93 protein-coding genes (1 of these 93 cut by a window edge) are annotated in these 104,595 nt (G+C 33.9%); 31 read left to right on the top strand and 62 right to left on the bottom strand.

Annotation, left to right across the window (positions count from 1 at the left end; translation table 11 throughout):
• The first annotated feature begins 322 nt into the window (after window positions 1–322).
• A complete protein-coding gene (locus HQN85_RS15110; RefSeq protein WP_173273812.1) occupies window positions 323–1,303 on the top strand; it encodes an acyl-ACP desaturase in 981 nt (326 codons plus the stop codon).
• A gap of 70 nt (window positions 1,304–1,373) precedes the next feature.
• On the opposite strand, the gene HQN85_RS15105 is transcribed toward HQN85_RS15110, so the two are convergent.
• The 11 genes from HQN85_RS15105 to pyrR form a co-directional block, all read right to left on the bottom strand.
• Window positions 1,374–4,739, bottom strand: coding sequence for a methylmalonyl-CoA mutase family protein (locus HQN85_RS15105; RefSeq protein ID WP_173273810.1), 3,366 nt, complete (start codon window positions 4,737–4,739; stop codon window positions 1,374–1,376).
• Between the two features lie 234 nt (window positions 4,740–4,973).
• The gene (gene pafA / locus HQN85_RS15100; protein WP_173273808.1) at window positions 4,974–6,641 is read right to left on the bottom strand and encodes an alkaline phosphatase PafA; all 1,668 of its coding nucleotides are present in this window, start codon (window positions 6,639–6,641) and stop codon (window positions 4,974–4,976) included.
• 71 nt (window positions 6,642–6,712) lie between these two features.
• Window positions 6,713–7,954, bottom strand: a complete 1,242-nt coding sequence (locus HQN85_RS15095; RefSeq protein WP_246249842.1) for a bifunctional folylpolyglutamate synthase/dihydrofolate synthase — start codon at window positions 7,952–7,954, stop codon at window positions 6,713–6,715.
• A gap of 137 nt (window positions 7,955–8,091) precedes the next feature.
• Window positions 8,092–8,907 carry an energy transducer TonB gene (locus HQN85_RS15090; protein ID WP_173273804.1) on the bottom strand — a complete coding sequence of 272 codons (816 nt, stop codon included), beginning with the start codon at window positions 8,905–8,907 and terminating at the stop codon, window positions 8,092–8,094.
• A complete protein-coding gene (locus HQN85_RS15085; RefSeq protein ID WP_173273802.1) occupies window positions 8,907–9,308 on the bottom strand; it encodes an ExbD/TolR family protein in 402 nt (133 codons plus the stop codon). The genes HQN85_RS15090 and HQN85_RS15085 overlap by 1 nt, the downstream gene beginning before the upstream one ends.
• The gene (locus HQN85_RS15080; RefSeq protein ID WP_173273800.1) at window positions 9,308–10,018 is read right to left on the bottom strand and encodes a MotA/TolQ/ExbB proton channel family protein; all 711 of its coding nucleotides are present in this window, start codon (window positions 10,016–10,018) and stop codon (window positions 9,308–9,310) included. Before HQN85_RS15080 ends, HQN85_RS15085 begins: the two co-directional genes overlap by 1 nt.
• Before the next feature lie 2 nt (window positions 10,019–10,020).
• Window positions 10,021–11,223, bottom strand: a complete 1,203-nt coding sequence (locus HQN85_RS15075; protein ID WP_173273798.1) for an HU domain-containing protein — start codon at window positions 11,221–11,223, stop codon at window positions 10,021–10,023.
• A 55-nt stretch (window positions 11,224–11,278) separates the two neighbouring features.
• Window positions 11,279–12,979, bottom strand: coding sequence for a TonB-dependent receptor (locus HQN85_RS15070; RefSeq protein ID WP_173273796.1), 1,701 nt, complete (start codon window positions 12,977–12,979; stop codon window positions 11,279–11,281).
• A gap of 9 nt (window positions 12,980–12,988) precedes the next feature.
• On the bottom strand, window positions 12,989–16,006 hold the full coding sequence (locus HQN85_RS15065) for a tetratricopeptide repeat protein (protein WP_173273794.1): 3,018 nt from the start codon (window positions 16,004–16,006) through the stop codon (window positions 12,989–12,991).
• Window positions 16,007–16,192: 186 nt separating this feature from the next.
• Window positions 16,193–17,125 carry an aspartate carbamoyltransferase catalytic subunit gene (locus HQN85_RS15060; RefSeq protein WP_173273792.1) on the bottom strand — a complete coding sequence of 311 codons (933 nt, stop codon included), beginning with the start codon at window positions 17,123–17,125 and terminating at the stop codon, window positions 16,193–16,195.
• 6 nt (window positions 17,126–17,131) lie between these two features.
• On the bottom strand, window positions 17,132–17,677 hold the full coding sequence (gene pyrR / locus HQN85_RS15055; protein WP_173273790.1) for a bifunctional pyr operon transcriptional regulator/uracil phosphoribosyltransferase PyrR: 546 nt from the start codon (window positions 17,675–17,677) through the stop codon (window positions 17,132–17,134).
• Between the two features lie 499 nt (window positions 17,678–18,176).
• Between pyrR and HQN85_RS15050 the strand changes: the two genes are divergently transcribed.
• On the top strand, window positions 18,177–18,572 hold the full coding sequence (locus HQN85_RS15050) for a thiol-disulfide oxidoreductase DCC family protein (protein ID WP_173273788.1): 396 nt from the start codon (window positions 18,177–18,179) through the stop codon (window positions 18,570–18,572).
• Between the two features lie 198 nt (window positions 18,573–18,770).
• Here HQN85_RS15050 and HQN85_RS15045 read toward each other — a convergent pair whose 3' ends face one another.
• From HQN85_RS15045 to cmk, 7 genes are all read right to left on the bottom strand, one after another.
• Window positions 18,771–20,459, bottom strand: coding sequence for a beta-N-acetylhexosaminidase (locus HQN85_RS15045; RefSeq protein ID WP_173273786.1), 1,689 nt, complete (start codon window positions 20,457–20,459; stop codon window positions 18,771–18,773).
• A gap of 151 nt (window positions 20,460–20,610) precedes the next feature.
• Window positions 20,611–22,545: a 30S ribosomal protein S1 gene (gene rpsA / locus HQN85_RS15040; RefSeq protein ID WP_173273784.1), complete on the bottom strand. Its 1,935-nt coding sequence runs from the start codon at window positions 22,543–22,545 to the stop codon at window positions 20,611–20,613.
• A 295-nt stretch (window positions 22,546–22,840) separates the two neighbouring features.
• Window positions 22,841–23,557, bottom strand: coding sequence for an SH3 domain-containing protein (locus HQN85_RS15035; RefSeq protein WP_173273782.1), 717 nt, complete (start codon window positions 23,555–23,557; stop codon window positions 22,841–22,843).
• Window positions 23,558–23,678: 121 nt separating this feature from the next.
• Window positions 23,679–25,145 (bottom strand): TPM domain-containing protein, encoded by a 1,467-nt coding sequence (locus HQN85_RS15030; protein ID WP_173273780.1) that lies wholly within the window; start codon window positions 25,143–25,145, stop codon window positions 23,679–23,681.
• A gap of 66 nt (window positions 25,146–25,211) precedes the next feature.
• On the bottom strand, window positions 25,212–25,610 hold the full coding sequence (locus HQN85_RS15025) for a GNAT family N-acetyltransferase (protein ID WP_173273778.1): 399 nt from the start codon (window positions 25,608–25,610) through the stop codon (window positions 25,212–25,214).
• Window positions 25,611–25,631: 21 nt separating this feature from the next.
• Window positions 25,632–26,465, bottom strand: a complete 834-nt coding sequence (locus HQN85_RS15020) for a 3-keto-disaccharide hydrolase (RefSeq protein WP_173273776.1) — start codon at window positions 26,463–26,465, stop codon at window positions 25,632–25,634.
• Between the two features lie 65 nt (window positions 26,466–26,530).
• Entirely contained in the window at window positions 26,531–27,214 is a 684-nt protein-coding gene (cmk, locus tag HQN85_RS15015; RefSeq protein ID WP_173273774.1) for a (d)CMP kinase, read from the bottom strand.
• 128 nt (window positions 27,215–27,342) lie between these two features.
• On the opposite strand from cmk, the gene HQN85_RS15010 reads away from it, so the two are divergent.
• On the top strand, window positions 27,343–27,867 hold the full coding sequence (locus tag HQN85_RS15010) for a ferritin (protein WP_173273771.1): 525 nt from the start codon (window positions 27,343–27,345) through the stop codon (window positions 27,865–27,867).
• Between the two features lie 55 nt (window positions 27,868–27,922).
• Window positions 27,923–28,333 carry an alternative ribosome rescue aminoacyl-tRNA hydrolase ArfB gene (gene arfB, locus HQN85_RS15005; protein ID WP_173273769.1) on the top strand — a complete coding sequence of 137 codons (411 nt, stop codon included), beginning with the start codon at window positions 27,923–27,925 and terminating at the stop codon, window positions 28,331–28,333.
• A 30-nt stretch (window positions 28,334–28,363) separates the two neighbouring features.
• Here the strand turns inward: arfB and HQN85_RS15000 are convergent, their stop codons facing one another.
• A complete protein-coding gene (locus tag HQN85_RS15000) occupies window positions 28,364–29,317 on the bottom strand; it encodes a lipid A deacylase LpxR family protein (RefSeq protein WP_173273767.1) in 954 nt (317 codons plus the stop codon).
• 4 nt (window positions 29,318–29,321) lie between these two features.
• Entirely contained in the window at window positions 29,322–31,793 is a 2,472-nt protein-coding gene (lon, locus tag HQN85_RS14995; RefSeq protein WP_173273765.1) for an endopeptidase La, read from the bottom strand.
• Between the two features lie 300 nt (window positions 31,794–32,093).
• On the opposite strand from lon, the gene HQN85_RS14990 reads away from it, so the two are divergent.
• Window positions 32,094–32,720, top strand: coding sequence for a tetratricopeptide repeat protein (locus HQN85_RS14990; protein WP_173273763.1), 627 nt, complete (start codon window positions 32,094–32,096; stop codon window positions 32,718–32,720).
• A gap of 71 nt (window positions 32,721–32,791) precedes the next feature.
• On the opposite strand, the gene HQN85_RS14985 is transcribed toward HQN85_RS14990, so the two are convergent.
• The 7 genes from HQN85_RS14985 to gpmI all read right to left on the bottom strand — a co-directional run bounded on the left by HQN85_RS14985 (window position 32,792) and on the right by gpmI (window position 37,370).
• Entirely contained in the window at window positions 32,792–33,355 is a 564-nt protein-coding gene (locus HQN85_RS14985; RefSeq protein ID WP_173273761.1) for a DUF4256 domain-containing protein, read from the bottom strand.
• Between the two features lie 33 nt (window positions 33,356–33,388).
• Window positions 33,389–33,967 carry a YdeI/OmpD-associated family protein gene (locus tag HQN85_RS14980; protein ID WP_173273760.1) on the bottom strand — a complete coding sequence of 193 codons (579 nt, stop codon included), beginning with the start codon at window positions 33,965–33,967 and terminating at the stop codon, window positions 33,389–33,391.
• A gap of 4 nt (window positions 33,968–33,971) precedes the next feature.
• Window positions 33,972–34,358: a DoxX family protein gene (locus HQN85_RS14975; protein WP_173273758.1), complete on the bottom strand. Its 387-nt coding sequence runs from the start codon at window positions 34,356–34,358 to the stop codon at window positions 33,972–33,974.
• Between the two features lie 7 nt (window positions 34,359–34,365).
• Window positions 34,366–34,830, bottom strand: coding sequence for an SRPBCC domain-containing protein (locus HQN85_RS14970; protein WP_173273756.1), 465 nt, complete (start codon window positions 34,828–34,830; stop codon window positions 34,366–34,368).
• 5 nt (window positions 34,831–34,835) lie between these two features.
• A complete protein-coding gene (locus HQN85_RS14965; RefSeq protein WP_173273754.1) occupies window positions 34,836–35,159 on the bottom strand; it encodes an ArsR/SmtB family transcription factor in 324 nt (107 codons plus the stop codon).
• Between the two features lie 166 nt (window positions 35,160–35,325).
• Window positions 35,326–35,850: a hypothetical protein gene (locus HQN85_RS14960; protein ID WP_173273752.1), complete on the bottom strand. Its 525-nt coding sequence runs from the start codon at window positions 35,848–35,850 to the stop codon at window positions 35,326–35,328.
• Complete coding sequence (gene gpmI / locus HQN85_RS14955) at window positions 35,850–37,370, bottom strand: 2,3-bisphosphoglycerate-independent phosphoglycerate mutase (RefSeq protein WP_173273750.1); 1,521 nt, start codon at window positions 37,368–37,370, stop codon at window positions 35,850–35,852. Before gpmI ends, HQN85_RS14960 begins: the two co-directional genes overlap by 1 nt.
• Before the next feature lie 162 nt (window positions 37,371–37,532).
• On the opposite strand from gpmI, the gene HQN85_RS14950 reads away from it, so the two are divergent.
• The 4 genes from HQN85_RS14950 to HQN85_RS14935 all read left to right on the top strand — a co-directional run bounded on the left by HQN85_RS14950 (window position 37,533) and on the right by HQN85_RS14935 (window position 40,431).
• On the top strand, window positions 37,533–37,931 hold the full coding sequence (locus tag HQN85_RS14950; RefSeq protein WP_173273817.1) for a DUF4783 domain-containing protein: 399 nt from the start codon (window positions 37,533–37,535) through the stop codon (window positions 37,929–37,931).
• A 45-nt stretch (window positions 37,932–37,976) separates the two neighbouring features.
• On the top strand, window positions 37,977–38,819 hold the full coding sequence (nadC, locus tag HQN85_RS14945; RefSeq protein ID WP_173273748.1) for a carboxylating nicotinate-nucleotide diphosphorylase: 843 nt from the start codon (window positions 37,977–37,979) through the stop codon (window positions 38,817–38,819).
• A 50-nt stretch (window positions 38,820–38,869) separates the two neighbouring features.
• On the top strand, window positions 38,870–39,517 hold the full coding sequence (gene plsY, locus HQN85_RS14940; protein ID WP_173273746.1) for a glycerol-3-phosphate 1-O-acyltransferase PlsY: 648 nt from the start codon (window positions 38,870–38,872) through the stop codon (window positions 39,515–39,517).
• Between the two features lie 92 nt (window positions 39,518–39,609).
• On the top strand, window positions 39,610–40,431 hold the full coding sequence (locus tag HQN85_RS14935) for a M48 family metallopeptidase (protein ID WP_173273743.1): 822 nt from the start codon (window positions 39,610–39,612) through the stop codon (window positions 40,429–40,431).
• A gap of 65 nt (window positions 40,432–40,496) precedes the next feature.
• Here the strand turns inward: HQN85_RS14935 and HQN85_RS14930 are convergent, their stop codons facing one another.
• The 5 genes from HQN85_RS14930 to HQN85_RS14910 all read right to left on the bottom strand — a co-directional run bounded on the left by HQN85_RS14930 (window position 40,497) and on the right by HQN85_RS14910 (window position 48,270).
• On the bottom strand, window positions 40,497–41,762 hold the full coding sequence (locus HQN85_RS14930) for an anthranilate synthase component I family protein (RefSeq protein ID WP_173273741.1): 1,266 nt from the start codon (window positions 41,760–41,762) through the stop codon (window positions 40,497–40,499).
• A 62-nt stretch (window positions 41,763–41,824) separates the two neighbouring features.
• A complete protein-coding gene (locus tag HQN85_RS14925; protein WP_173273739.1) occupies window positions 41,825–43,948 on the bottom strand; it encodes a response regulator in 2,124 nt (707 codons plus the stop codon).
• A gap of 139 nt (window positions 43,949–44,087) precedes the next feature.
• Window positions 44,088–45,365: an adenylosuccinate synthase gene (locus HQN85_RS14920; protein ID WP_173273737.1), complete on the bottom strand. Its 1,278-nt coding sequence runs from the start codon at window positions 45,363–45,365 to the stop codon at window positions 44,088–44,090.
• Window positions 45,366–45,405: 40 nt separating this feature from the next.
• On the bottom strand, window positions 45,406–45,894 hold the full coding sequence (locus HQN85_RS14915) for a Fur family transcriptional regulator (protein WP_173273735.1): 489 nt from the start codon (window positions 45,892–45,894) through the stop codon (window positions 45,406–45,408).
• A gap of 162 nt (window positions 45,895–46,056) precedes the next feature.
• Entirely contained in the window at window positions 46,057–48,270 is a 2,214-nt protein-coding gene (locus HQN85_RS14910) for a RelA/SpoT family protein (RefSeq protein ID WP_173273733.1), read from the bottom strand.
• Between the two features lie 145 nt (window positions 48,271–48,415).
• Here HQN85_RS14910 and HQN85_RS14905 point away from each other — a divergent pair, with 145 nt between their 5' ends.
• Genes HQN85_RS14905 through bshB1 form a run of 3 tightly spaced genes read left to right on the top strand, consistent with a single transcriptional unit; the run spans window position 48,416 to window position 50,228 of the window.
• On the top strand, window positions 48,416–48,997 hold the full coding sequence (locus HQN85_RS14905) for a DUF4294 domain-containing protein (RefSeq protein WP_246249839.1): 582 nt from the start codon (window positions 48,416–48,418) through the stop codon (window positions 48,995–48,997).
• Window positions 48,998–49,003: 6 nt separating this feature from the next.
• Window positions 49,004–49,507, top strand: a complete 504-nt coding sequence (locus HQN85_RS14900) for a glutathione peroxidase (RefSeq protein ID WP_173273729.1) — start codon at window positions 49,004–49,006, stop codon at window positions 49,505–49,507.
• Between the two features lie 4 nt (window positions 49,508–49,511).
• Window positions 49,512–50,228, top strand: coding sequence for a bacillithiol biosynthesis deacetylase BshB1 (gene bshB1 / locus HQN85_RS14895; protein WP_173273727.1), 717 nt, complete (start codon window positions 49,512–49,514; stop codon window positions 50,226–50,228).
• A gap of 13 nt (window positions 50,229–50,241) precedes the next feature.
• Here the strand turns inward: bshB1 and HQN85_RS14890 are convergent, their stop codons facing one another.
• The 5 genes from HQN85_RS14890 to HQN85_RS14870 form a co-directional block, all read right to left on the bottom strand.
• A complete protein-coding gene (locus HQN85_RS14890; protein ID WP_173273725.1) occupies window positions 50,242–50,640 on the bottom strand; it encodes a hypothetical protein in 399 nt (132 codons plus the stop codon).
• Between the two features lie 127 nt (window positions 50,641–50,767).
• Window positions 50,768–52,099 (bottom strand): L-lysine 6-transaminase, encoded by a 1,332-nt coding sequence (lat, locus tag HQN85_RS14885; protein WP_173273723.1) that lies wholly within the window; start codon window positions 52,097–52,099, stop codon window positions 50,768–50,770.
• Window positions 52,100–52,346: 247 nt separating this feature from the next.
• Entirely contained in the window at window positions 52,347–53,495 is a 1,149-nt protein-coding gene (locus tag HQN85_RS14880) for a serine hydrolase domain-containing protein (RefSeq protein WP_173273721.1), read from the bottom strand.
• A gap of 65 nt (window positions 53,496–53,560) precedes the next feature.
• Window positions 53,561–54,433: a 1-aminocyclopropane-1-carboxylate deaminase/D-cysteine desulfhydrase gene (locus HQN85_RS14875; RefSeq protein ID WP_173273719.1), complete on the bottom strand. Its 873-nt coding sequence runs from the start codon at window positions 54,431–54,433 to the stop codon at window positions 53,561–53,563.
• Between the two features lie 53 nt (window positions 54,434–54,486).
• Window positions 54,487–55,518 carry a DUF6588 family protein gene (locus HQN85_RS14870; protein WP_173273717.1) on the bottom strand — a complete coding sequence of 344 codons (1,032 nt, stop codon included), beginning with the start codon at window positions 55,516–55,518 and terminating at the stop codon, window positions 54,487–54,489.
• A 192-nt stretch (window positions 55,519–55,710) separates the two neighbouring features.
• Between HQN85_RS14870 and HQN85_RS14865 the strand changes: the two genes are divergently transcribed.
• Both HQN85_RS14865 and HQN85_RS14860 read left to right on the top strand, forming a co-directional pair.
• Window positions 55,711–56,739, top strand: coding sequence for an RluA family pseudouridine synthase (locus HQN85_RS14865; RefSeq protein ID WP_173273715.1), 1,029 nt, complete (start codon window positions 55,711–55,713; stop codon window positions 56,737–56,739).
• 4 nt (window positions 56,740–56,743) lie between these two features.
• Window positions 56,744–57,583, top strand: coding sequence for an aminotransferase class IV (locus HQN85_RS14860; protein ID WP_173273713.1), 840 nt, complete (start codon window positions 56,744–56,746; stop codon window positions 57,581–57,583).
• A gap of 206 nt (window positions 57,584–57,789) precedes the next feature.
• Here the strand turns inward: HQN85_RS14860 and fmt are convergent, their stop codons facing one another.
• Window positions 57,790–58,698 (bottom strand): methionyl-tRNA formyltransferase, encoded by a 909-nt coding sequence (gene fmt / locus HQN85_RS14855; RefSeq protein WP_173273711.1) that lies wholly within the window; start codon window positions 58,696–58,698, stop codon window positions 57,790–57,792.
• A 71-nt stretch (window positions 58,699–58,769) separates the two neighbouring features.
• Between fmt and HQN85_RS14850 the strand changes: the two genes are divergently transcribed.
• Window positions 58,770–59,822 (top strand): DNA topoisomerase IB, encoded by a 1,053-nt coding sequence (locus tag HQN85_RS14850; RefSeq protein ID WP_173273709.1) that lies wholly within the window; start codon window positions 58,770–58,772, stop codon window positions 59,820–59,822.
• Here HQN85_RS14850 and HQN85_RS14845 read toward each other — a convergent pair whose 3' ends face one another.
• The 3 genes from HQN85_RS14845 to HQN85_RS14835 form a co-directional block, all read right to left on the bottom strand.
• Window positions 59,823–60,749, bottom strand: coding sequence for a ketopantoate reductase family protein (locus HQN85_RS14845; RefSeq protein ID WP_173273707.1), 927 nt, complete (start codon window positions 60,747–60,749; stop codon window positions 59,823–59,825).
• 145 nt (window positions 60,750–60,894) lie between these two features.
• Complete coding sequence (locus HQN85_RS14840) at window positions 60,895–61,101, bottom strand: hypothetical protein (RefSeq protein WP_173273705.1); 207 nt, start codon at window positions 61,099–61,101, stop codon at window positions 60,895–60,897.
• A gap of 1,540 nt (window positions 61,102–62,641) precedes the next feature.
• The gene (locus tag HQN85_RS14835) at window positions 62,642–63,916 is read right to left on the bottom strand and encodes an exo-beta-N-acetylmuramidase NamZ family protein (protein ID WP_173273703.1); all 1,275 of its coding nucleotides are present in this window, start codon (window positions 63,914–63,916) and stop codon (window positions 62,642–62,644) included.
• 77 nt (window positions 63,917–63,993) lie between these two features.
• On the opposite strand from HQN85_RS14835, the gene HQN85_RS14830 reads away from it, so the two are divergent.
• Window positions 63,994–65,208 carry an ABC transporter permease gene (locus HQN85_RS14830; protein ID WP_173273701.1) on the top strand — a complete coding sequence of 405 codons (1,215 nt, stop codon included), beginning with the start codon at window positions 63,994–63,996 and terminating at the stop codon, window positions 65,206–65,208.
• Window positions 65,209–65,617: 409 nt separating this feature from the next.
• Here HQN85_RS14830 and HQN85_RS14825 read toward each other — a convergent pair whose 3' ends face one another.
• From HQN85_RS14825 to HQN85_RS14800, 6 genes are all read right to left on the bottom strand, one after another.
• The gene (locus HQN85_RS14825; protein WP_173273699.1) at window positions 65,618–66,169 is read right to left on the bottom strand and encodes a dihydrofolate reductase family protein; all 552 of its coding nucleotides are present in this window, start codon (window positions 66,167–66,169) and stop codon (window positions 65,618–65,620) included.
• 116 nt (window positions 66,170–66,285) lie between these two features.
• The gene (locus tag HQN85_RS14820) at window positions 66,286–67,293 is read right to left on the bottom strand and encodes a phosphotransferase (protein ID WP_173273697.1); all 1,008 of its coding nucleotides are present in this window, start codon (window positions 67,291–67,293) and stop codon (window positions 66,286–66,288) included.
• 179 nt (window positions 67,294–67,472) lie between these two features.
• A complete protein-coding gene (locus HQN85_RS14815; protein WP_173273695.1) occupies window positions 67,473–67,622 on the bottom strand; it encodes a hypothetical protein in 150 nt (49 codons plus the stop codon).
• 92 nt (window positions 67,623–67,714) lie between these two features.
• Complete coding sequence (locus tag HQN85_RS14810) at window positions 67,715–69,862, bottom strand: KAP family P-loop NTPase fold protein (RefSeq protein ID WP_173273693.1); 2,148 nt, start codon at window positions 69,860–69,862, stop codon at window positions 67,715–67,717.
• A 143-nt stretch (window positions 69,863–70,005) separates the two neighbouring features.
• Window positions 70,006–71,388, bottom strand: a complete 1,383-nt coding sequence (locus tag HQN85_RS14805; protein ID WP_173273691.1) for a Shedu anti-phage system protein SduA domain-containing protein — start codon at window positions 71,386–71,388, stop codon at window positions 70,006–70,008.
• Window positions 71,389–71,688: 300 nt separating this feature from the next.
• Window positions 71,689–71,904, bottom strand: coding sequence for a hypothetical protein (locus HQN85_RS14800; protein ID WP_216847307.1), 216 nt, complete (start codon window positions 71,902–71,904; stop codon window positions 71,689–71,691).
• A gap of 599 nt (window positions 71,905–72,503) precedes the next feature.
• On the opposite strand from HQN85_RS14800, the gene HQN85_RS14795 reads away from it, so the two are divergent.
• Window positions 72,504–73,121, top strand: coding sequence for a hypothetical protein (locus HQN85_RS14795; protein ID WP_216847306.1), 618 nt, complete (start codon window positions 72,504–72,506; stop codon window positions 73,119–73,121).
• 496 nt (window positions 73,122–73,617) lie between these two features.
• Window positions 73,618–73,911 (top strand): GIY-YIG nuclease family protein, encoded by a 294-nt coding sequence (locus tag HQN85_RS14790; RefSeq protein ID WP_173273685.1) that lies wholly within the window; start codon window positions 73,618–73,620, stop codon window positions 73,909–73,911.
• A 322-nt stretch (window positions 73,912–74,233) separates the two neighbouring features.
• Here HQN85_RS14790 and truA read toward each other — a convergent pair whose 3' ends face one another.
• The 7 genes from truA to HQN85_RS14755 form a co-directional block, all read right to left on the bottom strand.
• On the bottom strand, window positions 74,234–75,031 hold the full coding sequence (gene truA, locus HQN85_RS14785; protein ID WP_173273683.1) for a tRNA pseudouridine(38-40) synthase TruA: 798 nt from the start codon (window positions 75,029–75,031) through the stop codon (window positions 74,234–74,236).
• 311 nt (window positions 75,032–75,342) lie between these two features.
• A complete protein-coding gene (locus HQN85_RS14780) occupies window positions 75,343–75,813 on the bottom strand; it encodes a DinB family protein (protein WP_173273682.1) in 471 nt (156 codons plus the stop codon).
• 43 nt (window positions 75,814–75,856) lie between these two features.
• On the bottom strand, window positions 75,857–76,702 hold the full coding sequence (locus HQN85_RS14775; protein ID WP_173273680.1) for a ThuA domain-containing protein: 846 nt from the start codon (window positions 76,700–76,702) through the stop codon (window positions 75,857–75,859).
• A 104-nt stretch (window positions 76,703–76,806) separates the two neighbouring features.
• Entirely contained in the window at window positions 76,807–79,230 is a 2,424-nt protein-coding gene (locus HQN85_RS14770; RefSeq protein ID WP_173273678.1) for an alpha/beta hydrolase family protein, read from the bottom strand.
• Between the two features lie 462 nt (window positions 79,231–79,692).
• Window positions 79,693–80,985, bottom strand: a complete 1,293-nt coding sequence (locus tag HQN85_RS14765; protein WP_173273676.1) for a hypothetical protein — start codon at window positions 80,983–80,985, stop codon at window positions 79,693–79,695.
• The gene (locus HQN85_RS14760; RefSeq protein ID WP_173273674.1) at window positions 80,982–81,536 is read right to left on the bottom strand and encodes an RNA polymerase sigma factor; all 555 of its coding nucleotides are present in this window, start codon (window positions 81,534–81,536) and stop codon (window positions 80,982–80,984) included. Before HQN85_RS14760 ends, HQN85_RS14765 begins: the two co-directional genes overlap by 4 nt.
• Window positions 81,537–81,539: 3 nt before the next feature.
• Window positions 81,540–81,941 carry a hypothetical protein gene (locus tag HQN85_RS14755; RefSeq protein ID WP_173273672.1) on the bottom strand — a complete coding sequence of 134 codons (402 nt, stop codon included), beginning with the start codon at window positions 81,939–81,941 and terminating at the stop codon, window positions 81,540–81,542.
• 194 nt (window positions 81,942–82,135) lie between these two features.
• Between HQN85_RS14755 and HQN85_RS14750 the strand changes: the two genes are divergently transcribed.
• Window positions 82,136–83,389: a DEAD/DEAH box helicase gene (locus HQN85_RS14750; RefSeq protein ID WP_216847305.1), complete on the top strand. Its 1,254-nt coding sequence runs from the start codon at window positions 82,136–82,138 to the stop codon at window positions 83,387–83,389.
• A gap of 93 nt (window positions 83,390–83,482) precedes the next feature.
• On the opposite strand, the gene HQN85_RS14745 is transcribed toward HQN85_RS14750, so the two are convergent.
• The 6 genes from HQN85_RS14745 to mnmD all read right to left on the bottom strand — a co-directional run bounded on the left by HQN85_RS14745 (window position 83,483) and on the right by mnmD (window position 87,993).
• Window positions 83,483–84,193 carry a M949_RS01915 family surface polysaccharide biosynthesis protein gene (locus tag HQN85_RS14745; RefSeq protein ID WP_173273668.1) on the bottom strand — a complete coding sequence of 237 codons (711 nt, stop codon included), beginning with the start codon at window positions 84,191–84,193 and terminating at the stop codon, window positions 83,483–83,485.
• Between the two features lie 74 nt (window positions 84,194–84,267).
• On the bottom strand, window positions 84,268–84,897 hold the full coding sequence (locus HQN85_RS14740) for a hypothetical protein (protein ID WP_173273666.1): 630 nt from the start codon (window positions 84,895–84,897) through the stop codon (window positions 84,268–84,270).
• Between the two features lie 126 nt (window positions 84,898–85,023).
• Window positions 85,024–85,830: a nucleoside triphosphate pyrophosphohydrolase gene (mazG, locus tag HQN85_RS14735; protein WP_173273664.1), complete on the bottom strand. Its 807-nt coding sequence runs from the start codon at window positions 85,828–85,830 to the stop codon at window positions 85,024–85,026.
• Between the two features lies 1 nt (window position 85,831).
• Entirely contained in the window at window positions 85,832–86,137 is a 306-nt protein-coding gene (locus tag HQN85_RS14730) for a hypothetical protein (RefSeq protein WP_173273662.1), read from the bottom strand.
• Entirely contained in the window at window positions 86,137–87,252 is a 1,116-nt protein-coding gene (locus tag HQN85_RS14725) for an AI-2E family transporter (protein WP_173273660.1), read from the bottom strand. Before HQN85_RS14725 ends, HQN85_RS14730 begins: the two co-directional genes overlap by 1 nt.
• A 72-nt stretch (window positions 87,253–87,324) precedes the next feature.
• Window positions 87,325–87,993 (bottom strand): tRNA (5-methylaminomethyl-2-thiouridine)(34)-methyltransferase MnmD, encoded by a 669-nt coding sequence (gene mnmD / locus HQN85_RS14720; RefSeq protein ID WP_173273658.1) that lies wholly within the window; start codon window positions 87,991–87,993, stop codon window positions 87,325–87,327.
• Between the two features lie 70 nt (window positions 87,994–88,063).
• Between mnmD and HQN85_RS14715 the strand changes: the two genes are divergently transcribed.
• A complete protein-coding gene (locus tag HQN85_RS14715; RefSeq protein WP_173273656.1) occupies window positions 88,064–88,402 on the top strand; it encodes an MmcQ/YjbR family DNA-binding protein in 339 nt (112 codons plus the stop codon).
• Between the two features lie 59 nt (window positions 88,403–88,461).
• Here the strand turns inward: HQN85_RS14715 and HQN85_RS14710 are convergent, their stop codons facing one another.
• Window positions 88,462–90,501 (bottom strand): M13 family metallopeptidase, encoded by a 2,040-nt coding sequence (locus HQN85_RS14710; protein ID WP_173273654.1) that lies wholly within the window; start codon window positions 90,499–90,501, stop codon window positions 88,462–88,464.
• A gap of 277 nt (window positions 90,502–90,778) precedes the next feature.
• Here HQN85_RS14710 and HQN85_RS14705 point away from each other — a divergent pair, with 277 nt between their 5' ends.
• The 8 genes from HQN85_RS14705 to HQN85_RS14670 all read left to right on the top strand — a co-directional run bounded on the left by HQN85_RS14705 (window position 90,779) and on the right by HQN85_RS14670 (window position 101,657).
• A complete protein-coding gene (locus tag HQN85_RS14705) occupies window positions 90,779–92,743 on the top strand; it encodes a heavy metal translocating P-type ATPase (protein WP_173273652.1) in 1,965 nt (654 codons plus the stop codon).
• A gap of 71 nt (window positions 92,744–92,814) precedes the next feature.
• The gene (locus HQN85_RS14700; RefSeq protein ID WP_173273650.1) at window positions 92,815–93,444 is read left to right on the top strand and encodes a Uma2 family endonuclease; all 630 of its coding nucleotides are present in this window, start codon (window positions 92,815–92,817) and stop codon (window positions 93,442–93,444) included.
• Between the two features lie 140 nt (window positions 93,445–93,584).
• Complete coding sequence (locus HQN85_RS14695; protein WP_173273648.1) at window positions 93,585–96,266, top strand: valine--tRNA ligase; 2,682 nt, start codon at window positions 93,585–93,587, stop codon at window positions 96,264–96,266.
• Window positions 96,267–96,270: 4 nt separating this feature from the next.
• Entirely contained in the window at window positions 96,271–96,864 is a 594-nt protein-coding gene (locus HQN85_RS14690) for a hypothetical protein (RefSeq protein ID WP_173273646.1), read from the top strand.
• Window positions 96,865–96,876: 12 nt separating this feature from the next.
• The gene (locus HQN85_RS14685) at window positions 96,877–97,407 is read left to right on the top strand and encodes a hypothetical protein (RefSeq protein WP_173273644.1); all 531 of its coding nucleotides are present in this window, start codon (window positions 96,877–96,879) and stop codon (window positions 97,405–97,407) included.
• 223 nt (window positions 97,408–97,630) lie between these two features.
• Window positions 97,631–98,986, top strand: a complete 1,356-nt coding sequence (locus HQN85_RS14680; RefSeq protein WP_173273642.1) for a Gfo/Idh/MocA family protein — start codon at window positions 97,631–97,633, stop codon at window positions 98,984–98,986.
• Between the two features lie 113 nt (window positions 98,987–99,099).
• The gene (locus HQN85_RS14675; RefSeq protein WP_173273640.1) at window positions 99,100–100,470 is read left to right on the top strand and encodes a 3-keto-disaccharide hydrolase; all 1,371 of its coding nucleotides are present in this window, start codon (window positions 99,100–99,102) and stop codon (window positions 100,468–100,470) included.
• Complete coding sequence (locus HQN85_RS14670; protein ID WP_173273638.1) at window positions 100,470–101,657, top strand: Gfo/Idh/MocA family protein; 1,188 nt, start codon at window positions 100,470–100,472, stop codon at window positions 101,655–101,657. Before HQN85_RS14675 ends, HQN85_RS14670 begins: the two co-directional genes overlap by 1 nt.
• A 228-nt stretch (window positions 101,658–101,885) precedes the next feature.
• Here the strand turns inward: HQN85_RS14670 and HQN85_RS14665 are convergent, their stop codons facing one another.
• Window positions 101,886–102,350 carry a type I restriction enzyme HsdR N-terminal domain-containing protein gene (locus HQN85_RS14665; protein ID WP_173273636.1) on the bottom strand — a complete coding sequence of 155 codons (465 nt, stop codon included), beginning with the start codon at window positions 102,348–102,350 and terminating at the stop codon, window positions 101,886–101,888.
• Between the two features lie 79 nt (window positions 102,351–102,429).
• On the opposite strand from HQN85_RS14665, the gene holA reads away from it, so the two are divergent.
• From holA to HQN85_RS14650, 3 genes are all read left to right on the top strand, one after another.
• The gene (holA, locus tag HQN85_RS14660; protein WP_173273634.1) at window positions 102,430–103,455 is read left to right on the top strand and encodes a DNA polymerase III subunit delta; all 1,026 of its coding nucleotides are present in this window, start codon (window positions 102,430–102,432) and stop codon (window positions 103,453–103,455) included.
• Between the two features lie 48 nt (window positions 103,456–103,503).
• A complete protein-coding gene (locus HQN85_RS14655; RefSeq protein ID WP_173273632.1) occupies window positions 103,504–103,863 on the top strand; it encodes a VOC family protein in 360 nt (119 codons plus the stop codon).
• 114 nt (window positions 103,864–103,977) lie between these two features.
• Window positions 103,978–104,595: the beginning of a zinc-dependent metalloprotease gene (locus HQN85_RS14650; protein ID WP_173273630.1), read on the top strand. Its footprint extends 1,944 nt past the window's final position; 618 of the gene's 2,562 nt are visible here — the first part of the coding sequence; its start codon is at window positions 103,978–103,980; its stop codon lies off the right edge, out of view.

The following is a 104,595-nucleotide window of genomic DNA, read 5'->3' as shown; positions in this document are numbered from 1 at the left end:
TTAAGCCCGCCAGAGCCGATGGTACTGCAGTAACATGTGGGAGAGTAGGTCGGTGCCAGATCCTAAAGAAGCCCTGTAGCTAACGCTGCAGGGCTTTCTTGTTTTATTAAAATCCAATAATCAAATTAGATTATTGTTATTTAGTCATTAAAGACAAAAGTGGTATTTGTTTACTCCTTTTATCACTTCCTGTTTATTATCAGAATAAAAATCTTCATTTTTACTAGTTAGTAATGTTTTAGGCCAGCTAAACGCATTTATTACAAATAAACTAAGGCTAAGCAAGGGTTAATGCGTATATTTGTGGCTTAAATAAAAAACGATGAAAATCAATTTTGGATCAAGAAAGGAAGTATTAGCGCATGTTGAGAAATATATGCTTAAAATGATGCCTACCTATTTGAAACCTATAGATACCAATTGGCAACCTTCCGATTTTTTGCCAGATTCTACTAGTGAATCTTTTTATCAAGATATTAAAATATTAAAAGAGAATGCCAAAGATCTTTCTTATGATTTAGTTGCAGTGTTAATTGGTGATACCATCACTGAAGAAGCTTTACCTACCTATGAATCATGGTTAATGACAATGGATGATATTTCTCGTGATGAAGAAGGTGGATGGGTTAGATGGAATCGAAACTGGACAGCAGAAGAAAATCGTCATGGAGATCTATTGAATAAATATTTATATCTTTCTGGTAGAGTTGACATGCGTCAAATGGAAATTTCTACTCAATATTTAATTGCTGATGGATTTGATATTGGTACTGGACATGATCCTTATCGTAATTTTATTTACACTAGTTTTCAGGAATTAGCAACCAATATATCACATAGGAGAGTTGCATCTTTAGCTAAGAAAGATGGTGATACTTTGTTATCTAAAATGTGTGGAGTTATTGCTTCTGATGAGGCTCGTCATGCAAAAGCTTATAAAGATTTCATGTCTAAGATATTTGAAGTAGATCCTAGTGAAGCGATGATTGCGTTTGAAGATATGATGCGTAAGAAAATTGTGATGCCAGCTCATTTTTTACGTGAAATGGGAATGAAGATTGGTCAAACTTTTGGTCATTTTACTGATGCAGCACAACGTTTAGGTGTATATACAGCTGTTGACTACGTTGAAATTATGCAACAATTAATTGAAGAGTGGAAAATTGATAGTATTCAAGACTTGAATGAGGCTGGAGAGAAAGCTAGAGATTATGTAATGAATTTACCTTCACGTTTATTGCGTGTTGCTGAACGAATGAAAAATCCAACAATGGAATACAAGTTTAGCTGGATTAATGCTTAACTTTCTAAAGATTATAATAAAAAAGGCTAGATGAATTCATCTAGCCTTTTTTATTATAAGTTATATCTGATTACATATTTCTGCGATATTGACCGCCAACTTCATAAAGTGCTTTACTAATTTGCCCTAATGAACAAATTTTACAGACTTCCATTAGTTGCTCAAAAATATTATCGCCAGCAATAGCTGATTTTTGTAGTTCTTTTAATGCTTGTGTAGTTTTAGTAGCATTTCTTTCTTGAAAAGCTTTAAGTGTAGTTATCTGGTATTGTTTCTCTTCTTCGGTAGCTCTAATTACTTCACCTGGCACAATTGTAGGTGAACCATTTTTATTTAGAAAGGTGTTTACACCAACGATTGGAAATTCTCCTGTATGTTTTAAAGTTTCATAATACAGGCTTTCTTCTTGAATTTTTCCTCTTTGATACATGGTTTCCATAGCTCCTAAAACACCTCCACGGTCATTAATTCGTTTAAATTCTGCTAGGACAGCATCTTCAACTAAGTCAGTTAAGTCTTCAATGATAAAAGCGCCTTGCAAAGGATTTTCATTTTTTGCTAATCCCAATTCACGATTAATAATCAATTGAATTGCCATCGCTCTGCGTACCGATTCTTCTGTTGGTGTTGTAATTGCTTCATCATATGCATTGGTATGTAATGAATTACAGTTATCGTAAATAGCATATAAAGCTTGTAAGGTTGTTCTTATATCATTGAAATCAATTTCTTGGGCATGTAAAGAGCGACCAGAAGTTTGAATATGATATTTTAATTTTTGTGAGCGATCATTTCCTTTATATTTGTTTTTAATCGCTTTAGCCCATATTCTACGAGCAACACGACCAATTACTGAATACTCCGGGTCGATACCATTACTGAAAAAGAAAGATAAATTTGGTGCAAAGTCATCAATATTCATCCCACGGCTTAAATAGTATTCTACAAAAGTAAAACCATTGCTTAATGTGAAAGCTAATTGAGAAATGGGGTTGGCGCCTGCTTCTGCAATGTGATAACCTGAAATAGAAACTGAATAGAAATTGCGTACCTTTTCATCTATAAAGTATTTTTGAATATCACCCATCATTCTTAAGGCAAATTCTGTAGAGAAAATGCAGGTGTTTTGGGCTTGATCTTCTTTTAAAATATCAGCTTGAACAGTTCCACGAACAGAACTTATTGCATACGCTTTAATTTTAGCATATACATCTGCTGGTAAAACTTCATCTCCTGTAACTCCCAGTAACATTAAGCCTAAGCCATTATTGCCTTGTGGTAATTCTCCTTGGTAGGTAGGGCGTTCAATTCCTTTTGTTTTATATATTTGGTTGATTTTAGCTTGGGTCTCTTGTTCTAATCCATTGTCAATAATATATTTTTCACATTGCTGATCAATAGCTGCATTCATGAAAAAGCCCAACAACATAGGAGCTGGTCCATTAATAGTCATGGAAACAGAGGTTGATGGAGCACAAAGATCAAAACCAGAATATAGTTTTTTGGCATCATCTAAAGTGGCAATACTTACACCTGAATTACCGATTTTGCCATAAATATCTGGGCGAATATGCGGATCTTCTCCGTATAAAGTAACAGAATCAAATGCAGTTGATAAACGATGTGCAGGTTGGCCTAGTGACACATAATGAAAACGTTTATTAGTTCGTTCTGGTCCACCTTCTCCAGCAAACATGCGTGTTGGATCTTCTCCTTCACGTTTTAATGGAAAAACACCAGCTGCATAAGGAAATTCTCCTGGAACATTTTCTGTCAACAACCATCGTAAAATGTCTCCCCAATCTTCATACCTAGGTAGCGATACCTTAGGAATTTGTAATTTTGATAATGACTTGTAATAAAGTGGTTGTTTAATCTCTTTATCACGCACTTTATAGACAAAAAACTGTTCTTTATACTTTTGTTTTGTAGCAGGCCATTGTCGAAGTAGACGTTTGCATTCTCCATCTAATTGTTCTTCTAAAAAAGTATAAGCGTCTTTTAATCCTTCACTAATATTTTTAAAATCGTTAGAAAAATCAATTACACCTTGAAGTTGGTACAGTTTTCTAGCAATTTTACATTGTTTGTCTACCCATTCATTATAGGTTTCGCTGGCCTCTGCAATTTCTGACAGATAACGAATACGATCTGGTGGAATGATGTAAATCTTTTCAGATTGACTAGCCGTCATTTCCATTTCAGATATAAAATCTACTTTGGTTTTCTCTTTAATTCCTTTTAGTAAGGCTACAAAAAGATTATTCATTCCAGGATCGTTAAACTGAGAGGCCATCGTTCCATAAACAGGAATTTCTTCATCCTTCGCATCAAAGAGATTATGATTCCGTTTATATTGTTTACGTACATCTCGAAGTGCATCTAAAGCACCACGTTTATCGAACTTATTGATCGCCACTAGATCAGCAAAATCTAGCATGTCAATTTTTTCTAATTGCGTTGCAGCTCCAAATTCTGGAGTCATCACATATAAAGAAATATCGCAATGTTCTGTGATCTCTGTATCTGATTGTCCAATACCTGATGTTTCGACGATAATTAAGTCGTAGCCTGCGGCTTTGCAAATATCTATACTCTCTTGAACGTTTTTAGAGAGAGCCAAATTAGCTTGACGAGTAGCTAATGAACGCATATAAACTCTTGAATTGTTTATGGCATTCATTCGAATTCTATCCCCTAATAAAGATCCGCCAGTTTTTCTTTTAGAAGGATCTACTGAAATAATAGCAAGTGTTTTATCTTTTACTTCAATTAAAAATCTTCTTACTAATTCATCTACAAGCGACGATTTTCCCGAGCCGCCTGTACCTGTTATGCCTAGAACTGGCGCTTGATTTTTTAGTGTTAACTGTTTTAATTCATTTACGAATTTTTGTGCACCCTCTGGATCATTTTCTGCAACTGTAATTGCGGATGCAATACTTTTAACTTCTTTATTAGGAATGTTTTGTAGTTCTGTTGTGATTTCTTTAGTTGTAATAAAATCAGTCTGTTCTAGCATGTTATTTATCATGCCTTGTAAACCCATTTTTCGACCATCATCTGGTGAATAAATTTTTGTAATGCCGTATGCTTGCAATTCTTTTATTTCTGATGGTAGAATTACTCCACCCCCACCTGCAAATATTTTGACATGTTTTGCGCCTTTTTCTTGCAGTAAGTCATACATGTATTTAAAATATTCGATATGACCTCCTTGGTAAGAAGTCATGGCAATACCTTGTACATCTTCTTGAATGGCACAATTTACTACTTCTTCTACAGAACGATTATGACCCAAGTGAATTACTTCTGCTCCAGATGATTGGAGAATGCGACGCATGATATTTATGGTTGCATCATGACCATCAAAAAGGGCGGCAGCGGTAACGAAACGAATTTTATTTTTTGGTTTATATACTTGAATTTGTTCCATGAAGGTTTTGTATTTGGTATGCAAAGTTAGCAAAAACTAGTGATTGATAGCATTGATCGCTTAATAGATACAATTAATTGCGATCTGCAAATTATGTTAATTGTATTGGTTTCGTATATAAACCTGATTGAGTGGATAGCCCGGAATGTAACGAAGTGGAATGAGGACTAAAAACGAAAGCAGGACTAACGTTGTTTGTTGCCCTGCTTTTGCTTTTCGAAAAATAAATATTTTTTATTGATGTGTAAGTTCTGTTATTGGTGAGCCAATGCTACCGTTTGGCATTTGAATATGTAACATAGCAGCCAAAGTTGCAGCAATATCTGTCATGTAGTGCGTTTCATTTGTTTTGCCTGGTTTTACTTTCCAGCCCATAAATACTAGTGGAATATGTGAGTCGTAATTATACCAGCCACCATGGCCAATGCCTGATGAGGAGCTGGAATTATACCAACCTGCGTTCCCTATAATTTGAATGTCGCCACTTAGTTTTGGATTGTATCCATTTTCTAATCTAGTTTTTAATATGTCAGGTAACGTTGTGTTTTGCAAATTATTTAAATCTACTGCATTGCTTACACCCCTTTGTTTTTTTAAGTAGTTGATAACTGTTGATTTTACTGCAGTAAAATCAACAGTGCTATTATCTATAACTTTATGATTGAAAATTACTTGATCATTCGCGATATTGATAATAGCTTTATTAAGCTGAAATTTTTGTTGTAATAGGGAATCTATACCCTTTACTATTGCTCTTGTAGTATATCTTTCTGCTGGAATATTATTTTTGTTTAAAAATTCTGGTGCATGAGCAACTCCATGATCTGCCGAAAGGAAGAACAAATAATTTCCTTTACCAACTGTTTTATCTAAGTAATTAAATAGTTCTTCTATATCTTTATCTAATCTTAAATAGGTATCTTCTAATTCTATAGAATTTGGTCCGAATTGGTGGCCTACGTAATCTGTTGCAGAGCAGCTAATTGCTAAAAAATCTGTAATTGCATCTTTACCTAAATTTTCATTTTGAACAGCTAGTTTTGCGAAATCTACAGTCATTGTATTTCCATACGGCAAGCTTTTAATCATTTCGTAATTTTTACCAACGTATTGTTTGGTTAAATGTGGGAATGAGGAAGTAGTTTCGCCATTGAATTTACCTTCGTAGGTAACGTTATCTGAGTCGCTATTGATATATGTGTTTATTGGATATAATGTATTCCAGTTTTGATTGAAGAATTTATCGGAAATTTTTTGTGCATTGTAATCAGTCACCCAATTTGGTAAGTTGCTCATGTAGTGGGTACTTGTAATCCAATTCCCAGTAAGACCATCGTGCCAATATGCTGCATTAGCAGAATGACCTCCTGGTAAGATTGAGCCACGATCTTTTAAAGAAATACTAATGACTTTCCCTTGAAAATTTGTTGCTAGGCGAAGCTCGTCGGTAATTGTATTAACTTTTAGGTTTTTCGGAGACATTTGTCCTGCATTTGAAGTGCTGCCAACTGTTTTTTCGTCTTTATCTTCTGTGCAATACATATCTCTACCTAATGTTTGATCGTACCATGAATTGGCAATTATCCCATTTAAAGCTGGAACAGAGCCAGTATAAATTGATGAATGACCGCATGCTGTTTGCGTTGGTAAATAGGGTATAAATGTGTTTTCGACTGAGAAACCCTCGTTAATTAGGCGTTTAAAACCACCTTTTGAATAGCGGTTATAAAAACGATATAGATAATCCCAACGCATTTGGTCTATTACCATACCTACTACTAATTTTGGTCTGGCGACAGTTTCTGAGTAATTAGTGTTAGTTGCGGATTTGGTCCACTTTTGCGCAAAACTTGAACTAAACGAAGTTAGAAGGAACAGAAAAAAAAGGTATTTGAATCTCATTATGAATAGGTTTAACTGTCGGTAAAAATAACAATCTCATTGTGAAGTAAATGTGAAATTATTAGATTTTATTATAATATTTCTGCTACAACAAAGGTGGAGCCTCCTACAAATATTAAGTCTTTTTCTTCTGCTTTGCTTTTTGCATTTTGAAAAGCTGCTTGTACTGTATTGAAAGTGTTTCCTTTAAGACCGAATGTAGCGGCTTGGCTGGCTAGCTCGCTAACAGGTAGTGCTCTTTCTAAATTTGGTTGACAAAAGTAGTAGGAAGCATTTGTTGGGAATAAAGCTAGTACACCTGAAATATCTTTGTCTTTTACCATACCGATTACTATATGTAAATTTTTGTGTGGTGTATTTTTGATATTTTGCATTACCTCTATAATGCCTGCTTTGTTATGACCGGTATCACAAATTACTAGTGGGTTTTGACTTAGGGTTTGCCATCTACCTTGTAAACCAGTTATTTTTTTTACATTTTTTAATGCTGTAAAAATGGATTCATCTGGTATGCTATATTCAATTTCTTTTAATTTAAGGATAGCTTCTATTACTGTGAGTATGTTTTTTAATTGATAACTTCCGGTTAAATCTAAAGCTAGATTAGTATAAATTAATTTTTCTTCTTTGTAAACATCAACAATAAGATGCGCTTTTTTTTGATGTGCATTTTCGATATGCAGAGAAGAGCCAGCAAAGTTGATGGATGCATTTTCTAGTTTAGCTTTGGTGATAAAAACAGCTTCAGTTTCTGCTTGTTTTTCACCTATGACAACTGGAATGTTTTTTTTGATGATGCCTGCTTTTTCAGTAGCAATTTCTAATAATGTATCACCTAAAATATTGGTGTGATCTAAACTAATATTGGTAATAACAGAAAGTTCTGGTGTAATGATGTTTGTAGAATCTAATCGACCACCTAAACCAACTTCGATTATAGCAATATCAACTTTTTCTTTAGCGAAATAATCGAATGCCATTGCTACGGTAACTTCAAAAAAAGAAGGTTCAATTTCTTGAATGGTTTCTTGCTGATTTTTTACAAAATCTTTAACATATTGCTTGGAAACCATTTTTCCGTTGATACGGATACGTTCTCTAAAATCTTTTAGGTGAGGAGAGGTGTATAAACCTGTTTTGTAGCCTGCTTTTTGTAAAATGGCTGCCAACATGTGAGACGTAGAGCCTTTTCCATTGGTGCCGCCGACATGAATGCTTTTAAATTTGTGTTGAGGATTATCTAATTTATCACACAAAGCTAGAGTATTATGTAAATCTTTTTTTAAAGCAACTGCTCCTACACGCGTAAACATAGGGAGTTTGCTGTACAGATAATCAAGTGTTTGTTGGTAGGTCATTTTGCTAATTACAGACCGCAAAAATAGTAAAGGTTAAGTTATTTGAGGGTAAGAAAATGGAATTTAAATATTGTAATGAAAGTTAACGGAAATTAATTTACTTTAAAGTAAAAGGTAACAATACCACTTCTATCAGTTCCGCCAATTTCATTTTTTGATAATGATGAGTTGAGCACAGCTTGCAAGCATTTTTTTTGCAATTCTGGATCTGTTAATGTAGATGTTCTTAAATATACTTGTGCATTCGTTATTCTTCCTTCTTTATTGTAAAATGCTTTAATGGAGATTTTTCCGGTTTGCTGACCATCGTCTTTTGGTGTAACTAGGTTATTAAATTTACTAAGTGGAATTGGTGTATTTCCATTTCCTGAACCGCCATCACCATAGTTTGGAGCTAAAGGATCTCCATTTATACTACCTTGGTTACCTGGTGTAGTTCCTGTACCATCTCCTTGTCCCTTGCCATTATTTTTATTGCCTTTGTAAAGTGCATTTGGGTTAATAGTAGGTTGCGCAGTTTTGTTTTCAGTAGCACTTGTTGGTGCATTGTTATTTTTAGTTGCTTTTGTATTGACAGCAACAGCGTCTTCTGAATTTTGTGTAAGTACGTCTTTGGCATCAACTGTTGATGAAGTTGTTGGGGTTACTTTTTGTTCTGGCGTAACTTTATCAGGGAGTTTATTATTAGCATTAGGATCCATTGATGGTTCCTCTATACTTGTATAATCGTTCCCCATTCCTGTTTCAGATGTGCCGTAATTAACTACCATACCGCCCATGCCAGGTGGTTCTTCTGGTTTAAATGCCCCAATAACCCAAATAAAACTCAAGGCAATAAGAAGAGCCATTAGCCCTGCAGATATTGCAATTGCTTTAGGATAATTATTTTCTTCGCTCGTGGTCATCATTATTTTTTGGGCTCTACAGCTACAACAAGCTTTAATTTCATTTTGTTTGCAATATCAGATACCTGAAATCCATCCTGATAAGTGACGTTGCGTGCAACATATAGAATTACAGTTAAATCTGGTTCAATTTTTTGATATCTCTCTAATTCTGTTTGCAATTCTGTTAAGGTAACGGGTTTTTTATTGATCGTATATTTTAAATTATCATCAATAGTTACGGTAACTGCTTTTTTGGCGGTAGATTGCTGACCACTTGAAGATTGTGGTACCAACAACTTAACAACTGTTGGATTTACTACTGCAGAAGCCAATAGAAAAAACAGCAGCAAGAAGAACATGATATCATTCAGTGCAGAGGTGTGAACCTCTACTGTACCTTTTTTTCTTTTGCGTAAATTCATTATTTGCCTGGCTCTTCTAATAAGTCTATAAATTCAATTGCATCGGTTTCCATTTTAAGAATGATTTTTTCGACCATCATATTTAAAATGTGGTATAAAATATAAGCTATAATTCCGATAATTAATCCTGTTGCAGATGTAATCATTTTGGTATATAACCCTCCAGAAATGGTTCCAATTTCAATTGCGCCTTTGATTGATACATCATGAAAAATGGTAATTACACCGATAATTGTACCTACGAAACCTAGCATTGGCGCAATACCTGCAATAATACCCAATATCCCTATGTTCTTTTCCAATTTAGATACTTCTAATTTTCCAGTATTTTCAATTGCACCTTCAATATCTTTAATTGGTCTGCCAATTCTTTTTAATCCTTTTTCTAACATTCTAGCCAAAGGCGATTTTGTGTTTTTACATAAAGCAATTGCGCTATCCAATCTTCCTTCGTGAATATTTTGTCTGATTTGGAACATTAAATTTGATTCGTCCTTTGATGATTTGCGAATGGTTAAATAACGTTCTGTAAAAATAACTAAACCTAAAAACGCTAATAAAGCTAGTGGGAGCATTACCCATCCACCTTTAAATAATAAATCTATAAAATGTAATTCTGGTTGGGCTGGTGTAGTTGCAGCAACAACATTATTTGCAGAATCTACAACGCTTTTTGCTGTGTCTACAGCAGACAATAACAATGTAATCATATTTATTTTTTGTGTGTTTTAGGAGTAATAGGTTGGATGTAAATGCCCGGATTTCTCAATTTAGTTCGTAAACTATCTCTGTATTTTAATGCCTCTTCGTTTGTTAAAAAAGAACCAGCACTAATGTTAATCATAGTTTTAGATAGTTTAACTTTTTTAGCATTCACACCCTGTGTTGCTAAATTTGAAATAATTTTATTTGCTTTCTTTTCTGTTGCAACAGCACTTACCAATACTTCATAAATAGTTACTTTACTACTATCAATAGCTTTTGCCGCAGAATCTGTAGTTAGCTTAACCAAAGCATTGTTTTTTGCAACACTATCTAATTGAGATGAATCTAACTTATTCTTTAACGAATCATTTAAGGCAGTTGGTACATTTTTATCTTGTTTACCTTCAAAATTATTTTTGATGTAATTATCAAAAAATGGAGGATTTATAAAGTAAGCTATTGCACCAGCTGCGATAATAATTAGTAATACAATTAGAAATTTCATAAAAAAGGGCAGACCTTTTTTAGGCTCTGTTTCTTCTTCAAAAAGTTCTTCAGTCTCTACTTCATTCAACTCATCTTCTTTTTCTTCCTCTTCAGTAGTTTCAATTATAGGAGGATTAGTATTCTTATGAACTTCAATAGGAGATTCGAATTCACCTATCTCATCATAAACTGGTTGATCATCTAAATTATCGGTAGTTTCTTGACCAGGATTTTCTTCTTCTAACTTATTTTCTTCCTCAATTTCTTCAATGGTATTTTCTTCAACAGGAGCAGAGTTGTCTTTTAACTCACTTTCTGAATTAAGTTCAGTTAGGGTAGGTAATCCGAAAAAATCAAAACCAAAGTTGCTTTCTTGTTCTCGTATAAAAGTTATTTCATCGTTAACTAATTTTAATTTGCCAATTGGTTCTAAATCAGCTTCATATTTATCTGCTAACTCAGCATGTATTTTGTCTGAAAATTCTCCAATATAGTAATTGGCAGAATCTAGAGTGATATTTCTTTTGGCACTAATAAAATTGGCTAATTCCTCTTGTTCTTTTAGCTCAGTAGTGAATGCTATCGTATAGCTAGGCGGAACAAATGCATGTTTATCTGCATCGTATTTACCAGGCGATTTTTTTTTATATAGCGTACCCAAGCCAGCAATACCCACTGTTTTGCGGGTTTGTAAAAGCTCTGTTAGGTATAATAATATATCCATTCTGGTAAAAATAAATTTTAATTCGGTATCAACCAATAATTAATTTCTTAACCTGTTAAAATGAATAGGTTAATCCACCAAAAATATTTAAGCCATTCATTCGATAATACAAATACTTACTATATTTTGTATTGAGTAAATTATTAGCCTTTGCAAACACAGAAAATTTATTGTTGATTTTATAATCTGCGCCAATGCCTAAATCTACAAAGCCTTTTACATTTACAATGCTTTCTTTTGTGAAATCTGGAATAGGAGGATAGGTGCCAGCAGCTGTAGTTGGATCTGCAGTATATAACTTGGCCTCGCTATCACCTTGTATAGCTACGCTAGCATTAAAATTTAACTTCTTGTTGTAAGTATATGAAAGATTAGAACCAATACGAAGTTGTGGTTTAAAATAGCTTTCTTTTTCAGCGGCTGCTTTATAATCTTCGATATTCAATTTTCCAGTCCATTTTAATTCATCACTTACTTGCACCGAGATTTCTCCTTCTAAACCTAACAATTTCATTGTTCCGAAATCATAAATCACATCAAACTTATTAAAATCGGTAAAATTATTAACGAATAATGGCATATCTGTTATTTTTTTACTGTAGAATTTTGCTTTATAGCCAAAACCAGGGCCACCAGTTCCTTTTATACCTCCACTAATACTTATTTTTTCTACACTGTTTTGTATGGCGATATTACTGTTCAAGAATGGATTTTCATCAGTAAAGTTTTTCAATGTATTACGGTTTACATCGCCTTTTACTTCTCCGAATATTTGTAAGAAATCAGGAATTAAAGTAAAATCTGCTGTAATGGCAGGAAAAATTCTAGTAGCTGAGAAGTCGCCAAACTCTTGTACAAAGTTTATTCCAGCAGTAATTTTAACGCCTTTAGCTTGTAGTTTTAAATAAGGATTTAAACGTAATAAGTTGTTCGAAACACTTGTACTGAAATCTTTCGTATTTCCAATTTCAGCGGCTGCTGCTAAACCTACATTAAAGCTTCTTATTCTTTTGTTCATATATCCCGTTAGGGTTAATGCTTGTTCTTTAGCATCAAATTTATCGTTAAACATATAGGCATTTACTTTTGCTGCATAACTTAATGCATTTTCATCGCCAGTATATTTATTTACAGCTTCTCCTTCCAGTTCGAAAAAGTTTAATACTTGCCTTTCGGGATTTGGGTTTAGCGTTGGTTTTAAATCATCTATACCATAAAAATATAATCCATGTCTTTCGTAATTTAAACGCCCATTTAAGGTAGCTTTATTTCCAATGCTTCTGCCAAAAACACTTAATTGTTGAGTATTTTCATTTTGTTTATTAAGTTTTCCTTCTTGACTAAAATGTCTGAAAAATGCGCCGGCTTGTAAAGCTTCATCACGGCCAATGTTTACATAAGCTTCTCCTAATATGGTAGCTAAGGACCCAATTCCACCCTTTACATAATTATTTACCAATTCATAAGCACGTTCGTCTGCTAATTGTTGTGCTTGCAATTTTTGAATATCCGAGTTAAGTTCTAGTTTACGATCGGTAAGTGTATAGTTAAATTTAGCTTTATATGTTTTAATGTTATCTAAATCTGGACTTCTTCTCAATTTAACAGCATCTGCTAAAACAGGTTTATATGGTCTAATAATTTCAACTTCTTCGGTAACAGCCTTTTCAGGAGGCTTAACATCCTGTGCTTTTGCTATAAAAGTACCTGTAGCTAAAAAGAATAAAGTGGTATATATCGTTTTATTTAATCTCATCTTCATCGTCTAGTTTAATTTTGCTAATTTCTCTTTGGCGATTGGAATAATATCATCCTTGCCTTCGTAATTGTCTATGATACTTAATAAAGTGCTTTTTGCCTGTAATTTATCTTTCAGCGCTAAATAATTATCAGATAGTAAAATGAATGATTTTGCCACCCAATAATCGTAAGAAGGCATATTGTTAATCAAATCGAAACAGGTTTTTTGCGAAGTTTTGTAATCGCCTTTGGCATATTGTAACGCTGCCAAATTGTATTTTGCCTCTGCAGAAGCTAAAGTTTTTGTTTTAGATACTACATTATTAAATGATTTTACGGCCTGAACGGTATCAGCTTTTAATAAATATGCCTTACCAAAATATAGGTCGGAACTATTTTTTTCTTCTTCAGACGCTTTATCCGAATTTTTAATGAGATCAGCATATTTCAGCATATCATCAGGCATGTTTAATGCATTGTACGCTTTTAATAAATTATTAATTGCGTAGGTATAATGCACTTTATAATCGGCGGTAGTCTCTAATCTTTTTAAATAAACAATTGCTTCGTTGTATTTTTTTTCATCCATTAATACTTTAGAAACACTGATTAATGAACGTTCTGTATAATCACTTGTCCAATCGTTAAGAATATAATCGTAATCTGCAATCGCTTCTGCAGAACGACCTAACTTCACTAAAGATTCTGCTCTGATAAATTTCGCTTCCTTATCGTGAATTGCTTTAGGGAACTTGTCGAAATAAGCATTAACAGCCTCGTATGTTCCTTGTGCATCACCTTTCAAATATCTGTTGTTAGCTGCTTGGAAAACGATATTATCTTGTTCGCTCATCGAATAATTTCCTAATGGGGTTGTTGCGGCATAACCGATAAACCCATTTGCATCTCCTTTATCTACATAAATATTTTTTATCGATTCTAAAGCTTGTTTAGCTTCTGGTGCACTTGCATAATCTCTAATTACTTTTTTAAATGATTCCAATGCTGCATCATCCTGATCCTGATTGTACTGTACTAAACCTATGGTTACTAAAGCACGAGGAATATAACTACTACGTGGATATTTGGCTACTAAATCAATTAAATCAGATTTCGATTTATCAAATTCTCCTTTATTAAAGTAGGTGTAAGCAGTTTCAAAACCAGCGTCATCCGCATAGTTTGAAGTAGGGAATTTACTTAATAAACTTTGCATGGTTGCAATTTTTGCATCATCTTGTTTTTGCAATCCTTGTATCATACCACGTTGAAACAATGCATAATCCTCACCGGTTAGTTTACCGTTGATAATTTTATTGTAGTTTACCATCGCTTCGTTATAATTTTTATTTACGAAGTAAGAATCTGCCAAACGGATGGTTGCATCATTTACTGTTTTTTGATCTTTATCATCACCTTTTAAAAACCGTTCGAAATAGGTTGCTGCTTTAGTATATTTTTCGTCTTCAAAGGCGGCATAGCCTAATGCATAATTTGCGAAATTATATACTTCTGTTTTTTCTGCTGCTGGTAAGGCTAAGAATTTTTCGAAAGTTTTAACTGTTTCACCAAATTTGCGCAATTCGTACATCGATTCTGCCATCCAATATACACTTAATGCATAAATCTCTTTATCCTCTGGGAAATTGCCAGAACGTAAAAACATAGATAATGCGTTAGGGAAAGCTCTTTCGTTGTAGAATTCTAATCCACGGAAATAAGTTACTTTTTGATAAGCTTCTTTTGCTTCAGGAGTTTTATTCTGGATAGACTCTAAAATATCAATAGCTGCTTGATAATTTTTACTAGTTAATAAAATCTCTCCCAATAAAGTTTTAGCTTCGTTTATTCTTTTTGAGCTAGGGAATTGTTTTAAAAAGCTCTGTGTAGATTCTAGTGCTTGAGAATTAAATTCTAATTCATAGCTCAGTTTCGCATAATTAATCCATGCTTCTTCTTGTATATTTTTGTCGAAATCTAGTCTAGATGCTCTGAAAAATGCACTTCTTGCTTTTTCTTTATTGTTTAACTTAAGCGATGATTTACCTAATGTAAACATTCCATTTTGTAGGTAAATATCATCAGTATTTAATTTTTCTAATACAGGAATAGATTCTTTAAATTTTCCATTTTGATATAAAGAATAACCATATTGATAAATAAAAAGGTTGTTTTTGCTCTGACTTTTATCTTTTGAATAAAAATCTGCGAAGTATTTTTCTGCATTTTTAAACTCAGATTTAGCGAAATAAGACGCCGCAACTAAACTTAACATTTCAGGCTCAAACTGTTGTTTAGTTTTAGCCATTGCAGGTATCGCATAGTCAATTACATCGTCATAACGCTCATCTAAATAATACATTGATGTAATGTAATACGGATAGCTAGCTTCGTAAGTAGGAGATCCTTTAAGTTTTTCGAAATTCGATAAGGCAGTTTTATATTCTTTGTTAAGGTAATTAATATAGGCAAAGTAATAAGTTGCACTTTCTTTGAACTGAGAATCTTCTTTTTTAACAATTTCAAATAAAGGCTCAGCTTTTTCGTAGTTCTTTGTTTCAAAATACGAATAACCTTGTTTAAATTGATATTCAACTCGTTGTTTTTGCGAAAGTGAACTTGGTTCGGTTTTTTCAAACCATTCTAATGCTTTTGCATAATTTTTCTGTGCGAAGTAAGACTTTCCAACATGAAAATAGGCCAATTTAGTATTTGGATTTAAAGGATATTCTCTTATAAATTCCTGAAATAAGGTTTCTGCATCTTCATTTCCTAATTCTAAAGCACAAACAGCCGCATAAAATTTAGCATTTTCCTTCAATAAAGATAATTCGGCATTGCTTTCTTGCTGAGTACTTGCTTTGCTTCTTGTTGCTTCTACCAATTTAAATTGTTGAGCAGCGGCTACGTACTTTTCATTTTGAAGGAGCTCTAAACCAGTTTGATAATTTTTATTAAGATTTACTAATGGACTTACTTGAGCAATACTGACGCCAATACCGCCAACTAAAAAAAAGGGAACTAAGAGATATTTCTTGTGCATAGGTTTCAAATATGGTTGGTACTAAATTATAAATAGTAACAGAGCTTATCAACATAAGTAATTAACATGTGTTGATAACAGCATAACGAAAAGAAAGTCTAAATGTTATTTCTAGGTAGATAATGAATGTCTAATCCACAATAAACTAGCGGGATAAAATAAAAGTGATAAGCTTTTTTTGGTTATCTAATCGTTTTGACTAGCCAATAAATAAAGTACAGCCATACGCACAGCAACACCATTTTCTACTTGTTCTAAAATGATAGATTGTTTGCTGTCAGCAACATCACTGGTAATCTCTACACCACGATTAATTGGACCAGGATGCATCACTACAATTTCCTTATCAAGATTGTCTAATATTTGTTTATTGAGGCCATACATCATGGCATATTCACGTTGTGATGGGAAATATTTAATGTCTTGTCTTTCTAATTGGATACGCAACATATTAGCTACATCACACCAATTTAAGGCTTTTTTTAAATCATGCTCTACTTTAACTCCAAGGGATGCAATGTGTTTTGGAATTAAGGTTGTGGGTCCGCAAACCATTACTTCTGCACCTAACATTTGCAAACAAAGTATGTTTGAAATAGCTACTCTTGAATGCAAAATGTCACCTACAATTACTACCTTTTTACCTCTTACATCACCTAATTTTTGTCGGATAGAATAAGCATCTAGTAACGCTTGTGTTGGATGTTCATGTGCACCATCACCAGCATTAACAATTTGTGCTTTAATGTGTTTACTTAGAAAAACTCCAGCTCCTGCATAAGGATGGCGCATTACCACCATATCAACTTTCATCGCTAAGATGTTATTTACCGTATCAATTAAAGTTTCACCTTTACTTACTGATGAAGATGATGCAGCAAAATTTACCACGTCTGCAGAAAGCCTTTTTTCGGCTAATTCAAAAGAAAGTTTGGTACGGGTAGAGTTTTCGAAAAATATATTGGCAATGGTAATATCCCTAAGTGATGGTACTTTTTTAATAGGACGATTGATGACATCTTTAAAATTATCAGCGGTTTCGAAAATCAATTCAATATCATTCAGGTTAATATCTTTAATGCCTAAAAGATGTCGGGTTGATAATTTTTCTGCTGCCATTTTACGTTATTGCTTTTCCGATAATAAAATCACTTTGTCTTCGCCCTCATTCTCTTTCCAGCTCACCTTAACTTTTTGTGAGTCAACACAATCTACCTGTTTTCCGATGTAATTTGGTTCAATTGGCAAGTGTCTAGAAAATCTTCTATCGATCAGAACCATTAACTCTACTTTCTCTGGTCTGCCATAAGCTAATAATGCATCCATAGCGGCACGAATTGTTCTGCCAGTCCATAATACATCATCAATTAAAATGACTTGCTTTCCTTCAATAATAAAATCAATAGTATTACTGCTTGCAGTTACTAAGCCATCTTTTCTTCTAAAGTCATCTCTAAAAAAAGTTATATCTAAATTTCCTTTTTTAATAGATTTTGTTTTTAAAATTTCAGAAAGTTCTTGGTGTACACGATCTGCAAAATAAGTTCCTCTGGGCTGAATGCCAATTAATACGGTATTGGTAAAATCGTTATGGTTCTCAATTAACTGATGACAAAGTCGCTTAATTGTGATTTGAAATTTCTGACCGTCTAGCAGGGTTCTCTTTTGCATTGAACAAGGATTGGGCAAATATAGGGAAAAAGTAGAAAGTAAAAAGAGGAAAGTAAAAAGTCCTCTACCTATTGTTTAAATATTCCTAAAAGGATATCTTTTTATATTTGATTGTTAAAGTAATGATTCTGAAATTTGATTAACCTTTTTATAATGAATGGATAACCCACTATTCTAAACTTGCTATAAAAAATGTATATTTAACTTACAATTCAACCGAAAACGATTTCCGTTTCAAGCTCTAATTTTTTATATATGCTTATCGCGACAATAAGGCGACCTTATAGCGACCTTACCGCGACTTTTGCTCTAGAATAGTTCTAGTTAAGCCCTGTCTTAGTTAAGCATAGCTGGTGCTTTTGCTGCATATAATTTTTAAAAATTATAGGTTTTAGAGAACAAGACTCGAACTAAATACGACGAAGATCATATGTAGTACTATGGAAACAACTTTAAGCACATATAATATAAAGCCATCCGAAAGCATTATCTTTGTTTTATGCATCCTGTTATATTTTTCGATGGTGTTTGTAATCTCTGTAATGGGGCAGTGCAGTTTACCATCAAAAGAGATAGTAACAATATTTTCCGTTTTGCATCTTTACAAAGTGAATACGCTGCTGAAAAAATTGCTCCTTTCAATATTACTCCTGAAAATTTAGATAGTTTTATTTTATTAGAAGATGACAAAGTTTATCAACGTTCTACCGCTGCATTAAGGGTAGTTAAAAAATTAGGTGGCTTATGGCCTCTGTTGTATGGCTTTATAATTATTCCTCGTTTTATTAGAGATGCAGTTTATAATTATATCGCTAAAAATCGCTATAAATGGTTTGGCAAACAGGAAAGCTGCTGGGTGCCAACACCAGATTTGAAAGAGAAATTTTTAGGTTAGTTTTCTGGTCTATTCTTTCGTGGTGACCATAACCATAACGATAATAAAATAAGAGGTATAATAATACTCAAAGTAATAACTATAAGTATTGTTCGTTGATTTACAATTTCTTTATCCGTTGTATTTAAAATGTAAAAGCCTTCTTTAATAGCGAATAAAGTAAGGAAAGTAACAAAAACTGCTAAAATTTTGCGCATACTATAGCTTATCGGTTAAATATCTTTTACTATAATTTATGTTCATCAAATCATAGCGCTTCAACTGTATTTTTAAACGATTCAAGAAATCTGGATAATTCTTGCTTTCTTTCGGGCTCCACAAAATTTCACTTAGCGCATCCAATCGTGGAAACAACTGATATTCTGCTTTTGCTGGATTTGCAATATATTCCGACCATAAATTTCCTTGCCCACCCCAAACATATTTTGCCTCTTCAGTAGTAAGCTCTGCTGGTACAGGATCGTATTTGTAAACATTTTCTAATGGGGAATATTTTGCAGCTGCTAAACTATCATCTTGTAAGAATTGTTTGTGGTTAAAATACATCATGTTCTCAGGTGTCATAATCACTTTGTGCTTTTCTTTCGCTGCAGCAACTCCACCTTTTTCGCCTCTCCAACTCATTACAATTGCATTCGGAGCAAGACCACCGTCCAAAATTTCATCCCATCCAATAATAGTCTTTCCTTTGGTATTTACAAATTTCTCTATGCGATGAATGAAATAACTTTGTAGAGCACTTTCATCTTTTAAATTATGGTCCTTCATAAATTGCTGTGCAACAGAGGAACTTTTCCACCAGATTTTGGAAGCTTCATCGCCTCCAATATGAATATATTTAGAAGGAAACAGGTCGATGACCTCAGCTAGCACATTTTCTAAGAATTGAAAGGTTTTTTCACTAGGTTGTAATACATTATTGTATTTATTCATCATACCCCAAGTTTGTGGTACTTCGTACTTTTTATTCGGTTCGGTTCCTAATTCTGGATAAGCTGCCAATAGTGCCATACTATGCGCTGGCATTTCAATTTCAGGTATAATAGTAATGTATCTCTTTGCTGCATAAGCAATCACATCTTTAATTTCTTCTTGGGTATAAAATCCGCCATGACGAATACCATCTGTTTTAATAATAGCATTTTCGGGGGTAATTTTAACGGCATCTGGAAGTACTTGATATTTAATATTTTCATTCCCCTTCCCTGGCCATAAGCCTATTATACTTCCATTTCGCCATGCACCAATTTCAGTTAGCTTAGGATATTTTTTAATTTCAATTCTCCAACCATGATCATCAGTTAAATGCCAATGGAAATAGTTCATTTTATGCAGAGCGAGAAAATCTATATATTTTTTAACGAAAGCGACATCAAAAAAATGGCGACTTACATCTAAATGCATACCACGGTAATCAAATCTAGGAAAGTCAATAATATCTACTGATGGAATTACTAAACTATTCGAAGTATTTAAACTTGGCAAAAGTTGAATAATAGATTGTGTAGCGTAAAAAAGTCCTTGTTCTGTTGATGAAGCTGCATTGATAGTTGAACTTAAAACCGAAACAAAATATTTGTTTGGATTAGTATACAATTGGTCATTAACAACAAGAGTAATCATTTTTGATTTAGAAACTTCATTGGGCTTATCGGTAATCTTTAACTTTAAATTATAATACTTTTGAATATAGTCAGCTAAATATTGAGCAGAATTTAGTGTATTTTTCGTTGTCGCATAAATAACTGTATTCTTATCTATAGTGAAAGTGTCACTAGGAAATGTTCCTGGTCTAACTTCTACAGGTTTTGGAATAATATTTATTTGTTGAGCTGAAAGCTTAAATGCGAAACCTATTAATAAAATTAAAATTGCTGTTTTTTTCATGATGATAATTGATTTTCAAAAATAGAAAATCTGAAGAGCTTTTTGCCAATAGAATGGAAATGTTGCTAAGAATTAATGAATTTTAAATTTGCTTAAAACAAAAAAGCTCCCGATTTTCATCGAGAGCTTTGATAATATTAGCTAGTTAAAACTATTTAGATTTTTTCTTGCTTTCTTCACCTTCCATTTGCTCTTTTAATTGAGCAAGAACGCTAAGATCACCTAAAGTAGATTTCTCTACAGAATCTTTTACTTTTTTAACTGCAGTGCTAGAAGCTTTAGCTTCTTTCTTTTTAGTAGCTCTTTCTTCAGCAGCAACTTCAGCTTTAGCTTCTTCCCAAATACGGGCATGAGATACAACGATACGTTTAGCATCTTTGTTAAACTCAATGATTTTGAAATCATTAGTTTCTTCAGCTTTGATTACAGAACCATCTTCTTTAGCCATATGTTTAGTAGGTACGAAACCTTCTACACCATAAGGTAAAGCAATAACAGCACCTTTATCAGTTACTTTAACTACTGTACCTGTATGAACTGAATCAAGGGTAAAGATAGTTTCGAAAGTATCCCAAGGATTTTCTTCTAATTGTTTGTGACCTAAAGATAATTTGCGGTTTTCAACATCAAGTTCTAAAACAACAACATCTAATGTATCACCAACTTTAGTGAATTCGTTAGGGTGGTTAACTTTTTTGCTCCAAGATAAGTCAGAAATGTGGATTAATCCGTCAATTCCTTCTTCAATTTCAACAAATACACCGAAGTTAGTCATGTTTTTAACTACTGCTTTGTGTTTGCTTCCGATTGGATATCTTTCAGCAACATTTTGCCAAGGATCTTGAGTTAATTGTTTAATACCTAAGCTCATTTTGCGCTCATCTCTGTCTAAAGTTAAAACTTCAGCTTCGATTTCATCGCCAACTTTCAAGAATTCTTGAGGTGAACGTAAGTTTTGTGACCAGCTCATTTCTGAAACGTGGATTAAACCTTCAACACCTGGAATGATTTCTAAGAAAGCACCGTAATCAGCTACAGTAACAATTTTACCTTTAACTTTAGAACCAACAGCTAAGTTAGCATCTAAGTTTTCCCAAGGGTGTGGAGTTAATTGTTTTAAACCTAAAGCGATACGTTTTTTCTCATCATCAAAGTCTAAAACAACAACGTTGATTTTTTCGTCTAATGATAATACTTCTTTTGGATGCTCTATGCGGCCCCAAGAAATATCAGTAATGTGAAGTAAACCATCAACACCACCTAAATCGATGAACACACCGAAATCAGTAATGTTTTTAACAGTACCTTCTAATACTTGACCTTTTTCTAATTTAGAAACGATTTCAACTTTTTGGCTTTCTAAATCGTCTTCAATTAAGATTTTGTGAGATACTACAACGTTTTTAAATTCGTGGTTGATTTTCACAACTTTGAATTCCATTGTTTTACCAACGTAAACATCATAATCACGGATAGGTTTAATGTCGATTTGAGATCCAGGTAAGAATGCTTCTACACCCATGATGTCAACAATTAAACCACCTTTAGTACGGCTTTTCACGAAACCATTGATAATGGTATCATTGTCAAGCGCAGCGTTGATGGTTTCCCAAGAACGTTGTGTTTTTGCTCTCTTGCGAGATAAAATCAACTGACCATTCGCATCTTCTGGAGCTTCTACGAAAACATCCACTGAATCGCCAATTTTCAAATCAGGTGTATCACGGAACTCTGAAGTAGAAACTAAACCGTCAGATTTGAAACCTACGTTTAATACTACATCTTTGTTGTTGATTGATACAACGATACCACTAATGATTTCGCCTTGAGTGATTTGGTTGAAAGTATCTGTGTACATATCTTCAAACTTTTTACGGTCTGCGTCACTGTAGTTACCAAATACTTTATCATCTGCATCCCAATCAAAATCTTGATCTGGTGTTGCTAATGATGATTTGATTTGTTCGATAGAAACCGAATCAGCTTCTGACTCAATTGTTTCTTTCTCGGTTAGACGAGCGTCTGCACCTTGTAGTTCGGCTGTTTTAGCCTCTAGTTCTTTTTCTGCTACTTGTTTTTTAGCCATTAATTAATAATCTCCTTTGTTCCCTATTTAGGGACTGCAAAGGTAGAAATTTCTTTTTAAATAGGAAAGAAATTTTTAATTAATGTTGCTGATAGTTAAGTATATAGTAAATAACTCTTGCTTATTATAGTCTTTAAACTTGTAAAAGATACGTAAGTAACAATTTTTTAAAAAGCAATACCCGTATTTCAAATTATCATTGACCCCGCTTTTTGCTTTACTCGCTACGCTTTGTGTTCACTTCAATCGGGTTTAGAAATCCACAACTTCAGATGGAACTTGTTAACTAAAAACTTTACTTTTTATGATAAACAGCTTTTGTAAAACCTTCACCAACTAATGTTTTTTCATCCAAAATCATCAATAAAATGGTATTCTCTTGTTGTTTTGTTCTAATTATATTGTCTTCGATAACATAAGGAGTTGTGAATAAAGTATCTAAATAAGTATCTTCAATAGTAACCGAATCTTTCGATTTGAAATCAAAAGATAAGTACTGAGAATCGCTTTCGCTTGTAAATTTACCAGTAATGTTTTTTTTAACTATAAATCCTACATAACAGAAATAACCGATAGTTATTACAATTATTGAAGAAATTACCATTAAAGGTTTGTTATTCGTTAAAAACCTAAATATTAAGAATAGCATGATCAGAAGTACAGCAGCAACTAAAGCTAAAAAAATAATGTTTGAATTGCTTTTAGTACCTTTTTGTTCAACCATCGGTTTTGAAATAGCTGCTTGCTTAGAAGGTGTTGAGGAAATTTTTGTGAGATATCCACTGCTTACAAAACCTTCTCCGTTATTTACTTTAACTTTAAAATATTCTGTATTAGAAGAATCTAAAACCATTACGTTTTCATTTTGAGGAATGAACCCAATAATTTTACTTTTAGGATCACTTGTTTCTCTAACATTTAATTTATCTGCCTTAACCTTGTATAAATCTTGGCCACTTGCGTTTAACGAAATAAAAAGAAGAATGGTAAGGATAAAAAAGTTTTTAGTCATGTTGTAGATAGTTGGAAATTCATTAAAATTCTGCAAATATCGGATTGATGCCACAGAATTCATGATTTTTATTCATCTAAATTTAACAACAGAATTTAGGAAAGGTTTTAAAGTTTAAAATTTACCAACTCCCACCAGCGCCACCGCCGCTACTACTGCCTCCACCAAAACTACCACTACTTGATGAAGATGAACTACTAGAAGAACTACCAAATGAAGAACTTGATGAGCTTGATTTGATGAGTTTGGATAAAATTATCTTCTTTATAAACTCTTCATAATCACAATATTCGCATCTTTTAATTTGCTCGGCTTCTCCAGAAGAACTATAAGTTGCAGGTGTAATGGTATGTACTCTTGGTTTGCTGAATGTTCTAAATTTACATTTAGGACATTCCTCAAAATCTTGATGTTTTTCTGCAGGCCAAGCTTTAATAATATGTTCCGTATGTGCTGCATTTTCCCAAATATCGTAATCGTAAACTTTAATTATTTCTTCTCTACGCTGACCTTTATTTAAAAAAGGACTGCCATCTATATTTATATCACGATCCAAACGTATCATATTGTTTTTTTTACTGTCTTGAAGCGGTTTAAATCGATCTGTAGTTTTAGCTTTTTTAATAACTTGGAAAATAAAAGCAAATAGAATTAGAGGCGAGAAAAGTAATAACCAAAAATTTTTTTGGTTAAAAGAACTCAATGCATTTAAGAAATTCTCATCGTCAAAATGTTCAAATCTTAAGGATTTGACATAAGATGTGTATTTGAAGAATAAGATAACTGCCAAAATAATGTATATAATGACTGGAAAATCTGCAAAACTCAACTTTGAAAATAAATAGAAGCTATCTGTAAAAAATAAAACAAATATTGAAATAACGATAACAACAAACAAAATTGCACAACCATTACTCAAAAAAATGTCTTTAACAACTTTTGGAGATTTTGGTATCTTCTTATTTATTATTTTAAAAACTATAAAGAATAACAAAAGTAATATAATGCAATAGCCAAATGTAAACTGCCATTGTTGATTTGAATTGACAATTTTTGACATTAGTCCATTCACTTCAGCTTGATTGGTGGTATTAGTTAGTTTAGCTTCAATCTCATCTATAACTGCTAAAACACCTTCATCGTATTGACCTTTTTTAAACGCTGGAACTAATAAATTTTCTCCAGTTTGCTTAAGCACAACATCTGGTAACAAGCCTTCTAAACCAGAACCTGTAATAAATCGATATTTTCTTCTATCAATTGCAATAACCAATAATAAACCATTATTGGCTTGAGCTTTTCCAATTTTCCAAGTTTCAAATAGTTCTTTCGCAAATTCGAAATCTTCTTGATTTTTGTCAAAATCATAAATGGCAACAACTGCAATCTCAACTTTAGTTTTCTTCTCAATTTCTGCTATTCGCTGATTTAAAATGCCAACATTGGTTAATATTCCATCTGGATTACTTACAAAATAATCTTGTCCAACAGTTTTTGGATTAGGAATATCATTAACAGTGTATACTTTTTGAGCAAATGAATGTATGTTAAAGCTTATAAGTAGCAATAAAAGTAATATGTTCTTCATAGGAAAATAAAAATTTTTAATTGATTTGCCTATGCTAACGGCATTGAGGTGGAATTGTTGTTACCTTCAATCAGCCCTATCGATGATGAAACTACTTTCTTGTTTTTTGAATCCAACTTTCGGATAATATTCCATTGCTGTTGGAACTGATAAAAGTAACACCATCGATTGCTCCCCAACTTTCTCTTTGGTGAGATTAATTAGCTTTTTGCCAATTCCCTCTTTTTGATATTCTTTTCTAATCGCAAGATCAGCTAAATAGCAACTCCAAACCCAATCGGTAATACAGCGTGAAACTCCAATTAATACCTCACCATCCCAAGCGGTTATAATCAAATTAGAATTATCGATCATTTTTTGAATCCTTTCTTTATCATTTGTTGGTCTTGGTAAGCCAGCATTATTATATAAGTCGATAATCAGATTAGCATTTGGCCTTTTTTCGGTACTAAATTCGATATTCATGCAGAAATTATTAAAATGAATTTATTTAAGCAATTCGACTATTATTTTATCCAATTTCACTTTGTCCTTCTCAAAAGAAGCCAAATCAAAAAGAGCAACTTTTCTAAACTCAATAGGGTGACTTTCACTTTGCAGAGAAATAAAACCTTCAGTTAGTCTTTTACCATCTTCCTTAACTTTCGGATCATAATTAGATACATTTCCTCCGCCAACTTGAGGTTTTGTATATGTTAATACCAGTTCCTTATTCACATAATGTTTAATTACCGAATCACCTAAAACTAAAAATTCTGCTGTAACCCATTGTTCGCCATGAAAAGTTTTTGAGTTTGATTCTAAACAATGAGCGGTTGTTAATTTATCTTCCATGTAAATTGTAGTTCCTGGTGTACAAACATTGCTGGTATGACGTTCATGTGTTCCATCACCACCTAATAATTGGCCTTCAATGGAAATGGGGAAATCTTGATTTTTGAGCATTGTTTTCGGATCCTGGCAATGCAGCATTGCTCCACTATTTCTAAGAGCCCAACCTTCGCCGCCTTTAACTTGATCACCAATAAAGCGGTATTCTACTTTTAATAAGTAATAAGAAAAAGGTTTTTTATAAAAGATATGACCATATTGTTGATTGAAATCTGTGTATCCGTCATAACTCACTTTCATCAAACCATTTTTTACACGAAAAGTATTTGCAAAATTATCACCAACTTCATGTTTGGCAATTTTTATGGTCCAATCCTTAAGATCTTTTCCATTAAATAAATTAATCCAGCCTTTTTGTGCTTTTAAGGTGCTATTGCAAAGTAATAAAGTAATAAATGCAATTAATTTTAGAGAATGATTGATTTTCATACGGGAATTAATTTTTCCGTAAAATACCAATTTATTTAATAACCTAAATAAGGAAAGTAATGGGATTAAATTTTTTCTAAAAAGGGCTTAACTTTTTCTAAGGCAAAATCTAGCTGTTCTTCTTGAGTAATATCTGTATTATCCAAAATAATTGCGTCTTCAGCTCTTACTAATGGGCTCTCTGCTCTTGTTGTATCTGCATAATCTCTATGTGCAAGATTTTCAAAAACTTCTTCTAACGTTATTGTGGTATCGCCTTTGGCCATTAATTCTTTATACCTACGTTCTGCTCTAATTTTTGGATCGGCAGTCATAAAAAATTTAACCTGAGCGTCTTCAAATACAGCAGTACCAATATCACGACCATCCATTACAATGTTTTTAGATTTGCCCATACGCTGCTGTTGTTTTACCATATCGTGGCGCACTAATTTATTGGCAGAAACTTCACTCACGTTTTCAGATACTGGCATTTGTCTAATCTCTTCAGAGACTTCTTCACCATTTAACGTAATGTGAGATTCGTAATCTCGAGCATGAAAATTTAATTCAATGTGTTGTAAGGCATCTTTTACAGCTTCTTCGTTATTAACATCAACTTTGTTGCGGATAAAAAATAAGGTTACGGCTCTGTACATAGCGCCACTATCGATATAAATAAAATCTAATTTTTTAGCTAGGGCTTTTGCCAATGTACTTTTTCCGCAAGAAGAATAGCCATCAATTGCTACAACTAGATTTTTTCTCATGTATTGCAAAAGTAGTATTTTGAATTAATTTATGGAATTTATTTATTAAGACCAAAGCTTTTTAAGACATTATCCAGAACTTTTATAGCGTTCGGTTTGTTATATTAACTCATTTTAAACTAAACGCAATGTTATTATCTGAAAGAATGTTAAATGCTTTAAATGAGCAAGTTAAAATAGAAGCAGAATCTTCTCAAATTTATTTGGCAGTTGCTTCATGGCTAGAAACTCAACCCGGATTAGAAGGTTATACAGAGTTTTTTTATAAGCAAAGCGATGAAGAACGTCAACACATGTTAAAGTTTATGCATTATATAAATGATAGAGATGGACATGCTATAATTCCTGCTCTTGATATGCCGCAAAATAATTATGCATTGGTAATTGATGTATTTAGGGACTTTTTAAAAAATGAATTAGCAGTTTCTCAATCTATTAATGATTTAGTAGAATTAGCTTTAAATGAAAAGGATTATTTAACATTTAAATTTTTACAGTGGTATTTGGATGAGCAATTGGAAGAAGAAAAAATGGCGAAAACGATGCTGGAGAAATTAGAATTGGTGGGTAATGATAGAGGAGGAGTTTACCAATTGGATAAAGATATTGTTGGTTTAAGGGATAAAGTTAGCGGAACAAAGGAAGGCGAATAACTTAGTCATCTGATTTGAATGTTTTTGAATTCCTAACAATGACTATCTTTACAGGATGATACCTCCAAAAGAAGATATAATTAAAGAAGTAACTTTTAAAACTTCGCGAAGCGGAGGAAAAGGAGGACAAAACGTTAATAAAGTTTCGAGTAAGGTAGAACTGATTTTTACTATTGCAAATGCTTCTTTTTTATCAGATGATGAAAAAAGTTTATTGGAGGAAAAATTATCAAACAGATTAGATTCAGAAGGTAATTTGCATATTGTTTCTCAAGAGGATAGGAGTCAGCTTTTAAATAAACAGCGAACTGTACTTAAGTTGATGAACTTATTAACTAAATCACTTCAAGTACAGAAAAAACGTAAACCCACTAAAATTCCTAAAGGTGTAATTGAGAAAAGATTAATGACTAAATCAATTACCTCTTCAAAAAAAGAAAATAGAAAAAAGCCCGGACTAGATTAGTCTGGGCTTTTTTAAATAGCTGGAAATTTTTTAATTAAATCGATAGAACATAGAAATTGTTCCATACTGATGTGCTTTTGCGGTGCTTTTTATTTCCTTAGATTTAAACAACACACCATAATCAAAAGTAAAACGAGGTGTACTATAATTAAAGCCTAACTGCTGTGCAAATACCAAACGTTTCGGTTCAAAAGTTACAGGACTATCGTTATTAAACATACTTCCTTGTATTGTTGCATCATAAGCCACAACATTAAGCTGCGGTTTAGCATAGAAAAATAACTCATTTTTTACCAATTTGGTTGTTTTAGCGTTATTGCTGATTGCACTGTTCGTGTACGAAGAATTGAATAGTTGATTGATATCACCTGCTCTAAATAAAATTCCAACTCCAGCACCACTAAACGTTGTACCTGCATTTGTGTATCCTTCTAAAGAGAAATCTACATTGTTTTTTGCAGAGCGATGTAATAATTGCGTGTATTGAGCAGAAAGATTAACTGCTAATTCATTTTTGATCTGATACTGCCAGCCATCAATGGTATAAAAACCAACTAGATCATGCAATAACTTTTGAGCATCTTCTCCTAAAGCATCCGGGCCAACAGTTCCAACTTCTAATCCAGCTTTTAAAATTCGCTCATTTTTATAAAATAAATTTACATTTCCACCAGCATATAAGTAACCCGCAAACGGACGATCTTGCTTATTCGGATCAGGTGCATATCCAGAAATAGGATTGAACATTTTTTGTCCAGCAGAAATCTCATAGGTTACTTTTTCTAATTTTTCCCCTAATTTTTGTTGATCAGTTGCGTGACGAAAATAAATAAACAAACCGTTAGTGTAGTAACGATCTTGTCCATAAAAAAGATAAGCATCATTATCGCTTTTAAAGCCAAACTCATTTTTAAATGTTTGAGCGAAACTGCTTGAGCCAACTAAAAATAATATAGCAATAAGGAAAGAGAGTTTTAATCGCATTAGCTTAATTTGTTACAATTGGTTTTTTTATACTTAAATCTTGTGCATCTTTCACTTTATCTTTCGTTAAAGCCAACTCGATTACCTCTTTCATTTCACTAACATAATGAAATTTCAGGTCTTTTATATAATCTTCTTTAATCTCTAAAATATCTTTTCGATTAGATTTACATAAAATGATTTCCTTAATATTTGCTCGTTTAGCAGCTAAGATTTTTTCTTTAATCCCCCCAACTGGCAATACTTTCCCACGAAGTGTGATTTCGCCTGTCATAGCTAAATTTGATTTCACTTTACGTTGAGTGAATGCTGATGTTAAAGCGGTAAGCATAGTTATACCTGCCGATGGACCATCTTTTGGTGTAGCTCCAGCTGGAACATGCACATGGATATCGAACTGATCAAATAGTGCATTATCAATACCAAATAATCCTGCATGTGCTCTAATGTAAGCTAAAGCAATCACGGCAGATTCTTTCATTACATCGCCCAAATTACCTGTCAATGTTAATTTCCCTTTTCCAGGACTTAAACTCGCTTCAATAAACAATATATCACCACCAACTGAAGTCCATGCTAAACCAGTTACAACACCAGCAACTTCGTTACCCTCATAAGCATCTTTATCATAAATAGGAGCGCCTAAAATGCGTTCTACATCTTCTAAATTCAATACGGGTTCATACGTTTCTTCCATTGCAATTTTGGTTGCAATACCACGTACTAACGAACCAATTTTCTTTTCCAAACCACGTACACCACTTTCACGTGTATAATCTTCAATCACTTTTTCAATTAATGAAGATTTAAGAGAAATGTCTTTAGATTTTAAGCCGTGAACTTCTTTTTGTTTAGGTAATAAATATTTTTTAGCAATTTCTATTTTTTCTTCAATCGTATATCCATTTACTTCAATAATTTCCATACGATCTAAAAGTGCAGGTTGTATAGTGCTTAATGAATTTGCGGTGGCGATAAATAATACATTAGATAAATCATAATCTGCCTCAACATAATGATCATTGAAAGCGTTATTTTGTTCTGGATCTAAAACTTCTAGCAAAGCTGATGAAGGATCACCGCGAAAATCTGACCCAACTTTATCAATTTCATCCAATACAAAAACCGGATTTGCTGCACCAGCTTTTTTAATGGATTGGATAATTCTACCTGGCATTGCACCTATATATGTTTTTCTATGACCACGAATTTCCGCTTCATCTCTAATTCCGCCTAAAGCCATACGTACATATTTGCGGTTAATTGCTTTTGCAATAGATTTACCCAAGGAGGTTTTTCCAACTCCTGGAGGCCCAACTAAACATAAAATAGGGGCTTTCATATCTTTTTTTAATTTCAGAACGGCCAAATATTCTATAATGCGTTGTTTTACTTTTTCTAAACCAAAGTGATCTTTATCTAAAATACGTTGAGCTCGTTTTAAATCGAAATTATCTTTAGTGAAATCATTCCAAGGTAAATCGAGCAATAGTTCCAAATAATTCATTTGTATAGAATAATCTGGTGCCTGTGGATTCATTCTACCTAATTTTTCTAACTCTTTGCCAAAATGATCGGCAATTTGTTTTGCCCATTTTTTCTTTTTAGCTCTAACTTGCAAGGCATCATATTCTAAATCAGATGAATTTCCACCTAATTCTTCCTGTATGGTTTTTAACTGTGCATTTAAAAAATAATCACGTTGTTGTTTATCTAAATCTGTACGAACTTTAGATTGGATTTGGTTTTTAAGTTCTAACATCTGTAATTCAGTTGTTAAAAGTTCCATTACCATTTCAGCACGTTTACGCAAATTGCCCATTTCGAGCATTTTTTGTTTATCAGCTACATCTGCATTCATATTTGAAGAGATGAAATTGATTAAGAAGGAAGTACTTTCTATGTTTTTTAATGCAATTCCAGCCTCGCTCGGAATGTTAGGTGAAAGTTGAATGATTTGAGAAGACATTTCCTTTATAGAAGCAACCAACGTTTTAAATTCTTTATCAGCTTTATGCTTTGATTCAGAAAATTTTGCAATAATTGCTTTAATATAAGGTTCAGATTGAACTTCTTCTACCAGTTGGAAACGTTGTTTACCTTGAATGATAACTGTGGTATTACCATCTGGCATTTGTAGCATCTTAATAATTTGTGCTACGGTACCAACGCTATTTAATTGCTCAAAAGTTGGGTCTTCAATAGATACATCACGTTGTGAAACCACACCGATAATCTTGTCACCTTTGTAGGCTTCTTTGATGAGTTTAATAGATTTATCTCGGCCAACAGTAATTGGGATAACTACGCCTGGAAATAAAACTGTATTTCTTAGCGGTAGTATTGCAAGTATTTCTGGTGTTTCTTCATTATTCATCTCATCTTCGTCTTGTTGAGACATTAATGGGAAGAACTCAGTATCTTCATTTATTATGGGTAGTGCGTGACTAAAATCAAATTGATCTTGTTTGCTCATTATTGGCCTTTTAAAAATAGTATAAAACGACAAACTGACAGCGTTGCCGTAAAAAAGTATTAATTCTGTATTATTGGGTATATTTTCAACTCTTGTGCCAAAAACGAAAACATGAAGTACGCCTGTTAAAAAGTCAGCCTAAAAAATATTGTTTGTGTATATCATATTTAACTAATTTAGCGTTTACCTTAATATTTACAAATGGTATGATAGTTGCAATAAGCAGGTTATACTAAACTAAACTAGCATTTATTGTTCTTTTGTTAGGGATTTTGTAATTTTAACTAAATAAAACGCTTAATGGATTATCTTAAAAAAACATTTTTATTGTTATTTATAGTTTCTGCTGCTGGTTCTGTTTATGCTCAGGGTAATTATGAGAAAATGGGCACACAAGCGTGGATGAAAGGCGATTATAAAACCGCAGTCGCCCAGCTATCGAAAGCAGATAATGCTGACCCAAACAATGTGAATGTATTAAGAATGTTAGCTTATTCAAATTTTCAATGTGGAGATTTTGAAAACGCGATTACTGCTTATAGCCGTTTAATTGTTTTAAAACCAAATGATTACTCTGCGTATTATTACAGGGGTAAAGCTAGATTAAACATTGCGAACTTACCTAAAGAAGCGCTCAATCAAATGAGAGAAAATTTTTATACGTCTGCAATAAAAGATTTTTCTAAAGCAATTGAAATAAATGGCGAAGAGGACACCCAGATTTTACAAAACAGAGGTATTGCTTATAAGGATTATGCTATTTTTAAATCGTATAAGATTAAAAAAGCAACAGAAAAAGCTGCTGTTGTAGCCATTTTTAATAATTCAATTGCTGATTTTCAAAAAGTATTAACTATACAACCTTTACGAAAAGATATTATTTCTTTAATCGATTATGTAAAGGCACAAATTACTAGTCTGAAATAATAAGTAAAAGTATATAACAAAAAAGTCCTTGAAACTATCAAGGACTTTTTTGTTAGGGATAATTTGAAGGATTAAACTCTTAAATATCCGCGAAATCCTCTAGCTGCATAATAGGATTCTGCGCCATTATGATATAAAAAAACTGTGTTATAACGACGATCGCAAAATAATGCACCGCCTAATTTTCTTATTGATTCTGGTGTAATAATCCAACTTGATGTTTTTGTATCGAAATTTCCTAGCTGTTGCAGTTCTCGATATTGGTCTTCTGTTAAAATCTCAATACCCATATCAGCGGCCATTTCCATAGCACTGTTCTCTGGTTTATGTTCCTTCCTTGCTTCCAATGCTTGATGATCGTAACACAAACTTCTGCGGCTTTTAGGACTTTCTGCTGAACAATCGTAAAAAATATATTCATCTGTCTCTTTATCGTATCCAACAACATCTGGTTCGCCACCTGTGATTTCCATTTCATTAAGTGACCATAATTTGGTACTATTTGATTTTAGTTTTGCTAGCACATTGGTCCATTCCAAGTCCTCATGGCGGCTTTTATTTTTCTCAAAGCGTGTTTTTAAGATATCAAGAATCTCTGCTTCTTGTTGTGGCGATAGTTGTCTTTTTACACTCATGTTTATATGCTTTTAGCTTAATTATTCATCAAATTAATCATTTAAACCTTTGCCTTCAAAAATTTGAGGGATACATTTTTCTACTCTTGTTTCACGAGTTTTAGCTTGTTTAGGTGCAGAAAAGTATAACAAATATGCTCTTTGTCTACCTGGCGTTAAAGCATTAAATGCTGTTTTTAAAGTTGGGATTTCATCCAATTTATGTTGAAACTCTTCAGAAATAGGAAACGCTGTAGTTTTTTTAAACTCGGCTTTTAATCCAGCTTTTTCTACTTCGATAGCTTCAAAAATGTATGCTTTCAAAACAGCTTTAGCATCGATTATTTCTCGAATGTTTGTAAACCGAATTTGACGAGCTACTTGTACATTTTTGGTTTGTTGGATGAGGATTTTTTTAGGATCTTTTAACAACACGCCTTTAAAAAATAAATACGCACAATATTCTTTAAAGTCATGAATTAAAACAATGTTGGTATTTTGAAATGTATAGCACGGAACACCCCACTTCAATTCTTCAGTTAAGCCACAATCAAGCGCAACTGCCCTCAGTTGTAGCAATTCTTCTTGCCATTTTGTAGCTTTTTGAAAATAAAAATCAACTTTTGGATTCATAATTCTAGTTATTAATTGGCAATTTTTTTAGTTGATGTCTAAAATACCAAGATAATAATGTTAGAGTAAGTAATAAGGTGGGGCCAAAAAAATCTTTAGAATTATCACTAGTAGCCAAATGAGAAAAAATGGCTCCCGACATGGTAAAAAAGAAACCTGCATACGCCCATTCTTTTAATATTGGAAATCTCGGGATAAGTATAACTATTACACCTAAAATTTTCCAAATTCCAAGTATAGTGAGCAAATAGGAAGGGTAACCTAGGTGTGTAAACATAGCTACCTCATCTTTTATTTTTAATACCTGTACTATTCCGGTAGATAGCATACCTAAGGAAAGCCAAATTGTAGTAATCCAATAGATAATTTTAGTTGATTTTATTGTGGCCATGGTTAAATTATTTTAGTTTGCTTACAATATCTTGTATTCTGTTATGTGCCATATTTATACCTTGAGCAAAAGGTAAAGCCAATATTTGATTTCTTACTTCAGTTGATTTATATAAAACATGCATGGTGAGCTTGCTGGTATCTTCTGTCAATTTCTCAAAGGTTAAAAATTCAAGTTGAACATCAAACGGGGTATTTTCCATTTCGAATGTTCTCGTAATTTTCTCGTTTGATACAAATTCATGGATTACGCCATTAAAGCGATGTTTATTTCCCTTTGGATCAGTTGTTTCAAATTGATATCCTCCATGATTTTTATTTTCTAACTTTAATACTTTTGTTCCCATCCATTGTTCTACAATTTCTGGCTCTGCATATGCTTTAAAAAGTAGTTCTAACGGTAAATCAAACTCTCTGACGATTTGCAATTCCTGTGTATTATCCTCTGCATTAACTTTTGTTTTTCTTTCCATTTTTCCTATTTTTTATCCTGATAGATTTTCATAATATTTTCTAATTTATTAAATCTATCATCCCACATCGTTCTGAAAGGTTCAATAAAATCAGCTACTTCTTTCATTTTTTTAGCATTGATGTGATAAGAAATTTCTCTTCCGTTTTGTTCTTGTTCCAACAATTCGCATTCGGTAAGTATCTGCAAGTGTTTGGAAACAGTTGGTCTTGCTGTATCAAAATTTGATGCGATTGCACCTGCTGTCATAGATTGCGAAGCAACCAATATGAGAATAGCCCTTCTTGTTGGATCTGCTATTGCTTGAAATACATCTCTTCTTAAATTCATTATGTAGTTATTTGACTACAAATATATGCGTAGTTATTTAACTACGCAAATTTTTTTTATTTTTTAGCTGTGCTTGTTAATGCCGCATCTTAGTACATATGGGATATGTACTATAAGAAGCTCCTTAGAAATTGATACTATCGGTGTATGAGTATGGTAAGATGTTCTATTTAAACTTTCCAGTAATTTGGTATCTTTTTTCATCCATCAGCTTAATATGCTGTGTCTTTTTTATTTGATACAAACTATCTGGGTAATAACTCAAGCTATCTTGAGATGTATATAAATCATTAGTATTAGTCACCAAGATTTTAATAGCCATTACCTTGTTGTCTTTATAGTTTATTTCTAGTTTTTTAACAGGAATTTTTTTGCTGTTTGATGTATAAGTTGTTAAACTTTCTGTTTTTTTGACCTCAAATGAACTTCTCCAAGATGCTTTGTTAATATCAGCCTCTATAAATGAACTTAATTCATTTTCCCAGTTATTAATTAATAGGCTTTTTGCTTCGGCATTGCCATTTACCAAAACAGTTTTACTAATTGGTTGATTTGCTTTTGTTAAACGTGTTGCCTCTTGTTTAAAATAACTTTCCAGATCAAAATAAGACTTAGTAGCTATTTTCTCTTGTTCTTTTAAAGTACAAGCACTAAAAATACACATAGCACAAATGAAAATAAGTTTCTTCATTATACTAAAACATTTCCTGTCATGATTTCAGGGATATCAATACCCATAATTTTCAAAATAGTAGGAGCAATATCACCTAATTTTCCATCAGCTATGGTCTTATAATCTTCATCAATTAAAATACATGGAACTAAATTCGTTGTATGTGCAGTATTAACCGAACCATCGTTATTAATCATAAATTCCGAATTACCATGATCTGCTAGGATAATAAATGAATATCCATTTGCAACACCCGTAGTTACGACATGTTCTGCGCAAGCGTCTGCAGTTTCAACCGCTTTAACAACAGCATCAAAAACGCCAGTGTGTCCAACCATATCTGGGTTAGCAAAGTTTAGGCATACAAAATCTGGCCAGCCGCTTTCCAATTCTTTATTTATAGCTGAAGTGATTCCTGCTGCACTCATTTCTGGTTGTAAATCATATGTAGCTACTTTCGGTGAAGGAACTAAAATTCGTTTTTCATTTTCAAATTCCTTTTCTCTTCCCCCAGAAAAGAAAAATGTAACATGAGGATATTTCTCGGTTTCTGCAATACGGATTTGATTTTTATGATGAGCTTCTAAAACTTCACCTAATGTATTAGAAAGATCGTCTTTTTTAAATACAACTTTAACATTCTCAAAACTTTCGTCGTAAGTGGTCATAGTTACATAATACAAAGGCAATTTTTTCATCCCAAAATCTGGATAATCTTTTTGGCTTAACACCGAAGTAATTTCGCGACCCCTGTCTGTTCTATAGTTAAAGCAAATTACAACATCATCAGCTTTAATAGTAGCTGTTGGTGTTCCATCTACATTGGTAATTACAATAGGTTTCGTAAATTCATCAGTAATGCCTTCAGAATAAGATTTTTGGATAGCATCTTCAGCATTGATAGCTTTTTCACCAATTCCATTTACTAATACGTCGTAAGCTAATTTTACTCGTTCCCAACGGTTATCCCTATCCATTGCATAATAACGACCAGTTAAACTCGCAATTTTACCTGCAGAAGTTTTTAAATGGTTATCTAAATCTTTAATAAAACCTAAGCCAGAGTTGGGATCAGTGTCTCTTCCATCTAAAAAAGCATGAATGAAAACATCCTTTAATCCTTTTTCATTGGCTGCATCGCACAATGCTTTTAAATGATTGATGTGTGCATGTACACCACCATCTGATACTAAACCTATAAAATGAACAGCTTTATTATTTTCTTTTGCGTAGTTAAAGGCATTCACTAAAGTCTCATTACTGTGCAAAGTTCGATCTGTTATAGCTTTATTAATTCTACCTAATTCTTGATAAACTACTCTACCCGCACCCAAATTCATGTGCCCAACCTCCGAATTTCCCATTTGCCCTGCAGGTAAACCCACAGCTTCACCCGATGCTTCTAATTTTGAGTTTGGATATTTTTTTAAAATAGAATCGAAAAAAGGAGTATTCGCTATATAAGCAGCATCAGATTTATCTTTTTTTCCGTAGCCCCAGCCATCCAGAATTAACAGTACGAGTTTTTTAGCTTTCATATTTAAAATTTGTATCGGATAAACAAGTAATAACTTCAATTTGATTAATTATTTATCATTACAAATATAAACCTATTAGTGCTTTAATGAAAGTTTTTAAATATTATGATCGAATAAATGGCATAATTTTGGCTAATGAATTGTAGTTTTATACCACACATGATGAAACCGTTACTTGCGTTGATGCTCTTACTTCTGCATTTTCCCTCAAATAATACACTACAAGCAGATATTATTGACGATTTGTCTGTGCAATTTAAATTAGGGAATTCTAAAGAAATTGCAAAAAGCTTCGCTGCATCTGTAGAATTAATCATCATCGATCAAGAAGATGTATACAGTAAAGCACAGGCCGAACAGATTTTAAAAGATTTTTTTGTAAAAAATCCACCAAATAAAAGTTCTATCATACATCGCTTAAGTACAAATCCAAATTATCGTTTAGGTATATTTTCTGTAAATACTAAAACAGGGAAATTTAGGGTAACAATTACCTTAAAGAAAAATACTGCTAACATTTTCTTAATCACCGAATTAAGGATAGAACCTGACAAAGAATAGTATTTTAGACAGTTAATTGCTAATTTTGAATTAAAATTTACTGTTTTGGATAAAAAATTAGTTGACCAATTTATTAAGAATGCTATTGCAGAAGATGTAGGGGATGGCGACCATACTTCACTTTCTACTATTCCTGCAAACGTACAAGGCAAAGCAAAGTTAATTGTAAAAGAAAATGGAATTTTGGCTGGTGTTGAACTAGCACTCGAAATTTTTAATCAGATAGATTCTTCCTTAAAAGTTGATGTAAAGCTACAAGATGGCGCTGCAGTAAATTACGGAGATATTGCTTTTACAGTAGAAGGAAGTACACATGCAATTTTATTAGCAGAAAGATTAGTGCTGAATTGCATGCAACGTATGAGTGGAATTGCAACAAAAACTAATCGCATTGTTCAACTGCTAAAACCTTACAAAACGCAAGTTTTGGATACACGCAAAACCACACCAGGTTTGCGTTATCTAGAAAAATGGGCTGTTAAAATTGGTGGAGGTGTAAATCATCGCATTGGTTTATACGATATGATTTTAATTAAAGATAATCATGTTGATTATGCTGGCGGAATTGCAAATGCCATTATTGCTGCAAATAATTATTTAAGACACACAAATAAAAAACTAGCCATAGAAATTGAGGTTAGAAATTTGGATGAATTAAACCAAGTTTTAGCTGAGGGAAATGTTGATCGCATTATGCTTGATAATTTTGAATTACCCTTGTTAAAACAGGCTGTTAGTTTAATTGATGGGCGATTTATAACAGAAGCTTCTGGTGGCATTGTAGAAGAAAACGTTGCTCAATACGCAGCATGTGGTGTCGATTATATTTCGATGGGAGCATTAACTCATTCCGTAAAAAGTTTAGATTTAAGTTTGAAAGCTGTATAACCATAATTTCTACCCTATTGAATCTTATTTTTTTAGTATAATTGTAGGTCATGATTTCGATCTATTCCATTTCAGCCCTAATTGCCGCTTATTTACTCGGGTCTATACCAACAGCAGTGTGGTTAGGTCAGGCTTTTTATGGTGTTGATGTAAGAGAATATGGTAGTGGTAATGCTGGTGCCACAAATACATTCCGTGTTTTGGGTAAAAAAGCAGGTATCGCGGTAATGTTTATCGATATTTTTAAAGGATATACGGCATGTAAATTGGCCTATTTTATCGGCCTCTCTGTAACTGGACCACATAACTCTACTCAATTTGTAAACTATCAATTGGCTTTGGGGGTAATAGCTGTAATGGGCCATCTGTTTCCGATTTTCGCTGGTTTTAGAGGAGGAAAAGGCGTGGCTACTCTTTTTGGGATGATCTTGGCAGTTAACTATCAAGCAGCTATGATTTGTGTTCTTGTTTTTGTGCTGGTTTTATTAGCTACCAAATATGTATCGTTAAGCTCTATATGTGCTGGATTTGCATTTCCAATTAGTGTGGTATTTATATTGCAATCCTCAATTAAATCAGAAGTATTATACGGCATTTGTGTTTGCTTACTTATTTTGGTCACCCATCAAAAGAACTTAGAGCGATTGCTCAAGGGCAAAGAATCAAAAGTTTATCTTTTTAAAAAGAAACAGAGTTAAAAAAATTTTTCAAACTATCTATCAAGATAATTGTTAGAAAGAAAATAGAAAAAAAATTAACCTTACTACGCTCTAAAATTTAACCATTTACTATGAAAAAAATAATGATTTTTGGTATTGCTATAAGTTTAGCAATATCTTCGTGTACAACCTCTGTGGTGCCTTTAACAGGCCGTAAAGTCTCTACTTTTGGTGTAAGTGCTGCTGAGTTAGAGCAACAAGCTGCCATAGGATATTCTCAATTATTGAGTGACCCAAGTACTAAAGTAGTATCAAGTAATTCTACCCAAACTCAAATGGTAAAAAGAGTAGGTCAGAAGATTGCCGCTGCAGTTACTCAGTATATGAATGCAAATGGATACGGAGAACAAATTAAAAACTATAAATGGGAATTTAATGTAATAGAAAGTAAAGAAATAAATGCATGGTGTATGCCAGGCGGTAAAGTAGCTGTTTATACTGGTATTTTACCAATTACAAGAGATGAAGCAGGATTAGCTACGGTAATGGGCCATGAAATTGCACATGCTATAGCTCAACATTCATTAGAAAGAGCTTCTACCATGTTAAAAGCACAGTTGGGTAGTGCAGTAGTAGGTGCTGCTGTTAGTGGAAAATCTGAGAGTTCTCAAGCTGTAGTTAATCAGTTATTTGGCATTGGTGCACAAACTGCATATGTTTTGCCAAATTCACGTAATCAAGAGTTAGAAGCAGATAAAATGGGTTTGTCATTTATGGCTATGGCTGGTTATAATCCTCAAAATGCTATAAATTTTTGGCAAAGAATGGCTGCCGCAAGTGATAGTAGCGCAAAACCACCAGTATTTTTAAGCACTCACCCTACAGATCAGTCTCGTATTGCTCAAATACAAAAAGATTTGCCAGAAGCGATGAAATATTATAAAGGAAGATAGATTAAAAGAAATAAAGTTTTAAGGTGGAAGGTTTTGCAATTGCATAAACGTTCCACCTTTTTGTTTTATATATTATCGGAATTTGTTAAAACCTTTAGAATCGCTGAAGCTTTTAACAAACACTCTTCATATTCCGCTTCGGAATTAGCCGCATATGTTATGGCTCCACCTACTTGGAACGATAAATATTGATTTATTTCATTATATAATATACTGCGGATGATTACATTAAAATCAAAATCTCCGGTAGGACTAATACAACCAAAAGAACCTGAAAAAGCACCTCTTTTACTTTTTTCATATACATCTATGAGTTCCATTGCTTTTATTTTTGGTGCGCCAGTCATTGATCCCATTGGGAAAGTATTTTTTACGGCATCAATAAAATGGATGTTTGGATTAAGCTCGCAACTAATGGTAGATATCATTTGATGAACCTGCGGAAAGGTGTAAATGCCGAATAGTTCGTCAACTTTAACACTTCCGGCAACAGCGCTTTTGGTTAAATCATTACGAACCAAATCTACAATCATTACATTTTCAGCCTGTTCCTTAATGCTTGATTTTAAAGTAATTTTAATCTGCTCATCTTCTACAGCACTTTTACTTCTTTTCGCAGTTCCTTTTATAGGTTGAGAGATTAAACGATTATTACGTTTACATAAAAAACGTTCTGGCGTAGCGGATAAAATATAATGGTGGTTAATTTTAAAAAATCCTGCAAATGGGGTAGGAGATACCATATTTAGTTCATTGTATACTGCCAATGGATTTATTGTTGCGTGTGCTGCAAAAAACTCCTGACAAAAATTGACTTCGTAAATATCGCCTCGTTTAATATGAGTTTTTAATTTTTCTACAGTTTCGATATAAGATTCTCTATCGAACTTACTTTCAATTTTTAAATTTGGTTTTGTTGCTGTAGGATTTAGATGGGTTTGATTTATCGTTTCAATAATTGAAGGATCGCCTTTAATTATCTTAATTTCATCACCATGTAAAGCGATTAAATATGTTGGTATAAAGAAAAATAAATCTGGGAAATCTAATTGATCCGTATGTTTAGAGTTTAAATCTTCAACTTCGTTTTTAAGTTCATAACTCAATAAACCAAACATCCAATCTGTATGTTTGTCATAAAAAGAGTGCAATTGATCAAAAGCACTTCCAGTTTTGGCTGCTAAACTTTTATCACTTCCAACCGCGATTAAGCAATCGTATTGTGTATAAGGATCTGTATATTTATTAGAATCTAAGCAACAACATACTTCAAAAGAAGTTGCCCATTGCAAGGCTTTTTGCTTAAATAAATCCGTTTTAGCGTTGCTCATTTGTCTGCGTAAAAGTAACTAAATATGAATAGCTAAAGGCTAAAAAGAATTTAATTTAAACTTTAGAATGAATTTAAGGAATTATTTAATTGCAGGATAGAATTTAATAAATTAAATATTTCGTTCTTATCTAAGGGTTTCGAAATGTAATTTGTAAACCCTGCTTTTAGAATTTTCTCTTTATCTTCAAAAGAAGAATAAGCAGTATTTGCGATTATAGGCAGATTTTTATTAAACTGTCTTATTAAGTCAAATGCTTCAAATCCATTCATAATCGGCATTTTAATATCCATAAAGACTAAATCAATATTAGAATTATTTTCGCAAATTTCGACAGCTTCTTTTCCATTTACTGCTCGTAAAATCTTATAATTCTTTAATTGCAGTATTTTTTCAAGCAACAAGAAATTAATGTCATCATCTTCTGCAATAAGAATTGTTTCTCTATCAGTTTGGCTTGATTTGAAACTACTTTTCTCAGAATCCATATCTAATTCTGCTTCAGCATAAATTAATGGAATGGTAATTAAAAATGTTGAGCCAATGCCGGGAGTAGATTTCACATTAATACATCCACCTAATAATTCTACATAGGCTTTTGTAATAGATAAGCCTAAACCTAATCCAGATATTTCTACTGAAAACTCATTTTCAACTCGCCTAAATCTATCAAAAATGATTTTTAAGTTATTTTCATCAATACCGAAGCCAGTATCTTCAACCCATACTTCTAAAAGGTTATCTTCTTCATTTATCTTATAACCAATAGATACATATCCTTTTTTAGTAAACTTAATTGCATTTGTAATCAAGTTTGTAGCAATCTGAGTTAGTTTAATTTCATCAGTAAGGATTTTTCTTTTTAAAGGTTTTGAATTTTCATGAATTAAAAATTCAATATTTTTTTCCTCTGGAATTGTTATTTTAATGGCACGATGTAATTCTGAAATGCATTTATTTAAATCTAGTGGTTGATAGTTTGGGGCAATTTGTTTTGAATCAATCTTAGACATTTCGATTAAGTCTTCTATAATTGAAATTAAATTCTTTCCACTATTTCTAATTATTTTTAAATAATCTGTTTTGTCTTTCTGACTTAAACTAGTATCGTGCAGTAAATCACTAAATCCCATAATAGCATTCATTGGCGTTCTAATTTCATGGGATAAATTTGCTAAGAATGCAGACTTTAGCATATCGCTTTCTTCTGCCTTTTGTTTAGCTATCTCTAGTTGTTTTTTTTGTCTAGTATTTTCTTCAAAGAGATTTCCAATATTTTTAAACTCACCATGTGCCTTCTTTAAACCCTCAATAGAATTTTCATTCTCTTTTTCTAAAGTGCTAGTAATCAATTTTAACGGCTTATAAATCCATCTTCTGTAGTAATAAAAATAGATTAGGAAGTTTAAAATTGTAGCAATAATGATAATGAAGAGAATTTTTTTAGTATTATAAAAATTTAAATTGAATGGTCTTTCAAAACTCAAATTAGCAATGGTATCATTTTTCCAGTCTTTTAAACTTAAAAGGACTTCAATGGAATTTACGTCTGTTGGAACCTCGTAATTTGTGCCAGTTATTTTAATTTTTGAACTAGATATTTTATCTAGATTTTGAATGAAATTTTGATTTAAAAGTCGAGCCATAAAAAAATAACCCGATGGTTTTGATTTATTCTTTTTAGGATCATTTGATGGGTGTATTGTTGCTCCAAAAACTTCAACAACACCTTCAGGCACCTTCATGTAAAATCGGACTAATTTCGATTTATAAAGAGTGGGCATAATCTGCTTTGGAATAAAATCAGCTGATTTTAATTTAGAAGATATAGTTTTATTTAGTAATTCTTGCTTTAAGTTAAAAACACCTATGTAGTCTACTTCGTATGTAGGAAACTCCTTTTCAATATAATCCTTATACCATTTTTCGTTCTTGGTTTTTGTAAATTCTACCAATTCATCCCAAAATGTAACATCTATAATAGCTGCAATATGCGGCTTTGAATTTAACTCAAAAATTGAATTAGCTTCATTATGATATTCTTTGTAAGCAGATTTATAGACCTCTTTTTCTTGTTTTTTAGTATAGAAATACAGAAATAAAAAGAGTAAGAAAAATAATGCTGTAGTACTTATTATCAACAAGAGTAGCCGATAATAGGTATTCAGGTTTGAGAAAAATCGCATTAATTCGGTTTAGGTTAGACTTCAAAAAATAAATATAATAGATAATATCTTAAATATATATAAATGGAGTTTTTTTTTAGATTATAAACCAAAAAGCCCCTTGAATTTAATTCAAGGGGCTTTGTAAAGGAACTTTATATTATCTCAATGTTAGTGTTTGTGTTCTATCTGGTCCAACAGAAAGATATTTAATTGGCACTTCTAATTCTTTTTCTAAAAATGCAATATAATCGGCCAGTTGGCTAGGAACTTGATCAATTGAGGTAATCTTTGTTAAATCCGTTTTCCAACCTTCAATAGCTTTTAAAACTGGTTTTGGTTGAATAGAGATAATATCATATGGCATGTAGTCTATTGTTTCACCATTGTATTCGTAATGAGTGCAAGCATAAATAGTATCGAAACCATCTAAAACATCTGCTTTCATCATAATCAACTCTGTTACTCCATTTAGCATGATGGCATATTTTAATGCTGGTAAGTCAATCCATCCGCAACGACGAGCTCGACCTGTTGTTGCACCAAATTCATGACCAATTTGACGTAAATTTTCACCAACTTCATTGTCTAATTCTGTAGGGAATGGACCACCACCTACGCGTGTACAATACGCTTTAAAAATCCCAAAAACATCACCAACTTTATTAGGCGCAATACCTAAACCTGTACAAGCACCTGCGGTTGTAGTATTTGATGAAGTTACAAAAGGATAAGACCCAAAATCAACATCTAATAATGTTCCTTGTGCGCCTTCTGCTAAAACTTTTTTTCCTGCTTTTAGATAGTCATTAACAAAGTGTTCGCTGTCCACATGAGGAATGTTTTTAATAAATTCAATTGCTTCAAAAAACGCAGCTTCTTTCTCAGTTAAATCATATTCAAATTCGTAATGCGAAAGAATTTCTTTATGCTTTTCTACTAATTTAGTGTAGCGAGCTTTAAAATCTGGCAAGGTTGTATCGCCAACACGTAAACCATTACGTCCAGTTTTATCCATATATGTTGGGCCAATACCTTTTAAAGTTGATCCAATTTTACCCGCACCCATTTTTTGCTCATTTGCTGCATCTAATAATTGATGTGTTGGCAAAATTAAATGTGCTTTACGAGCAATTACTAATTTGCCACTAGCTACTGGATCATGTCCAGCTTTTTTCAGGTTATCTAATTCTCTTTTTAAAATAATTGGGTCAATTACTACACCATTACCAATAAGGTTCATGATGCCTTCATTAAAAATTCCAGAAGGAATCGTATTTAGTACAAATTTTTTACCGTCGAACTCTAATGTGTGACCAGCATTTGGGCCGCCTTGAAAACGGGCTATCATATCATATTGTGGACTTAAAACGTCAACAATTTTTCCTTTACCCTCGTCGCCCCATTGCAGGCCTAGTAGTACGTCTACTTGCGTCATTATTTTAAATTAAAAAATAGAAATGTTATGAATTGAATAATTAGTTTGCATTTTTTTGAGCAGCTGTTGCTTTAATGGTTGCTGCAGCACTACAATCGAAGCAAATACCATATAAATTTAAAGAATGATGTTTGATGTCGAATTTTAATAAATCGCCAACCATACTTTGAATTTGGTGAATGCGTGGATCACAGAACTCTACCACTTTACCACAATCAATACAAATAACATGATCGTGTTGATGATAACCATAAGATTTTTCGAATTGGGCCATGTTTTTCCCAAACTGATGTTTAGTAACCAAATCGCATGATACCAATAATTCGAGTGTATTGTAAACCGTAGCTCTACTTACACGATACTTTTGGTTTTTCATGTGGATATAAAGTGTTTCTACATCGAAATGATCATTTCTAGAATAAATTTCTTCTAAAATGGCGAAACGCTCAGGGGTTTTTCTTAAGTTTTTATTTTCGAGATAGGCTTCAAATATTTTTCTAACCAACTCACTAGTATTCTGTTCAGACATAGTTTTAAACTCCTCGTCAAAGGTATATAAATGATTACACAGATTAAAGTTATATCACAGATTAATAATTAACACAATGTAAAGATTGTTAATTAATTCATTGGGAATTAGTTCATTTCTATGTACTAAATGTAATCTCCCAAACTTTTGGTTTACGGCAGCTTATTGAGCATCAAATCTTGTCACTCCAGTTACGCCTTTTACTTCTAATAAGTTCTTAATCAAATTATCCAAATGTTCCTTGTCGTTTACAAAAATCATAATAGACCCATCAAAAATTCCATCATTGGTATCTACTGTAATCGATCTCATATTTACCTTAAAATCATTAGAAATTACTTTTGTAATGTTGTTAATTAATCCTACATCATCAATTCCAATAATATGTAAGCCAGTTAAAAAAGTTAGTTCTTGCTGCCCATTCCATTTCGCTTTCACAATTCTGTACCCATAATTTGCCATTAGTTGTGCTGCATTAGGACAATTGGTGCGATGAATTTTAATGCCCTCATTTACGGTTACAAACCCAAAAACATCATCTCCAGGAATTGGATTACAACAGGCGGCAAGTGTATAATCTATCTTTTGTAAATCTTCGCCAATTAGCAAAATGTCAGATTCTGGTCCTTTAACTTTATTTAATAACGCTTCAACCTGTTTGCCATCATTTTTGTAATCATTACCACGATTCTCAATCTCTTTCTCACTAGATAGATAATCTTTCAAGTCTTTCAACTCAATTTTTCCATTAGCTACTGCGATAAAAAGATCTTGCGTAGATTGAAGTTTAAAGAAATAAGTGAGTTTATTTAAATTATCGGTATTGTAGGTGATTTTTAAAGATTTCAGTTTACGTTCTAACGTTTCTTTTCCATTCTCGGCAATTTTCCTTTTTTCTTCTTTTAAAGATGACTTGATTTTTGATTTAGCTTTCGCCGTAACTACTATGTTTAGCCAATCTTCTTTTGGAACTTGCTTGTTTGAGGTAATAATTTCAACCTGATCACCATTTTGCAATTTATGAGAAAGGGGAACTAATTTATGATTTACCTTTGCCCCAATACATCTTGCACCAACATCTGTATGAATTTCAAAAGCAAAATCTAGAGCTGTTGCGCCTAATGGTAATTGTAATAAAGCACCCTTAGGCGTAAAAATGAAAATCTCATCAGAAAAGAGGTTCATTTTAAAATCATCTAAAAAGTCAAGCGCATTAGCTTCAGGATTACTTAGCATCTCTCTAACTTTTTGAATCCATTGGTCTAATCCATTATCATTACTTGATTCTTTATATTTCCAATGTGCAGCAAAACCCTTTTCGGCAATTTCATTCATTCGTTGTGTACGAATTTGCACCTCAACCCATTGTCCTTTTGGCCCCATTACGGTAGTGTGTAATGATTCATAACCATTTCCTTTTGGAGATGAAACCCAATCGCGTAAACGATCTGGATTTGGACGATATAAATCAGTTACAATAGAATATGCTTTCCAACAATCTGCTTTTTCATGTTCGGGTGCGCTATCTAAAATAATTCGGATGGCAAAAAGATCATACACTTCTTCAAAAGGAATATTTTTCTTTTTCATTTTATTCCATATCGAATGGATAGATTTTGGTCTACCGTAAATATTCGCCACTAACCCTTGCTCAGCTAAAATTTCACTAACAGGTTCTACAAATGTTTTAATGAATAAATTTCGCTCTGCCTTTTTTTCGTTCAGCTGGGTTGCTATATATTTATAGGTATCAGGTTCAAGATACTTCATCGATAAATCTTCCAACTCAGATTTAATTGCATATAAACCTAATCTGTGAGCAAGAGGAGCGTATAAATAGATGGTTTCCGAAGCGATTTTAAGCTGTTTTTGCCTTGGCATGAAATCCATTGTACGCATATTATGCAGGCGGTCGGCAAGTTTAATTAAAATTACACGAACATCATCCGCTAAGGTTAAGAGCATTTTTCTAAAATTCTCCGCCTGTAATGAGCTATTGTAATCGAAAACTCCAGAAATTTTAGTTAATCCATCAATAATCTTCGCGGTTTTTTTTCCAAACTCACGTTCAATATCATCTAATGTAATATCTGTATCCTCAACAACATCATGCAATAAAGCACATACGATAGATGTCGTTCCTAATCCAATTTCTTCTGCAGCAATTTGGGCAACGGCTATAGGGTGATAAATATAAGGTTCCCCCGATTTTCGACGCATATCTTTATGGCTTTCAAGCGCCATTTCGAATGCTTTTCTGATTTCTTTCTTATCTCCTTTTTGTAATGTAGATTTAGAAGCACGTAAAAGTGCTCGGTATCTTTTTAAGATTTCCTGCTTTTCCGCCTCAATATCAATCACTAAAGTGCTCTTCATTTGTGTTTTCTAGGTAAAATTATAGTAATTTAAGCTATAAAAGATTATATTCGATTGTATGTAAAACGAATATATAAAATTAGCTTTAACTTTGTATAGGCATAAATTTATGAAATATTATCGTCTCTTTATTCTATTTATTGTCATGATTGCTTCTAATGCTGTAAAAGCACAAGAAAACAATGCGGGTGCTATTTGGCCTGTACTTGGTAAAAACGATACAATTAGAGTGGCTGCTACAAATGACAATGGTTACATGATACCATGGATTGGCTTAAATGAAGTCGTAATAAATGGTCAAAGAATATGGCATTCTGCAGCAGAACAAGCAGCCTTTAATAGATTAAGATATAATGTATTAAAAGTAATGCCTTATGCACTGTATGCTAAAAGAAGGTATGAAAAACTAGAAAGCGATTTAGCAACGGTTTCAGATAAAAAAGATCAAAAAAGATTGGTAAAGGAATGTGATAATGAAATTAAAAACATGTTTAATACCGAAATAAAAGAACTGACCATCACTCAAGGGCAGATTTTAACCAAATTGATAGATCGTGAGCTGGGTCGTACAACTTATGACATTGTTAAGCAAACAAAAGGAGGTTTCGCAGCGTTTTCCTACCAATTAATAGCTAGGGTAGTTGGGCATAATTTAAAAAACACCTACAATCCTACTGAAGACAGAGATATCGAATCTATCATTGTCAATTCTGGTTATTATCAATAATTAAAAATGAATTCAACCCAAACCATATATCCATTTAAAGCTAAATTATTAAGTGGAAAGGAAAAAACCTTGTCTGATTATAAGGGAAAAGTACTTCTAGTCGTAAATACAGCTTCTGGTTGTAGTTTTACTCCTCAATTAAAAGAATTACAAGAGCTAAGAGATAAATATGTAGACCAAGGCTTTGAAGTTTTAGGTTTTCCATCAAATGATTTTGGCAGACAAGAACCTTTAGACGGTGCAGCTATTAATGAGTTTTGCGAAGTAAATTATGGGGTTAAATTTCCTGTTTTTGAAAAGGTGATGGTAAGAGGAAATGAAGCGCATCCTTTATTTAAGTTTTTAAGTGAAAAGAAACTGAATGGGCATATTAATTCCTCTCCAAAATGGAATTTCCATAAATACTTAATTAATAAAAATGGCGAAGTAGTAGATTATTTTTATTCGTTTACAAAGCCAAATTCCTCGAAAGTTAAAAAAAGGATTCAGCACTTGCTGGATGAAAAATAAACAGATGAAATTAGATATACTTGTTTTTGCAGTACATCCTGATGATGCAGAATTAGGCTGTTCTGGAACTATTTTAAAACATATTGCCTTAGGAAAAAAAGTTGGGATTGTTGATTTTACACGTGGTGAATTAGGTACAAGAGGTAACGCGGAAACACGTGATGAAGAAGCTGCAAATTCTGCAAAGATTTTAGGATTGCATGCCCGTGAAAACCTAAGGTTTAGAGACGGTTTTTTCAAGAACGATGAAGCGCATCAGCTTGAAATCATCAAAATGGTACGCAAATATCAACCAGAAATCATTTTAACAAATGCTTTACATGATCGTCACCCAGACCACGGTAGAGCAGGAGATTTAACAAATGACGCTATCTTTTTATCAGGATTAATCAAAATTGAAACTGAACTTGATGGAGTTGCTCAAGAGGCGTGGAGACCTAGGTTAGTTTTGCAATACATACAAGATAGATACATAAAACCAGATATTATTGTTGACATTACTGAGTTTATGGATCAAAAGGAAAAAGCAATTAGAGCTTTTAAAACGCAATTTGATAGCTCAGACAAGCATGCCCCACAAACGTATATCTCATCGCCAGAATTTTTAGAAGCAGTATTTGGTAGAGCAATGGAATTCGGTAAAAACATTGGCGCTAAATATGGCGAAGGCTTTACTTGTAGAAAACTTTTAGGGGTAGAAAATCTATTTGATCTTAAATAGAAACAAATTAGGTTTATTTAAAGGGATTTCTAATTAATCCAAAGTTTCCCATTGCACTTTTCTCATATAGCGCAAAGCATGAAGAATTATATTTAGAATCAAAATTCACATCTCCTGGCGTTAAGGTTGAAGGAACGTTACTCCCTTCTAAAAAGAAATAAACCTTTGTGTTGCCATATTTGGTATGTGGCTTAAGGTTTCCATAATCAATAAGTTGAGCTTTAACTGTATCTTTTACAGTAACTGCATATATACGTTGAACTGGACCAGTGTTATTTTCATTTCTATAAGAGGCCACTTCTGTAAAACCACCTTTTAAATCTTCAATGCTTAATTGCGAGAAAGTGTCTTTCAGAATCCATCCTAAAACAATTAAAACAATAACTATCAAAAATATACTTTGCTTTTTCATTGTATAAAGTAAAGGCTGCAAGTTAAATTTATCAATCAATTTAAAGTCTATCTTAAGTTATAAAACCGCTTTAAAAAATAAAACCTGCTTAATGTTGGTTAAGCAGGTCTATTGTATGTTTTTTTATTTAAAGATTTGGTAAAATCTTTTCCATTGCTTCAATTCCTTCATCAATATGTTTTTTCTCAATACACAAAGCAGGACGGAAACGAATAGTTTGGTTTCCACACCCTAAAAACATCACATTATGTTCAATTCCTTTTTGAATAAATGAATTACGCATATCTTTTGTTGGGAAATCGAAGGCACATAGTAAACCACGACCACGAATATTGCTCATTTTGCTATATTTTGTTGCGAGTTGAGTAATCTGTTGTTTTAGATATTCTCCCACTTCTGCAGCATTCTGACAAAGTTGATCTTCACGTACAATATTTAGAATTTGAGTAGAACGAACCATATCTACTAAGTTACCACCCCAGGTAGAGTTAATACGAGATGGAACATTAAATACATTTCCTTCTACTTCTTCTACTTTTTTGCCTACTAAAATTCCGCAAACCTGCATTTTTTTACCAAATGCAACAATATCTGGACGAGCTTGCTCGCTGAAATGTTGGTGGCACCAAAACTTGCCAGTTAAACCTACGCCAGTTTGTACTTCATCATAAATCAAAAATGCCTCATTTTCATCTGCCAGTTGGCGAAGTTGAATTAGAAACTCTTCGCGTAAATGATTATCGCCCCCCTCAGATTGAATAGGTTCAACTATTATGGCACAAATTTCATCTTTATTCGTAGCAAAAGCTTGTTTAATTTGAGCAATTGAAGCTTCTTCTGTTTCTATTGCAGTTTTTAAATTTTCATCAACCAAAGGAAATTTTACCTGAGGAACCGAAACTCTAGGCCAATCGAACTTAGCAAACCATTTAGTTTTATCTGGTAATGTGTTTGTTAAACTTAAGGTATAACCCGTACGACCATGAAAAGCCTTTTCGAAGTGTAATACTTTAAACCCTTTTTCTTCTTTGTAACCTTTAGCAAAGTTTTTTTGAACCTTCCAGTCCATGGCAACTTTAATCGCATTTTCTACAGCTAAAGCTCCACCTGCAATAAAAAAAGCATGCGGTAAATAATCTGGAATGCCAACCTCTCCAAATGTTTTTACAAACTCTGCATATTGTTGAGTATATACATCTGAATTAGAAGGGTTTGCCATTGCTGCCAAAAGCAAATTGTGTTTAAAGCTTTCGTCATTAATCATTTTTGGGTGGTTGTAGCCCAATGGAACTGAAGCAAAACAGGTAAAGAAATCTAATAATCTACGGTTGTATTTTGAGTCGTAAATATAAGCGCCATTACTTTTCTCCATATCATAAGTTAGGTCAAAACCATCAGCTAAAATATGTTGCTGTAAAGTTTGATTTACTTGATCTGGTGCTACACTAAGTTGATACATAAAATTTATAGTTTTGGTATCTTCAAAAGTAGCAAAAAGCCCCTAATTATCAAAATTAAGCACTATTTTAAGGAAATTAACAAAATATAGGTTTAAACGATTTAAAGTATGTTTTTGAGAAAAATTTAACCGACTTTAACAAAAAACTTTGGCAAAATTTAATTTCACCAAAGTTTCAAAGTATCAAAAAGCACTTTTTTATGATGCGTTTGTCCTATACGAATCACTATAGAATTGATAAGCCAATCTATTTAATTAAGGCATTATATAACAGCGTTGAACTCAACTTACGTATGTCGTTTTTTCCGCCAGTATATTTTGGATCACATCCATTGGTGATCACCACAATGCCAAATTTCTCTTTAGGATCGAAAAACATAGAACTGAACAATCCATACGCAGACCCAGTATGCCCTTTCAGCATTTTTCCTGGTACAAAAGTACTATCAGCTCTCAAAGCCAATCCATAACTCTCTTCTTCTGAAACCTTTGTCTGCATTAATTTTGAATGTTTTTTAGAAATGATCCGTTGTCCATTATATTTTCCATAATTCATATGCATGGTCATATACTTAGCAAGATCTGTTGCAGAAATCTTCATTCCGCCAGTTGGCGAAAACAAAGGTGTACTATAACCCATTATATAATTTTTAATCTCTTCTGTTCGTGCAACATAAGCAGAAGGACTAGGGGTGAGTTTTTTTAGTTCATTATTATATTCATATAACGTGACAAAGCGGTTAGAGTCTAAGGCATCAACCCAATAGCCCCCATATAAACCTAATGGATTTAAAATATGGTTCTTAATGTAACTATCAAATCGCTCTCCTGATGTCTTTTCTATTACAGTGCCTACCATATTAAAATTCAAATTGCAATACATATAGCCTTTTCCAGGCTCGTAGTCGTTATAACACTTTTGCCAGTTTTTCCCTTTATCAGGATTGATTACATCTAGATTGAAATAACCCTGACTATCATTAATACTTGAGGTATGAGAAAGTACCATCTTCAAGGTAATAATGGTTTCTGGATATTTGGGGTTTCTAACCTTAAATCCTACTAATTTACTGAAGTCATCTGTTAACGACATTTTCTTTGCTTCAATCAACTGCATAATTGCTGTAGCCGAAAATGATTTGGAAATTGAGGCTATTCTGAATATATCATCATTTTTTAAAGGAATATTTTTCTCCTGGTCTTTTAATCCGTAAGAATGAGCATAAATGAGTTGACCATCTTTAACAACAGCTACTGCTACTCCTACAGCATTTGCTTTTTTGACTAAGTCCTGCATTTCAGAATCTACTTTAGCATTCTGACTAAAAGAATGGATTGCAAATAATAAGAAGAATGAAATGGAAAAAGCTTTTTTAAGCGAGATAAATGAAGTCATGATGCTAGTATTTTATTTTTAAACTTAACGATATAATTTTTTCAATGCAAGTAGGCTTAACTTTCTCATATCTTAAAAAATCGTTCTTTCATTCCTAAAATGCCAAGCAAACCTCCAGTATGTATCGCCAGAATTTTAGCATCTTTATTGAAGTAATTTTTAAGTGCTAAATCATAAATAGCAAAAAAGAGTTTGCCAGTATACACAGGATCAATCAGCATACCTGTTTCGGCAATAAAGGTTTTCATGAAATGTAGTAGTTCTGGAGTTGTTTTAGCGTATCCGCCGAAATGATAATCAGTGTGTAAATGTAAATTGCTTAAATCATTTTCATACTGACTTACTTCTTCCTTAATAAAACCCCCGCCTTTTAAAACAGGTATTACATGAAGTTGAGTAGACAGTTTTTGTTGGTTAATACCTTTTAATAATCCGGCAGCTGTTGTTCCTGTACCAGCGGCAATAAAAATGTAATCAAAGTTTTCAGTTAACTCAGTTATAATCTCAGCACAACCTTTTACAGCTGCTGCGCTTGCGCCTCCTTCATCAATAAAATAAGCTTGTTCATCATTGCCAAAGTAGGAGGTAAAGAGTTGTTGTTTATCCTTGTAACTTTCCCGATCGGTGAAAATAAGCTGCATTCCAAATAATTTGCACAATAGCAACATTTCATTTTCAACCTGTTCACCACGTACAAATGCAGTAGCCTTTAATCCGGCTCTTGCTGCGGCCGCTGCGGTAGCTACTAAATGGTTAGAATATGCCCCACCAAAAGTAACAAGGTGCTTTTTCTCTTTTAATGATACATCTTGTAATATGTATTTGAGCTTACGCCATTTATTGCCCGAAATGTAAGGGTCAATCAAATCATCTCGCTTAACATAAACTGAGTTTAACGAGTTAAAATTAAGTTGTTGTACTGGGCTATAGATTTGCATTAAATAAAAAAAGCTTCCCCAAAGAGAAGCTTTTATGTTGATGATTAAAAATTTTATTTGCCAAATCCGAAGCCAATACCACCATTTACATAGCTGTATTGTGCTTGAGTATAAGAAGCATATATTTTAAAGAATGATAGTTTTAACTGAAAGCCTACTGATGCTTTTAAGCCACTAATATCATTATTTTTAATAACTACTGGATCTGTATAGGTTTGCGTTCCATTTGGATTTGCAATTGTTGGCGCATCGAAATCATATGTGCCTAGCGCACTCAAATTAGATTTAGAAGTATTGAAACCAACACTAGCAAAAGGTGTAAAAAACAATAGGTTCTTAGATATAATCGCGTCCGCACTAAAGCCATTTATTTTAATGTCAACTTTCTGATTGGCATATTTGCCATTATTAATATCCAATGGTAAGTTATAATTTAATCTAGTTAATCCTAAAGCAACAGCTAAATCAAAAGGTAATAGTTTGTCCTTTTTGCCCATAATTAATGGTAATACTTCAACCTTAGCACCCACACCAAACATATTAATCGATCCTGCATCTTCACCTAATTTAACATTAGGAACTAAACGTAAAGAAACATCGATGTTTTTTGGTAAGCCTACAGTTAATTGTACTTGAGGAGAAGGAACGAAATGAATACCTGTTCCTTGTGGTAATCTAAACGTTTTAGTAGGATCAGCATTAAATTTCATTAAAGCACCATCATTGTCATCACCAAAAGCAGTTGGACCTATTCCATTTGAGCCTGTGGCAGGACTAACGTTTTGTAAGCCTAAGTTATTTGTGTTGTAAGTTTGATCTGATTTTGGTACAAAGGCTAACGTACCGGTAATCCGTAAATCGAATCTTAAAAAGCCTTTTGTTTTAGCGGATGTATTCCATCCTGAGTTTAAGCCTACACCTAATCCTTTAAAAAGAGGATTAATATACGCATCTACAAGTTTTGTAGCATCTGCAGGACTCGCTTTAAATAGGTCTCCTACATCTTCTTGTGCCAATAAATTTAATGGCAATAAAAAAGCGCTTACAATCAATAAAGATTTAAGCGCAGTTAATTTGTTTTTCATTTTTTGTTATCTGTTTGATTTTCAATCACGAAAGTAAATCTTTCTCATCAGATAAGGAAAAAAATTAAGTACTATTTTGACATTTTCAGTAAAAGCTTTCATAGGCATAAGGTTTATTACGTTCTCCTTAACAAAAAACAAGCCAAGATGTTTTTTTTAAAATTATCAAATTGTTAATCCTATTTTTGCAGCATGGAAAACAATATTATAGAGCAAGAGGAAGAACAAGATTTATTTGAGCATTTTAATATTGTTGTCGATAAAGGACAGTCTTTACTACGTATTGACAAGTTTTTGATGCACCGTTTAGAAAATGCATCACGTAATAGAATTCAAAATGCAATTGATGCAGGAAATGTACTGGTTAATAAGAAAACTGTAAAATCGAGTTATAAAGTAAAACCTTTTGATGAAATTTCGATTGTGTTTGCACATCCGCCACGCGATACAGAAGTTTATCCGGAAAACATTCCAATTGATATCGTTTATGAAGATGCCGATCTATTGGTAGTAAACAAACCTGCGGGAATGGTTGTACATCCAGGATTTAATAATTATACAGGGACCTTGGTTAATGCCTTAGCTTATCATTTTGAGCAGTTGCCAACATTGCCAGGAAACGATGGTAGACCAGGTTTAGTACACCGTATAGATAAAGATACATCTGGACTACTACTGATTAGTAAAAACGAAATTACTATGACTAAATTGGCTAAGCAGTTTTTTGATCATAGTATTACCAGGAAATACATTGCCTTAGCTTGGGGCGATATAGAAAAAGAAGGTAGGATAGAGGGATACATTGGTCGAAGTTTAAAAAATCGCATTGTAATGGATGTATATGATGATGAAGAAAAAGGCAAATGGTCGGTTACTAATTATTCGGTTTTAGAACGATTAGGTTATGTAACTTTAGTAAGTTGTCAATTAGAAACAGGTCGTACGCATCAAATTAGAGCACATATGAAACATATAGGGCATCCATTGTTTAGCGATGCAAATTATGGTGGCGATAAGATTTTAAAGGGTACAACGTTTACTAAATACAAACAATTTGTGAGCAATTGTTTCGAAATAATGCCTCGCCAGGCTTTACATGCACAAACTTTAGGGTTTATTCATCCAACTACAAAAAAGTACATGGAGTTTGAAGCACCATTGCCGGCAGATTTTAAAGCTGTTTTACTAAAATGGCGAAATTATTCACTACAACCACAATAAATGTATGTCGCATTATATTTTATTTAACGATGAATTTTTTGCCGCAGATCATGCGATTATAAAATCCAGTAATCGCGGATTTAAATTTGGTGATGGGCTATTCGAATCGATGCGCATGTGTAATGGTAAACTACAATTTGCAGAGCAACACGCAGATCGTTTAAGAGCAGGGATGAAAGCGTTGAAGATGGATGGTTACGCATTGTTAGATGAATATTTCCTTCGACAAAAAACCGCAGAGCTCCTTAAAAAGAACAAGTTTAATGGTAATGTTCGTTTTCGTCTTACAATTTATAGAGATGGAGAAGGTTTATACACACCCTCAATTAATAAAGCAGGATATTTACTAGAAGCAATTCCGTTAGAACAAACACATTACGAACTCAACAAAAAAGGTTTAATTATAGATGTGTACGATGAAATAACTAAATCCATTAATAAATTATCCAATTACAAAACGAGCAATGCCCTCTTGTATGTAATGGCAGGATTATTTCAAAAGCAACATCGATTAGATGAGGCATTGATTTTAAACCAACATGGTTTTTTGTGTGAAAGTACAAGTTCAAATGTATTTGTAGTTTATCAAAAACAAATTTATACACCTGCGCTTTCAGAAGGCTGTGTAGCTGGAGTAATGCGAAGTGTTGTTTTACAGCTCGCTAAAACCAATAATTTACCACTCATTGAAGCACAGATAAGTCCTGAAATTTTAAACGAAGCAGAAGAAGTTTTTGTGACTAATGCAAGTGGGGGAATTAGGTGGGTAATGGGTTATGGCAAAAAGCGTTACTTTAATGAGGTAGCTAAAGATTTGAGTGCTAAGTTAAATGCGTTGGTGTAAGGAAAGCTAGGAAGTAAACTAAATAGCTAAGCTCTCATGTAGTAACTACGTCATTGCGAGGAACGAAGCAATCTTACAACACCTGTAGACAATTTTATCGCTTTAAGATTGCTTCGTGCCTCGCAATGACACCCACTTTCTTATTGTTTTTAAAGTCTAACTACAATAACTTACAATCAATTTTTAGTATCTAAAACTCGAGTTACTTACAATCTCATCCCTCTTAAAAACTCATCAATCAACATTCGTTTTTTACCCTCGTATTGGACATCGGTTAGAGATATAAAGCCGTCTTTCGTAGCAAACTTTAAATATGTTTTTCCATCTGTTAAAAAGGCCCCGGTAGAAATAGCAGGTTCTTTATCTTCTAAGACTGCGCTAAAAATTTTTAAAGTTTTATCATTGAAAGTAGTAAATGCAGTAGGGTATGGACTTAATCCACGAATATGATTATATACCGTTTGACTTGGTTGGTTCCAATCTACCTTGCAAAAATCTTTAAATATTTTCGGTGCAGATTTTAATTCATCGCTTTGCGGTTGTGGCACCTCATTATAATCATCAGCCTCGATGGCTTTAACTGTTTTAACTAATAAATTTGCACCAACCACCATTAACTTATCATGCAAACTACCAGCAGTCTCATCGTCTGTAATGTCTACAGCATCCGAAAAAATGATATCGCCTGTGTCAATTTCTTGTTTTAAAAAGAAAGTTGTTACGCCACTTTCTTTTTCGCCGTTAATGATGACATGATTAATAGGTGCAGCTCCACGGTATTGAGGTAATAAAGAGCCGTGTAGATTGATGGTGCCCTTTGGAGGCATGTTCCAAACAATTTCCGGCAACATTCTAAAGGCAACCACCACAAATAAATCGGCATTTAAAGATATTAACTCTTCGATAAACAAAGGATCCTTTAATTTTAAGGGCTGCAAAACTCTTAAATTGTTTTCAAGGGCATACTTTTTTACCGCACTCTCGTTTAATTTTTGTCCACGACCTGCAGGTTTGTCTGCTGCGGTAACTACACCAACAATATCAAAACCAGCTTGTTGTAAAGCATTTAGAGAGGCAACGGCAAAATCGGGCGTACCCATAAAAACTATCTTCATCACTATTTGTTTAATGGTTGTTTTACAATTACAAAATAACTAAAAATTTCACTCATTATTTTTTCTACTTTATGGTTCCAACTTCCGAAGTGATTGATTCTAGTAGCCTTGTTTATGTGCATCCGGCACAACCAGGTATTTATAGAAAAGGGAAACCTGGGCATTTTTATTATGTAAATAAAAAGGGTGAGCGGATAAAAAATGAAGCCGATTTAGAAAGAATAAAGAAGTTGGTACTCCCTCCGGCATGGACAGATGTTTGGATTTCGCCTAAAAAGAACGGTTATTTACAAGCGATAGGGATTGATGCTGCGGGCAGAAAACAATATCGTTACCATACCGATTGGACATCTAGAAGGTCTGACCATAAATATTTTAGACTTTTAGAATTTGGTAAGGCTTTAACTAATGCCCGTAAGCACATTGCAAAGGACTTAAGAAGAAAAAATTTCGACGAGCGAAAGGTGCTAGCCATATGCTTGCAAGTAATGCAGAAAACCTTAATTAGAATTGGCAACGAAAGTTATAAAAAGGCATACGGCAGTTACGGATTGAGCACCTTAAAGGATAATCATTTTAAAGAAAACGGAAGTAAATCTACTTTAAGCTTTGTAGGCAAAAAAGGGGTAAAGCAAGAAGTGCAATTGAATGATAAAAGCTTGGCTCAGTTGGTAAAGAAATGTAAAGACATTCCAGGACAAGAGTTATTTCAATTTTATACTACAGGCAAAGCCCATAAATCGGTAGATTCTGGCATGATTAACAATTATATAAGAGAAATTACAGGAAGCGATTTTACTGCCAAAGATTTTAGAACCTGGGGAGGCACTTTAGAAGCTTTGAGACAATTAGCAAGTTGTACAGTTAAAACTCCTGATCTGCCTAAAAAGAAAGCAATTGTAGAAGTTTTAGATTGCGTAGCCAGTAAACTAGGCAATACCAGAGCTGTTTGTAAAAGCTCTTACGTTTATCCATTACTGTTAGAAACTTTTGAAAACGAAGGCTTACAGAAGTATTTAAAGAAAATAAATACGGTTAAACCAGATAGCCCGACTGCAATGGCCAATGATGAGAAAGTGTTAATGCAGTTCTTGAAACAGGCGAAAGCCTCCGCCAAAAAATAATTATCTTATTAATAGCTCTTGGTACGCTGCTTCAAAATGGGGTGTAGGTATACCCAAGTCTTTTCCCTGTCTTACCACATATCCAGTAATGGATTCTAACTCGGTGTTTTTACGCTTAAATTGAAAATCTCTTTGCATAGAAGAGGTAGTGGCAAAAGGAAGTGACTCGTAATGAGCCATTGCTTTATCTGCCGTACTTGGATCAACCTCTATGTTTTTCGCTTTAGCTAAGGCAGATGTTTCATCAATGAAGGTTCGAAGTTCAGCACTATTTTCTTTTAATAACTGACCAACAGGTTTTTCATAAAAAGATGTTGCTGTAGCTATACAAGATAAGAAAATGAATTTTTGCCAAATGAGTTGAGATATCTCCTCAGATAAAGTAGCTTCAACACCTGCGGCTTTAAACAAATCTTCCAGTTTCGATAACCTTTCATCGCTTTCTGCATCAAGCCCGAAGTAAATTTCTTGCCTATTGCCCATGTTTTCTACTACACCAGGCTCTTTTATTGCAGAAACAATGTAGGCACAGCCTGCTGGAACAAGATGATTTGGAAATTGTGCTCTTATCTTTTCTACGGCTTCAACTCCGTTTAATAAAGGAAGTAGTACTGTTTCTGTACCGATGCATGGTTTCAATTGATCTAACATTGCTGTTAAATCATAACTTTTTGTACAGATAATAATATAATCGGCAATGCCAATTTCCCTTGCATCATCTGTCGCTAAAAAAGGTGTTGCAATAAAATCAATGTCCCCTTTAATAACGTTTAAGCCATTTGCTTTAATTGCTTTTAAATGTTCTCCTCTTGCAATAAAATGTACCTCAATATCATCGTTCCCTGCGTAGGCTCTTGCTAACAAACCGCCAAAATAACCTCCAACTCCACCAATACCAGCAATTACGATCTTTGTTTTATGAATCATTTTTAATAGGAGTTTGTTAAGTTTTCAGTTGGTTTCTTACGAATATCGTCATTCCCGTGAAAACGGAATTCTAAGGCTTATATTACATTAATATTAGCTGGCCGAGCAATCGTGGTTCCCAATCGAGTTGGGAATGACATGTGTTTTATTTTTTTACCGAATGAACAGGTTGTTCGCTGTTCTCTTTTTGTTTAGCAGGATTTTTTGTCTTTGCTAAGGCAGGCTCTTTCGTATATACTTTATCTTCTGTTTTTTTGACCACTTTATTGCCTTTATCTACTTTACCTTTTGGCTGTGGCTCTAAAAAGTTGCTCGATACTTTTTCGCTTTTCTTTGTTTTTTCGTTGTTCATAGCTTTTGGAGAGTGAATGTTAATGGAAGAATGAATCTTATCATTTCATAACAAATAACAAACAACGCTTGTTTTTGGTAAATGCACTTAAGGTGTTAATCGTCATTGCGAGGTACATAGAAAGCCGAACATAGCGAGTTCACGACCACAATTAAAACAATAACTAATGAAGTAATCTTAGCTATGTATAATTATAAAACTATGTCGTCATTGCGAGGTACGAAGCAATCTTACAACTATGGGTAGGTAGGCTTTATATCGCATTAAGATTGCTTCGTACCTCGCAATGACGTGATAGATCCTTCACCTGACGACCGATAGGAGATTAATCGCATTACGATGCCCAGTCAAACTGAGCATGACGCGTGAAGGTGGAGGACGGCCTCAGTGGTGAGACGTTAAGAAAATCCAAAGAGTGGAGCGTTAAGAACAAAAAGCTGTTTGAGTGAAGCGAGTTCTTTTTGTTTAGCGGAACTATTGGATTTTTAGTCGAGGCAGTGCAGCCTTGATTGTTTGTTTCTTTATCATCAAGGATAAAGAAATAGGGGTTTCGGCGCCTATGAGCCGAGGCAAGGCAGTGCGGAGGATTATGTTATGTTAAAAGGAGCGTAGTCAAGACCTTTTTAAGATTCTTCAACTACGCTCAGCATGAAGGGATGGGTGCAGGTAAGTGTTGGTTTGGAGTATCGCATTACGATGCCCAGTCAAGCTGAGCATGACGCGTGAAGGTAAAGGACGGCCTCAGTGGAGAGACGTTAAAAATCCAAAGAGTGGAGCGTTAAGAACAAAAAGCTGTTTGAGCGAAGCGAGTTCTTTTTGTTTAGCGAAACGATTGGATTTTTAGTCGAGCCAGTGCAGCCTTGATTTTTGCGGTACTTTTTATCAAGAAAAAGTAGCTAGGGGTTTCGGCGCCTATGAGCCGAGGCAAGGCAGTGTGAAGGGTTGTGTTATGTTAAAAGATCCTTCGGCTGCGCTCAGGATGACGAACAGGCGGCTCAGGTGACGACCGGGATAGGAGACTAATCGCATTACGATGCCCAGTCAAGCTGAGCATGACGACTCATGATAGACACGGCCTCATTGGAGAGACATTAAGAAACCGTTTATCAAAAGAGATTTTTTTTGATAATAAGCTCCATCTCTCCGCTAAAAACAATAAAAAGGATGAGATGAAATCCAAGGTGGAGCGTTAAAAACAAAAAGCTGTTTGAGCGAAGCGAGTTCTTTTTGTTTAGTGTAACGAATGGATTTTTAGTCGAGCCAGTGCAGCCTTGATTTTTGCGGTACTTTTTATCAAGAAAAAGTAGCTAGGGATTTCGGCGCCTATGAGCCGAGGCAAGGCAGTGCGGAGGGTTGTGTTATGTTAAAAGATCCTTCGGCTACGCTCAGGATGACGGAATTAGTTCAGGATGACGGGAGCAATTCAGGATGAATGTACTCAGTATGAGCGTAGTCAAAGACCTTTTTAAAGATCCTTCGGCTACGCTAAGGATGACGACAAACTTAGGATGACATGATTAACCAGAATGCTAAAAACAAATTAAGGATATAACAAATACTTTTTACGCATTTCCTTGTACTGACTTAACCCAGGTTCCCAGCTTGCTCTAATTTCTTTTTCAGAAACACCATCAATAATTTGTTGTCTGAAATTACCCACGCCAATTCTTGCTTCAATGGTACCCACTTCAGCACTTAGTTTATTGTTAAAGAAATCTGCTTTACGTGGCGATGCCTTATACAACTCCATAATCCAACTTAAATTGATCTGTTTGGTTTTTCTAAAAGTATTGGTGTCGAAGTTTCTTAAATCTAATCCATAGCACACTTCATTCATAAACAATGGTGTTTCACTCATCCCTTTAATGCTTTTTGGTGTAAATGAAAACTCATATTTTCCTTTTAGGTAAGGAGCACCCACAATTGTAAAAGGATACATTGTACCGCGACCATGATTTAAATAAGTTCCTTCAAATAAACATGTAGTAGGATATAATAGAATAGATTGGTTAGTATTTAAGTTTGGTGATGGTTTTACCGGCAAGATATACGGCATATCGTGAGTGTAGTTTGCATTTTTAATCACGGTGATTTTGCACTTCATTTTGTCCTTTAACCAACCTTCGCCGTTTAACATTTGTGCATATTCGCCTAAGGTTAAACCATGCACAATTGGAATAGGTTGTAAACCAATACCCGATTTAAATTTAGGATCTAATACAGGACCGTCAATGTAAAAACCATTAGGGTTCGGACGATCTAAAATCATCACCTCTTTACCATCACGAGCGCAAGCTTCCATTACATGTTGCAAGGTGTTCATATAGGTATAAAAGCGAACGCCTACATCCTGAATATCAAAAATCATAATGTCTACATCTGCTAAATCTTCTTTTGTAGGCGTACTGTGTTTACCATATAAAGAGATGGCTTTAATCCCTGTTTTCGCATCAACCGCATCATCTACACTTACCCCAGCACTTGCATCCCCTCTAAAACCATGTTCAGGGCCAAAAATTTTAACAATGTTTACACCTCGTTTAAGTAAGCTATCTACCACAGTCACGTTGCCAATAATAGAAGTTGGATTAACCACCATCCCAATTCGTTTACCTTTTAATAAAGGCAAATACTTTTGAGTTTGCTCGACACCTGTCAACAGTTTTTTCCCAGACTTAGGCTTATCAATATTTTCGGCCTTTACTTTGTAGGGATTGGGTACATTAGGGTTCAATTTAACTTTTACTCCTTGACCGCAAGCAGTAAGGGCAAAAACAGTAAGTAACGATGTAAAAATGAAAGTGATTTTTTTCATGCTTAGGTTTTTTTAAGAATTATACGCTAAATCGAAATCGAATTAGCACTTTTGCTAAGTTACAATTTATTACAAATTTGAATATAGAATATTTCATAGCGAGGCGAATTGCCATAAAATCTGAACGTACATTTAGTAAGTTAATTGTACGCATCGCGATAGCTGGCGTAATGTTAAGCTTGGCTGTGATGATACTTTCTGTTGCTATTATTAAAGGTTTTAAAACCGAAATACAAGATAAAGTAAGAGGATTTATTGGCGATGTGCAGATTTACCGTTTCGATTTAAATGGTTCTTTCGAGAAAACGCCTTTTGTCCCTAATGATACTACGCTTCACTATCTTAAAAACAATACCAATCTAGAATCTTATTATCCCTTTGCTACCAAACCTGGTATTATTTCGGCCAATGGCGAAGTAGAAGGCATTAACTTTAAAGGAATTGACAAGACCTACGATTGGCGATTTATCCGCAAGCATTTAATTAGTGGAAGTGTGATAAACTTTGCAGATAGTACTGTGAATCAAATCTTAATCTCTGAGCATACAGCAAACCGATTAAAGCTTAAAACAGGAGATAGCTTTTTAATGCACTTTGTACAAAACCCTCCTAAAATAAGAAAGTTTAAGGTTGTGGGTGTGTATAGCGTTGGCATAGAAAACATTGATAAAAACTTTGCCGTAGGCGATATCAACATCATTAGAAGTGTAAACAGGTGGCAGCCTAACCAAATGGGTGGGATAGAAGTACGCATCAAAGACTTTAAGAAATTGAAGCTTGTAGCTGATGATGTGTATGCGAACTTAGAACTTAAACTACGATCGAGGTCTGTAATGGAAAGTACGCCAGAAATTTTTACCTGGCTCTCTTTGTTAGATGTAAATACGAGAGTATTGCTCTTTTTAATGATGATAGTTGGTGTGATTAATATGGTAACCGCTTTGCTCATTATGATTTTGGAACGTACTACCATGATTGGCTTGCTGAAAGCTATGGGTATTTCGAATTATAGCGTTATGAAAATCTTTTTGTACAATGCCATTTACTTAGTCGGCATTGGTTTAGTGTTGGGGAATATATTAGGTTTAGGTTTAGCGTATTTTCAGCAGTATTCGCATGTGTTTAAACTAGAACAAACCAATTATTACTTGTCGTACGTGCCAATAGAGATACATTTTGTAGATGTGTTGCTATTAAACGTAGCCACCATTGTCATTTGTTCTTTGGTACTATTAATTCCTTCACTATTAGTGAGTAGAATTAGTCCGTTAAGGGCGATTAGGTTTAAGTAGGAGTTTAAGTCACGTCATTCCCTTGCGAATGGTTATTCCCAAGCTCGTCATTCTCGTGTAGACGGTATTCCCAAGCTCGTCATTCCCGTGCAGACGGGAATCTTAAAGCAAAATATTTTCTATCGCATTACGATACCCAATCGAGTTGGGTATGACGGACGACACTGCGTCATTCCCGTGCAGACGGGAACCCTAAAGCGAAAAGAATGTATTTGTTATTTTCTACAGCGTTACGATACCCAATCGAGTTGGGTATGACGGAACAAACTGCGTCATTCCGTGCAGACGGTTACTCACCCGCTCGTCATTCCCGTGTAGACGGGAACCTTAAAGCGCAAAAAAGGTATTTGTTATTTTCTGCAGCATTACGATACCTAATCGAGTTGGGTATGACGACAAAACCAACTAACTACCGTCTCTTGGGCTGATAATAAAGTATAATTGCTCCGCCTGTAAAGGTTTTAGTCTTCACTAGCTTTAGCAGCGTTCTATCTTTAATATCTTCGAATAATAGCGAGCCACTACCTGCAATTACTGGATATACACACAATTGCAATTCCTCAATTAAGTTCAGTTTCAAGAGCTGTAGTATTAAACTGCGACTACCCACGAAAATGTCTTTACCAGATTGTTGTTTCCATGCAAAAACTTCTTCTTCTAGATTTCGGGTTGCCAAGCTGGCACTTTCCCAGTCTATAGCTGTAAGGCTGTGAGAAAAAACGATTTTAGGAACTTTGTCTATCGCCACCGCAAATTCGTTCATGGTTTTTTCTTCCGAGGGATTGGCTAGTATGGTTCGCCAAAACTCCATTAATTGATAAGTGATGCGGCCATAAAGCATCACATCTGCCTCCGCTAATAGATCTGCATAATGTTGATGTACTTCTTCATCAGGAATTCCTGCGGTGTGGTCGAAAACACCATCAAGTGTCATGTTAATTGCGGCGATTACTTTTCTCATGGCTTGGTTCTTTAAAGTCCGATAGGTTTTAATTGAGCAAACAAACCTGTAGCACTAAACTAATAAAATAAATCAAGTTTGTTTTCGTACCTCGTTATCAATTAACTAAGCGAATATCAATTAACCTTTTTAAAGTCACCAAGTTTATAGATATCATAATATCTTTTAACAAGTCCGTTGATATATCTTTTCAAGTAATTCTCACTTAAAAATGAATTGGACCAATTGTCGTATCGTTGACATTGAACACCTAAATAAAAGAAGTATAAGCTTACTCCAAGTATGGGTATAAGTCGTTTTTCTTCTTCGCTTATTGGTGTTACAGACTCGTAGCCTTTAATAAAGCCTTCAACTTTTGGTTGATAATCTTTTGCCTCATACTTCTCTACATTATGTAGCTGTAAAATATAGTAAGCAATATCTAAGCAAAGCCAACCATTTCCGCAGAAATCAAAATCAAAAATTGTTATTTTATCGTCGCTTGTAATATTTAGATTATCAAACCAAATGTCTAAATGAACAACTCCCTGTCTCATTTGAGCAATGTCTGCATTTTCAAACTCGGCTAACAAATAGGTTTGAGCAGATTTCATAAAGTTCATTTCATCTGTTTCACTCCCCAAAAAAGATGATATCTTTTTTAATGAGTCAATAAGAATAACTTCGGGAGAATAGTTAATACGATTTAACCGCTGGTTGTTGGTAACCATATGCAATCGAGCCATATGTTGACCAATAAGGAAGTGTGTTTCTTGTGGAATTACATGTAGCTTTTCACCCTTTGCAAAAGTAAAAAGCACCCCAAATCTGTCGCCCTCTGGTGCGTTTAACGTTTGTACATAATTACTTTCTTTATCTAATAGCGGATAAGAAATAGAAATAGCATTTTCTTTGAGTTGATTTAACAATTTAATTTCCTCTTCTATCTCAGTTCTTGAACGCCAATTCAAACTATAAACTCTAAACACAAATTTGTCAGCATTGTCTGTTACCAAATAGGTATCATTAATTCCCGCTTTTATCAATTGACATTTGACATCTTTACCCAATGAATATTTTTCTTGTAAGAATAGTCCTAGATGTGTTGCAGAAAGATTAGAATTAGTTACTGGAAAAGTTTTCATTTGGTGTTTGTTCGGTATTTAATTGTGCCAATCGTTTTTGGAATTATGGAGTAAAGGTATGTTTGCGGAATAAATGTAGACTGTGTTAAATAGTAAATAATTTAAACCCTCTTGCTGGTAGGTCTATGACGTGTACATTTAAATTATCAAAAATGCTTAATGTCTTAGCGTAAACTTTACTAGTATTTCACGCAATAGGTGTGAGCTAGAGTAGGATAAGAAAATATAGCATCATATCTATCTCCACTAATTTGCATAAGTTGATGTATTTCTTCGTCAGGAATGCCTGCATCAAATGTCATATTAATTGCTGCGATTACTTTTCTCATTGATGTTGTTTTTTAGCATTTATCATGATCTCAGGTTTAACAATGCGTCGGAATAGAAATCTAAACCTTCACCAAAGAATTGCATGTCGTTTTTATTCTACCACTTCAGCTTCTTCAATTTTATTTTCTTTATCCAGCTCATACCAATGAATGAATTGTCTAATTGCATTTTCTTTTGTGTAGCCTGGATTGTTTCCAAGAAAAATGACTTCTAACTCTTTGATTTTGTTGTATTTTTTTTGCGAAAAGATCTTATAAAGTTTATCTACATTATAATATTTTTTTAAAACCTCATAACTATCTTTTTTAAAATCAGTTTTGTAAGGTTCGGGATGTAAAGAACTATAAATTGTCGAAGTCAATTCTTCGATAATTATTTCTTGGAATTCTTTGTTTTCCTTCATACATTTATTGATATATTTTTCAAGTTGTTTTGGAGATTTTAGGTACCAAATCTCTAACAATCTATAAATATGACTTGAATGTCTTTGAAATAAATTACTATTATTTTGATAAGAATCGATTAAAGTTCGATTTAATAAAATTTCTTCTAGTTTTTGGATATCATTAGCTTTAATTATGTAAGCGCCATCTTTATTACCGGCAATTAACCAACGAAGGATCTCAAATAAAAATTCTAGGTCTGCATTTAGAATTAATTCTTTTGTAAACTTATAAAGATTTGTATAATCATTATGATTTTCCAAAAATCTAGTGATAGTGATTGCTACTTGAGTTTTTTCATTAAACCCAAGAAAAAATGTTCCTCCTTTTATTCCTTCAAATTTATTTTGGAACCTACAAAGAATTTTAATCACAACTTTTTTTTGTTCCCAGTTTAATTCGTTTTGATATATACTTAATTTGTTTTTAAGTTCTATAGCATTAATATTTTTTAATATTTCCTCCGTTTCACTTTCAATTTCATTAAATTTTTTATGTGTTAACCTATTTAAAAATTCTTCAAAATAGACATCAGATATATCATTTTCTGGAATGCTATAAAGAAAAAATCTATGGAAGTATCTTGAGGAAACAATTCTTTTTTCTTTTGTCCAATTATTATTTACATATGGATAGTTAAAGCTTTCTAGTGCTTCTTTAATTAATGGGAATAGATATTTAAGCAAATCTAGAATTGCTCTTTCTTCATTTTTGTGTAGGTCTTTGTTTAATGCACCAAGCTTATCTTTAAATTCGTCTTTCTTTTTTGTGTCTGAATCTCTAGAGTATACATTTTCATAAGAATCAATAAAATATTCTGGAGAACTTTTTATGAAATCATAGTGTTCAGGATAGAATAATTTTACGCCTTCAAATAAAATTAAATCTGCAATGTTGACTTCCCCAATTAATAATGGAATTAAAAAAGATAGAGAATTCGCATATCTTATTGCTAATCTTGGAGTATTGATTTTAGGTAAAATATTCTCGGAAATCTGATAGGCAACAGTAGAGGCTAAATTTTGTTCCAAATTAATGCCATTTGCATTCAAAACATTATTAACTAATTCAAAAGTAAAATTTGTTAAATCACTTGAAAGTGCTTTTGGGATTCTTAGAGGAACTTGTATGATTTTTTCTAAAAAATTGTATCCAGCATTTTTATTACCCTCTGCATATCTTTCACCAATAGCAGACGCAACCATTTCATCATCAAAAGATAAAATGTAATAAGTATTTGAAAAATCCCCTGTTAATTTAATTAATTTAAAGAGTGCAAAAAGTTCTTGCTTATCTAATCTATCGATATCATCAATTATAACGACAACTTTTTTATTACTTTCCTTTAAAAAGTCATTTACTCTTTCTTTTAATTTTTCTATATCTGCATCTGATAGTGATTCGCCAATTTTTGAAAAGTCTAAGTTTATAACACTCCCTATACTTCCATACTTAGCAAAAAAAGAACCTACTTTTTCCTTAATATTATTTAAATCTTTATCTAAAGCAATTGATATGTTTTTAAAATAATTTAATATTAAAGTATCTTCGTCTTTAAATCTCCAAGGATTAAATTTTACGATTAAAATTTCTGGATTGCACAACAAGTCTTCCTCAATCATGTTGAGAATTGAAGATTTTCCTTCTCCCCAAATTCCATAAAGACCGATTACTAATCCTTCTGCAGTTTGCCTTTTTATTAATGTTTCGGCAATTCTTTTCGAAAAATTATTTCTTTTAAATCTATCTTGGTTCTTTTGATTTATTGGCTTGTCAGAATTGTAGATTTGATGCATAGTTTAATATAATAGCATATATTCGTTTGACTAATTTCACATAAATTGCATTGCTGTAGAACAATTATATTATCTGCACCAAATTAAACAAAAACGGATGAACTAATATGAACCGCCGTCAGCCTATTCTAACAATTTTACTCTTATGTTTTGTGGTTCTTTTCTTTTTCTAGTTCTAATCTAGTTCTAGCATTTTCTAAAAGTTCAGAATAAGTTAAAATAGTGATATTCTTTAGAGAATTAGTTAATTCTTTATAAGCTTGAAGGCTGTCATTGTTATAATCTTTGCGAGACACTCTTTTTCTTACTTTTTCATCTAAACTATCATAGTCTTGAGAAAGTTTAGACCAAGAACCCATAATAATAAGTCCTTTTGGTCGGATAGTTTCAACGTGAAGCGTGTCGCCTATCCTAGAGTTTAAAAATTCTCTTAAATTTTTATTGTCAATTTTATACTCCTCATCATTATCCTTATGAAGACTTGTTATATATCTTTCAGTTTGAGCAATTGCTATAGATAAATCTTTGCTTGGATAAAACTTCCCTCTTCCATTTCCATATTCTAAAAGGTATTTGTCAGGTCTTTTAAGTTCAACTACTTCAACATCACCTAAATGATTTATTAGGATTAAATCGAACTGAGACCTTGAACGACCATGCCTAATTACATATTTATTAGTGTTTAATAATGCTGGAACCCCAAACAGGCAATACTGCCCATAATCACTTAAAATTCTTTCCATAAGATGTTCAGGTCCAGTAATTGAAGTTTTAAGAAATCCAAATTTTTCGTTTCCGATTTCTTTGGCTACAGAAGCAGTTATATTATTTACCTCTAGAATCTCCTCTATAGTTTTTAGAAGCCATTGCGTCTGCTTATTAATTTGCTTTTCAATAACAACTTGGTTTGTCTCTCCAATTTTTAAATTTTTAGTTAAAGTAATAATATCTTCTTGATTTATTTCTCCGCTTGCTATAATCTCCTTAAGAAGCAAACCATAATCTCTGTTACTTTGTAATTCTTTCGTATTTAAGTCATAGCTATTTTTAAGAAATGGTATAAACCGATTAAAAACCCGCTGGGATTTCTCAATATTTTCTTCTCCCTCAATTTTAACAATATTGTTATAGTTATCAAGGTCTATATATAAATGATGTCCTTCTATTTTATTAATATCGCAAATAGTAATTTTATGTATTTCAATATTTTCTAAATGCTTAAAAACAGAATAAACTTTATTTATATTATTAGGTGGGTTAAGAATATTTGTATTTAAAATATCTAAACTCCTATGAGTAATTTTAATTATTACAGAGTCAATATTTGAAACTGTGGATACTTTCTCAATATTTCCTGGTTTGTACCTATAATTTAAATATTCAATTTCAGTTTTTCGTACTTTAAGCAGTAATTTATTTTCAACAAAATAGGAATTTTTTCGTTTTACAATATTCTTATCTAAGGCTAATCTTGATAATTTCGTTTCAAGTTTTTGTTTTTCTGTTTTGAAATACTTTCTTGCCATTATATGTTTAAAATATACATAAATTATAGATTTACACTATACTTAGCGTCTTAAAATTGTTCTAAATCAAATCAGAACTTAAATAGATATTGAACTAATAACATTTATAATAGATATCCATTTATCAGAGACCAATCATCTCTAAATTAAAGCTTCTAATTTCCTTAGCCATACGGGAAACCGTAACCACCACAAAAAATTGGGACATCATCATAGAGAGTAGCGTTAATACTTTAACTAAGGTAACTTAAGCAAAGCGTAATACCAAATGTGCCAATAAGTTAGCGCCCGCACTTCATTTTATTCCTCCTTCTTTGCTATCTTTTGGCTTTCTCTATATTGCGCTACGGTAATGCCAAAGAAATGGCAAACATGATCTACCGTTACCTTTTTAGTACCTGTAATACCATAGGTTTGCTTAATTGTTGACAATATCCGGTAACTTGTAGTTTCACAGCAATTCTTTAATTGCCTAATGTTTTTAGCGTGAACGAAGATTTCATTTTGCATACTCATCCTATATTAATTATACATGTTAAACTTTAATAATGGGATGATATTTAAATATAGCGAATAGTTGTAAAGGCGGAAACTAAGCGCTAAAGGATTGGCAAAATTTAACAAACATTAACTATTGTAGCTAAGACAAGCAGCATTGTATGCGATACATTGGCTTACATCTGCTATACAAAGGCCATTGTAGCTCAACATTGTTCTATTGTATGCGATACATTCGGGATTGTATGCCAAACAAGTGTCATTGTATGCGGTACATTCGTCATTGTATCGCATACAATGACCAACATCTGCGGTACAAATGATAAAATTACCAAGGCCATTGCGCATACCATTTGCTTTATGAACCAGAAAAAATATGCCTTTAATATAGCATAGGCTAAGAAATTAGCTATAGTCGGAAAGATGTTAGGGCGAATGGAGGAGTTGGATAACTGAGCTGAAGCACTTGTCAAAAACCCCTATTATTATTAAAAACCACCAATTACTACTCATTACTAGTCAAAACTTGTCATTCTTAGTCACGACATTTTGCTGAACAAATGTGCCACTGTACTTTCGTTTCGAAGGCAATGGAGCCTTCCTTTTATTTATCTACAATGAAAATTCCTAAATTAAATTTAAACTATCAGCGCTACAACGATGCAAAGCTCGATCAGAAGGCACAAGCTATTCAAGTAGCATTAACTGGAAATCCTAATTTTACAATTACGGCAACACTAGCTGATTATATCATTGTGGCCAGTAATTTTTCTACAGCACTCACGGCAGCATCATCGAGAGATCGAGTAGCGGTGTCGTTAAAAAATGATGCACGAGAAGCGCTATTAAGTAGCTTGCGGTTATTGGCTCAAACTGTCGAAGCTGCGGCAGAAGGCAATCGCTCTAAACTGATTAGTTCGGGTTTTGATTTGGCAACGGATAGTGATGCCGCATTAAGTTTGTCGCCACCACAAGAGTTCTCTTTACAAGATGGGACGAGCCCAGGGGAGATTAAGTTTGTGATTAAGGCGGTGGAGAATGCGAAGTCGTACATTTTCGAATACACCGAAGAGCCGTTAACGTTAGAGAGTAGTTGGGTTTCTAAAGGTTCTTCAAAACGTGAGTATACATTTTATGGTTTGCCAAGTAGTAAACGCATTTACGGTCGTGTGGTTGTTATTGGCACTCGCGGTCAGGAAGTGACTAGTAGTGTGTTGACACGGATGGTGCAGTAGGGGATTAACGTCATCCCCATGAAAATGGGGACTTAATGCATAATGGTTTATTGCTTTACGATTAGCTGCGCTGAGCACTTCGTGGTTCCCAACCGAGTTGGTAATGACTGAGTAGATCAGGTAGCGTTATTCTTATACGTCTAGGTCGTCATTCCCGTGAAGACGGGAATCTTAATGCTAAACGTTTTTCTATCGCTTTACGATTAGCTGCGCTGAGCACTTGTGGTTCCCAATCAAGTTGGTAATGACGGATCTATTGGTATCGTCATCCCCGTGAAAACGGGAATCTTAATGCTTAAGGGTTATTGCATTACGATTCCCAATCGAGTTGGGAATGACGAGGTGCATAACGCATGCGCTATTTCTTTGCGATTAGATCATCATTCCCATGAAAATAAGGATCTTAATGCATAAGATTTGCTCAACGCAACTAATTTTAACGTGTAACGTTGTTAGTAATCCAATACTAATCGAATAGAAGCGACAAATATAACTTATGGAAAGAGGAGGTTGCGTTTATATACTTACAAATGTGTTTAATACTGTCTTTTACATCGGTGTTACTTCTGATTTATTTTCACGAATGGCAGAGCATAAAGACAAAGTTTATCCAAAGTCGTTTACGGCAAAATACAATTGCAGTAAACTTGTGTATTATCAAATGTATGCTAACATAGAAGAGGCAATTGGTATGGAAAAAAGGTTAAAGAAATGGAACAGGGATTGGAAGATTAAATTGATTGAAAAAGACAATCCTATGTGGAAAGATTTGTATAGTGAGGAGTTATAATATCTAGACCGTCATTCCCTTGAAACAGGGATTTTAATGCTTAAGGGTTATCGCTTTAAGATTAGCTGCGCTGAGCACTTCGTGGTTCCCAATCGAATTGGGAATGACTGGGTGCATAAGACATGCGTTATTTCTGTGCGTCTAGTTCGTCATTCCCGTGAAAACGGGAATCTTAATGCGAAACGCTTTTCTATCGCATTAAGATTCCCAATCAAGTTGGGAATGACGTGTTGCATAAAAAGGTTGCTATTGCTTTAAGATTAGCTGCGCTGAGCACTTCGTGATTCCTAATCAAGTTGGGAATGACGGGTGCGTAAAAACCCTAAACCACTATCCAATCCTTTTGTTGTAAACCAGCAAACTCTGTTCTTGGAGGTAAGTTTAAATAGGGATAGGTTACTTTAGATAAATACAGACCCGTTGGGTGTGCAATTTCTAAGAGACCTGGCGTTTCTTTGGTGATGAGTAGATTTTCGAATTCATCCACACTCATGTTTCCTGTTCCTATTTTTAACAGCTTGCCCGTGATAATCCGGATCATCTTGCCTAAAAAACGATTAGAGGCAATATGAAACCGAATTTGATCGCCATTTGCGGTGGTATATAAGTCGGCTTCCATCACATTGCAAATGGTGTGTTCATTTTTATCTGGCGTGGTACAGAAAGCTCGGTAGTCTTTATATTGTGGTAATAAAGCGGTCGCCTTTTTCATTGCTGCCAAATCAAGTTTGCCCAAGTCGTAATAAGAACTCAACTGACTTAAAAAAGGGTTTTTGTAGGTATGGATGTAATAATCGTACTGACGCTGAACGGCATCAAACCTAGCATGTGGTTTTCCTGCTAAAGGGATAATATCAAAAACGGCAATGTTGTGTGGTAGTACCTTGTTTAATCGAAATACTAAATCGAAATCCCATTCTTGTGCTATATCTGCATGGAAAAAGAACTGACTGGCGTGTACACCTGAGTCTGTTCTTCCGCAGCCATTAATGGTTAAGGGTGTTTTGAAAATCTGACTGAGCTTGTCTTCAATTACTTCTTGCACACTGTTTACTTTTGGCTGTTTTTGCCAACCGCTGTAAGTATGGCCGTTGTAACCGATATGGAAGAAGTATCTCAAAGGAAATGGTTTTTAGGTTGCAAAGGTAATGAAATGCGTAAAAGATTTGCTATTGCTTTGAGGTTGCTTCTCGATTTTTATTCGTCATTGCGAGGTACGAAGACAACCGAGCGTAGAGAGCTCACGAACACAATTAAAATAATACTAATTGTGAGTAATCTTACTACTATGGGTGGGCAGGTAAAACGCTTTAAGGTTGCTTCGTGCCTCGCAATGACGTAATGTATATAAAAGGTTTACTATCGCTTTAAGGTTGCTTCGTACCTCGCAATGACGACAGAGTTGGGAATGAAGCGGTGCTTACGCAAATACTACCCCTGCATCTTTACCAACTTTTTTAACCCTAAGCAACAACCGTAATGTAAACCATCATGACATGCAATGAAGGCGACAGCATCATCTATGCTAGTTAAGGTTAAACCTGGGAAGGTTGAAATGGTGTAAGGGTTATAGTTATCGAATAAGTTTTGTTCTAAGTCGATGGCTAATTGATCGATGGTGCTTAGCAGATAACCTTTCATTTGTTCAATTTCCGCAGCACTGATATATCTTTCTGGTTTAGATCCATTTTTATACAAATCGACTAGTTCTTTTTCAATTACCAATTCATTACCCGATAAACGGTAGCACAATAACTGCTGACTTACTACTAAATGCCCCATTTGCCAAGCCAAATTATTGTTAAATCCTGTAGGGATATAGTTTAGTTCATCTGTAGTTAAATCTGCTATATGACTTAGTAGTTTGTTTCTTGCTGCTGTACTGATTTCTATATTTTTCAAAGCTCTATTTTGTTATTGATGTGAATGCTATAATTCCTTGTGATTAATTTTTGCCCTTTAACTTTTTACCATAACCTAACCATAACAAGCTATTGATAATGAATTGATTTTGTGTTTCATTTTCAAAGGTATGCGATAAAGAGGTCGTGGTCTTTCCAAACTTGTGTTCGTAATCCATATCGTTATGACCCATGTTTACATAGATCATTTTATAGTTTTTATTACTCCATGCGACAGGATAATAACCACTGTGCCAGATCTCATGGGCTTTTGGTCCTGTGCCTAAAGGAAAGCTTGTAGAGTCGACTGCAAGTAAAATATCAATGTTTGGGTTTTTGCGTAAGTCCTTCTCCCACCTGTACCATTCATTAGGTTGAGATTTGAAAGTGCTTGGCAAGTTTTTAGTAACCGGATGATTGGTGTTCGTTCTTAGAATTGCAGACGTTGGTCGCCAGGTATTGCTACCATATTGCCCCGAGCCTAAAAACTCATTGTGGTACCAATCCCAGTTTTGTGGATAGGATGATGGTGTTAGGGCAAAAGCCGAAAAGTGAAAGCCCATCCAAGCTCCACCATTTTTCATGTAGTTTTCAAATGCTAATCGCTGTTCAGGTTGATCGGGACGTGTGTCTAAAAACAACACCACTTGATATTTTGCTAAGAAGGTTGCGTTTAAATTGCTCCAGTTTGAAGTAGAATCATAACTGAAGTTATATTGCTCTGCCATTTTTGGAAACCATGCATTTGCTTCATGTACATAACTTACATGAGCTTGATCGTTTACGCCGGTGTAAAATGCAATTACGTGGAACTTAGGCTTTTGAGCGGAGATCAAACTGCAACAAAATAGGCAAAGGAAAGTTAAGAGGAGTTTGTTGATTTTAAGCATCAGAGTTTCTTTTTATTAAAAAACCACATAGGAACATAGCTGACATAGGTTAAAACGTATAACTATGTGCTACTATGTTTCTATGTGGTAAATTTAGATTGCAATTATTTTGTTGCTGTTGGTTTAGCGTTTTTAACGTAAGTATCTAACCATGTATTCATTTCCCAAAGCATGTGCAAGATATTTTCTTTTCCTCTATAGCCGTGAGCTTCGTAAGGTAAATACACAAAACGAGTGGTACCACCAAAACCTTTAATGGCATTAAACAAACGCTCACTGTTAATTGGGAAAGTACCTTGATTATCATCCATCTCTCCATGAATTAACAAGATTGGCGTCTTAATTTTGTTAGCATAACTAAATGGGCTCATTTCATAATACAATTGAGGAGCATCCCAATAGGTACGGTCTTCATTTTGGAAACCAAAAGGAGTAAGAGTTCTGTTATATGCACCACTACGGGCAATACCAGCTTTAAATAAATTGGTATGCGCTAATAAATTGGCTGTCATAAATGCACCGTAACTATGTCCACCTACAGCCATTCTATTTCTATCGCCTACGCCCATATCACTTAATTTGTTAATCGCAGCTTCCGCATTCAGTTTAAGTTGCTCTACAAATGTATCGTTAGGTTTTTTACCATCTTTAGCTACAATTGGCATTTCTGCATTGTCTAATACCGCATAACCTTGGGTTACGAAAAACAACGGACCGCCAGAGCTGATAGTCGTAAATTTATCTTGTGAACCTCTAATTTGTGCTGCATCAGTTGCCGAGTTAAATTCGCGAGGGTAAGCCCATATTAATACTGGCAATGGACCATCTTTTTCTTTGTTGTATCCTTTTGGTAAGTATAAATCACCTGTTAAATCAATACCGTCGGCACGTTTGTAAGAGATCTTTTCTTTAGTTACACCTTCAAGCTGCGCATAAGGATTAGTAAAATTGGTAATCTTTCTATCTGCGACACGTAACACCAAGTTTTTAATATAATAGTTTGGTGCATCTTTCTGACTTTCTCTACGGGTTAATAACACTAACTTCTGTGGATCTAATACATCGGTTACCATTTCAAAGCTGCCTGGTTGACTGCGCCATAAAATTTCAGATTTTTTAGTGTTTAGATCAAACTTTGCAAGAAAAGGTAAATCGCCTTTGGCAGATGCACCTGTAGTATTGTTTAATAATAGTTTTGTGCCACCATCTGTGGTTAAAACAACTTGTCGACCGTATTTATTTTTTTCTGTTACTGGGAAGCCAGGATTATTATAGGCATCATTTGTACTTAATTCATATAATACTTCTGTTGCACCAGTAGTTGGATTAAAACGGCTCAATCTACTCATCTGTTTGGTTCTTGAGCTTTCTCTAAATAAAGCGAAGGTCGAATTTCCCCAAGATAAGCCGCCAAAGCGCCATTTAGTTTTTAAAATTTCTTTTGGTGTTCCTGTAAATGGAGCAGATAATTGCATTACTGCATCATGAAATTCTACATTATTTTTAATTAAACCACTATCTAAAGGTTTAGTCCACACTATACTTGCTGGTTCATCATCACGCCAGTCGAAACCTCTAGGTACGTTTTGCACATTGTCGTAACCAGAAGGTCTTTCTTCGCTAGAAGGTAAGTTTGCTAATTGCTTAACCACTTTTCCAGTTCTATCTGTAATATTTACCACCGATGGAAAACCTCCGGCAGATACTAAATAAGAGAATGGTTTTTTGATGGTGCGTAGCATTAAGTAATTTTTATCTGGCGATACAGAAATACCGCTATAAATTGCTGGTTTACCGATTAAGGTTTCTACACCTGCTTTATTTTGTACCAATTGTGAGGTAGCAAAGAACTCAAATAATTGTTCATCAAATGGCGATTTAATTAAATCTTGTAAGGTTGGGCTAGGTGCCGCCTTACCTAAGTTTTGCTGAATGGTTGGTCCTTTAGGTGCCAAAGGACGAGTTGGGGCTAAATTAGCAGCTTTAACAGCTACTCTATACAATAGCGTATTGTCATCAACCCATGTTGCACCACCACCCATAATTGCATTTATAGGTTGTTTGTTTACCTTCATTGCTTTACCAGTAGCCACATCTATTACATATAAATCAACTCTGTTTTGAGTAGTCTGTGTAAATGCAATTTTAGTCTCGCTTGGGTTCCAGCTTACACTGCTAGCATATAATGGCCTTGGCAAACCTGTAACCGCCATTGATTTGTCGGTCTTAATATTTTTTAAGGTGAAGTTATTGATAAAGGTTTGGCGACTTGCCGAGTAATTATTTGGATTGATACGCATACCAGCAATACGATACTCTGGCATGGCTAATTCTTCTACAGATGGGAAAGAATTACGTTCGCTAAACAACATCCATTCAGCTTTACTATCAATGCTCACGCTAGGTGTTGGTTTTGCTAATAATAGATCTGCAATTGCCTTGGGTGGCATTTGATAATTGATGGCATCTTGTGCGAAAATACTCCCGCTAATGGCAATTAGAAAGATGTTAAGGATGATTTTTTTCATTTCGTTAGTTTAAATTTTCCAAACATAAACTTACAAAATTATTGTACAGATTAATCTGTTGTATCGAAAAAAAGACAGGTCGTCTTCGTTGATTGTAATTCGCAACTGATTGGGAAAACGACAAACCCCGTCATTCCCAACTCGATTGGGGATCTTAAAGCTATAAACCTAAAGCATTACGATCCCCGTTTTCACGGGGATGACGCCTAGCTGCAAAGGAATAACGATAGATTTCGTCATTCCCAACTCGATTGGGAACCACGAAGTGCTCAGCGCAGCTAATCTTAAAGCAATAAACCTAAAGCATTACGATCCCCGTTTTCACGGGGATGACGTCTGGCCGCAAAGGAATAACGATAGATTTCGTCATTTCCAACTCGATTGGGAACCACGAAATGCTCAGCGCAGCTAATCTTAAGCAATAGATCTTTAGCATTAGGACCGCCTAGAAGCACGGTTAATTTATTTCTTACTAGGGGTGAAAGTGAATTTTAAATTTAACCCTACCGTATTTATTTTGAGGTTCTTTTCGCCCATACTGCCAATGGCAGGTTTAAAGTAAGGCTCGAAGATTAAAGAATTGTTTTTACCAATGTTCTGATTAATACCAATGGCGAAAATGGCGCTGTTTGCAAAATCAAATCCCTTTAATTTTGTTCTTTCTACTTCTTCTTTTGGTTCAGAAGTATATCCGAAACTAGATACTGTATTTACATTGTAACCATAGGTATATTTTTGGGTTAAATAGGAATTAGAGTTTACCCCAGCAGCCACATAGAAGTTTTGCTTTTTGGTGGGATAAAACTTCAGCGTTACAGGTAAATCTAAGTTTAATAATTGCGCATTCACTCTTACATCGCTAATACTTGACGTAGTTATACTACCACCTTTAGTAGCATAAAACTTTAGTGCATCAGAGCTTGCTACTGCTGTTACTGGAACACTGTTTTTGTAATCCATTTTATTTTGACTTACACCTGCTCCAAAACTTACGAACACACCTTTTGTAAGTTTAACGTTAGCATTTACACCAAAGCCAGCGTTTAATTTCACAGCATTATCTGCGTAATAGTTTACAAAAGTACCAGTAAACACATCAATAGAATTCTTAATGGTCTTACTTTTTTCTTCCACTTTTGTCGAGCTTTTGGCTAATAGCTTTGTTTGCTCTTTCAAAAACTCTTCAGTAGTTTTTTTGGTATCATTAGTTTCAGTTGGTATTAAGATTGGTTGATTTGCAATAACCGGATTTTGTTGCATCTTCTCCTTAACGCTATCAACTTTTGATATGCTGTTTGCTTGTTCCTTTGCATTTGCCACAATAGCATTATCTGAAGTATAAACTTTTACATTCTCAGTTGTTGCCTTATCATCAATGGTTTTATCAGTTGTTTTTTCTTTAGCTAGTAATTGTTGATCTTCTCTAATAGGAGAGTTTGGGGCTTTATCTTGGTTTAAAGGAGTTTGTTGTGCTGCTTTTTTGGTTCCTGTTATTGGTTTTACCTCAGGTTTTACTTTAGTTTTAACGTTTTGTGTAGTGTGCTTTATTTCTTTTGGCGACTTTACCCATAAGAATAATCCCAAAACAACTAAAATAGACGCAGCAATGCCAGTCATCCACCAAATTGGTAATTTCCTGTTTGCTTCCGGATATTTTTCACGCAATGCTAACCAGCCCTGTTCACTAGCCCCATCATCTACGTCTTCAAAAACAGATTTAATCTGCGAAACTAGTTCTTCATCTATATTTTTCATTTCGTATAAATCGAATGAGTAATCAATAAATTTTGGAGGACTTGCTTTGCCCTGCTTAAGTAGGTTCTCGATGAACTTTCAGGGATGTTTAGCAACTCTCCAATTTCTTTATGCGTATAACCATCTATTTCGTATAGGTTAAAAACTAAATGTTGTGTTTCGTTTAAATGCTTCATTAAACTCAAAATATCTTTCACCGAAAGCTTATCCACTGCCGAGGAATAGGTAGTTTGTTGTACGGTATCTGTCATCTCTATCGCCTGACTAAAACGCATGTTCTTTCGTTTATAATCTAACGATGTATTGACAAGTATTTTTCTAAACCAGGGTTTAAAATCAGCACCTTCTTTAAATGTATTTAGATATTTAAAGGCTTTAATAAATCCATCGTTCGCTGCCTCAAGCGCATCTTCTCGATTAATTAAATAACGTAAACAAATACCCAAAGCATAGCCATAAAAATGTTTATACAACATTTCTTGATACTGTAGATTTCCTGTTTTACAGTTACGAATTAAATCATCAAGGTTTGATGGCTGCGGTTTTGACATTAATTAATTCACCTGCTTTAATCTGTATTGATAATAGTTATTGTCTGCAGGAGTAGCTGAAGATAAAACTCTCGTTAAAATTAAACTATCTGCCAACGCCTGATAGGTATAAGTTCCATTTAAAATTAAATTCCAGTCAAAGTCTGCAGTCCAAACATTTTTGTCAGAAAAAGTAACCGTTCTTTTATCCTCTAACTTAAAAGAGCCACTTCCAGGTTTTAAACCTTTTATAACTTCAAAATTTCCATTCAGTAAAGTTAATTCAGTAGCTGTCATCACCATTTTACCATCTTCCTTAGTTCTAAATGTTCCGATATATGTTCCTTTAAAATCTTTAGCATTTTTGTCTTTTTCGCAGCCTAAGAGCGTAACGGCTACTAACGAAATAAAAAATAGTTTCTTCATGTTTTGTTTGGTTTTTATACCCTATACGCAGATAAGCTATAAAACGCGACAGCGAAATTAAAATAAATCCAGTACTATTAAACGCTGGTTTCTGATAGTCCTTTATATTTTCTGTAAATTTGTAGCCTCATCAATTTACAAAGCGAAAAGTGTCTCTAGAACAATTAAAATTAAGCAAGCCGCTGGTATCAGCCATGACAGCAGCAGGATACCTAAGTCCAAAAGAAATTCAGGCTAAAACAATGTCCCGCATTTTAGGTGGACAAGATATCATTGCCATTGGACCAGAGGGAGCAGGGAAAACGACAACATACATTCTGGGTGTTTTAATGCGCTTAAAATATGGCTTTGAAGAAGCTCCACGAGCTTTAATTTTAGTGCCAACTAAAGAAAAAGTAATTGAGGTGATGGAGCAGTTTGAGCGGTTAAACAGAAATCAAACCATACGTATTGTTGGTCTTCATGCTGATGGTAGCATGGAAGCACAAATAAATGAATTAACGGATGGGGTAGATATTGTGGTGGCCGTTCCTTCTAGAGCAAGAGCAGTTTATCTGAAGTTAGGATTAAATACCAATAAAATTCAAATGCTTATTGTTGATGATGCTGCGGATATGGTTAAACTTGGTATGCAATTACCGATTAACGAATTGGCAAATAGCATACAAAAATGTCAGCATTTAATATTTACAGAAGTAATGCATGATCGGTTAGATTTAATGATAGAACCTTTTATGAAATTGCCAACAACGATAGAAGTGGAGGATTTGGGAGATAGTGAGACCGAAACACATACGCAACTATTGTATCATGTGCCAAATTTTAGAACCAAACTTAATTTATTAAACCTGTTATTGAAAGATGCAGAAGTATTTGATAAAGTAGTGGTTTTTGTGAATACTCGTTTAACAGCTCAAACTTTGGCTAAGGATTTATTTGATGGCAAGGCTGATGATGTTTTTGTTTACAAGCCTCTATTTTTTGATGAAGCAGGTTTTGATGCAATCGAAGATTTTAAAGCAGTTGATGAAGCTCGTGTATTGATTATAGCAAATGAAGGTTTGCCAACACTTGATTTAAGTGGTATCCCATTTATTTTCCATTTTGAATTGCCTGTACAAAAAGAAACTTACCTGACTAGAATTGTTAAGCAAGGTGATGAAGATGTAATTGCAATTACTTTCACTACCGATTTAGAGCTTCCACAAGTACGCAAAATAGAACAAGCGATTGGTAAAAAAATAGAGGTTGCAGAGTTGCCAGAAGATTTACTGGTAGAAGAAGTAACTAAAGCCTCTGCTCAAAAAAGCAAATTAGCTAAAGAGCAAGAGGAAAATGAAAGCTATCATGATGCTGCATTTCATAAACGCAAAGAAAGCAATGCTAAAACGACAAATTATGGTATTGGTCAGAAAGCGATTATGAATAAGAAAAAGAAGCACGGATAAGTAAATAGAAGATAAAACCACATAGAAACATAGGTTACATAGTGGTCAGTAATAAATCTATATTTTCTATGTGCCTATGTGGTGAAAAAAATATTACTCATTCGTAAGCTGAGTAATCTTTTTGCCCATTTTATCAATATAAGCAGCAGGGAAGATGGCATGATTATTTTTAACCATTTTCTCCATCAATTCTTTTACATGATTTTGAATTTGGGCCGGTAGCTGATAAAAGGTCGCATCAACTTGTGTATTTCTACCAGCGTCTATCACACTATTCTGATGCCTGATAGCTGTTTTTATGCCTTTATAATAAATTAGAATCTTAGCTCTGCCATCATCGTAACCATTTAAGCCAAATGTGCCATATACAATAATAGGGTCAATTAATCCATCGCCATCCAAGTCATTAAAACCACAATACTTTGTCCAAAACCAAATGGAGCTTTCCTTTTCATCACCTTTAATAGTAGGTATTTTAAAGTCGTTAATCTCCCATTTTTTTAAGCTTATGGTTTTATCAACTTTAAAGTTAAAAGCCTTTATGGTGTAATTTACAGTATCTTTTTCTTTGTTAACAGTATCGGCACTTTCAGACAATGCAACATAATATGTTCCGCTTTTATCTTGGTAAGTGTAGGCTCTGAAAATTGGAAAATTAATAAGGTTCTTCTTTTTGAAAGCGGGTGTAAAAAACTCTTCTGTTTCTGCTTTTGTTAGTTTTTTACTACTCGGAGTTATATCGGTTTGAGCAGCAACGGTTAAGGTAAAAAGACAAAGCAGTAAAAGCGTGTAGATTTTTTTCATTTGTGTAATTGTGTGCGACAAATATATAAAATGATAGATGAGATAGGTCGCTGAGCGCTGATTAATTTGATTACTTAATAAAGTGTTTTAGTTAAGTCGATGGTTTTAACCAATGAAGGAATAGTTTTGACATGAATTGGGAATGGGTCATTGATAACAACACATTCTTTAAAATCACCAAGATAATGGAAGATATATTCTTGTTCTACAAATGTGCGGGCTCTTCTTCCTGTAAGAGAGAAATCTCGTTTTCCATTAATCTTGATAGAAATTGGTTTATCCTTTTCTAACTCGCACAACTTAAATTCACTTCGAGGCGGATCGCCAACTTCAAAATATCCAGGTTTAAGATATAATTCGATTTTCTCTTCTAATTTTAGTTGTAAAAAATCAAATTTGTTTAAGCTGTTTCGTCTAAAGCAAAGATTTTTTTCTTCAGTATACACTACATTTTGTGATTGCTGAAAATTATCGTCAATCATGATTAGCAAATCGGAATGTTCGAAATTAGGTTGCTGTAAAATAGATTGTGGTAAAGAAACAACATCGTTCTTAACTACACCAGAAGCTGATTGGATAGGTTTCCAAGCTATCTTGTCTTTCCTATCTTCAAAAGACTTTTCTTCTTTTCCGTAGGTGTTAATGTTTCTGAAAAGCTGAATTAATTTAAAAGGGTTTTTAAATGTGATAGATTGCGTTTTCATTGGTAAGGTTATAAATTTATTTATCCATCATTGCAAGGTACGAAGCAATCGTACAACATTAGTAAATTAAACTTCTCGCTTTAAGATTGCTTCGTACCTCGCAATGACGAATTGTTTATTAAATGATTACAATTTCTTTGCTTCATTCCAATATACATCCATTTCTGCAAGTGTCATATCTTGTAAAGCTTTACCACTTTCTTTGGCTTTGCTTTCTAAAAACTGAAAGCGTTTAATGAATTTCTTATTCGTTTTTTCTAAGGCATTTTCAGGGTTGATGTCTATAAAACGAGCATAGTTTACTAACGAGAATAATAAATCTCCAAATTCACCCTCTGCTTTTTCTTTATCGATGTTTTGATTTTCGGCAATGTTAAATTCATCCTTAAATTCTTGTAATTCTTCTTCAACTTTTGCCCAAACTTGTTCTTTTTCTTCCCAGTCGAAACCTACACCACGGGCTTTTTCTTGTATTCTACTTGCTTTTACTAAAGCAGGTAATCCGGCAGGAACACCACCTAACACAGATTTATTTCCTTCTTTTAGTTTAATTTGTTCCCAATTTCGTTTTACATCTTCTTCATTTTTCACCTCAACATCGCCATAAATATGTGGGTGTCTGTTAATCAATTTATCACATACTCCATTTAAAACATCAGTAATGTCGAAATCATTTGTTTCACTAGCAATACGAGCATAAAATACAAGGTGCATAATTAAATCGCCCAATTCTTTTTTAATTTCTTGTGTATCGCCTTCCAAAATGGCATCAGAAAGTTCATAGGTTTCTTCAATGGTTAAATGTCTTAACGTTTCCATAGTCTGTTTTTTATCCCATGGACATTGTGTGCGAAGTGTATCTAACACATTTAACAATCTTAAAAAAGCGGTATCAGGACTTGAGGTAGCGGGAGGTGGAATATTTGCAGGCATATTATTTAATAATGTTAAAAGCAATAAGTATAGTAGTGATAAAAAGAACAATTAAGCCAAATAAAAACAAAATGTCTGCACCTCGCTCCATTTTAATGGCACGAGAAGTCGTACTCCGCATGGCGAGAAAAGATAACAAACAGCTGCTCATAAAAACAATAATTGCTAAAGCAGCGCCTTCATCTATAAAGGTTGATTCTGTTAATTTAGAAATCTTAACGGATGTTAAAACAATAAAGCAAAAGCCTAATAAATTGGCAGATGTATTTAAAATATGTGGCGATCTATTTTCTTTCTCTATTTTCATTATTCTGCTTCTTCCAGCTTTATTTTTTTCGTTATTCGATATACTTTACGTTTTCTTGGTGTGGCTTTTTGTTCTTCACCTAATAAAATACTCCAAGGTTTTAAACCATCGGTTTTTTCGAAAATTATTTTCAGCATTGCTAAATAAGGAATACATAAAAACATTCCTGAAATTCCCCAAATCATTTCACCTATAATAATGCCTATAAAGGCAAATAGTGCATTTATCTTTACTTTGGAACCTACCACCAATGGCATTAAAATATTTCCATCAATTGTGTGAACTCCAATAAAGGCAAAAATGACAAATAAGGCAGAAGATGCTCCAGCAGTAGCGAAAGTAATTAATGCACTAATTAATAAAGCGGTTAAAATTCCTAAATAGGGGATAATGTTAAAAATACCTGCAATGAGGCCTAAAAGGATGGCATATTTTACACCCAATAACGACAAGGTAATGACCATTAATAAGGAAACAATTAGCATTTGAAGAAATAAACCTGTAACATATCTTCTAATGATCCGCTGTATTTGTCTTACAATATCAATCACTTTAGTTTTGTGCTCTTCTGCAAAAACTGTTGAGAGGAATGTAAATAATAATCTACGGTAGTTTAAAATAAAGAAGGTAAATAGTAAGGTAAATGCTAAAAATAATAAGCTAGATGATAGCGTTAATAACGTAGTTCCGATCACAACAGCACTTGTAGCTAATGATTTTTCGATGCCATCTGATAAATATGATTTTTGCTTTGAAATATTAATATGGAAGGTTTTGTCAACCCAAAGTTGTATATCGTGAAAAGCTTTAGTTACTTGTTGTACTAGTAAAGGCCAATCTGTCCAAAGTTCTGTTAACTGATTGGCTAAAAAATAAAGGATGCCATATAAAACAGCAACCATTAAAATTACGGATGTTAAAGCTGCTAAACTCCTCTTAAACTTTAATTTTCGTTCTAATAAATTGGCAAGTGGCAAGAGTAAAAAGGCCATTAATAACGAAAATAATAATGGGGCCAATAAACTTTTACCTAAAATAGCTAGATATCCCAGCATGATCATGCATAAAAGTACCAATGCTAACTTGGCAACAAACGGCAAGGATATTTCTTTCATGGCAATAATTTTTAATAAAGATAAAAGATTGGTTTAGAATTGAAGTATTGCTTGAGATTAGTTTCTCTAAATTTATTGTTTTATTGCTCTAAGCATTTCCCTTTTTCCAGGTGCGCCAGGAAGTTTCTCAATGGCGAAACCACAACTTTTAACTGCCCGTTTTAAATTTCCTGTAATGGCGTAACTTACAAAAACTCCACCCGTTTTAAGAAAACTACAGGCATGAGCAATCATTTCATTTGTCCACATTTCAGGTTGATGTTGTACTGAAAAAGCATCGTAATATAGTACATCAAATTGTTGTGGGGTTTTAAAATCTACAAGTGTGGTGTGTGCTATTTGGAGTTCGCAAAGCGATGATAAAACTTGTTTTTCTGTTAGACTTGCTTCATATTTAGTGATGAACTTTCCCCAAACTTCCGCACTAACAAACTCATTATAACCAGTTTTTTCTATTACTTCTTTTGTAAGCGAAAAAGCTTCAATTCCTGTATAACTTAGCTTGATATTGTTTTCTTCGCAATGTGCAAAACTTAAAATAAAATTTAGCCCCGTTCCAAAACCTACTTCTAATACACTAATTTCATTTTCTGGCTTTTGAGAGATACCATGTTTTAATCCTGCTGCTAAAAAGACATGTTTACTTTCTTGTAATGCCCCGTGGGCAGAATGATAATGTTCGCCAATGGTTTCATTAAATAAAGTATTAGAACCATCAGCAGTTTGGGTAAGGATATTCATCCTTCAAAAATAAAGTATTAAAATGGATTTGTCTTTTATCTTTGTTCCATAATCTTTTTAGCTTACAAAAATGGATATTGAAACTTTTAGAGAATATTGTTTAAGCTTTCCGGGTACTACAGAAGGTATGAAATGGGAGCATCTTTGTTTTATGATTGAAGATAAAATCTTTGTGATTATTGCCATTGATGAAGGAAATAGCTTTTCTACAAAGTGTACTCCTGAAGAATTTGAAGAATTAACTGCTCGTGATGGTATTCATCAGGCTTCGCACATGGCCAAAAAGCAATGGGTTCAAATTGATAATTTGGAGGTGTTGAATGATACGGAATTAAAAAAACGCGTTGCTACGTCTCGAGATTTAGTGTTGAGTAAATTGCCAAAGAAAGTTCAGGAAAAGTATAAATAAAAAAAATCGTCATTTAGTTGTTCCGAAATGACGATTCTTATGTTCAGTGATTTACAATATTACCACAACCTAATTCGGTCTTCTGGTTTTTTGTATAATTTATCTCCAGGTTTCACATCAAATGCTTCATACCATGCATCCATATTTACAGGTGCACCAATGGTTCTATAAGGTCCTGGCGAATGTGGATCTGTTTTAATTAACTGAGCTGCGGCTTCTGGCAAAATATTGCCTCTCCACACTTGTGCCCATGATAAGAAGAAACGTTGATCTGGTGTAAAACCATCAATTTTCTCATTGCTTTGACCTTGCTTAGTCATTTTAAATGCAGTATAAGCTGCGTTTAATCCACCTAAATCACCAATATTCTCACCCATAGTCAATTTGCCTAATACGTGAATAGTGTCTACAACTGTGTATGCACTAAATTGATCGCCTAAAGCTTTTGTTTTTTCGTTAAATTTAGTGCGATCTTCATCCGTCCACCAGTTTCTTAGGTTTCCATCTTTATCATATTGACTTCCAGTATCATCAAAACCATGGCTCATTTCATGACCAATTACAGCACCGATACCGCCATAATTCACCGCATCATCTGCATTTGGTGCAAAGAAAGGGAACTGTAAAATTCCTGCCGGGAAAACAATTTCATTCATTGTAGGGCTGTAAGAAGCATTAACAGTTGGCGGTGTCATGCCAAAACGAGTCCTGTCTACAGGTTTTCCTAATCTGCTAATATTTTCATTATAACCCCAAATACCGGCATTACGTAAATTCTGAAAATAAGTACCTTTGTTAATTTGTAAACCATCATACGTTTGCCATTTAGTTGTGTAACCAACTTTTGGTGTAAAGGCATGTAGTTTTTCTAATGCTTTCTGTTTAGTGGCAGCACTCATCCATTCCAAACCATTAATTCTAATTTCAAAAGCTTTACGTAAGTTTACAATCATTTGATCCATGCGTACTTTAGCATCTGGCTTAAAATACTTGGCAACATATAACTGACCTAATAATTCACCAATTGTACGGTCTGTTAATGCCGACATGGTTTGCCAACGCGGAGTTTGCACTTTTTGTCCAGTTTGAGCTTGAGTAAAGGCAAATGATGCATTAACAAATGGTGAACTTAAATTATTTGCAGCTCCTTTTAAAATATTCCACTCTAAATATGTTTTCCAATCTGCCAATGGCACATTCGTTAACATATCATTTAAGTTTTTAAAGAAGGAAGTTGAGTTAACTAATACCGTATCTTGTCCAACAACCTTAAGTTTAGGCATTAAAGTGGCCCAGTTAATATTTGGAGTAATCTTGTTAAATTCTGCAACAGTTAATTTATTGTACGTTTTATATTGATCACGCATTTCGATACGACTCATCTGAATTTCAGCAAGTGCTTTCTCTATATTAAATACAGTGGTTGCTTTTTGTTTAGCTTCAGCTTCGCTATTACCAATTAGTGTAAATAATTTCACCATGTAGGTATTATAAGCAGCTCTGATTCTTTGACTTTGTGGATCGTCTTTTAAATAGTAATCACGATCACCTAATGTTGTTCCGCCTTGCGAGATATTAACTACATATTTTGTTACATTTTTTCTATCCTGACCAACGCCAAAACCAAACATTGGGCCGCCAATACCAGATGTGCGCATGTAAGCGATATGATCTAAAAGACCTGGAACATCTTTAATTTGTTTAATTTTTTCTAAATCTGCTTTGATAGGTGTGTAGCCTAATTTTTCGATTGTTAAACTATCCATTGCAGCAGCATAAAAATCCCCAACACGTTTAGTCACAGATCCAGCAGGTGCTTTTTTATCAGCGGCAGCAGTTTCTACTAAACTTCTAACAGCTTGGGCGTTAAATTCACGAAGTTCGTTAAAAGAACCCCATCGTGTTTCTTTAGCTGGTACTGGATTGTTTTTAATCCAAGTTCCACTAGCATATTGATAAAAATCATCACCAGGTTTAACACTTAGATCCATGTTAGCTGGGTCTATTAATTTCTTAGGGATGTTTTGCGCAAAGGCAGAAAAACTGCCTGCAAAAATGCCTACAAGCGTAACATAAGTTTTGAGTTGTTGACTTTTCATACTTTAAAAATATTTAAAGATGAAAATTAAGAAATACCTATCGAACTATAGCAAGTTAATAGAAATATTACTTGTTAAACCAGTAATAAATTCTGCTTAACCCAATTTTGCGGAAAATTTCGCTGTTGAATATGGATAATCTAAACGATTTCATGTTTTTGCGATTTATACTAATATTAACATATTTTAACACTTTTTATTGTGCAGGGTATAAAATCAATTTGAAAATGTGCGTTGTGGTTTAATAATTGCTTAATTTTGAATTATTCTAAATAAAATGGAAAAAGAAAAACATTTACATAATAACGAAAAAGATGGATGTTGCAACCATGATCATGGCCATCAACATGGGGAAGGCGATGAGCACGATCACGATCATGGAGATGCTTCATCTTTTAAAACCTATTTGCCAGCAATTTTTAGTTTAACTCTATTGCTAATCGCTATTGCATTGGATTATTTTAAAGTAGATTTCTTTACAAATTATATCCGCATTGCATGGTATCTATTAGCTTATATTCCAGTTGCTTATCCAGTTATTAAAGAAGCAGTTGTAACCATCTTAAAAGGAGAAATTTTTACAGAATTTTTATTAATGGCATTGGCAACCATGGGTGCATTGGCACTTGGAGAATATCCCGAAGCGGTTGCAGTTATGTTATTTTACACTGTCGGCGAATTATTTCAAGGAGCTGCAGTTGAGGGTGCTAAAAAAAATATAAAAGCATTATTGGATGTGAGACCAGATACAGCGAATGTTTTTAGAAATGAAAGATTTGAAACTGTAAAGCCTGATACAGTAGAAATTGGGGAAACTATTCAGTTAAAAGCTGGAGAAAAAGCACCATTAGATGGTGAATTGTTAAGTGATAGTGCAAGTTTTAATACTGCGGCCTTGACAGGTGAGAGTACGCCTAAAACTTTTAGAAAAGGTGAAATTGTATTAGCCGGAATGCTAAATATTGATCAAGTTATCGAGTTAAAGGTAACCAAGAAATTCGCAGACAGTGCTTTATCTCGAATTTTAGAAATGGTACAATCGGCAACTTCACGCAAAGCAAAAACAGAACTATTTATTCGAAAATTTGCTAAAATTTATACCCCAATCGTTTTCTTTTTAGCCGTTGCATTAGTAGCGGTACCATATCTTATTGTTGCAGATTATCACTTTCAAACCTGGCTATACCGTGCATTAGTATTTTTGGTAATTTCTTGCCCTTGTGCGTTGGTAATTTCCATTCCATTGGGATATTTTGGCGGAATTGGAGCAGCTTCTTCTCATGGGATTTTATTTAAAGGCTCTAATTTTTTAGATGTTATCACAAAGATTAATACGGTAGTGTTAGATAAAACAGGAACACTAACTCATGGTGTTTTTAAAGTTTCGGACATAAAATCTGAAATTGATGAAACTAAGTTTATGATGGTGTTGGCTTCCATAGAAAGTCAATCTACCCATCCAATTGCAAAAGCGATTGTAAGCCATTATGATGATAAACAACTACTCAACGTAAGTGACGTAAAAGAAATTATTGGTCACGGTTTAACCGCTGAAATTGAAAATCAAAATGTAATTGCTGGAAATACCAAATTATTTAAAAAGTTTAAAATTCAATATCCAACGGTTGTCGATGAAGAAGTAGAAACCATAGTTTTATTAGCTATAGATGATAAATACGCAGGTTATGTAACGATTACTGATGAAGTAAAAATTGATGCTAAGGAGGCTGTACAATCACTACATAAAAATGGTATTAATCAAGTTGTAATGCTTAGCGGAGATAAAAATTCCATCACTCAAAAAATAGCAACAACTTTAGGAATTGATGTGGCTCATGGGGATTTACTTCCAGAAGATAAAGTAGCTCGATTAGAAGAGATTAAAAGAGATAAAACTCGCGTAGTAGCTTTTGTAGGTGATGGAATAAATGACGCACCAGTTTTAGCCCTCAGCGATTTAGGAATGGCAATGGGGGCAATGGGAAGCGATGTTGCCATAGAGACTGCAGATGTTGTTATTCAAAATGATCAACCAAGTAGAATTGTAACTGCTATTAAAATTGGCAAGGCGACTAAAAGTGTGGTTTATCAAAATATTACACTTGCTTTTGTTGTAAAAGCTGTAGTTCTAATTTTAGGAGCGGGTGGTTTAGCTACAATGTGGGAAGCCGTTTTTGCTGATGTTGGTGTAGCTTTTTTAGCGATTTTAAATGCTATCAGAATCCAGAAGATGAAATTTTAAAATCCATTTTAATCTACCTTAATTCCTTAATTTAGAAATATATCTGATTGTAATTTAGTATATTTGGTATAATGACTACCGAAAAAACATACCCAGATTTAACTGAAAAGAAAGTTTATACTTTTAATGAGATAGACGAATCATTAACTTATAGCTATGCTAATTATTTGAACTGGCTTTTTGATGAAAGAGTAGAATTAATTAAAGGGAAAATTTTCAAAATGAGTCCCGCACCTTCGAGAGTTCATCAAGAAGTTTTTGGAGCTATTTTTAACCCACTTTATAATTTTCTAAAAAATAAATCCTGCAAAATTTATGGTGCTCCATTCGATGTTCGCTTTCCTACAAAAAGTAAAGCCGACAAGGATGTGTTTACGGTTTTACAGCCTGATATTTGTGTGGTTTGTGATTTAAGTAAATTAGACGACAAAGGCTGTATCGGTGCCCCAGATTTAGTGGTTGAAATTTTATCGCCAGGAAATAACAAGAAAGAACTTTTAAATAAATATAAGATTTACGAAGAGTTTGGCGTAAAGGAATATTGGGTGGTTAGTCAAAGTGATCAAAGTATTTTAATTTACACTTTAGATGATTTAGGTAAATATCAGCCCTCAAAAATATTCACATTAAGCGAAAAAATAACTTCTTCTGTTTTGCCAGGTTTTGTTTTAGACTTGGATGATGTTTTTGAAGATTCATAATCACTTAATAGTGCAATAAACAGCTATTAAAATTCTCTTTCCTAATTGTTTTCGCATTCCTCTTTACTTTGGTCTTTCGGCTTTGGTCAATTCCGCCTAAAAACGTATTTTTACCACCTAAATTCGACACCAAGTTATAAATGAGCATATCTACTAAATACAATCCTACAGAAACCGAAGATAAATGGTACAGCTACTGGTTAGACAAAAAGTTTTTCCATTCTGAACCTGATGAGCGTGAGCCTTACACGATCGTAATTCCACCACCGAATGTGACTGGAGTATTGCACATGGGGCACATGTTAAACAATACTATTCAGGATGTATTGATTCGTAAAGCTCGTATGCAAGGTAAAAATGCGTGTTGGGTTCCTGGAACTGACCATGCTTCTATTGCAACAGAGGCGAAAGTCGTAGCGATGCTAAAGGAAAGAGGAATTAACAAAAAAGATATTTCTCGTGAAGAATTTTTAAAATATGCCTGGGAGTGGAAAGAGAAATATGGTGGCATTATTTTAGAACAATTAAAAAAATTAGGTGCAAGTTGCGATTGGGATAGAACTCGTTTTACCATGGAAGATGATTTATCTGACGCGGTAATCGATTCGTTTATTCATTTATACAAAAAAGGATGGATTTACCGTGGTATTCGAATGGTAAATTGGGATCCAGCTGGTAAAACTGCAGTTTCTGATGAGGAAGTAATCCGTAAGGAGGTTAATCAGAAGTTATATTATATTAAGTATCGAATTGCTGGAACTGATAACTCAGAACTGACAGCTGCAAACTCACTGACTGTTGCTACCACTCGCCCGGAAACGATTATGGCAGATGCGGCAATTTGTATCAATCCAAATGATGAACGTTTCAAGCATTTAAAAGGCAAAAAAGTTTTTGTCCCTTTGGTAAATCATGAAATTCCAGTAATTGAAGATGAATACGTTGATATTGAATTTGGTACAGGCTGTTTAAAAGTTACACCAGCACATGATTTGAATGATTATGAATTGGGTGTAAAACATAAATTACCTGTTACAGATATTTTAAATGAAGATGGAACTCTAAATGAATTAGCGGTTATTTTAGTAGGTGAAGAGAGATTTGTTGCCCGTAAAAAGATTGCTAAAATGCTTGAAGAAGCTGGACATCTAGAGAAAATAGAAGATTATAAATCTCAAGTAGGTTTCTCTGAACGTACAGATGCAGCTATCGAACCAAAACTTTCGATGCAATGGTTTGTGAAAATGAAGGAGATGGCACAACCAGCTTTAGATGATGTGTTGAATGGAGATGTAAATCTTATTCCGAATAAATTCGAAAATACGTATCGTCATTGGATGGAAAATGTTCGCGATTGGAATATTTCTCGTCAACTATGGTGGGGACAACGTATACCTGCTTGGTACGATGATAAAGGAGATTGGGTAGTTGCCAAAACAAAAGATGAAGCTTTAGAGGAGTTTTGGAAAAAGAAAAATTTAGGAGATGCAGCAGCTGATAAAGCTGGATTTAAAAAGCAATTGGAGCCATTTGTAAGGCAAGATGATGATGTGATGGATACTTGGTTTTCATCATGGTTATGGCCAATTTCTGTTTTCGATGGTTTTAAAAACCCTGATAATAAAGACATTAATTACTATTATCCAACTAATGATTTAGTAACAGCGCCTGAAATTTTGTTTTTCTGGGTGGCTCGAATGATTATGGCTGGACATGAGTTTATGGGTAAAAAACCATTTACAAATGTGTATTTAACGGGTATTGTTCGTGATAAATTAGGCAGAAAAATGTCTAAATCTTTAGGGAATTCTCCAGATCCAATAGGTTTGATAGAAAAATATGGAGCAGATGGAGTTAGAGTTGGAATGTTAATGTCATCGCCGGCTGGCAACGATTTAATGTTTGACGAAGCTTATTGCGAACAAGGAAGAAACTTTGCCAATAAAATATGGAATGCTTTTCGTTTGGTTAAAGGTTGGGAAGTTGATGAGAACTTAGAAAACCCTAATCAACAAGCAATTAATTGGTTCGAAAACCGATTTAATGAAGCATTAACAGAAATTGAAGCCAACTTTAAACAATATCGTTTATCTGAAGCTTTAATGGCAACTTATAAATTGGTTTGGGATGATTTCTGTGCGTGGTATTTAGAAATGGTAAAACCTGCTTATCAACATCCAATTGATGCGGCAACCAAGAAAATTACAACTCAATATTTTGAACAAATCTTGAAATTATTACATCCATTTATGCCATTCTTAACAGAAGAATTGTACCATGATGAGTTGTTTGGCGAGCGTGCAGAAATGGATTGCTGTATCGTTGCAAATTACCCAACAATTGGTAAAGTTGATGAACAATTATTAAAAGAAGCAGAGCTGATAAAAGAGTTAATTTCTGAAATTAGGAATGTGAGAAATACACGTCAAATTTCGCCAAAAGATGCATTGCCATTAAGTATAAAAGTAAATTCAGGCTTAGATTATGAAAAATGGATTAACAATGTATTTAAATTAGCAAATATTAGCGAGGTTGAGTTGGTAAACGACAAAATTGCTGGTGCAGCTAGTTTCATGGTGGGAAATGACGAGTTTTTCATCGTGTTAAATGAAAATGTAGATTTAGATGCAGAGAAAGAACGATTAACAAAAGAATTAGAATATTTACAAGGTTTCTTAAAATCGGTTGATGCGAAATTAGGTAATGAACGTTTTGTGCAAAACGCTAAACCAGAAATTATTGCAAATGAGCGCAATAAAAAAGCTGATGCTGAATCTAAAATTAAAATTATAACCGAAAGTTTAGCGATTCTAGAAGGATAATTCAATGAAACCAAAAAGATTTTTATTATTTATTGGACTGTTAGCTATACTTTCAGGATGCACTAACGAACAGAAATCCGAAATTAAAATCACCTATCAATCGAAGGTTTTTACAGAGCAGAGTTTAATTGATTATGTAAATAGAAATCCTGAGTTAAATAGTGAGGATAGTGTGATATATGCCGAAGCACTTGATAAATTTCAAAGAGAAATTAAGGGTTTAAGTAATCATATAGATTTTTTGGCAAATTTTCCTTTACAAGCAACAAATCTTCGTGATACGATAATGGGAACCAAAAGTTTTAAGATGGCTACTTTTGAAGCGTATACAGATTTGCTTCGTGATAAAGGCTCTTTGCTGAATCAAATGAAATTGAGAATAAATGGGATTTTTCAGTTTGATCATGAAGCGAATGGGTTAGTGCTCGGCGGAAAATATTATTTGAAGGCTTTAATTTATAAGCAAGGTAAACGTGCAGACATAAACTATTATAAAAAAGCTGTTGGCTCTACTTATGTTTTAGGCGTTTATCCAATGCAGGTTAAAGAGCTAAAGCCTATCACTTCTACAGAAAAAATGGCTAATTTGAATTTATAAATTGTTTAATCAATGAGAAAGTTATTCTATGTTTTAATTGCGGTTACTTTATTTGGCTGCTCTGAAAATCCTAAAGGATCCGATTCTAAAGTTTTTCTTGAAAAAGAGGTAAGTGATTTTATCAAGTTGAATCCCGATTGGACTAAAAATGTAAATACAGAAGCTGATGCTACCGAAAAGTTTAAGCATAAAATGATTAATCTTAGTAATGAACCTAATTTTTTAGCGGATTTTCCATTAGAACTCACTGCGATATTAGATACGACTGTAAGTGAACAAGCTGTAAAAATGGGTGTATTTAAGAGTTTTAAAGATGCAGCAAGACCAAAAGAATCATTGCTTAATAATTTAGAGTTAGAAATTAACGGTATTATGCCAGCTGATCAGGCTGCCGGACTAGCTATCGGTAAAAAATATACCTTAAAAGGAATGCTTTTCAAGCAGGGTAAAAGAGCAGATGTGAAATTTTTTCACGGAGCAGAAACACCGATTTATACACTAGGGAAATACACGTTCTGGAATATCCAGACTAAAGGAATTTAATCTTTTTATTCTTGATTAATAGTATAGCCGCAGATTGTTGATTTATAATCTTCAATCTGGGGCTATTTATATATGAAATTATTTACAATAGAAACGATTGCGTAAAAATTTTAGATCAAGCATTACAGTTTCTAAGTAAAAAATCATATTATTGGATAAGGGTTAAATCATTTTAATCTAACCAAATAATAAATCTTTCACGTCATTTAATTGCAGTTCTGGAATGGGTAACACTAGAAGAACATTTATAAAGCAGTCGGCATTGCTTGCAGCGGCTACTTATGCGGGTACATTAACTAGCAGCGCAAAAAGTTATAGCAGAATTATTGGTGCTAACGATAGAGTTAGAGTAGGTGTAGTTGGTTTTTCAGACCGATTTAAAGACACACTTTTCCCTTGTTTTCAAAATCATAATAAAGAACTCAATTTTGATATTGTAGGTCTTTCTGATTTATGGACTTATCGTAGAGATTTAGGTATCGCTCATATTAAAGAAAAAATGGGTCATGATATTAAAGCATGTAGAAATAATGATGAGCTTTATGCTATGAAGGATTTGGATGCGGTAATTGTAAGTACAGCCGATTTCCAACATGCGCTACATACTATTGAAGCCGTAAAAGCTGGATGTGATGCCTACATTGAAAAGCCATTTGCAGAAACAATGGCAGATGCAAAGGCAGCGCTAAAAGCAGTTAAAGAAAGTAATAAAATTGTTCAAATTGGTTCGCAACGCAGAAGTGGAGAAAATTATGCAAATGCTGCTCAGTTTATTCAAGAAGGAAAGTTTGGTCCAATTACAGCAGTAGATTTAGTGTGGAATGTAAATCAGCCAGGTAGATGGCGCAGACCAGATTTAGTTGCTAAACTGAAAGAAGAAGATATCGATTGGAAACGCTTTTTATTAAATCGTCCAGCAGATAAATTTGACCCTAGAAAATATTTAGAGTACAGATTGTTTTGGCCTTACTCTTCAGGCATGCCAGGACAATGGATGTCGCATCAAATAGATACTGTACACTGGTTCACTAAATTAAAACATCCAAGAAGTGTAGTAGCTAATGGTGGAATTTATACTTGGAAAGATGGTCGTAAAAATTGGGATTCGATGGTTGCGGTATTTGATTACGGTCAACCAGATGGTAGCGATGGTTTTCAAGTTACCTTCACTTCGAGAATGCAAAATAGTGTTGGAGATGTGGGCGAAGTGTATTACTCTAATGGTGGTGAATTAAATTTGATGACCAATAAAGTTTCACCAAAAGGTGGACTGGGTGTAAGGGAAGCAGTAGCGATGGGCATGAAGCCGAACTTACTTGAGCCGTTTGATCTTTCTAAAAAGACGATTAAAGTAGAAACTGCCGCAAATATGGGTGGCGATGCCCTAACCTCAGGTCACATGCGAAATTGGATGGAATGTGTACGCAGTAGAAAAACACCAAATGCACCAGTAGAAGCTGGATACGCACATTCTATTGCCAATATAATGACCAATGCCGCAGTTCATACAGGTGCAAAAGCCACTTTCGATGAAAAATCACAAGAAGTAATGTCAGGCGGAAAAGTATTCAAATATTAATAACTTAAATCGTCATTGCGAGGAACGAAGCAATCTTACAACTTTAGCTATGTAGCGAGTGCATTAGGATTACTTCGTGCCTCGCAATGACGACAAGAAAACAAACCAAAATCATGTTAAACATTAAAAAATCTTGCCTTTTAACCCTCTCAGTTATCAGTTTTTTATCAGTTGCCAACGCTCAAAAAAGCAAACCTTTATTTGATGGAAAAACCTTAAAAGGTTGGAAAGCTATCGTAGGTTCAGCACCTTATGCCATAGAAAACGGAGCAATTGTTGGAACAATGACTAAAGGATCTCCTAATTCATTTTTAGTTACTGAAAAAGAATACGGTGATTTTATTTTAGAGCTCGATGTAAAATTGGAAGGTACAGAAACCAATTCTGGCATACAAACACGTAGTCATTACGATGCTGCAGGAAATAAAGGAAAAGGAATGGTATACGGCAGGCAAGTTGAAATAGATCCAACGGCAAGAGCATGGACTGGCGGCATGTACGACGAAGCAAGAAGACTTTGGCTTTATCCATTAGAATTAAATACTGCTGCAAAATCAGCGTATAAATCCGAAGAATTTAATCATTATAAAATTGAATGCATTGGTAATGAAACCAAAACTTGGGTGAATGGCATTCCTGTAGCTTATGTAATTGATACATTAGATAAAACTGGGTTTATTGGTTTACAAGTGCATGGTATTGGTACAAACCTTAAATTAGATGGTAAAAAAGTATATTTCAAAAACATTAATATTCAAACAGAAAATTTAAAACCACAAGCCTTTCCAAAAGGGATTTATACCGTTAATTTAACCCCAAATGCTTTATCTGCATACGAGAAAGCAAATGGCTATAAATTATTATTTGACGGAAAAACAAACGCAGGTTGGGTTGGCGCTTATAAAAATGCATTTCCAACAAAAGGATGGGATATTGCAAATGGACAATTAACAGTATTGCCTTCAAACGGAGCAGAATCTACTAATGGTGGAGATATTGTAACCAAAGAAGAATATGCGGCATTCGATTTATCCTTTGAGTTTAAACTAAGTGAAGGTGCAAATAGTGGAGTGAAATACTTTGTAACACTTTCTGAAAAAAACGCTGGGTCTGCAATTGGGTTAGAATATCAAGTATTGGATGATGAACGACATCCCGATGCGAAATTAGGTCGTGATGGAAATAGAACATTAGCATCATTATATGATTTAATGACAGCAAAAAAAGAAGCTCGTTATTTACGCCCAATCGGTAGTTGGAATAATGGAAGGTTAGTGGTGTATCCAAACAATAAAGTTGAACATTATTTAAATGGGGTAAAAGTTTTAGAATACACCAGAGGTTCTGAAGAATTCAAAAAATTAGTAGCAATAAGTAAGTATAAAGATTGGAAAAACTTTGGGGAAGCAGTAAAAGGTCATCTATTATTGCAAGACCACGGTAATAAGGTGAGCTTTAGAACTATCAAAATTAAAACTTTATAATGCAACGTCGTTCTTTTGTTAAAAAATCAGCTTTACTTGGCTCTAGTATGTTAATGGCAGAAAATATTTTTGCCAGTATGACTTTAGCACCCATTAATGTAGCTATGATTGGCTGCGGAGATAGAGGTAAAGGTGTTTTATCGGTAATTAAAGCAATGGGGGATAAGTTTAACATCGTTGCCTTTTGCGATTTACTTGATTTTAGATTAGAAGAAACTAAAAAGTATGTGCCTTCATCGGCTGTTGCCTTAAAAGAGTACAGGAAAATTTTAGACGATAAAAAAATTGACGCTGTATTTATTGCAACACCATTAAGCGAGCATTTTAAAATTGCGAAGGATGCAGTGTTAGCCGGCAAGCATGTATACGTAGAAAAAACAATGACCTACGACATTGCGCAAGCTTTAGCACTTAGAAAATTGGTTAAACAATATCCTAAACAGGTTTTTCAGGTTGGTTATCAATATCGTTATTCACCTCTGTATTTTAAAGTTAAGGAAATGGTACAAAGTGGATATTTGGGAAAAGTTTCTCAGATAGACTGCCGTTGGGATCGAAATGGAAATTGGCGAAGAGCAGTGCCAAATCCTGCATTAGAAAGGCAAATTAACTGGAGGATGTATAAAGAATATTCTGGTGGGTTAGCCGCAGAATTATTATCGCATCAAATAGATTTTATTAATTGGGCTTTCCAAACACAACCTGATGAGATTATAGGAGCTGGCGGAATTGATATTTTTAAGGATGGCAGAGAAACATACGATAATATTCAAGCCATTTTACGCTATAAAAAAGCAGGGATGATTGGAAATTTCGGTGCCACTTGCGGCAATGCTCGCGATGGTTATTTGTTTAAAATAAAAGGCACAAAGGGCTCTGTTAATTTACTGCCTAATACAGGAATTTTTTATCCTGAAAAGGAAACAGCAAAACAATTAGGAATTGTAGATGGCGTAACTGGTGCTACAAAAATTGTGGTGAATACCGATGGTGGAATTCCGATTTTAGATAAACCCACAAAAGATGGGACTATTTATGCGCTAGAGGAATTTTATAAAGCCATTACAGAAAATAAAATGCCTGTTTCGAATATCAATACTGGTACACAAGCAGCAATTTGCGTAGCCATGTGTAACGAAGCAATTTATACGAGTAAACCCCAATTTTGGAAGGAAGATTATTTTTAGTCGGGAAGTCGGGAAGTCGGGAAGTCGGGAAAAATTTGCTAAGCAATTCGTAATAATTCAACAATAAAACAATTCAATAAAGCTCTAACACTAGCTCTTCATGTACCTTCAGGCTAACTAACTTTTGACTTTTATTATACACTACTCTTTCGGACTTTCCGACTAATAACTTTCTAACTTCTATTATACACCAACCCTTCACGGACTTTCGGACTACTAACTTTCGGACTATAACTCCTTATAACTCGGTAATTCTTCTACAAATAAAAATTTCCCATTGGTATGATCTATTTGTGCATAATAATGTTGCAAGCCATTGCTAACTGCCAGCCACCTCGCTTTATAAACTGAATTATATCGAGCAGCTTGATCAAAGGTTGCTTGAGTAATTGCAACTGATGGTGCCTTACATTCAACCACCATTATCTTTTCGCCCAAATTATCGTACACCAATATATCACTACGCTTCCTAGTCTGATTTAAACTTAAACCTCCTTCAATTTGTAGTAAAGCAGCCGGAAAATTTTTCTCTTTAATTAAGTAGCGGATAAAGTGTTGCCTAACCCACTCCTCCGGAGTTAAAACCAAATGCTTTTTCCGTATTTCATCAAAAATAAAATACAAATCGTCCCTCTGGGTAATTTTAAAAGGATGATGTGGAAGATTAAGTGGAGTTGGATTAAATATCGGCATTGCCCAAAGTTAATATTTGTGAATAAACTATTGCTTCAAAATCGTAAATCGTAAATGGTAAATTGTAAATTTACGGCAAATGAGTGCCGGAGAAATTATAAAAGACTTAAAAGCTAGAAAGTTTAAACCTTTGTATTTGTTGCAGGGTGAGGAACCGTATTACATTGATCAAGTAGTTGATTACATGGAAAACAATGTGTTAAGTGACGGAGAAAGGGGCTTTAACCAAACTGTTTTGTATGGTAAAGACACCGATATGGCAACAATTTTAAATGCGGCAAAGCGGTATCCAATGATGTCGGAATATCAGCTCATTATTGTAAAAGAAGCACAAGATTTAAAATGGGCAAAAGAAACAGAAGGCAGCAGTAAAGAAGCTGAGTTTGTATTAAATTACTTCGAAAAACCTTTGCCAAGCACTATTTTAGTGTTAGCCTACAAATATGCCAATTTCGATAAACGAAAGAAAATATATAAAGCTATCAATAGCAATGGTGTTGTTTTTCAATCAGACCCTGTTCGCGATTATAAATTAATGCCATGGATCGAAGAACACATCAAAGAAAAAGGATATCGAATTGCACCACAAGCGGCAGCTTTAATGGCAGAATATTTAGGTACTGATCTTTCTAAAATTGCAAATGAAATTGAAAAACTGTGTCTAAATATTAGTAAAGAAACGGTTATCCAAACTGATCATATTCAACGGAATATCGGAATAAGTAAAGAGTACAATGTATTTGAACTGCAAAAAGCATTGGCTGCTAGAAATGTGCTAAAATGCAATCAAATTGTAAATTACTTTGCAGATAATCCAAAAGCAAATCCAATGGTAATGGTTATGGCAAATTTGAATGCTTATTTTACTAAAATCTTAAAATATCATTACCTCCCAAATAAAAATGATGCAGCTAAAGAATTAGGCGTAAGTCCGTATTTTATTAAAGATTATGAAACTGCTGCTAGAACATTTAGCGATGCAAAGACTTTTGAAATCATTAGTTTATTAAGAGAATATGATCTTAAAAGTAAAGGATTAGACAGTACTGGTAATACAACAGATGGAGAACTGCTTAAAGAAATGCTGTTTAAAATGATTCATTAATTAGGTTACATCTAATGAACCAATAAACTAATAACAAATAAACCAAATATGTTAAAAGGACTCCGCACAATTGTTTATCACGTTACCGATTTAATCGAAGCTAAAAAATGGTACAAAAACATATTTGAAATAGACCCTTATTTTGATGAGCCTTTTTATGTAGGTTATAACGTTGGTGGTTTCGAACTTGGCTTAGATCCCGACCCTGAAAACTTCAGTAAGGGGCATAGTTCAGTAACCTATTGGGGAGTAGAAGATATCAATTCTTGCTTTAAAAAGATGGAGACATTAAGAGTAGCCATTCATAAAGCTCCAGAAAATGTTGGTGGTGCTATTTGGGTAGGTAGTATTTATGATCCTTTTGGAAACGTTATTGGCCTCATCGAAAATCCAGAATTTTCTTCTTAGTTAATTAAAGCGATTAATTTTAAACAAACTTGTAGTTTGTAACTACAAAGTTATAGCGCTGTGCCCTTTTTAAGGCGTTATCCTATTATATTTACTTTAAATTAACTTATTTACATGAAAAGAAATTTACTAACCATTTTATTAACTGTAAGTGCAATAACCATAGCACAAGCACAAGTTAGGCCACCGGCGGGTGCTGCTGACACCACACGTAGAGGACCAGGTTCTGCACTGGGTTCTAACGTTAAAGCACAACCGAAACCTTACAATCAAGTAATTACCGATAAAACACTTACCCGTAAGGGAATGATTACTACGCATAAATTAGAAGACAAATTCTTTTTTGAAATTGCGGATACAACCTTAGGTAGAGATATTTTAGTGGTAAGTCGTATCGCTAAATCTGGTGCCGATGTGAGAGCCGCACAAGGCTATGCTGGAGACGTAATTGGAAGTACAGTAATCCGTTTTGAGAAAGGACCAAATAATCGCATTTTTATGCGTAAAGTGAGTTTTAAGACCTACAGCCCAGATAGTACCACTGCGATGTATCAGTCGTTAAAAAACTCAAATATTCAAGCAATTGCAGCATCTTTTAACATTGCTGCATATACTCCAGATAAAACGGGAAGCGTAATAGATGTAACAGACTATATCAACAGTGATAACGATATTTTCTATTTCAGTTCGCCGGCTTCTAAAACTAGATTTAGATTGGGAACACAACTATCG

Origin of the sequence: Pedobacter boryungensis (genome assembly GCF_013204825.1) — a bacterium.
GTDB lineage: Bacteria > Bacteroidota > Bacteroidia > Sphingobacteriales > Sphingobacteriaceae > Pedobacter > Pedobacter boryungensis.
The sequence above is the reverse complement of the archived record's forward strand: the minus strand, read 5'-3'. Positions and strand labels throughout refer to the sequence as shown.

What these genes read in the sequence shown, in the direction of transcription:
- HQN85_RS14820 (WP_173273697.1), bottom strand. Translation starts at nt 67,293, where the DNA reads ATGAAAACTTTTCCAGTAACTAATTCTAATCTTTCTGCAACACATCTA.
- HQN85_RS14980 (WP_173273760.1), bottom strand. Translation starts at nt 33,967, where the DNA reads ATGAATCCAAAAGTTGATTTTTATTTTCAAAAAGCTACAAAATGGCAA.
- HQN85_RS14655 (WP_173273632.1), top strand. Translation starts at nt 103,504, where the DNA reads ATGTTAAAAGGACTCCGCACAATTGTTTATCACGTTACCGATTTAATC.
- HQN85_RS15070 (WP_173273796.1), bottom strand. Translation starts at nt 12,979, where the DNA reads ATGAGATTAAATAAAACGATATATACCACTTTATTCTTTTTAGCTACA.
- lon (WP_173273765.1), bottom strand. Translation starts at nt 31,793, where the DNA reads ATGAGCAAACAAGATCAATTTGATTTTAGTCACGCACTACCCATAATA.
- HQN85_RS14835 (WP_173273703.1), bottom strand. Translation starts at nt 63,916, where the DNA reads ATGAAAAAAATCACTTTCATTTTTACATCGTTACTTACTGTTTTTGCC.
- lat (WP_173273723.1), bottom strand. Translation starts at nt 52,099, where the DNA reads ATGTATCAACTTAGTGTAGCACCAGATCAAGTAAATCAAACTTTACAG.
- HQN85_RS14790 (WP_173273685.1), top strand. Translation starts at nt 73,618, where the DNA reads ATGGAAAGAGGAGGTTGCGTTTATATACTTACAAATGTGTTTAATACT.
- HQN85_RS14910 (WP_173273733.1), bottom strand. Translation starts at nt 48,270, where the DNA reads ATGAAGAGCACTTTAGTGATTGATATTGAGGCGGAAAAGCAGGAAATC.
- HQN85_RS14725 (WP_173273660.1), bottom strand. Translation starts at nt 87,252, where the DNA reads ATGAAAGAAATATCCTTGCCGTTTGTTGCCAAGTTAGCATTGGTACTT.
- HQN85_RS15050 (WP_173273788.1), top strand. Translation starts at nt 18,177, where the DNA reads ATGCATCCTGTTATATTTTTCGATGGTGTTTGTAATCTCTGTAATGGG.
- HQN85_RS15010 (WP_173273771.1), top strand. Translation starts at nt 27,343, where the DNA reads ATGTTATTATCTGAAAGAATGTTAAATGCTTTAAATGAGCAAGTTAAA.
- HQN85_RS14805 (WP_173273691.1), bottom strand. Translation starts at nt 71,388, where the DNA reads ATGGCAAGAAAGTATTTCAAAACAGAAAAACAAAAACTTGAAACGAAA.
- HQN85_RS14680 (WP_173273642.1), top strand. Translation starts at nt 97,631, where the DNA reads ATGGGTAACACTAGAAGAACATTTATAAAGCAGTCGGCATTGCTTGCA.
- HQN85_RS15030 (WP_173273780.1), bottom strand. Translation starts at nt 25,145, where the DNA reads ATGAAGAACATATTACTTTTATTGCTACTTATAAGCTTTAACATACAT.
- HQN85_RS14920 (WP_173273737.1), bottom strand. Translation starts at nt 45,365, where the DNA reads ATGACGCAAGTAGACGTACTACTAGGCCTGCAATGGGGCGACGAGGGT.
- HQN85_RS14850 (WP_173273709.1), top strand. Translation starts at nt 58,770, where the DNA reads ATGGTTCCAACTTCCGAAGTGATTGATTCTAGTAGCCTTGTTTATGTG.
- HQN85_RS15020 (WP_173273776.1), bottom strand. Translation starts at nt 26,465, where the DNA reads ATGAAAATCAATCATTCTCTAAAATTAATTGCATTTATTACTTTATTA.
- HQN85_RS14875 (WP_173273719.1), bottom strand. Translation starts at nt 54,433, where the DNA reads ATGCAAATCTATAGCCCAGTACAACAACTTAATTTTAACTCGTTAAAC.
- HQN85_RS14705 (WP_173273652.1), top strand. Translation starts at nt 90,779, where the DNA reads ATGGAAAAAGAAAAACATTTACATAATAACGAAAAAGATGGATGTTGC.
- HQN85_RS14970 (WP_173273756.1), bottom strand. Translation starts at nt 34,830, where the DNA reads ATGGAAAGAAAAACAAAAGTTAATGCAGAGGATAATACACAGGAATTG.
- cmk (WP_173273774.1), bottom strand. Translation starts at nt 27,214, where the DNA reads ATGAGAAAAAATCTAGTTGTAGCAATTGATGGCTATTCTTCTTGCGGA.
- HQN85_RS14915 (WP_173273735.1), bottom strand. Translation starts at nt 45,894, where the DNA reads ATGTCTGAACAGAATACTAGTGAGTTGGTTAGAAAAATATTTGAAGCC.
- HQN85_RS14845 (WP_173273707.1), bottom strand. Translation starts at nt 60,749, where the DNA reads ATGATTCATAAAACAAAGATCGTAATTGCTGGTATTGGTGGAGTTGGA.
- HQN85_RS14690 (WP_173273646.1), top strand. Translation starts at nt 96,271, where the DNA reads ATGAAACCAAAAAGATTTTTATTATTTATTGGACTGTTAGCTATACTT.
- HQN85_RS14965 (WP_173273754.1), bottom strand. Translation starts at nt 35,159, where the DNA reads ATGAATTTAAGAAGAGATGTATTTCAAGCAATAGCAGATCCAACAAGA.
- gpmI (WP_173273750.1), bottom strand. Translation starts at nt 37,370, where the DNA reads ATGAAAGCTAAAAAACTCGTACTGTTAATTCTGGATGGCTGGGGCTAC.
- HQN85_RS15110 (WP_173273812.1), top strand. Translation starts at nt 323, where the DNA reads ATGAAAATCAATTTTGGATCAAGAAAGGAAGTATTAGCGCATGTTGAG.
- HQN85_RS14685 (WP_173273644.1), top strand. Translation starts at nt 96,877, where the DNA reads ATGAGAAAGTTATTCTATGTTTTAATTGCGGTTACTTTATTTGGCTGC.
- HQN85_RS14935 (WP_173273743.1), top strand. Translation starts at nt 39,610, where the DNA reads ATGAAAAAAATAATGATTTTTGGTATTGCTATAAGTTTAGCAATATCT.
- HQN85_RS14860 (WP_173273713.1), top strand. Translation starts at nt 56,744, where the DNA reads ATGTCGCATTATATTTTATTTAACGATGAATTTTTTGCCGCAGATCAT.
- HQN85_RS14900 (WP_173273729.1), top strand. Translation starts at nt 49,004, where the DNA reads ATGAATTCAACCCAAACCATATATCCATTTAAAGCTAAATTATTAAGT.
- HQN85_RS14665 (WP_173273636.1), bottom strand. Translation starts at nt 102,350, where the DNA reads ATGCCGATATTTAATCCAACTCCACTTAATCTTCCACATCATCCTTTT.
- rpsA (WP_173273784.1), bottom strand. Translation starts at nt 22,545, where the DNA reads ATGGCTAAAAAACAAGTAGCAGAAAAAGAACTAGAGGCTAAAACAGCC.
- HQN85_RS14810 (WP_173273693.1), bottom strand. Translation starts at nt 69,862, where the DNA reads ATGCATCAAATCTACAATTCTGACAAGCCAATAAATCAAAAGAACCAA.
- HQN85_RS14755 (WP_173273672.1), bottom strand. Translation starts at nt 81,941, where the DNA reads ATGAAGAAACTATTTTTTATTTCGTTAGTAGCCGTTACGCTCTTAGGC.
- HQN85_RS14825 (WP_173273699.1), bottom strand. Translation starts at nt 66,169, where the DNA reads ATGAGAAAAGTAATCGCCGCAATTAACATGACACTTGATGGTGTTTTC.
- HQN85_RS14745 (WP_173273668.1), bottom strand. Translation starts at nt 84,193, where the DNA reads ATGAAAAAAATCTACACGCTTTTACTGCTTTGTCTTTTTACCTTAACC.
- HQN85_RS14990 (WP_173273763.1), top strand. Translation starts at nt 32,094, where the DNA reads ATGGATTATCTTAAAAAAACATTTTTATTGTTATTTATAGTTTCTGCT.
- arfB (WP_173273769.1), top strand. Translation starts at nt 27,923, where the DNA reads ATGATACCTCCAAAAGAAGATATAATTAAAGAAGTAACTTTTAAAACT.
- HQN85_RS14925 (WP_173273739.1), bottom strand. Translation starts at nt 43,948, where the DNA reads ATGCGATTTTTCTCAAACCTGAATACCTATTATCGGCTACTCTTGTTG.
- HQN85_RS14890 (WP_173273725.1), bottom strand. Translation starts at nt 50,640, where the DNA reads ATGAAAAAGCAAAGTATATTTTTGATAGTTATTGTTTTAATTGTTTTA.
- HQN85_RS14960 (WP_173273752.1), bottom strand. Translation starts at nt 35,850, where the DNA reads ATGAAGAAACTTATTTTCATTTGTGCTATGTGTATTTTTAGTGCTTGT.
- HQN85_RS15060 (WP_173273792.1), bottom strand. Translation starts at nt 17,125, where the DNA reads ATGGCAGCAGAAAAATTATCAACCCGACATCTTTTAGGCATTAAAGAT.
- HQN85_RS14880 (WP_173273721.1), bottom strand. Translation starts at nt 53,495, where the DNA reads ATGACTTCATTTATCTCGCTTAAAAAAGCTTTTTCCATTTCATTCTTC.
- HQN85_RS14800 (WP_216847307.1), bottom strand. Translation starts at nt 71,904, where the DNA reads ATGAGTATGCAAAATGAAATCTTCGTTCACGCTAAAAACATTAGGCAA.
- HQN85_RS14695 (WP_173273648.1), top strand. Translation starts at nt 93,585, where the DNA reads ATGAGCATATCTACTAAATACAATCCTACAGAAACCGAAGATAAATGG.
- HQN85_RS14750 (WP_216847305.1), top strand. Translation starts at nt 82,136, where the DNA reads ATGACAGCAGCAGGATACCTAAGTCCAAAAGAAATTCAGGCTAAAACA.
- HQN85_RS14765 (WP_173273676.1), bottom strand. Translation starts at nt 80,985, where the DNA reads ATGAAAAATATAGATGAAGAACTAGTTTCGCAGATTAAATCTGTTTTT.
- mnmD (WP_173273658.1), bottom strand. Translation starts at nt 87,993, where the DNA reads ATGAATATCCTTACCCAAACTGCTGATGGTTCTAATACTTTATTTAAT.
- HQN85_RS14760 (WP_173273674.1), bottom strand. Translation starts at nt 81,536, where the DNA reads ATGTCAAAACCGCAGCCATCAAACCTTGATGATTTAATTCGTAACTGT.
- HQN85_RS14730 (WP_173273662.1), bottom strand. Translation starts at nt 86,137, where the DNA reads ATGAAAATAGAGAAAGAAAATAGATCGCCACATATTTTAAATACATCT.
- HQN85_RS14865 (WP_173273715.1), top strand. Translation starts at nt 55,711, where the DNA reads ATGGAAAACAATATTATAGAGCAAGAGGAAGAACAAGATTTATTTGAG.
- HQN85_RS14975 (WP_173273758.1), bottom strand. Translation starts at nt 34,358, where the DNA reads ATGGCCACAATAAAATCAACTAAAATTATCTATTGGATTACTACAATT.
- fmt (WP_173273711.1), bottom strand. Translation starts at nt 58,698, where the DNA reads ATGAAGATAGTTTTTATGGGTACGCCCGATTTTGCCGTTGCCTCTCTA.
- HQN85_RS14985 (WP_173273761.1), bottom strand. Translation starts at nt 33,355, where the DNA reads ATGAGTGTAAAAAGACAACTATCGCCACAACAAGAAGCAGAGATTCTT.
- HQN85_RS15025 (WP_173273778.1), bottom strand. Translation starts at nt 25,610, where the DNA reads ATGAATATCGAATTTAGTACCGAAAAAAGGCCAAATGCTAATCTGATT.
- HQN85_RS14740 (WP_173273666.1), bottom strand. Translation starts at nt 84,897, where the DNA reads ATGAAAACGCAATCTATCACATTTAAAAACCCTTTTAAATTAATTCAG.
- HQN85_RS14870 (WP_173273717.1), bottom strand. Translation starts at nt 55,518, where the DNA reads ATGAAAAACAAATTAACTGCGCTTAAATCTTTATTGATTGTAAGCGCT.
- HQN85_RS14700 (WP_173273650.1), top strand. Translation starts at nt 92,815, where the DNA reads ATGACTACCGAAAAAACATACCCAGATTTAACTGAAAAGAAAGTTTAT.
- HQN85_RS15075 (WP_173273798.1), bottom strand. Translation starts at nt 11,223, where the DNA reads ATGGATATATTATTATACCTAACAGAGCTTTTACAAACCCGCAAAACA.
- HQN85_RS14905 (WP_246249839.1), top strand. Translation starts at nt 48,416, where the DNA reads ATGATTGCTTCTAATGCTGTAAAAGCACAAGAAAACAATGCGGGTGCT.
- HQN85_RS15000 (WP_173273767.1), bottom strand. Translation starts at nt 29,317, where the DNA reads ATGCGATTAAAACTCTCTTTCCTTATTGCTATATTATTTTTAGTTGGC.
- HQN85_RS14950 (WP_173273817.1), top strand. Translation starts at nt 37,533, where the DNA reads ATGAAACCGTTACTTGCGTTGATGCTCTTACTTCTGCATTTTCCCTCA.
- HQN85_RS15105 (WP_173273810.1), bottom strand. Translation starts at nt 4,739, where the DNA reads ATGGAACAAATTCAAGTATATAAACCAAAAAATAAAATTCGTTTCGTT.
- HQN85_RS14840 (WP_173273705.1), bottom strand. Translation starts at nt 61,101, where the DNA reads ATGAACAACGAAAAAACAAAGAAAAGCGAAAAAGTATCGAGCAACTTT.
- HQN85_RS15095 (WP_246249842.1), bottom strand. Translation starts at nt 7,954, where the DNA reads ATGTTTACGCGTGTAGGAGCAGTTGCTTTAAAAAAAGATTTACATAAT.
- bshB1 (WP_173273727.1), top strand. Translation starts at nt 49,512, where the DNA reads ATGAAATTAGATATACTTGTTTTTGCAGTACATCCTGATGATGCAGAA.
- HQN85_RS14930 (WP_173273741.1), bottom strand. Translation starts at nt 41,762, where the DNA reads ATGAGCAACGCTAAAACGGATTTATTTAAGCAAAAAGCCTTGCAATGG.
- HQN85_RS14710 (WP_173273654.1), bottom strand. Translation starts at nt 90,501, where the DNA reads ATGAAAAGTCAACAACTCAAAACTTATGTTACGCTTGTAGGCATTTTT.
- HQN85_RS15035 (WP_173273782.1), bottom strand. Translation starts at nt 23,557, where the DNA reads ATGACTAAAAACTTTTTTATCCTTACCATTCTTCTTTTTATTTCGTTA.
- HQN85_RS14675 (WP_173273640.1), top strand. Translation starts at nt 99,100, where the DNA reads ATGTTAAACATTAAAAAATCTTGCCTTTTAACCCTCTCAGTTATCAGT.
- HQN85_RS15080 (WP_173273800.1), bottom strand. Translation starts at nt 10,018, where the DNA reads ATGATTACATTGTTATTGTCTGCTGTAGACACAGCAAAAAGCGTTGTA.
- holA (WP_173273634.1), top strand. Translation starts at nt 102,430, where the DNA reads ATGAGTGCCGGAGAAATTATAAAAGACTTAAAAGCTAGAAAGTTTAAA.
- HQN85_RS14795 (WP_216847306.1), top strand. Translation starts at nt 72,504, where the DNA reads ATGAAAATTCCTAAATTAAATTTAAACTATCAGCGCTACAACGATGCA.
- pyrR (WP_173273790.1), bottom strand. Translation starts at nt 17,677, where the DNA reads ATGCAAAAGAGAACCCTGCTAGACGGTCAGAAATTTCAAATCACAATT.
- HQN85_RS14715 (WP_173273656.1), top strand. Translation starts at nt 88,064, where the DNA reads ATGGATATTGAAACTTTTAGAGAATATTGTTTAAGCTTTCCGGGTACT.
- HQN85_RS14770 (WP_173273678.1), bottom strand. Translation starts at nt 79,230, where the DNA reads ATGAAAAAAATCATCCTTAACATCTTTCTAATTGCCATTAGCGGGAGT.
- plsY (WP_173273746.1), top strand. Translation starts at nt 38,870, where the DNA reads ATGATTTCGATCTATTCCATTTCAGCCCTAATTGCCGCTTATTTACTC.
- HQN85_RS15090 (WP_173273804.1), bottom strand. Translation starts at nt 8,907, where the DNA reads ATGATGACCACGAGCGAAGAAAATAATTATCCTAAAGCAATTGCAATA.
- HQN85_RS14670 (WP_173273638.1), top strand. Translation starts at nt 100,470, where the DNA reads ATGCAACGTCGTTCTTTTGTTAAAAAATCAGCTTTACTTGGCTCTAGT.
- pafA (WP_173273808.1), bottom strand. Translation starts at nt 6,641, where the DNA reads ATGAGATTCAAATACCTTTTTTTTCTGTTCCTTCTAACTTCGTTTAGT.
- HQN85_RS15065 (WP_173273794.1), bottom strand. Translation starts at nt 16,006, where the DNA reads ATGCACAAGAAATATCTCTTAGTTCCCTTTTTTTTAGTTGGCGGTATT.
- HQN85_RS14775 (WP_173273680.1), bottom strand. Translation starts at nt 76,702, where the DNA reads ATGCTTAAAATCAACAAACTCCTCTTAACTTTCCTTTGCCTATTTTGT.
- mazG (WP_173273664.1), bottom strand. Translation starts at nt 85,830, where the DNA reads ATGCCTGCAAATATTCCACCTCCCGCTACCTCAAGTCCTGATACCGCT.
- HQN85_RS14815 (WP_173273695.1), bottom strand. Translation starts at nt 67,622, where the DNA reads ATGAGAAAAGTAATCGCAGCAATTAATATGACATTTGATGCAGGCATT.
- HQN85_RS15045 (WP_173273786.1), bottom strand. Translation starts at nt 20,459, where the DNA reads ATGAAAAAAACAGCAATTTTAATTTTATTAATAGGTTTCGCATTTAAG.
- HQN85_RS15085 (WP_173273802.1), bottom strand. Translation starts at nt 9,308, where the DNA reads ATGAATTTACGCAAAAGAAAAAAAGGTACAGTAGAGGTTCACACCTCT.